Raw genomic sequence first — 113,604 nt, forward strand, 5'->3', positions numbered from 1 at the left:
GTGCACCTGGCAGGAGACCCGTACCGTGGTCGGCCCGGGCAGGACGGCCACCGGGGTGCCGGCGGTGGAGGGCGCCGGCCGGACGTTCACCCCCGAACTCCAGGTCCGCTGCGTCGTGGTGCCGCCGGGCGGTGTCCCCTGGTCACCCGGTGCGAAGCGCACCGCGCCCGCGTAGTCGGACATGGTGTGGCTGGTGAGGTCGGACACCATGAGGTGGGTGTCCGACTCCCGGGCCTCGACGATCCTGCCGGCGCCGAGGTAGATCGCCACGTGGTGCACCCAGGAGCGGCCCCAGAAGACGAGGTCGCCGGGGAGCAGCGCGGCGGTGTCGGTGCCGAGCCGCTGACCGGGCAGGCCGAAGATCTCGGCCGCGTCCTTCTGACCGACGACGTCCTGGCCGACGGCCTGCGACCAGGCCCAGCGGACGAGTCCTGAGCAGTCGAAGCCGATCCGGTACGGGTCGTTGCGGGAGCGCTCGGGGTCGCTCGGGTCGACCGAGCCGTAGGTCGCTCCGGGGGTCGGGCCGTGCCCGCCGCCCCAGGTGTACCAGGTGCCGGCGGCGACCTGGGTGCAGGCCGCGGTGATGGCCCGGCCGGCGGCCTCGGAGCTCGGGGCGCCCTGCGCCGCGCAGTCGGCGGCGGCTGTCGGGCCCGGTGCCGTGGCTGTTGCCGGTGTTGCCGGTGCTGTCGGTGTTGGTGGTCCCGGTGTTGCCGCGGTGCCCGGTGCCGACGGGACCGTGGGCGCCGACGGAGGCGCGGGGGAGGCCGAGGCGGGGGACACCAGGACCGTCGTGGTCAGGAGACCGGCCAGCAGGGCGAGTACTACGCCGGCCAGGTTGGTGGTGGGGTGTTTCGAGCGCACGGATGCCTCTTCTCGTCCTGCTGTGTGCCGGCCGGGCGCCTGCTGGTCGCCAATGGCGTTCAAGGGCGTTCCAGCTCGGTTCCGGCCGCGCGGACAGATGCCGGGGCGCGCGGCGGACAGCGCGCGCCGTGAGGGTGGTCCGAGCCTGGCAAGCCGGCCGGGACGGCGTCCAGCGGGCCACCGTCGCCCATCGCGGCGGGAAACGGGAAACGCCGTCGGGAAACCGCCGTTGAGCTGCCGGGACCGTGCCCTGTCAGCCCGTCCCGCCGTCGCATCCCCTGCGGTAGGGCTGCCCCGGGAGCAGCCGCGACCAGCGCTCCGGGTCGACCGGGCCGAGCAGCCCGCAGATGGCTGCCGCCCGCTCCCCGGTGTCCTGTCGCCACAGCCGGACCGTGCCGTCACTGCCGCCACTCGCCACCGACCGCCCGTCCGGGCTGAAGTCGACCGACCAGACGGCGCTGCCGAGACCGGTCAGCGTCGCCCTGGGCGCGCCGGTCGGAGCCTCCCAGGTGCGGACGGTGCCGTCGTTGCCGCCGCTGGCGAGGGTGCGGCCGTCGGGGGAGAAGGCGACCGCCCGCACCGCGCCCGTGTGACCTGTGAAGGTGATGCGCGGGCCGTGGGCGGCCGGGTCCCAGGTGCGGACGGCGCTGTCGTTGCCGCCGCTGGCGAGGGTGCGGCCGTCGGGGGAGAAGGCCACCGTCCGCACCGCGCCCGTGTGACCGGTCAGGGTGGCGGTCGGCCGCCGCTCGGCGATGTCCCACAGGCGCACCGTCAGATCGTCGCTGCCGGTGGCGAGGGTGCGGCCGTCCGGGGCGAAGGCCACGGTGTTGACGAAGTCCTCGTGCCCGAGCAGCACCCACTCGGCGTTCCCCTCGACGCTCCACAGTCTGGCGGTGCGGTCCTCGCCGGCCGAGGCGAGCAGCCGGCCGTCGGGGCTGAACGCCACCGCGAACACCGAGCCCTGGTGGCCGGTGAACCGCGCCCGTTCGCGCAGCGTGGCGAGGTCCCAGAGCCGGACGGTGCCGTCCGACCCCGCCGAGGCGAGCAGTCGGCCGTCCGGGCTGAAGGCGACCCCGAGGACCTGGCTCTCGTGCCCGGCCAGCACGGCCCGTTCGCGTCGGGTCGCGACCTCCCAGAGCCGGACCGAGCGGTCGGCCCCGGCGGTGGCGACGGTGCGCCCGTCGGGGCTGAACACCGCGCGCGAGATCTCCGCGAAGGGGTGCGGGGCGAGCGCCGCCGCTCCCAGGTCCCACAGCACCGCTGACTGGTCGAAGCCGGCGGTCACCAGCAGGCTGCTGTCCGGGCTGGCGGCGACACCCTGGACGTAGTCGGTGTGCCCGCCGAGCGTGGCCGTGACCCGGCGCCCGGCGACGTCCCAGAGCCGGACCGCGCCGTCGCCGCTGGCACTCACCAGGGTGGCGCCGTTGTCCGCGAAGGTCACCGCGTTGACGTCGTCGTTGTGGCCGGTGAGGGTCGCGGTGGTGGTGCCGGTGGCGGTGTCCCACAGTCGCACCGTGCGGTCGGCGCTCGCCGAGGCGAGGGTGCGGCCGTCCGGGGTGAGAGCGAGGCCGAGGACCTGGCCGCGGTGGCCGCCCAGGACCGCGGTGGTGGTGCCGGTGGCGGTGTCCCACAGCCGCACCGACTGGTCCGCGCCGGCCGAGGCGACGGTGCGGCCGTCCGGTCCGGTGACCACGGTCAGGACCTCACCGTCGTGGCCGGTCATGGTCAGGAGGAGACGGGCGTCGGGCGGCGGCTCCTCCCAGGCGGCGGTGGGTGCGGCGGTGGGTGTGGCGGGCGTGGCGGGCGTGGCGGTGGCCGGTCCGGTGGTGGCCGGTGCGGTGATCGTGGCTCCGGAGGTCGTGGCCGGTGCGGTGATCGTGGGTCCGGGGGTGGCGGGGCGGTCGGGGGCGGGCGTGTCCCAGCCGACGGTGGACCAGACCCGGACGGTCCGGTCGGCCCCGCCGGAGACGACCGTCCGTCCGTCCGGGGCGAAGGCGACCGAGCGGACCGGCCCGACGTGACCGCGCAGGACGACCGGCGGCCGGCGCTGCTCGACGTCCCAGAGCCGGACGGTGCCGTCGGACCCGGCCGAAGCCAGCAGACGCCCGTCCGGACTGAAGGTGACTGCCCGGACGGCGCTGTTGTGCCCGGTCAGGGTCGCGGCCGGCCGACGGTCCGGCAGGCTCCACAGCCGTACCGTCTCGTCGCTGCTGGCGGTGGCCAGCAGCCGGCCGTCGGGACTGATCGAGCAACTGTTCACCGGCCCCGTGTGCCCCAGGAGCCGACCCGCGAACGGCTGGGCCTGGGTGCTGAGCAGGGCGCCCCGGGCCTCGGGCGTCGGTGCGACGCGGAACGCCCGCTCGGCGAGGAGCATCGAGGCCTCCGGGCGGCCGGCGGCGAGCCGGGCCGACTCGGCGGCCAGCGCCAGCGAGGTCGCGGTCCGGCCCCGGTCGAGCGCGGCGGTCCGCTGCTGCTGGGCGAACACCCCGGCGGCGAGCGCCACGACGAGCAGTCCGGCCAGGGTGACCAGGAGTTGGCGCTCCCGACGGGCCTGCCGCCGGGCGCTGTCACGGCGCTGCTCCTCCTGCTCGTCGCTCGCCCGCAGAAAGGCGCCCTGCGAACCGGTCATCCCGGCCCGGTGGACCGGGTCCCGGGCCCACTGACGGGCGGCGGCGAGCCTGGTGCCCCGGTAGAGGGCGGCCGGGTCCCGCCGTTCGCGCTCCCAGTCGGCGGCGGCCTCGGCGAGCTGGCGGCGGACCAGCAGCCCGGCCCGGTCGGTGTGCACCCAGTGGCGCAGCCTCGGCCACGCGCGCAGCAGTGCCTCATGGGTGATGGCGACGGTGTCGCGGTCCACGGTCAGCAGGCGGGCCCGGACGAAGGCGTCCAGCACCGGGGCGGCCTCGTTCCGGCCGCTCCCGGGTGGGACGGGGCGGTCCGGGCCCCCGGGCGGACCCGGCAGCGGCGCCAGCAGCTCCGCCTTGGGCACGGGGCGCCTGAATTCCTCGCCCTCCGGTCCGACCTGCACCAGTCGGAGCAGCAGTTGGCGGGCGAGCTCCCGGTCCGCCGGGCCGAACCGGGTGAAGACCCGCTCGGCGCTCTCCGCCACCGCGCCGTGGATGCCGCCGGTGCGCAGATAGCCGTCCACGGTGAGGGTGTCGGCCGTCCGCTGCTGCCAGGTGGCCAGGAGCGCGTGCGAGAGCAGCGGGAGAACGCCGGGGGCCACGGTGGGAGTGGGGGCGACGGCGGGGGCGACGGCGGAGCCCGGCCGGGGGCCCGACGCACCGTCCGGACCGCCGCTGTGCTGCGCGCCGACGCCGCGCGGTCCGGTGTCGGTACTGCCGGCGCCGTGGCCGCCGGTGTTGTGGTTGTCGACATCGGGACTGCTGACATCGGGACTGCTGACAATGGGACCGCTGACAACGGGGCTGCCGAGGTCGGGGCTGCCGGTGGCGTGCGTGCCGAGGTCGCGCAGCAGTACCTCGACCAGTCCCGGCTCCAGCCGCAGCCCGGCCTCGGCCGCCGGGAAGGTGATCGACTCGCGCAGCTCGGCGGTGGTCATCGGGCCGAGCGCGAACAGCCCCTGGTCGATCACCGGGACGAGTTCCGGGTGCTCGAGGCAACGTCCGCAGAAGTCCGCCCGCACCCCGAGCACCACGAGCGTGGCCGGCCGCGCCGTGGCGAGTGCGCAGAGCGAGCGGACGAAGGTCCGGCGCTCCTGCTCGTCGGTGCAGAGGGTGAAGGTCTCCTCGAACTGGTCCACGACCAGGGCCAGTCCGCTGCCCGCCCCGATCGGGGGTTCCTGGTCGGCGTGGCGCAGCGCGGTGCCCAGGGCCGTCATCGGGTGCGCGGTCGGCGTGCAGGTCACCACCCGCCGCTCTGTCCCGTCCTCGCCGCGCAGTGCACCCGTGCGCAACGCGGGCACGAGGCCGGCCATCAGCAGCGAGGACTTTCCCGCCCCCGAGGGCCCGACGACCGCCAACGGTCCCTGCCCGGCTCGCTCGGCGAGTCGACGGAGCAGGGCGGCGATGGTGTCGGTACGCCCGGCGAACCAGCGGGCCTGGTCCGGGCCGAACGCCGCCAGCCCGGGGTAGGGACACGGACCGTCGTCCGCGACAGGCGACGCCGACGCGACCTCCCTCTCGGAGTCTGCCGCTGCCTCCGCCGCTGTCTCCGCGTCCCGCCCCACCGCAGCGCGGTCGCGGACCGGTTCGAGCAGCCGCACCAGTGCGCCATCGGCCCTGAGTACGTCGTCGCACCGTTGGGCGAGGTCCAGGGTGGCGGGCTTGCCGCCGTTCTCTATTTTGCTCAGATACCCCTTGCTGTAGTGGACCAGCCGGGACAACGCCGTGAGCGACAGCCCCCTTTCGTGTCGCAGTCGTCGCAACTCCGCCCCGAAACCGGGTGGAGCCTGCGGCGCTTCGTCGGCCTCCTGCCTCATCCTGCCCCCCTTCAGGTTGACGCGCTCGCCTCATCCTCGCCTCATCCTTGCCGCAGTGCGGCCCGCGAGTGCCGGGAAGCGTAAATCTTCTCCGTCCCTTGTTCATCTCCTTATTGACGATGCATCAGTTCTCTGTCGCCGACCACCCGCACAGGTCGGCGAGGTTTCCCGGACCGTTTCCCGTTTCCTGTCGGTACGGGCAACGGCGTCTGCCTGGACGCGGCTCCGGCGACGAGGCGACTCTCGAAACCGGCGCCGATCGGGAGGTCGGCCGGCTCCCGGCTCACCGGGGCCGCGCTTGTCCGGCCCCACCCGGACGCTCCCGCATCGGCGCTCCATCGGGGATCATGAATCTGGAGGCACATCGTGAGTTCGACCAAGCGCACCCTCAAGCGCGCCGTTACCGCCGTCGTCGCCCTCGCCGGCGCCGCGACCCTCGCCCTCACTCCGAGCACGGCCGGCGCGACCACGACCGGGAACAACGACAGCGCCACCGTCGGCGGCGTCCAGGGACACCCCGCGGACCCGGTCAACTGGGACTGCGCCTCCGGCAACGTCTGCCTCTACACCCGGGTCGGCTGGCAGGGCACCCGCTTCGACCTCTTCTACTACCAGACCTACAGCCTGGCGAACTGGAACGGGTCCGGATCCTGGTTCAACAACCAGACCGGCGGTGCCTTCATGAAGATCACCGACGGGAGCGGCCACACCATCCGCAGCAGCTTCGCCGTGAGCAAGGAGGACCCGTTCGACTTCAACCCCGCCTGGTACGTGACGCTCTGCCCGAGCGCCTGCTGACCCTGCGTCATCGCCCCCGGGCTCCCGTCCGTCCGACGGGGGCCCGGAGGTGCTCACCGCTCCGTCCGTCACCCCGGCGGGCGTGCGGTACGCCGTGCAGGACCAGCGTGCGGCCAGGAATGCGCCGGCCACGAGCTGCAACTGGTGGTACATCATCAACGGCAGCACCAGCAGACCCGCCTGGGGGCCGAAGAGGACGGCGGCCATCGGCAGCCCGGCGGCCAGGCTCTTCTGCGAGCCGCAGAGCACCGCCGCGATACCGGAGGCGCGGTCCAGGCCGAGCAGTCGTGCGCCGAGCCCGGCGGAGGCGAGCGCGGCTGCCAGCAGGAACAGCAGGACCGCCAGCAGTCCGAGCAGTGCGACCGGCGTGACGGTGGCCCACACGCCCTGCTCGACCGCGCCGCTGAACGCGGTGTACACGACCAGCAGGATCGATCCCCGGTCGACCGGGGCGAGCGCCCGGCGGTGGCGGCCCAGGAATCCGCCGATCCAGGGGCGCAGCAGTTGCCCCGCCACGAAGGGCGCGAGCAACTGGCCGCAGATCCGCAGGAGTCCGTCGGCCGAGAGGGCCGCGTCCGCTCCCAGCAGCCAGGCCGCGAGGAGCGGCGTCAGCAGCAGGCCCGCCAGGCTGGAGTAGGTGCCCGCGCAGATCGCGGCCGGGACGTTCCCCCGGGCGACGGCCGTCAGCGCCACCGAGGACTGGACGGTGGACGGCACCAGGCAGAGGAACAGCACGCCGGTCCGCAGCGGCCCGGCGTCGGCGACGGGGGCCGGCGCCGTCACGGCGAGGCCGAGCAGGGGGAACAGGACGAAGGTGCAGGACAGGACGAGGCCGTGCAGCCGCAGGTGCCGCAACCCGGCGACGGTCTCCCGGGTGGACAGCCGTGCCCCGTAGAGGAAGAAGAGCAGCCCCACCGCGAACTCGCAGGCCAGCTCGGCCCAGTGCGCCGCCCGTCCGGAGGCCGGAAACAGCGCGGCCAGTGCCACCGCCCCGGCCAGCGCGGCTACATAGGGGTCGAGCAGTCGCCACCACGGCCGTCGTCGTTCGCCGCTGCCCACTGGAGGGCTCGGTGCCTCCGCCGGCGGCGGCGAGCGGTGCTGACCGACCGTGGTCACTCCTCGTCCTCCTCCGCTGCTGGGGACGCCGCAGTGCCTCCGGTGAGGCCCAGCAGGCCGGGCACCACCGAGGTCGGGCCGTCGTGATCGCTGCCGGCGGAGCCGTGACCGAACAGGAGATCGGCCGTCCGGTCGATCTCGACGATCGAGTCCGCCCCGGAGTTGTCGATCACGGTGAGGAGACTGCCCGCCCCGACGGCCGCGCCCGGGACGGCGCAGCCGAGCAGGGCCCAGGCCGCCAGCGCCAGCCCCACGGCCAGCACCCGGTGGCGGCCCCGGCGCGAGGGCGCCTCGGCCAGGATCGGCACGGCCGGCCCTGGCCGCCGGAGCGTCACACGCCCACCTCCTCGCGCGTCGGGACACGGGCGATGTTCCGCTCCAGCAGCTCGGTGGATTCGCGGACGCCGATCGGCTCCCGCCCCCCGGCCTCGGCCGGCAGTCGGCCGTCCGCGACCTTGAGGCCGGCGAGTGCCTCGTCCATCGCGCGGTGGGCGGCGAACAGGCACGGCGTGCTGTAGATGGCCACGTCCACCCCGAGCGCGCCCAGCTCGGAGAGCGACAGCCGGGGCGACTTGCCGCCGGCGATCTGGTTGAACAGCAGCGGCTTGTCACCCACCACCCGGCGGATCCTCCGGATCCACTCCTCGCTGCGCACGCCGTCGACCAGCACCACGTCCGCACCGGTGGCGGCGAGGGCCTCGGCCCGGCGCAGGATGTCGGTCTCCTCGGTGGCGTCCGTGCGGGCGACCACGAGGAGATCGGTGCGGGCCGCGAGCACCTGGTCGAGCTTCTCCAGGTACTCCTCGAGGGGGAGGACCTGCTTGCCGTCGGCGTGGCCGCAGCGGCGCGGCCGCTTCTGGTCCTCCAGGATGACGCCCGAGGCGCCGATCCGCTCCAGCCGCCGTACCACGTGGCAGGCCACCTCCGGGTCGACGTAGCCGTCGTCGATGTCGACCAGCAGGTGGTGCCGGGGGAAGGCGCCGCGCAGCCGCTCGACGAAGGCGACCATGTCCGGCCAGGCGATGAAGCCGATGTCGGGCAGTCCGTAGTAGGAGGCCGCGAAGCCGAAGCCGGAGACGAACATGCCGTCGTAGTGCTCGGCCGCGATGGAGGCGGAGTACATGTCGTACACCCCGATGAGCGGGGTCGTCCCCGGGGCGGCGATCTGCTCGCGCAGCCGCTGCCCGTAGCTGCCGTGAAGGTTCTCGTGACGCAACGCCATCTCCTCTTCTGCCGGGGATCCATGCGCGACACGCACGGGACTTTGCCGAAGCTTGGCCATTCCTATGGCCAACTGAGGCATCATCACTATGCGCCCTTTAATGTTCCGTGGGCAAATCTTTAATGGATGTTCCCTCATTGGGGTGAAGCCGGTCAGATTTATCTGAAAGATAATGTCGTCTGATCTGTATTCAGCGATCCGCTGCCGGCGCGACCGTCGGGGGCACGGCCGGGGGTGCGGCTGAGGGCGCGGCCAGAGGCACACCAGGGGCGGCGGTCCCGAGCGGCAGCCGGCCGCCCCGCACGTACCAGTGGCCGCCCGCCCGCAGATGGTCGACCAGGACGCGCTGGACGACGGTGTCGCGGGGGAGGGAGTCCAGCGGCCGGTCGATGTCGCCGAAGACGAACTTCAGCGGATTGGTGTCCTCGGGCACCGGCGGCCGGTCCGGCCGTTCCAGCGGGGAGAACCGCCGCTGGAACCGGATGATGTTCGATTCGGCCGGCAGATGGTCCGCGAGCTGTGGATCGAGCAGCCAGGAGAAGATGTGGCAACCCCGGTACGGCTCCCCGGGGAAGTGCCGGGGGAAGAACGCCCGGGCCCGCTCCAGCGCGCGGTCGCAGGCCGCGGGGGAGAGCGGCCCGCAGTGGTCGGGGATGTGCAGCTGCAGGCTCCACCCCTCGACGCCCGCGGCCCGGGCGGCCTCGGCGTCCGCTGCCAGCACCGCCGAGGCGTCCGGGGTCCGGGCCGCCGGGGAGTCCCCGCCGCTGAGGCGGGTGCGCTGGAACTGGAGGCGGCCGAGTTGGAACAGCTCGCCCCGGAAGTGCAGCGTCAGCCAGCGCGCGTTGCCCAGTCCGGCACGGCCGCGCCACCGGCTGACCGCGAGCTGCCGGCCGAGGTCGGCCAGCGTCGACGCGGTCACCTCCGCCGGGATGCCGAGCGCCCGGTGGTGCGCGCGGGCGAGCGGGGCCAGGGCCACGAACAGCAGCGCGGCGAGGCCCTCGCCGCCGGCCGTTCCGGCGGCCCAGTCGCGGTCCAGCCCGGCCGGTTGCCCGAGCGTTCCCACAGCCGCGGCCTGCGTGCGCAGCATCTCCTCGAAGAATGTCCGCAGTCCCCGGTCGCGGTGCAGCCGGGTGCGGGCCGCCAGCAGGCCGTTCACCTCCTCGAACGGCACCGCGAGCGCCAGCAGTGCGTCGACCAGGTCCTCGTCCGACGGGAGCCGGGGGAGGTGCGGGAGCTGCGGGAGCTGCGGAGGTCGGGCGGGCCGAGCGGGCCCGGCGGACTCGGGGATGTGCGGCGGGTGCGGCAGATCGGGCGTTCTCGACGGCACTTCGGAGCCCTCCACGGGTGTGGCGTCCGGCCCGCCCGGTCGGCGGGCCCGACCGGCCGACCCTATCGGCGGCCCGGCCGCTCCACGGCGCGTCCGCGGTGCCCCGGCCCCGCCGCGTCCGCTACGCTCCTGGCCCCCGCCGCCCGCGCAACGTGCCCAGTACCCGCCGGACCGACCGGGTGGCGACCGGCGGCAGCAGGTCGAGCAGCAGCCGGCGCGCACCCGAGCGCCGCACCGCCGGACGGACCGCGTTGTTGAGGCGCAGCACCGACGCGCCGGCGATGGTGTCCTCGTCCACCGTGAACCCCTCCGCCCGCCAGTCGCGCGCGAGCAGCGCCCGCCGGACCGGCTCCGGGTCGCCCCAGGTCCCGTAGAACTTCATCGGCGTCAGCAGCACGGGCCGCAGCCCGCCGGTGAACACCGCCTGCCAGACCGCCGCCGACACGCCGGGCGTGTGCTCCGAGCGGTAGTCGTCCAGCACCACCAGGCCGGTCCCGGACAGTGCCCGCCGCGCCACCGCGATGTCCCCCGCCACGTGTTCGTAGAGGTGGGAGGCGTCGATGTGGACGAAACGGCAGCTGCCCTCCGGGACCCGGCCGTCGGCCAGTACCGAGGTCGGCGCCTGCACGATGGTCGGCAGCTCCGGATGGAACGCGAGGTAGTTCGCCTCGAAGCCGCTCCTGGTCAGCGTGGTCCGGTAGGACATCGTCATCTCGGCGGCGTTGTCGGCGTCGCCCGCGTCCGAGTCGAACAGGTCGCAGACCGTCAGGCGCTCGCCCGGCCGCACGTGGTCGCCGAGCAGGACGGCGCTGCGCCCCAGATAGCTGCCGAGTTCGAGGATGTCGCCGGTGGTGCCGGCCGTGCTCTGGGCAGTGAGGAGGTGCCCGAAGGCCTCCTGGTCCAGCCGGAAGAACCAGCCCGGGATGTCCTCCCGGCGCGCGGCGCCCCGGGCAGCGCCCGGTCCGCCGCCGGTCGCGGACCGGGTGGCGCCGGCGCTGGGCGTGGTGTCCGCGGCGTCGGCGATGTCGGCACTGGGCACGGCGGTCTCCCTCGGGTGCGGACGGCGCGGGTCGGGTACCGGCCCGTGACCTGGCCACTCGCGGCCGGCGCCGGGGTGCCGGACGGGTCCGGCCGCGGGGGTGGCGGTCATCATAGCCACCCGCGGGGCCGACGGGAGCCCCCCGGGAGCATCGTGTCCGGGAGTCCGCTCAGGTATTCGGAAGGCTGTGTTCCAGTTCGGCGATCGTCTCGGTCAGCCAGGCCCGCTCCGCCGCCCCGGAGGCCCGGGCGACCAGCAGGATGCCGCGCCGGAACGGGTTGGGTTCCCGTTCGGCGGTGACCGGGAGTCCGTCGGCGTCGTAGAAGAAACTGCTCGGCGCCTCCAGGAAGGCGAGCCGTCGCCCGAGGACGGCGGCCTGTCGGGCCGGGTCGGCCAGCCGGTCCAGGAAGGTGGCGACGGTGAAGAAGCGGATCTGGTCGGAGATCTCGACCTCGGTCGGCTCGGCGAGTCGCCGTTGCAGCTCGGCGCGCCCCTCGGCGGTCAGCTCGAGGACCTGCCGGGGCGCGGCTCCGGTGCCCGGCTCGGTCCGCCGCAGCAGCAGTCCGGCCTTCTCCAGTCGCGTGATCGCGGGGTAGAGCGCGCCGTCGCTGACCGGCCGGAGATGGCCGGTCAGGCCGGTGATCAGGGCTTTCAGCTGGTAGCCGTGCAGCGGCTCGTCGTGCAGGAAACCGAGGATCGCGAGCGTCAGCACGGTCGGGGGTCCTCCATCGTCGTGGTGTTCCGGCGGCGTGGCGCGTCGCCGTCGCGGTGGTCGCGGCGGTCGGTCACGGGTGCGGCGGCTCGCCTCCGAGGGTGGTTCGCCTTCGCGAGTGGCTCGCCTCCGTGGCGTTCCGCCGTCGTCGGCGTTCCCGTCCGGACCGGCGGTCCGCAGCTCGTGGCCGCGCGCTCCGTGACGGCGCCAGGATACCTCTTGCCGATGTGCCTCGATTCGATGTATCTCTATTCGAGGTCATCGACGCCGAAGGCCGACGGGGACAGCGGAGGAAGCATGCGGGGGCATCTGCCACGGCTCGTGGCGCTGGCGGGACCGGTCTACGGGGAACTGCTCTCGGGGGTGGTCGCCTCCGTCGTCGGCGCCTACTGGGTGGCCGGGCTGGGCGCGCCGGCGGTGGCGGCCGTCACCCTGGCCGGCACGGTGGAGAACCTGCTGCTCGGCCTGGTCCTGGTGGTCGCCTCCGGCACCACCGTGCGGCTCGCGCACGCCCACGGCGCCGGCGACCCGGCCGGGGCCGGGCGCGTCGCCCGGGCCGCGTGGCGGCTCTGCGCGCTCGGCAGCCTCCTGATCGCCGTCCCCGGCTTCCTGGCCCGGCACCGGATCGCCGACGCCTTCCTGGACGGCGAGGCCGCCGCGCTCGCCGCCGACTGGTTCACCGTGTCCTTCCCGGCCTTCGCCCTGTTCTTCGCCCAGCGGATCGCCGACGAGCTGTTCAAGGGCGTCGGCGACACCCGGACGCCGCTGCGGACGGCCCTGCTCGGCAATGCCCTGCTGCTCGCCCTGGACCCGGTGCTGATCCTCGGGCCCGGCCCGTTCCCGGCGCTCGGCGTCACCGGCGCGGCGCTGGCGCTGACCGCCTCCCGGGCCGTCGCGCTCGCCGTCGCCGCCCTGCTCCGCCGCCGTCACCGACTGCCGGCCCCGGTGGGCGGGCTGCGCGCAGAGGGGCGTGCGATCACCGCGACCGGCGCGCCGTTCGGCCTGGACTTCACCGCCCGGATGGGCGTCGGGGCCGTCCAGCTCGGCCTGGTCGCGGCCTTCGGCGTGTCGGCCGTGGCCGGGTACGGGGTGGGCTACCGCGTCCTGCTGATCGTCACCATGGCCTTCTACGCCGTCCGGCAGGCCGCCGCCATCGAGGCCGCCCGGCTGACCGGCGCGGCGCGGCGGGCCGGGGTCGACCCCGCCGCCGCCGTGCGCTCCCTCGCCCGCGACACCGCCGTGCTGGCCGGGGCCCTCGGTGCGGGCGCGGCCCTGCTCTGCGTGGCGGCCGCGCGACCGGTGACCGCGCTGTTCACGGACGACCCGGCCGTGACCGGCGAGGCCGTCGGCTTCCTGCGGGCGGCCGGCTGCTACCTGCTGCCCTACGCGCTGGTGGTCGCCCTCGGCGGAGTGCGCCAGGCGGCCGGCGACGGACGGCGGCCGGTGGTCGCGGTGCTGGTCGGCCTCGCCGCGCAGCTCGCTTCCGGTGCCGCCCTTTCGGGCCCGTTCGGGATCAGCGGCCTCTGGGCCGGTACGACGATCGGTGCCCTGGTCCAACTCGCGCTGCTCCTGGTCCCGGTGCCCCGCCGCCGGATCGGCGCCGTCGGGGACGAACCGGTCCGGAACGGGCCTGAGGAGGCGTCAGAAATTCGGTTGATCGAGCGGAAGGCGCCTGCTTAAGCTGCATGCGATCGACCGCCGAGACCGGAGCGTGCGCCATGGAACCGAACAGCCGTCACACCGCCCTCATCAGTGCCGCCACGGCGGCGCTCGCGGCCGCCGCCGTGGTGAGCGGCGTCAGCGCGGTCCAGGAGCCGCGCACCGCTCCCGGCATCGTCGTCGAGGCGCACATAGCCCTGTCCGGGCAGCCCGTCGACGGCTCCGACGGGCTCGCGGTCCAGGACCACATGGCACTCTGACCGCGCACCGGACTCCACCCATGACCGAGCCGACGGCCGCACCCGGGCACCCCGGGGCGGGCACCGTCGCCGGCGACCCCACCGCCCTGATGGTCGCCGGGACGGCCGAGCGGCTGATCCGCCTCTGGGCCGACCGCGACGAACTGCACCACCCCGGGTGGGGCCGGCCGTTCCGGCAACTCGGCGACCTGCTGCCCGAGCGGGACGTCGAGTTCGCGGCGCACAACCCGCAGATGGTGCCGCTGCTGTGGTACCCGGCACTCCGCCACGGCAGCCGGGCGCGACCGGTCGTCGAGGTGTTCGACCACCTGCCCGCCGGGACGGGCCCCGCGCTGCCCCGGCGGCAGGAGCTCTCCCGGGTCTACAGCTGGGCCCTGGCCTCCCGCACCGCCCTGGACTGGATCACGACCTGCCTGGACGGCCGGGGCCTGCTGGAGGTGGGCGCGGGCAGCGGCTACTGGGCCTGGCTGTTGCGGGCCCGCGGTGTCGACGTGCTCGCCACCGACGCCGAGGCCCGAACCGAACGGAACGGCTTCACCGACCGCTTCCAGTACACCGAGGTCCGGCCCGGCCGGGCCGCCGCGGACGCCGCCGCCCACCCCGACCGGGTGCTCACCATGCTCTGGCCGCCGCACCGGGACCCGATGGCCGCCGACACCCTGCGCGCCTACCGGGGGCCGGGTCTGCTGTACCTGGGCGACCGCCCCGGCGGCCTCTGTGCCGACCGGGACTTCTTCACCGAACTGACCACCCACTGGCGCCCACTCTCCCGCTGCCCCCTCACCCTCCGCTGGCTCGGCAATCGCGACACCGCCACCTACTTCGTCCGCCGCTGAACCCGACCCGCCGAACACTCCGGTCCCACCGTCCGGATCCAACAACTCCGACCCGATCTCCCCGCCGGAAGCACGACCTTGGCGCAGCGTCAGCGACACCGGTAGCCTTCGAGCGGTGACTCCGACGACGCAGGGCCTCGTGTCGCTGACCGACGGGGCGCAGGTGCACTGGAAGGCCCTGGGGGACACGACCCGGCGGCCGGCCGCGGTTCTGCTCCACGGTGGTCCCGGCCTGCCGGACTATCTGGGCGGTCTCGCCCCCATGGTCGCCGACCTCGCGCCCGTGTACCGGTACGACCAGCGCGGCACGGGTCGATCCGGCTGGCGGGGTCGTCATTCCCTCGCCCGGCACGTCGAGGACCTCGCCGAACTCCTCGACGCGTGGGAGCTGTCCGAGGCCGTGCTGATCGGCCACTCCTACGGCACCGGTCTGGCGAGCCGGTTCTGTCTGCGGCACCCGGACCGGGTGCGCGCCGTGCTGCTGATGTGCGGGCCGTTCGTCGGTGACTGGCGTACCGAGGAGCGGGCCGAGCGCGGCCGCCGGATGTCCGCGGCCCAGCGGCAGCGGCTCCGCGAGTTGGAGGAGTTGCCGCACCGTACGGAGGAACAGGAGGTCGAACTGCTCACCCTGGCCTGGTTCACCGATCACTCGGACCCCGAACCCGGCTGGCGCTGGGCGGCCGAGGGCGCCCGGCGGCGTCGGCCGGTCAACTGGTCCATGAATGCCGAACTCGGAACGGAAGGACGCGCCGATCCGCTCGACGGGCACCTCGCCGAACTGCGCGCATGCCTGCCGGCGCGGGCCGAACTCCTCGCCGGGGTCGACGACCCCCGCCCCGTGTCGGCCCTCGAGTCGCTCGCGCTCCGGCTGGGCCTTCCGCTGACCCGGATCGAGGAAGCGGGGCACGAGCCCTGGCTCGAGCAGCCCGACCTGGTGCGCGCCCACCTCCGACGGTTCGTCCGGGCCGCCGTCGGAGGCTAGCTGCGTAACGCGAAGGGGGAGCCGGCCACCCGTACGGAGATCCGCCGACTGGACCTGCCGGGCCTGATTCGACCTCGAACGCCACCCGGACCGCACCCGGAACGTCGTGCTGGTCGTCCTCCCACGCGTCCCGGCTCCCACCGACGCGATCCGGCCCAACGGGCCGCACCGTCCCGCCCGTTCTGCCCTCACCGACCGCAGACGGGGGATCGTGATCGACCGATGTGGAGGTCGGCCCGGACGAGTACCGCGTGTCCTACCGCTGGGCCGAAACATCCGGCCTCAGGTAGCGGCCCCAGATCAAGGCCTTGCGGTAAGGGCCGGCTCCGTCGCTGTCGAACTCCGGCTCGTCGAAGCGGACCCAGTAGGCCAACTCGCCGGCAAGGGCGTGAGGATGTTGCACGGGCAACGGGACGGTGAGACCGTCGATCGTGCCCCGGAACTCACGTTTCCACGGCCCGTCCCACGTGGCGTCACGCAGCACGAGCACTCGACTGCCCCGAGCCAGTGCATCCGTCGGCCACTCCCGGCCCGGACTGTCGGCAAGGACCCGCTCGACGGCTCCGAAATCTCGACAAGGGTCGGTGTCAATGGTCATGGGCCCGTCTTCCTGCCCAGGGCCGCACCGTTCCAGTGGTTGAGGAACGGGCTCCGGGCTCGTGATTGTTCCAGTGCGCCGTGGCCTGGTGCCGACCTGGTGGTGGGCGAGTCCGTGGCAGGGCTCGCCGATGGTCAGGAGCAGGTCCAGGTCGTAGCGGGTGGGGGTGCGGGTTCGTGGAACCGGGAGGCCGGCCGAGGCCGGTCCGGAGGGTGTCGGCATTTCGGCCGGTGTTGATGTCCGACCTCCCTGCACCGTCCGGCCTCGCTGGACGGACCCGCACCGCCCGGTGGTCCCGGCACGTCCTGCCGTTGCCGGGGCTTCCTTGCCGCCCTCCCCGGCGTTCCCCGGATCAGGCTGCCCCCGGCTTCCCCGAACCGCTGAGACGGCCCGGCGGAGGAGGTCTTCACCTGCGCTCGTGTGCCAGCCCGTGGCGCACTCCGCTGACAGGCGATCCTGACCGGTGCGAGGCTGCCACGTGGTCGTGTCCAGGGGCGGTCAGTGGTCCTGGGTGGTTGCTCCGGCCGCTTCGGAACGCGCGCGCAGGAGGTGGGTGAGGTCGGAGAGGCGGCCCCAGCCTGGGCTGTTCATGTTCTTGATGCCGGAGCGGATCACGTCGAGGGTCGCCAGGCCGCGTTCGTCGTCGCGCAGAGCCAGGCCTGCGGCGGCTTCGAGCCTGGCATCGAAGCACGGGTCCGCCAGGTGCGCGGCGAGGACGGCGCGCAGCGCGGGGGTGTCGGCGGTGCTCATGGCGAGGAACCCGAGGGCGATGGTCCGGATTGTCGATACGTGGTCGTCGGCCAGTCGAGTCAGGGCGGCAAAGGCTTCCCGCTGTTCGGTCGTACGGGTGCGGAGAATCGCAGAGACGGTCATGCGGACATGCGGGTCGGGGTGGTCGGCGTGGGGCAGCACCGCCGGGATCGTGTCACCGGAGCAGTGTTCGGCGAAGGCGGCGATGACGGTGGAGAGGGTACGGGGATCCTGCTCGCTGCTGAGCAGCGGGCGCAGGAAGTCCTCCGCCTCGCGTCTGAAGGGGAGTTCGGTGATGTCCTCGTCCATGCTGAGGCTCAGCCCGATTCCCAGATGGGTGATCGTGTCGAGCGCGAAGTGCCTGCGGTCGCGGTCGGATGTGTCCTGGGCTGTTGCGAGGGCCCAGTCGAAGGTTTCCCGGTCGATCCGGAGCCCCAGGTGGAAGACGGAGGCGAACCAGTCGTCGTGGTCGGGGTCGGCGTGCACCAGGGCGCGGGCCATCAGCTCGTCCGGCGAGTGGTGGACGCCCAGGGCGGCTTCCAGGTCGGTGACGACCGCCCAGTGCGCGGGCGGCGGCTCGCTCCCTGTCCCCGCCTTTGACGAGAGGGCTCCCCGTGCGGTGCGCAGCGCGCGCCGGTGCGGGCTGTCGCTGCCCAGGGGGTCCTTGCTGCGGGACAGCAGGGCTTCCAGCACCCGGTACCGGCCGTTCTCGGCCGCCCATGTCACGGGGTCCACACCGCCGTCCCATGGGCGGTTCACGTCCACGCCCCAGAGGACCAGGTGGTCGACGATCCTCTGCCGCCCGGCCCTCGCGGCGGCGGCCAGCAGGGCCACCGCCGCATCGCCGGCCAGGTCGTCCGCAGTGGCGTCGTAGAGGAGTTCGAGCGCCGCGTCGTCGTCTTCGCGTTCGACAGCAGCAAGCAGCAAGGGTAGATCCACTGGTCGATTGTGTGGGAGAACGGGAGGGAGAGCGAACGGTTTTCCGGCAGGCCTGGTGCTGTTCACCACCACCGTGCGATGGATCACCAGCCTCCGACGCGGTCGAGATCGCTTGTCCGTCGGACAGGATCACGAGAGGGATGGACGTCGGGCTAGGCTGCTTCCCCGGTGGGACGGGGCGCCGCCGCGGCCGGGGTGGTGGTCGGCTGCCGTTGCCGGTGGGCCCGTTCGTCGGAGTCGGCCAGCCGGAACCAGACCGGTGGGAGTGCGAGTTCGAGTACGGTCAGCGCCACTTGGAACGGGTGCGGCCACCCGAGCACGGCCAGGGACAGCAGCCGTCCCGCGCCGCCCAGCAGGAACACCGCCGCGAGCAGGCGCACCGGGCGCGCGGGTACGGGATCCTGTCGGGCCGCCCACAGCCACGCCAGGCCGTACCCGGCGAAGACGGCGCCGAAGAACCGGCCCAGGCTGTCCACGGTGGCACCGGCATCGGCCTCGCCCGGGATCGCCGCATTGCCCGCGAGCACGTGGAACAGTCCGATGGCGGTGCAGGCGAGGCCGGTCGCCCACGCGAGCAGGCGCAGCGTTCTTGCCATGTGACTCCACCCCACTGGTTGACGTGTGTCTACTTAGGCCCGCTCCAGATTAGTCCCGCGCGGTTGACACGTGTCAAGTAGGCTGGGCGCGTGCCGCCCCGCCAACGTCTCGCTCCTGCCGACCGCCGCGCCCAACTGCTCGGTGTCGGCGCCCGGCTCTTCGCCGCCGCCCCCTATGCCGAGGTGCTGATGGAGGACGTGGCGCAGCAGGCGGGGGTGTCCCGGGCGCTGCTCTACCGTCACTTCCCCAGCAAGCACGCCCTTTTCGCGGCGGTCTACGGGCAGGCCGCCGATCGGCTGCTGGAGGCGACCCGGATCGATCCCGGTGCCACGCTCGTCGAGCAGCTTGCCCAGGGGCTGGACACCCACCTCGACTACTTCCTCGCGAACCGCCACGCGGTCCTGGCGGCGAACCGCGATCTGGCGGGCGACCCCGTCATCGGGACGATCATGACCGACGAGCTGGACGCCCTTCGGTCGCGCTTGCTCGGTGTGCTCCCGCTCGCCGACGCGCGCACCCACGACGCCGTCTCCGCGGCGCTCAAGGCCTGGCTCGTGTTCGTCCAGGTGCTCTGCGTGGACTGGCTCGCGCACGAGACCTGCAGTCGTACCGAACTCCGTGACACCTGTATCGGTGCCGCGGTGGGCGCTCTGCGCCCCCTGTTCCCCGTCGACCCGGCACCCGACTGGGCGTAGGCGCCGTTCCCGGGGCCGCACGGGCCGGCCCGCCGCAGCCGGTCGGGCCTTGCCGGGCCCGCGACGGGGCGTCAGCGCCACCGGCCCCGGTGCGCGGACGCCGGCACGGCCGCGGCCCCGGCCGGGGTGGTGCTGTTCGGGAGGCGGGTGGCGAGGAGCACGCCGGTGGCGGCCACGACCGCCAGGACGACCAGGGCGGTGGTGAGGGCTTCGGCCGGTGGGCGGCCGGCGGCGAGGGTGGTCGCGGCGGCCACGCCGAGAGCGGGACCGATGTTCATCGCGGTCTGCTGGAGCCCGCCCGCGACCCCGGCGGCCCCGGGCGGGGCGGCGCGGACGACCGCCGTCGTCGCGGTGGCCATGACCGCCCCGAAACCGGCGCCCAGCAGCAGGAATGCCGCGCCGGTCACGAGTACCGGGGTGTCCGGGCGGAACCCCGAGGCGAGGAGGATCCCCAGGGTGAGCGAGGACATCCCGGCCACCACCGTCCGGCGCGGGCCGTACCGTCGGCCCAGGACCGCCGAGACGGGCGCGGCCAGCACCATCGCCAGGGCGAGCGGCAGCGCCCGGAGCGCGCAGGCGAGCGGGTCGAGGGCGAGTTCGTCCTGGAGGAAGTAGGTGACGAGGAACAGGCTGCCGAAGAGGGCCGCCGAGGCGGTGAGCAGGACGCCCAGCGCGGGGGCGACCGTCGGGGCCCGGAGGACGGTCGGCGGCAGCAGCGGGTGCCGGGTCCGCCGTTCGTGGCGGAGGAAGGCGGTGCCGAGCGCCGTCGCGGCCGCCAGTCCGAGCCAGACGGCCGGGGACGGGCCGTGTTCGGGCACCTCGGCGAGGGTGAACACGAGCGCGGCCAGCGCGCCGCCCAGCAGTCCGGCGCCCGGCAGGTCCAGCCCGGCACTCGGGGCCGGGGCAGCGCCGTCGGCACCGGTCGGCCTGTCGGCGGAGGCCCCCGCGGCCGACGGGGGCAGCCGGACCAGCAGGGCCGAGACCCCGGCGACCGCGGCGGGGACGACCGTCAGGAAGAAGACCGACCGCCAGCCCAGTCGGTCGGTCAGGGCACCGCCGATCAAGGGGCCGGCGGCGGCCGAGAGTCCGATCGCACTGGTGCGCCAGGCGATCGGCCGGGCGAGCAGTTCGGCCGGGTAGACGGCCCGCAGCAGTCCGAGGGTCGCGGGTTGGAGCAGAGCGCCCGCCACGCCCTGGAGGACGCGCAGGCCGATCACCCAGCCGATGCCGGGGGCGAGACCGATGCCCGCCGAGGTGGCGCCGAAGGCGATCGCGCCGACGGCGAAGACGCGGCGGTGGTCGAACCGGTCGCCGAGCCGGCCGGCGAACACGAGCAGGGCGGCCACGGTGACCAGATAGGCGGTGCTGGTCCATTGCACGGCGGCCAGGGAGGTGTCCAGGTCTCGGCGGAGGCTGGGTTGGGCGACGGTGAGCACCGTGCCGTCGAGGGCGACGACGGCGGCGCCGAGGACACTGCCGACCAGGGTGAGGCGCTGGGTGCGGGCGGGCGTCATCCTGCGTCCCGTCCGAGGTGGGCGTCGAGGGTGGCGCGGAGGAGGGGTTCGACGCTGTCGCCGCCGGTGGCGAGGCGGAGACTGCCCCAGGCGCGGAGCTGGGCGAGGCCGTGCAGATTGGCCCAGAGCGCCGCCGCCGCCACGGTCGGCGGCGAGGCGCCCCCGTCGCCGACCCGGCCCCCGTCCCCCTCCCCGGCGGGCGGGCGGATCACGGCGACCAGGCGGGTGACGGCCTCGAAGAGGGGGAGCGAGGTGCGGCGCAGCTCGGCGCCGCTGCCCTCCAGCACGTCGTGGCGGAACATCAGCTCGAACATGCCCGGCTGTTCGGCCGCGAAGGCGAGGTAGCCGCGGGCGAGGTCGTCGAGCCGGGCCCGTGCCGCCGCGGCCGAGAGGGGGGCCGAATCGGCGGCGGGGGCGGAGGCGGGCGCCGGTGCGTCGAGGCCGAGCGCGGTGGCCAGTTCGCCGAAGCCGTGTCCGGCGATGGCGGCGAGCAGTTCGGCGTGGGTGGCGAAGTACCTGCGCGGGGCGCCGTGCGAGACCCCGGCCTGGCGGGCGATCTCGCGCAGGGTGAGGGCGTGGACGCCTTCGAGCGCGAGCAGTTCGACCCCGGCCGCGACCAGACGGGCGCGCAGGCCCACGGACTTGTCCTGTTCGGTCATGGGGATGTGTCTATCAAGATCGAGTAGACACTGTCTACTCGCGCTCCCGGTCTCCCCGGGGGCACAATCGCCGGATGGACGAGGGCGGCGAACCGGCCTGCTGGCTGGACCGGGTGTGCGAGGACTGCGGACGGGTGCGCGAGCGGCCGGGCCCCGGCCCCTGCGAGTACTGCGCAGCCGGCACGGACGACACGGACGGTACGAGCAGGGCGAGCAGGACGAGCGGCACGGACGGGACCAAGGGGCAGGACAACGAGAACCCCCGGGCGGATCACCTGAGGTGAGCCGCCCGGGGGCGGGGGAGTCGGGCGCGCCGGGGGTCGGCGTCCTACGGGCGCGGGCGCCCCGGGGTCAGCGTGACAGTCCGTCCAGGGCCTGACCGGGACCGGGTTCCAGCGCGCCTTCGGCGTCCGGCGAGTCCTCCACCGGCTCCGGTTCCGGAGCCTGCGGGGGCAGCGCCGCCCCGGCGGCCGGCTCGGCGGCACTCCCGCCCGCCGCGCCTACCGCGCCCTTCGCAACCACCGCGCCCGTCGCGCCCACTCGCGCCTCCGGCGTCCAGGTGCCCCGCCGTCGCGCGACCACCGCGCCCAGCCGCTCCACGGCGGGCTGGGTGTACCGCGCGGCCAGCGGTCCGGTGACCACCAGGATCAGCACGTACGCCGTGGCCAGCGGCCCGAGCCCGGGCTCGATCCCGGCCGTCACGGCCAGCCCGGCGATGACGATCGAGAACTCGCCCCGGGACACCAGCGCCCCGCCGGCCCGCCACCGTCCACGGGTGGCGATCCCCGCCCGTCGGGCCGCCCAGTAGCCGGTGGCGACCTTGGTGACGGCGGTGACGGCGGCCAGCAGCAGTGCCGGCAGCAGTACCGGCGGGATGCTGGTCGGATCGGTGCTGAGGCCGAAGAACACGAAGAACACCGCCGCGAAGAGGTCGCGCAGCGGGCTCAGCAGGGTGTGCGCGCCCTCGGCGGCCTCGCCGGAGAGCGCGATGCCGACCAGGAACGCGCCGACGGCCGCCGACACCTGGAGCTGCTGCGCGATGCCGGCGACCAGCAGCGTCAGCCCCAGCACCACCAGCAGCAGCTTCTCCGGGTCGTCGTGCGAGACGAAACGGGAGATCAGCCGGCCGTAACGGAGCGCGACGAAGAGCACCGCTCCCGCCGTGGCGAGCGCGATGGCGAGGGTGATCGAGCCGGCGACGAGGCCGGCCCCGGCCAGGAGGGCGGTGAGGATCGGCAGGTAGACCGCCATCGCGAGATCCTCCAGCACCAGGATGCTGAGGATCACCGGGGTCTCCCGGTTGCCCAGCCGTCCGAGGTCGCCCAGCACCTTGGCGATCACGCCCGAGGAGGAGATCCAGGTGACACCGGCCAGCACCACGGCCGCCACCGGGCCCCAGCCGAGCAGCAGCGCGGCGATCGCGCCGGGTATCGCGTTGAGCAGGAAGTCGACCGCGCCGGCCGGGTACTGGGCCTTCAGATTGGTGACCAGGTCGGCGGCGGTGTACTCCAGACCCAGCATCAGCAGCAGCAGGACGACGCCGATCTCGGCCCCGGTCGCGACGAACTCCTCGCTGGCGCTCAGCGGCAGCAGTCCGCCGGTGCCGAACGCGAGCCCGCCGAGCAGGTACAGCGGGATCGGTGAGAAGCCGTACCGGCCGGCGATCCGGCCGAGCAGTCCGAGGACGAGGATGACCGAGCCGAGCTCGATGAAGACGGTGGCGGTGTGCACCCCCCGATCACTCCCTCTCCAGGATCGCCGCCGCCGCGTCCACACCCTCGCGGGTGCCGATCACGATCAGCGTGTCGCCGCCGGCCAGCCGGAAGTCCGGTGCGGGCGAGGGGACGGCGCCGGTGCGGCGCAGCACGGCGACGATCGAGGCGCCGGTCTCGGTGCGCATCCTGGTCTCGCCGAGCAGCCGCCCGTTCCAGTACGAGGTGCCGTCGACCGGGAGCCGCTCGGCGACCAGGCCGAGGTCGGTGGTGTGCAGCAGGCCCGGACTGTGGTGGGCCGGCGTCAGGGCGTCGACCAGGGCGGCGGACTCCTCGGCCGTCAGCCGGAACGCCTGCGAGCAGGCGTCGGGGTCGTCCGAGCGGTAGACGTTGAGGCTGCGTGAGCCGTCGCGGTGCGCGATCACCGACAGGTGCCGCTGTTCTCGGGTGGTGAGGTCGTACTGGACGCCGACACCGGGCAGCGGAGTGGTTCGGACACGGGCGATCGACACGGCGGCTGTCCTCTCGTCAGGGGGGGTTCCCTCGGTGGTGCGCGGACGCGAGGCCGGGCGCACCGGGGCAGGAGAACACCGGCGCCTGACCGCGTACAGGACGCGAACGCGCAACCGGATCAATAGTAATGAGTATGTAAAGTCCGAAAATGCGACCAGGCCCGTGCGGGCGCCGAAGGGCGCGGGCACGGGCCCGGTGCGGACCGGGTGACTGCGTGACGGTCCGCGGTTCTGGAGCTCGGGGGGTCGACGCGGTGGGCCTACTGCGGCGGCCGGTCGTCCCGCAGCTGGTCCTTGATCTTGTCCTGCGCCGTGTCGACGTGGCCGCTGTACTTGCCCTGCGTCCGTTCGTCGATCATGTCGCCGGCCTTGTCCACGCCCCTCTCGGCCTGGTCCTCATGGCCCTTGAGCAGGCCCTTGAGCTTATCCAACATGGACATCTGGTCACACTCCCGGAAGAGACGGCCCCACCTCCTCCAGGATCGCCGCAGACCCGGGTGTCCGCATCCGGTCAGCTTTCGCGCCGGGGTTGGCAAGACGTCCCGGAGCATGTCAAATCGGGAGACCCACAGACTGTCGGAAGGACTCACGTTGAACGCTCGGACCGGTCGCCCGGCCACCGCACCCCGTTCCAAGGCCGCCCCGACCCGCAGGACGGCGGGCGCCGCACTGGCGGTCGCGGCGCTGGTGACCCCGCTGCTGCTGGTCGGTACCGGCAGTGCCGCCGCCGACGCCGACCCGGCCCGCAACGGCGCGAAGCTGGCCGCCCGACTGATCGCGGGCAGTGACGCCGACGACGCCTTCGGGACCCTGGAGGCGTTCCAGCGCTTCGCCGACCGCAACGGCGGCACCCGGGTGGCCGGCGCCCGGGGTCACGAGCAGTCCGCCCAGTACGTCTACGACCAGGCCCGCCGGGCCGGGCTGAAGCTCTCCAAGCAGGAGTTCGAGTACACCTTCTTCCAGGCCCTCTCGGAGAAGTTCGCCGTCGTCTCCCCGCAGGCCGAGACGGTGCCGCTGAAGGCCATGACGTACTCCCTCAGCGGTCCGGCGGGCGGCATCACCGCCCAGCTCGCGGTCGTCCCGGTGGACGACACCACGGGTTGCGAGGCCTCCGACTACGCGGCCGGCGTCTTCACCGGCAAGGTCGCGCTGATCAAGCGCGGCGGCTGCAGCTTCGCGGTGAAGCAGGCGGCCGCGGCGGCCGCGGGCGCGGCCGCCGCCGTCGTGTACAACAACACCGACGCCGACCTCAGCGGCACGCTGGGGGAGCCGGACGCCGGGCGGCTCCCGGTCGGCAGCACCAGCAAGGCGGCCGGCGAGGCCCTCGTCGCCAAGGCCGCCGCCGGTCCGGTCACGGTCAGCCTGGACCTGCGCACCTTCATGGAGAAGCGCAAGACCTGGAACGTGCTGGCCGAGACCCCCGGAGGGGACCCGAACAACGTCGTCATGGTCGGCTCCCACCTCGACTCGGTGGTCGAGGGTCCCGGGATCAACGACAACGGCTCCGGTTCGGCCGGCATCCTCGAGGTCGCCAAGAACCTCGGCACCCGGCCGGTCAAGAACAAGGTGCGGTTCGCCTGGTGGTCCGCCGAGGAGTTCGGCCTCAAGGGCTCCGAGGCGTACGTGGACTCGCTCTCCGAGGCCGAGAAGAAGAAGATCCGGCTCTACCTCAACTTCGACATGATCGCCTCGCCCAACTCGGCCCAGTTCGTCTACGACGGCGACGACTCCGACCACGTCGGCTCGGGCCCGGGCCCGGAGGGCTCCGCCCAGATCGAGCGTCTGATCACGGACTTCCTCGACGACTGGAGCGTCCCGCACGAGGGCACCGACTTCACCGGCCGCTCCGACTACGGACCGTTCATCGAGGCGGGCATCCCGTCCGGCGGCACCGACACCGGCGCCGAGGTGATCAAGAGCGCCGAGCAGGCGGCCAGGTACGGCGGCACCGCCGGGGTCGCCTTCGACAAGTGCTACCACAAGGCCTGCGACGACCTGGACAACCTGGACCTCGCCGCTTTCGACCTCAACATCGACGCCATCGCCAACGCGGTCGGCCGCTACGCCTGGGACCTCTCCTCGCTGACCGCGCCCGTCGCGCCGAAGCAGACCGAGGGCCAGGTGGGCAGCGGCGGCGGCCTCCAGGAGGGTCACGCCCACGAGGTCGCGTCCTGATCACCCCTGATCACCGCTGATCACCGCAGAACAGCCCTGATCGCCCCGGGGCGGCCCCGACCGGGGCCTGCCTCGCCACCGGCCCCGCCCCCCGCGTTCTCGGGGGGCGGGGCCGCACGCATGTCGGCCCTCGCCGAACCCCGCCGAGCCGCGCTGCACCCGCTGAATCCTGGTGGATCCCGCCGAATTCCACCGAACTCCGCCGGAATCCCGCCAGGACGGGTCCCGCTGCCGGGCGATCGGGGGTCCGCCGAGTGCGCGGAGCGGTGGCCTGACACCATGGACGGCGAGAGCACGACACCGTGACACCCTCGGAGGAATCAGCACCATGAGCAGCAGCACGCACTACGACGTCGTCGTTCTCGGAGCCGGTCCCGGCGGGTACACCGCGGCTGTCCGCTCCGCCCAGCTCGGCCTGAAGGTCGCCGTCGTGGAGTCGAAGTACTGGGGCGGGGTCTGCCTGAACGTCGGCTGCATCCCCTCCAAGGCCCTGCTGCGCAACGCGGAACTCGCGCACATCTTCACCAAGGAGGCCAAGACCTTCGGCATCAAGGTCGAGGGCAAGGTCACCTTCGACTACAGCGAGGCGTTCAAGCGCAGCCGCACCGTCGCCGACGGCCGGGTCAAGGGCGTCCACTACCTGATGAAGAAGAACGGCATCACGGAGTACGACGGCCGCGGCACCTTCGTCGACGACCACACCCTCCAGGTGGCCCTGAACGGCGGCGGCTTCGAGGTCGTCACCTTCGACCACTGCATCATCGCCGCCGGTGCCAGCACCCGGCTGCTGCCCGGCACCAGCCTGAGCGACCGTGTGGTGACCTACGAGGAGCAGATCCTCACCGAGGACCTTCCGGGCAGCATCGTCATCGCGGGTGCCGGCGCGATCGGGGTCGAGTTCGCCTACGTGCTGCACAACTACGGCGTGCAGGTCACCATCGTGGAGTTCCTCGACCGGATGGTGCCGCTGGAGGACGCCGACGTCTCCGCCGAGCTGGCCAAGCAGTACCGCAAGCTCGGGATCCAGGTGCTCACCTCGACCCGGGTCGACTCGATCGACGACAAGGACCCGGCCGCCAAGGTCAAGGTCACCGTCACCGCCAAGGACGGGCAGCAGCAGGTCCTGGAGGCGGACAAGGTCCTCCAGGCGATCGGCTTCGCGCCGCGCGTCCACGGCTACGGCCTGGAGAACACCGGCGTCAAGCTCACCGAGCGGGGCGCGATCGCGGTCGACGGCCGGGGCCGGACCAACGTCCCGCACATCTTCGCCATCGGTGACGTCACCGCCAAGCTGATGCTGGCGCACGCCGCCGAGGCGATGGCCGTGATCGCGGCCGAGACGATCGGCGACGCGGAGACCATGGAGGTGGACTTCGCGATGATCCCGCGCGCGACCTACTGCCAGCCGCAGATCGCGAGCTTCGGCTACACCGAGGCGCAGGCCCGCGAGCTGGGGCACGACGTCAAGGTCTCCAAGTTCCCGTTCACCGCCAACGGCAAGGCGCACGGCCTCGGGCACCCGATCGGCTTCGTCAAGGTCATCAGCGACGGCACCCACGGCGAGCTGCTCGGCGCCCACCTGATCGGTCCCGAGGTCACCGAGCTGCTGCCGGAGCTGACGCTGGCCCAGCAGTGGGACCTCACCGTGCACGAGGTCGCCCGCAACGTGCACGCGCACCCGACGCTGGGCGAGGCGGTCAAGGAGGCGATCCACGGGCTGGCCGGTCACATGATCAACATGTGATCAGCCCGTTGAACAGCCGGGTCCGTCCGGCGGGGATCCTCCCGCCGGACGGACCCGTCGTGTTTCCGGCGGCCGGTGACGCGTCCGGCCGGTGACCGGTCCGGTTGGTGACCGGTCCGGCCGGTGGCGGTGGCGGTGCCGGTGGCGGTGCCGGTGGCGGTGGCGGTCGCCGGAGCGCCGGAGCGCCGGCGGCAGGTCCGGCCGCTCGTGGCGATCAGAGCGCCGGTGACGGCGGCCGTTCGAAGAAGGACTCCAGCACCACGGTGGCCCGGGTCCCGTTGACGCCCTCGATCGCGTAGAGCCGGCGCAGCACGTCCTGGAGCTGCTCCGTCGTCGGCGTCCGCACCTTGACCAGTACCGACGCGGCGCCGGCGATGATGTGGGCCTCCTCGATCTCGGGGATCGCGGCGAACGCCCCGGCCGATTCGCCCATCCACGCGGACGAGTCGACCATCACGAACGCCAGCACCCCGAGGCCGAGCGCCTTCGGGTCGACCTCCACCGTCGTGCGGCGGATCACACCGCGTTCGCGCAGTTTGCGCACCCGCTCGTGGGCGGCGGCGGTGGAGAGCCCCACGGCGCGGCCGAGTGCCGCGTAGGCCTGGCCCGCGTCCTGCTGGAGCAACGCCACCAGGGCCCGGTCGGTGTCGTCCAGATTTTCGATCGCCATGGCAGAACCATACCTGGTCCTGCCATACTCATGATCATCGGAATCACATTCGGCTGTTTGCGATAGGACATGAATGATGTCTGGTCATATCGAGTTCGGGTTGTACGAGATCCTGGACGACCGCTTCCGCCCCTGCACCTACGGGGACACCCGGCTCGAGCAGCTGCACGGCGACTGCCGCTGGGCCGAGGGTCCGCTCTACCTGCCCGCCTGGCGGCAGCTGGTCTGGAGCGACATCCCCAACGACCGGATCCTGCGCTGGGACGAGGCCACCGGAGCGATCAGTACCTTCCGTCCGGTGGCCGGGCACAGCAACGGCAACACCCTCGACCGCGAGGGCCGTCTGATCACCTGTGAGCAGGGAAACCGGCGTGTCACCCGGACGGAGCACGACGGGACCGTCACCGTCCTCGCGAGCCACTACGGCGGCAAGCGGCTCAACTCGCCCAATGACGCGGTGGTCCGCTCGGACGGGGCGATCTGGTTCTCCGATCCGGACTTCGGCATCACCAGCGACTACGAGGGTCACGCCGCCGAGAGCGAGATCGGCGCCTGCAACCTCTACCGGATCGACCCGGGCAGCGGCGAGGTCCAGCTCGCCGCCGACGGCTTCCGCGGCCCCAACGGGGTCCTGCTCTCCCACGACGAGCGGCGCCTCTACGTCTCCGACAGCCGTGCCGGGCACATCCGTGCCTTCGACATCCGCGAGGACGGCACCCTGGGCGGGGGTGACGTCCACATCGAGGGCGGGGACAGCCGCTTCGACAACATCCGCTTCGACCGGGACGGACGGCTCTGGGCCGCGGCGTTCGAGAACGGCATCCACTGCTACGCCGAGGACGGCACCCTGATCGGTCGCATCCTCGTCCCCGAGCCCGTCTCCAACCTCACCTTCGGCGGTCCCAAGCACAACCGCCTCTTCATCACCGCCACCACCTCGCTGTACTCGCTGGTGACCTCGATGACCGGCGCCCACCGGGTCCCCCGCCGCGCCTGACGCGGCCCCGGTGCGACGTGCCGCGTCGCACCGGGCCGCGGACCCCGCGTGGAGCGTGGATCCCGCTCGCAGCTCCGGGTCCACCCCCGCTCGGACCGCCGCCCCCGTCAAGGTGCCGTCAAGGCGGGGCCGGTTCGCGTACGCCCTGCGTCAAGAGCCGGTGCGGAACGCGACCGGCGGGGGTGGACTGGAGCTGCGAGCGGGACCGGCCGAGGCCCCGCCGCGACCGGAAGGACGACGACCCGTCATGACCGAGTTCCAGGTGATCTCCGACGACCCCCGCAACCGCCGGCTGTCCGGCGCCGCCGACGAGGCCCTGCTGCGCCGGCTGCTGCAGGGCACCGTTTTCGACCCCGGGTCCGGCGCGGCCGCCGCGACGGTGGCGGAGCGCGCGCCCGAGGAGCGGCGGGCGGGCTCCGCGCACTGCCGCCACGCGATGCACTACGAGGACTGAGCACCCGTCGGCAGGCCTGCCGAGCCGCCGAAACGCCGCCCTCCCCTTCCGCTCTGTTCCGACCAGGAGCACCGTGTGACGACCACCCTGCGCACCCCCCAGTCCCCCCAGTCCCCCCGGCCCACTCAGTCCTCCCGTGCCTCCCGAACCTCCCACTCCTCCCCGTCGCCCGCCGCTCCGCTCGGCAGCCCGTGGCCCGCTTCCGCCCGCCCCGGTCCGAACGGCGATCTGCTGATCGGCGGTGTCGGGCTGGCCGAGGCCGCCGACCGCTTCGGCACCCCGCTCTACGTCCTCGACGAGCAGGAGTTCCGCGACCGCGCCCGGGCCTTCCGCCGGGCCCTGCCGACGGCCGAGGTCTGCTACGCCGCCAAGGCCTTCCTGTGCAGCGCGGTGGTGGACTGGGCCGCCGAGGAGGGACTCGGCCTCGACGTCTGCTCCGCGGGCGAACTCCGCCTGGCCGCTGCCGCCGGTTTCCCGCCCGAGCGCGTCCTGCTGCACGGCAACGCCAAGACTCCCGAGGAACTGCGCCTCGCCCGCCGGCTGCGGGTCGGCCGGATCGTCGTCGACGGCGCCGCCGAGATCCCCCGGCTGGCCGCCCTGGCCGGGCCGGACGCCCCGCAGCGGGTCCTGGTGCGGGTCCTGCCGGGGGTCGCCGCCGGGCACCACCGCGCGGTGCGCACCGGCGTCGACGGCCAGAAGTTCGGCTTCCGGATCGACGGCGGGGACGCCGCCGACGCGGTCGCCCGGATCCTCGGCCAGCCCGGCCTGCGGCTCACCGGCCTGCACTGCCACCTGGGCTCCCAGATCACCGAGGCCGGACCCTACCTCGCCGCCGTCGACCGGCTGGTCGGGCTCCTCGCCGAGATCCGCGACCGGCACGGCGTCGAACTTCCCGAGCTCGACCTCGGCGGCGGCCACGGTGTCCGCTACCTCGCCGGGGACGCCGAGCTGGACCCGGACCGGTTCGCCGCCGAAGTCACCACCCGGCTCGCCGCCCGCTGCGCCGAACACGGCCTCGCCGTCCCCCGGCTGCTGCTGGAGCCCGGCCGGGCGATCGCGGCTCCGGCCGGGGTGGCGCTCTACCGCGTCCTGTCGGTCAAGCGCGGCACGGACGGACGGGCCTTCGCGGCCGTGGACGGCGGCATGAGCGACAACCCGCGCCCCGCCCTCTACGGCTCCGCCTACCAGGTCCGGACGGTCGGGCGGCCGGCCGACGGCCCGACGGCGACCTTCGACGTGGTCGGCAGGCACTGCGAGGCCGGTGACGTCCTGGTGCACGGGGCCGCGCTCCCGGCCGACCTGCGCCCGGGGGACCTCCTGGCCGTTCCGGCCGCCGGCGCCTACCAGCTCTCGATGGCCTCCGGCTACAACCTGGTCGGCCGGCCGCCGGTCGCCGCCGTGCGGGAGGGGCGGCTGCGGCTGCTGGTCCGGCGGGAGACCGTCGAGGACTTCCGCGCCCGGGAGGTCGGCCGCTGACTCGTCGGCCGCCGACTCCGTGGGGGGCCGCTGCCCCCTTCGACGGCCGCTGTGCCGGTGACCGACCGGCGCGCCGGGCCCGGGAGCGGATCCGTTCCCGGGCCCGGAAATCCAGGTGCGCCCGGGCCGACTCCCGCCGCACACTGGGCCGGTCACGCACCGTCGCCGCGAAGGAGCCCCGTGCAGGGTGCAGTCAGCGTCTCGCCCGCCCAGATCCCCGAACTGCTGCTCGGTCTGGCCACCGTCCGCCCGGTGTTCCTCTGGGGCGCCCCGGGGATCGGGAAGTCCTCCCTGGTCAGGGAGTTCGCCGGGGCACTCGGTCTGGAGTGCGTGAGCCTGGTCGGCACCCAGCTCGCCCCGGAGGACCTCATCGGCGTGCCGCAGCTCACCCCCGAGGGCCGCTCCCGCTTCTGCCCGCCCGAGCAGATCGCCCGCGACCAGCCCTACTGCCTGTTCCTGGACGAGCTCAACGCGGCGTCGCCGGACGTCCAGAAGGCCTTCTACTCGCTGATCCTGGACCGCCGGATCGGCTCCTACGAGCTTCCGCCCGGCTCGATCGTGATCGGCGCCGGGAACCGTGCCACCGACGGCGCGCTCGCCCGCCCGATGGCGTCCGCCCTGGTCAACCGCATGGTCCACGTCCATCTCCGGGCCAGTGCCGAGGACTGGCTGCGCTGGGCGGGCGGCGCCGGCATCCACCCCTGGATCGTCGACCACCTCACCGACCGGCCCGACCACCTGTGGTCCGCGCCGCCGAAGACCGAGGAGCCGTTCTCCACCCCGCGCGCCTGGCACATGCTCTCCGACGCGCTGCACTCCTTCGGGCCCACCCTGGACGAGGGGACGCTCAAGGTCGTTGCCCACGGGCTGCTCACCGCCCAGCACGCGATCGCCTTCTGCGGCTACGCGAAGATCGTCCGCAACTCCTACGGCCTGGAGGCCATCCTCAAGGGCGACGCGCGCTGGCCGCACCGGGTGGAGGACCGCGACCTGCTCTACTACCTCGCCGACGCCTTCCGCAGCCGACTCGTCAAGGAACTGCCCGCGCAGAAGGAGCACGCCTCCGGGGCGCAGCGGCAGACGGCGTTCCGGGCGAAGTCGCTGCTGGTCCAGCTGGCCGAGATCTCGGTGGAGGTCGCCCGGACCGTGATCGCCGACGGTGCGGACGGCATTCCGGTGCTGCCCGCCTGGTTCCTGATCGAGGCCGCCCGGGACATGCCCCGGTTGGTCGAGGCCCGCCGGTGAGGCGCGCCCGGGCCGACCGCGGGGAGCCGGACCCGGGTACCGAGGCGTTCGCGGAGGGTGTCCGGCTGCTCCGCCGCAATCCGGCCCTCGCCGCCCTGCGCGCCGACATCTGCCGCACCCAGGACTGCGAGGCCGCTCCGCCGGACGGCTGGGTGGTCGCCGACTCCAACGGCACCCTGCACGTCAACCCGCGCCGCCGGGCCGAACCCGAGGAGTGGGCCTGGGTGCTGGCGCACGCCCTGCTGCACCTGGGCCTCGGCCACCTCCCGGGCGCCCGCGGCACCCGGACCCGGCCCGACGCCTTCGAGTCCGCCGCCCGCTGCACCGTGGTCAACCGCTTCCTCGCCACCTTCCCGGTCGGCCGCGCCCCGGTCGTCCTCCCGCAGGAGTACCCGGGCGGCGGCGAGGAGGAGTTGGCCGCCCGGTGGCGCCGCGACGGCCTGCCCGCGCCCGCGGTCGCCGGGACCGCGGGAACGGCCGGAACCGCCGAGCAGGACCAACTGCTGCTGGAGTGGCGCGGCCACGGGCCGCCCGAGGACTGGACGGTGGAGTTCGCGGCCGCGCTCACCCGCACCATGTCCGCCGCCATGGACCGGGCCGGCGGACGGTTCGACGCCGATACCGGCGAACGCCTCCCCGAGCGACCCTGGACGAGGGCGCTCAACTGGTTCGTCTCCTCGTACCCGCTGCTCGGCGTCGTCGCGGCCGGCCTCACCGTGGTGGCCGACGCCGAACTGGCCCGGGCCCACGACATCGCCGTCGCCGCCGTCGACAGCGAGGTCGGGGAGATCTACGTCAACCCGCTGCGCCGCTACTCCGACGAGGAGTGGCGGTTCGTCCTCGGCCACGAGATCCTGCACGCCGCCCTGCGGCACGGCGAGCGCCGCGGCGGCCGGGACCCGTTCCTGTTCAACGTCGCCGCCGACTACGTCATCAACGGCTGGCTGCTGGAGATGGGCGTCGGCGAGATGCCGGACGGGCTGCTGCACGACCCGCGGTTGAAGGGGCTGTCGGCCGAGGAGGTGTACGACCGGATCGTCCGCGACCGGCGCCGGATCCGCCGCCTCGCCACCCTGGCGGGGAAGAACCGCCCGGACGTCCTCGGCGAACGGCTGGGACCGCCGCGGGACTTCGTGGACCTCGACGACTTCTACCGGCGCGGCCTCCAGCAGGGCTTCGAGCTGCACGGGCGCGAACGCGGCCTGTTGCCGGCCGGGTTGGTCGAGGAGGTCCGTGCCCTCGCCCACCCGCCGCTGCCGTGGGACGCGCTGCTGGCGCGCTGGTTCGACGAGTTCGTGCCCCGGCCGGAGCCGGTGCGCAGCTACGCCCGCCCGGCGCGCCGGCAGTCCGCCACGCCGGACATCCCCAGGGCGGGCCGCCACCACCCGGAGGAGGAGGTGCCGCGCTGCACCTTCGGGGTCGTCCTGGACACCTCCGGTTCGATGGACCGGTCGCTGCTCGGCAAGGCGCTCGGCGCGATCGCCTCCTACGCCGCCGCCCGGGACGTACCGGCGGCGCGGGTGGTGCACTGCGATGCCGCCGCGCACGACGCCGGGTACCTCCCGGTGGAGGAGATCGCCGGGCGGCTCCGGGTGCACGGGCGGGGAGGCACCGTGCTCCAGCCGGGCATCGACCTGCTGGAGCGGGCCGAGGACTTCCCGCCCGGCGCACCCGTGCTCGTGATCACCGACGGCGAGTGCGACGTGCTGAGGCTGCGCCGTGAGCACGCCTTCCTCGTCCCGCGCGGTGCCGTGCTGCCGTTCACGGCGCGCGGCCCGGTGTTCCGGATGAGCCGGGACGCTCCCGGCTGATCGTCGAGCGGCTCGGGCGAGAAGGCCCGCACCGTGGAGGGCAGCCCGCCTCGCGAGCCGCGCTTGCGACGTCCGGCGATGGTCGGCGGGGTGCGGGAACACCGCGTGGACCCCGTGTGGACCCCGTTGGACCCCGTTGGACCCCGTTGGACCCCGTGTGGACCCCCTCCGCTTCGGGAGGCCCCCGGCGGAATGTCAGTGCCGCGCGAGGGGTCCGGTTTCCGAGGGAGTGTCGGGAACGTCGGCGAACGGGCGTTCGAGTCGGAGCAGTCCGGGGACGGCGGCCAGCGAGGTGACGAGGAGGAACAGCCAGGGCCAGGCCGGGCCGTGTGCGAACAGCAGGGTGAGCAGGCCGGGGGCGAGTGCCTGGCCGAGGTTCCAGGAGAGTTGTTTGACCGCCAGGTACCGGCCGCGTCGTGCCGGATGGGCCAGCGCCACGCTCAACTCCTCCCGGCCGGGCGTGGCCACCGTCTCGGCCAGGTTGTAGACCAGCATCGCGACGACCAGCCCCGACAGCACCAGCCAGCGCGGACCGTCGGCCGGCAGGAGGGCGAAGAGCGCGAAGGCCGCGGCGTTGAGCCCCGCCCCGGCGGCCGCCGTCCGGGTCGGACGGTGGCCTTCCAGCAGGCGGGAGACCGGGCTCTGGGTCAGCACCACTTGGACGCCGTTGAGCACCAGCAGCGCGCCGGCCAGCGAGGCGTCCAGGTGCAGGGCGGCCGTCACGTGCACCGCGAGCAGGACGCTCAGCACCATCGAGGCCAGCACGGAGGACAGGTTCACCACCACCATGAGCAGGTAGCGGCGGTCCGCCAGCACCGCCCGGTAGCCGCCCGCCCCCTGGCCCGCCCCTTCGCGGACCCGGGCCGCTGCCCGGGTGGCGGGCGGTTCGGCCGGGGCGGGCCGCCAGCGGGCCAGCAGCACCGCCGCCGCCAGGTACGAGGCGGCGTTCAACGCCACCAGCACCCGTAGGCCGCCCGTCCCGCCGTCGCCGACCAGCAGTGCGCCGGCCGCGCCACCCAGGCCGAGCCCGGCATTGCGCAGGGTCTGCACCAGCGCGAACCAGCGGGTGCGCTCCCCGGCCGGGGCGGCCAGCACCACCAGCCCGGTGCTGGCGGTCCAGTACGCGGCCTGGCCGGCCTGGGCGAGCAGGCAGACCAGCACGATCAGCGAGGCACGGTCGGCGAGCAGGAAGCCCGCGTAGGCGAGCGCGGAGAGTGCGTTGGCCCAGGCGGCGACCGGCCGGGCGCCGTGGCGGTCGATCAGCGGGCCGACGACGGGGGCGACCGGCAGGGCCAGCAGCCGGGCGGCGGAGACCGCCGCGCCGACGGTGGTCAGCGACAGCGCCGTGGTGCGGGCGAAGAACACCAGGGTGAAGGCGAGCACCAGGCCGGTGCCCAGGCTGTCGATCAGGTGCGCGCCGATCAGTGGGCGGTGGCGGCCGGCCGAGGCGGGCAGTCCGAGGCGGTCCCGGAGCGGGACGGGGGTGGCGGTGGTCATGGGGCCAGGCTGCCTGCGATGATCGTCGGAGCCCATGGATTCGACACAGCTCGAATCCTCGCCACGCCGACCGTCGGGGAGCCGATGCTGACCTGGGAGTTCTCCGCGCAGGACCTGGCCCGCACCAGGTTCGCCCGCTCGCCGCTGTGCGAGCTGACCACGAGCGTCGAGGCGCTGAAGGACCCGGGCCGCAGCGCCGTCCACCTGCCCTGGGCCCGCCGGGCCCGCCGCGAACTCGCCGACGTGAGCTGGGAGCTGCTCTCCCAGCTGGTGCGGCTGCCGACGCGGTACGTGCCGGACTTCCTCACCCCGGTGCCGGTCGTCGGCAGCCCGACCCTGGCCGAGCAGTTGGCCGAGCTGACCGCGCTCGACCCGGCCGCCGTCCGCCGCGACCTGGACCGGATCGGCGGCGAACTCCCGCCACTGGTGGCAGAGCTGTACGCCGACCCGGTGGCCGGAACCCGGCGGCTGGCGGCCGAGGCGCAGGCCTACTGGCAGGCCGCGATCGCCCCGTACTGGGAGCGGATCGAACGCCTCGCCGAGGGCGAGATCCTGCGCCGGGCCCGGCAGTTGGCGGCGGACGGTCCGGCCGGACTCTTCACCGACCTGCACCCGTCGGTGAGCTGGGAGCACGACCTGCTGCGGATCGGCCACCGGCACGTGGACGCGCACCGCCGGCTGGACGGCGCGCGCGGACTTGTCCTGGTGCCCACCGTGTTCGCCTGGCCCGGGGTGTTCTCCCAGCTCAATCCGCCCTGGCAGCCCGGCCTGGTCTACCCGCCGCGCGGTGTCGCCACCCTCTGGGAGTCGGCCCCGCCCGCTCCGGCGGGCCTGGCCCGGGTGCTCGGCCGGGCCCGCGCGCGGCTGCTCGCCGAACTGGCGGCCCCTGCCACCACCACCGAACTCGCCGTCCGCACCGGCCTGTCCGCCCCCACCGTCTCGCACCACCTGGCCGCCCTGCACGACGCCGGCCTGGCCGCCCGCCACCGCACCGGCCGCAGCGTGCTCTACCTGCGCACGCCGGCGGCCGAACTGCTGTGCCGCGAACGGGGGTAGGGAACTTCCTTCCGATCCTCGGACCGTTGGTCCGGGTCGTGCCGTCGACTGCCGCGCAGTGGGCGCGGACAGGGCCGTTGTTGCCGGACCGGCACCACGCGATCGTTCCCGAGACGGGCCGACCACCATGATCCGCATCGCCGGCATCCACATCCGGCCCGCCCGGTGTTCCGGATGGGCCAGGGGCTGTCTCCGCCGGCCCCGCGCTCCCTCGGCGGCCTGCCGCGGGGCCGGGTTCAGGGGCGGGCCCGGGGATCGTGCACCCCGGCCCCGGCCCCTGGGCCGCCTTCGGGAGGGGCGGGCCCGGGGATCGTGCACCCCGGCCCCGGCCCCCGGGCCGCCTTCGGCCGTGAAGTGCCGTCGGATGTGATGGGCCGTCAGGCGGGGTTCCGGTCGGCCCCCGGAGTGCGGGGGAGGGGCCCGGCGCCGCGGTCCGGTGCGGCAGCGGCGCCCTGGCCGACCGGCCAGCCGTCGACGGTGGTGACGGTGCGGTGGTAGGGGCCGTCCGGGCCGGTGCTGCGGTAGTCCTCGGTGGCGCTGCCGGTGCGGACGGTGGTGTCGCCGTCGTGGCGGTGGGCGGTCGGGCGCAGGGTGTGGTCGACGGTGCTGCGTCCGGTGACCCGGTCGCCGGTCGCCGTGGTCGCCTCGCGGTGCTGCCCGAGGTCCATCGAGGTGATCTGGTCGGTGTTGCCGGCCGCGTCCTGGGTGTACCGGTAGCTGACGTCGAGCGGCTGGCTCTCGTGGACCGTGCTGGTGCGCCGGGGACCGGAGCCCCAGCTGGCGGTGGTCCGGGTGAGGTCGGTGCGGTTGCGCAGGGTCAGGTCGTTGCCGTTCGCACGGAAGCGCTGGGTGGAGCCGAACACGAGCTCGTCGCGGACCTCGGTGGTGATCCGGCCGTGCGAGGTCTGCAGCCAGCCCCGGGCGAGGTCGTGCCGGGCGGCGGTGACCGTCCAGTCGCCGCTGCCGCCGCCGTGGTCGCGGAGGGCGGTGGTGGTCGCGGCCTCCGGGGCGACCCGGTAGTCGGTGAGCCCGCCGGTGGTGCGGGCGGCGCCGTGGTCCACCTCGGCGAACAGGTTGACCTGGCCGGTCCAGAGGTCGTTGCTGCGGGCCTCGGCGGCGTTGACGGCGATCGCGACCCGGTGCGGCCGGCCGTCCACCAGCAGTCCGGCGTACGGGGTGAGGTCGAGCCGGTAGGCGGGCAGGTCGAAGGCGAGGATGCCGGGCGTGGGCCGCCACAGCAGCGGGTCCCAGCCACCGGTGTAGATCACGGGGTAGGGCCAGACCGCGCCGACCACCCGTCCGTCGACGCTCAGCCGCAGTTCGCGGAACGGGCCCTGGCCGCAGACGCCGGTCCCGGCGTTGGCGCGGGCGAACTCCTCGGGTGCGGAGGCGTAGGCGAACTCCTCGCAGGCGCCGCCCCCGCGCGCGTAGACCTCGGCGGTCAGGCGCTCCAGGTTGGGCGGGAAGGTGAGGTCGGTGCCGGCGCTCGTCGTCGCCCGGTCGAGTCCGAAGGGCCCGGTGGTGAGCAGCCGGTCGGCGGTCCTGGCGGCGGGCCAACGGGCGGAGGCGGTGTAGAACGTCAGGCTCGCGGAGATCCGGAACACGCCGGTGTAGGTGTCGTCCGTGACGTTGGCGAGGTCGAGCGCGAAGGGCTGCGGCCCGGCGGCGAACAGCGGTGCGTAGCGTGTGACATCACGTTCGAGCGCCCACTCGATGCCGTCCTTGGACGGTTCGGGGGTGGAGGAGAGCAGGACCTGCACGCCACCGACCCGGACGGTGAACAGCCGGTCGAACTGCCGTCCGGCGACCTGCCCGTGCAGGTCGAGCACGACCGCGGACCAGGGGCCGGCGCAGTCGGCGGGCGGGGTGACGGTGGTGTTGTAGGGCGTGTCCGGCGGGTTCCCGTAGCCGTTGCGGAACGGCTGGTCGTGCATCACCTCGACGGTGCAGGAGCGGGTGTCGGGCCGGGTGATCGGCTTCGCCGCGGTGAACGGGTCGTGGTAGTCGGTGCCGAAGTCGGCGTGGGCCGGACCGGCGGCCGTCAGCGCCCCGGCGAGGGCGAGGAGGACGGCGCCGGCCAGTCGGCCGGCTCGTCGGATCAGTGGATGGACGGCCAAGGGGGGCCCTCTCCCGGCCGACCGGAGGGTGGGGCGAGGACGGTCGGCGCGTTGCTCGTCGGACGGTTCCGGCATCCTCCCGAGCATGGCATGCAAGCGTCAAGTGATGGATGCTGCCCGGGAGCGCTCGGGAACCGGCCGGGGGCGATCGTGAGCGACCGGGGGACCACGGTGCCCGGGCGCCGCCCGGGCGGGAGGATGGCCCGGTGACCGACATCATCCTCGACCTCTGGCGGCAGCACCTCGGCACCGTGCCCGAGGAGGTGTGGGACCGCACCGATCTGACCGTCCTCGTCCTCGCGGACACCGGCATCACCGAAGTCCCGCCCCGGATCGGCCGGCTGCGCCGGCTGCGGACCCTCGACCTCGGGCACAACCGGATCACCGCCGTTCCGGAGGAGCTCGGCGACCTCGCCGGCCTCACCGACTTCCTCTACCTGCACGACAACGCGCTCACCGGGCTCCCGGCCGCCCTCGGCCGGCTGACGGCGCTCCGCTACCTCAACGTCGGCGAGAACCGGATCACCGAACTCCCCTCCGAGCTCGGCGCCATGACCGGCCTGGTCGAGCTGCGCGCCCAGCACAACCTGCTCACCGCGCTGCCGCAGTCGCTCGGCGGCCTGCGCGTACTTCGCGAACTCTGGCTGCGCGGCAACGCGTTGACCGGTCTGCCGGACTCCTTCGGCGGGCTGGCCGAACTGCGTGAACTCGAGCTCCGCGAGAACGCGCTCACCGAGGTGCCTCCGGCCCTGGCCGGCCTGCCCCGGCTGCGCCGACTGGACCTGCGCGGCAACCGGATCACCGCGCTGCCGGACTGGCTGGCGGACGGGGCGGCGGGGCTGCCCGCGCTGGAGAAGCTGGACCTGCGCTGGAACCCGGTCGAACCGGCGCCGCCGCTGCTCGCCGCCCTGGCGGAACGCGGCTGCGAGGTGCTGCGCTGAGGGGACCCGCGCGGACGGGTCCTCGGTCGGGAGGGGCTGCGCCGACAGGTCCTGCGTCGAGACGCCCTGTGTCGGGAGGAGCCGCGCCAGGAGGAACTGTGCCAGGAGAGCTGCGCCAGGAGGAGCTGCGCCGGGAGGGGCCGCGCCAAAAGGAACTGCGCCGGGACCGGACGGAAAACCGTTCGCCCGCCGTGGTGTTCGGCTGTTAGCGTGGACGGCATGAAGCGCGCTGCAGCCGTCCTCACGACGACGCCGGAGAGAGTCCCGGCGCGCTGACAGCTGAGCTGGTCCGAAGCCCCGGGGCGAGTGCCCCGGGGCTTCGCCGTACCGGTCCACTCGCCCGCACGCAGAGTGGAGACCCCATGAGCCACCCCGTCGTCCCCGCCCCCGATGCCGCCGCCCTTCCCGCCCCCGCGCCTGTTCCCGCGCCTGTTCCCGCGCCCCTTCCCGAGGCCGACCACCGGCGGCTGGGCCGCGCGCTCGGACTCTTCGACACCGACCCGCTGATCGGCTCCGGCCTCCCGTACTGGCTGCCCGACGGCGCCGCGGTCCGGCACACCCTGGAGGAGTTCGTCCGCGACCGCGAGCGGCGCGCCGGATACCGCCACGTGTACTCGCCCGTCCTCGGCAAACGCGAGCTCTACGAGATCTCCGGCCACTGGCAGCACTACCGGGACGACATGTTCCCGCCGATGGACCTCGGCGCCGAGCAGGTCGTCCTGCGCCCCAGCCTCTGTCCGCACCACGCCCTGATCTACCGCTCACGGCCCCGCAGCCACCGGGAACTGCCGCTGCGGATCGCCGAACTCGGCGGCATGTACCGCTCCGAACTCTCGGGCGTGCTCGGTGGACTGAGCAGGGTGCGGGCGATCCAGCTGAACGACGCGCACGTCTTCTGCACCCCCGAGCAGGCCGCCGACGAGGCGGTGGCCGCGCTGGAACTGATCGCCGAGGCGCACCGCGCACTCGGCATCCGGCCGGTCCGGTACCGGCTCTCGCTGCCGGGGGAGGGCGGCAAGTACGTGGCGGACCAGGCGCTCTGGGAACGCGCCACCGCGCTGCTGACCGAGGTGCTCTCCCGTTCCGGGGTGCCGTTCGAGGCGGCGGCGGGCGAGGCCGCGTTCTACGGGCCGAAGATCGACGTCCAGATCGCCGACGCGGCCGGGCGCGAGTCCACCCTCTCCACCGTGCAGATCGACTTCCACCAGCCGGAACGGTTCGGCCTGCGGTACATCGGACCGGACGGGGCGAAGCACCGCCCGGTGATGGTGCACCGCAGCGTCATCGGCAGCGTGGAGCGGGTGGTCGCCCATCTGATCGAGCTGTACGGCGGGGCCTTCCCGGCCTGGCTGGCACCGGTCCAGCTGGTGCTGCTGCCGGTGACCGAGCGTGAGCGGGTGCGGGCCGAGCAGCTCCGCGAGCGCTGTCTGGACCTCGGGCTGCGGGCCGAGGTGGCCGGGCCCGAGCGCGGCAGCCTGGGCGCGCGGATCCGGGAGGCCCGGCTGGTCCCGTACCAGGCGGTGCTCGGCCCGCGCGAGGCGGCGGACGACCTGCTCGCCCTGCGCCTGCGCGACGGCCGGCGGCCGGAACCACTGGCGGCGGGGGAGGCGCTGGCCCGGATCCGCGCGCTCGTCGGCGCGTGCGCCCAGGAGCTGTGGGACGGGCCGGGGGAGTGGCGGGGCGGTTCCTCTGGATGAGGCCGGGCGGCCGCCGCTGGATCCCCCCGTCCGCAGTCGTACACGTACGACTAGCGGCGCGCGCGGTGTGTCGGCCGGGCCGCCCGGCGCACCCGCCGTTCGAATGGGGGCGGCGGCCGTCCCCGGCCACCGCCGTCCCCCGTTCGCGCTCCTCCGGAGGTACCCCATGCGCCTCGCCCGCCGCATCACCGTCGCAGCCCTGACGGCCGGGCTGGCCCTCGGCGGGGTGGCGCTCGCCGCCCCCGCCACCGGCGTCACGCTGCGCCCGCTGCCGGTCCCGGACTCCCGGTACTGCACGGCCGCGGTCGGCCACTCCCCGGTCGCCGCCCGCCAGGTCGTCCCGCTGCACGGCCGGACCTGCTCCGCGCTCTACCACCTGGACGCCCCGCGCTAGGTCCTGTCCCTCGGACCCCGCCGGGCGGCCGCCGCCGCCCTCGCGCCGACCGCCCACCGCCCTCGCGCCGACGGCCCCGCGACGCCTGCGGCCCGTCCGCCCGTCCGCCCGGTACCGGGCACCCGGGCCGCGGGCGCCGCGGGGCGGTGCCGGATCGGCCCGTACGGACCGGGTGCCCGCCGGCGAGGGAGGCCGGCGCGGGTCAGTACGACTGGAGTTCGATCAGCCGGCCCTCGGGGTCCCGCAGATGGGCGGTGCGCAGCCCCGGCCCCCACTCGGGGCGGTCGGTGGGGCCGGCGACGGGGTCGGCGCCGTGGCGCCGGCAGAGGTCGAACGCCCGCCCGACGTCCTCGACCCGGAGCACCAGCATGGTGCCGTCCTGGGCGGCGGCCGGTTCGGCGGGCAGCGCGGCGGTGCCGACGGCGGCGGCGAGCATGCCCCGGTCGAACAGCGACAGTACGGCCTGACCGTCGAGGTCCCAGGTGGCGTACGGGCCGTCGGGCGTCCCCTTGACCAGGGCCGCGCCGGTCAGCGGCGGCAGGACGGCCCGGTAGAAGCCGAAGCAGGAGGGGAAGTCGGCGACGAGCAGGCGGTGGTACAGGGCGTCCATGGTCGGGGTTCCTCGCCTCGGGTGCTGGTGCTCGCGGTCACAGAATTATGGGTCGGCACCCACTATAGGGCAGCACCCTAGACTTCTCCCATGGCTTCAGAGGAACCCGGCTCCACCGCTCCCGCCCCCGGCGCTCCGCCGCCCGCCCGTGCGACCCCGCCGACCCTGCTGGACCTCAGCACCTATCTGCTGTCCCGGACCGGCAGGGCGGCCCGCTCCCGGCTCGCCGAACGCCTCGCCCGGCGCGGGCTGCGGCTGTGGGACATGGCGGTGCTCGCCGCGCTGGCCGACTTCGGCCCGCACGCGCAGCGGGACCTCGTGCGACGGCTGGGTGTCGACGCCAGCGACATGGCGAAGGTCGCCGACCAGCTGGCCCACGCCGGCTACGTCGAACGGGTCCGGGACGCCGCCGACCGCCGCCGGCTCTCGGTCACCGTCACGGACGCGGGGCGCGCGCTGCTCGCCGAGCTGCGCGCCGAGGCGCTGGCCGTGCAGGAGGAGGTGCTGGCGCCGTTGAGCGGGGCGGAGCGGCGGGTCCTGCACGAGCTGCTCGCCCGGATCCACGCGGAGCTGCCGGGCACCCCGTGATCCGCCCGGCCGCGACCGCTCGGTCCGCGGGGCCGCCGGTCCGTGGGTCGGAGAGTCAGCGGTCGAGCGGCAGCGGGCGGCGGGCGCCGGCGAACTCGCCGGCCCAGCGCGGCAGATCGAGGACGCCCTCGACCCGGGCCACCAGGGTGCCGGTGCGTTCCGCGTGGATCATCGCGCCGTCACCGGCCCAGAGGCCCACGTGGTGCAGGGGTGCGTCCGGGCGGGAGAAGAACAGCAGGTCGCCGGGGAGCAGGCCGGACCGGTCGACCGGGGCGGAGCGGTGGAACTGGGCGACGGTGTAGTGGCCGAGCTCCACCGCTCCGCCGCTGGCCCGGTACCAGCAGTGCAGGGAGAGTCCGCTGCAGTCGAAGCCGGTCGTGCTCTCGCCCAGGCACTTCCCGTCCAGGTAGCCGTTCTCCTCGTCGCAGAAACCGAGGCTCGGCCCCAGCCGGTCGCCGCCGCCCCAGGCGTACGGCACGCCGATCTGTGCGGCCGCCACGGCGGCGACCCGGAGGCCGAGCGGGAGTCCTGGGTCCTCCTCGCGGGGGCGGGCGGCGGCGGAACCGGCCCCCAGCGGGGCCAGGGCGGCCCCCAGGGCGACCCCCAGCAGTCCGCGGCGGCCCCAGCCCCCGGTGGTGTGCGGAAACGGCACGGCAGCCCCCTCGGTCGTCGGCGAACCACCAGGATCCCGGTTCGGGCTCCCGCGCCGCCATCACCCGCAGAGGTGAATTCCCGGCCGACGGGGCCCGGGGTGCCCGGGGCGGCGCGGTAAATCGATTGACGGTCCCGGCCCCGGCTTCGAACGATGGCTCCGACAGCACCGAACGACCGTCCGGGAGGCACCCATGAGCAGCGCCGTCAGGCTGATCCGCAACCACCGGCTCACCCAGGCCGTCGACTACGCCTACGCGGCGGCCGTCGACGCGCCGGTCCGCTCGCTCTGGCTGGCCGGCGCCTGCCCGCTGGACACCGAGGGGCGCACGGTGGCGGTGGGCGACTACGCGGGCCAGGCCCACCAGGTGATGCGGAACCTGCTCACCGTGCTGGAGGACGAGGGCGCCGCACTCACCGACCTGGTGCGCACCACGGTCTACGTGGCCTCCTCCCGGCAGAGCGACCTGGTGGCGGTCTGGGAGGTCTACCGCGAGTACCTCGGCGAGCACGACGTGCCGAGCACCCTGCTGGGGGTCTCCGTGCTCGGCTACCACGACCAGCTGGTGGAGGTCGAGGCGGTCGCGGTGCTGGACCGGGCCGAGGCGGGGTGAGCGAGCGGCACCGGGCCGGGCCGGTGGAGCCCGGCCGCTCCTTCGGCCGGTCGCCGCCCGGGAGTTCGGCCCGAGCGTGTCCGGGGCGCCCCCGTCGAAGCCCGGTCGCATCCCCGTCGCAGCCCCGTCGAATCCCCGGAGCGCCCCGAGCACGCCCGGGAGGTACGTCAGTGAGCGGGCCCCGGCCCCGGGTCGGTCCCGGGGTGTGCGTCCGGAGTGGACCGCACGGTCGGTATTCTCTGACAGCCCGTGCGCGGGTGCCCCCGCCGATGCGGAAGTCGGGGCGTTTCCGTGCCCCGGGTAAGATACGGGCTGTTTGGTTTTGTTTCGGTGCTGGTGTGGTGGGGGTGGTCGGGGTGGTACGACAGGAACGGGCGCTGCGGACGCGGCGGCTGATTCTGGAGGCCGCGGCCTCGGTGTTCGACGAGTTCGGTTACGAGCGGGCGACCATCGGTGAGGTCGTGTCCCGGGCCGGGGTGACGCGGGGCGCCGTCTACTTCCACTTCGCCTCGAAGCGGGAGCTCGCGCAAGGGGTGATCGAGGGGCAGTTCGAGGCCGAGGCGGTGCCGGAGCGCTCCTGCAAGCTCCAGGAGTTCGTGGACACCGGGATGGTGGTCACGCATCTGGTGCCCATCGATCCGCTGGTCAGCGCGGCTGTCCGGCTCTCGGTGGACCAGGGTGCCGACAAGCAGATGGGCATCGACGCGGCGCCCGGCTGGATCTCCCGACTGGAGCGGCTGCTGGTCGACGCGGGCGAGCGCGGCGAACTGCTGCCGCACGTGGTGCCGGCCGACACGGCCGGGCTGATGACGGCCTCCTGGGTCGGTGTGCAGCTCCAGTCGCAGCGGTTCACCGGTCGCGCCGACCTGGCCGTGCGGGTCTCGACGCTCTACCGGCACCTGATGCCGAGCGTGGCCGTCCCCGGTGTGCTCGCCTGTCTGGACCTGGCCCCGGACCGGGGTGCGCGGGTCTACGCCGAGATGACGGCGACCCGGGAGGCCGCGGTGCGTGAGGCGGCGGACGCCGCCGGCCCGGATGGCGACCGGGCCGACGACGCGGGCTGACGCGGGCCGAGGCGGGCCGAACACGTCGATCCGCCGTCACGACCCTTCGCCCGCGCGGAAGGTGACGGCGGCGAAGCATACGGCGCGTCCGGTTTTCCCCACGGCCGCCCCTTCCCGGGCGACTGCGGAGCGTAGCCGCACCGGCCGCGTCAGTTCGGTGCCGGGCGGCCGTCGAGGGCGCGCAGCGCGTCCAGGACGTCCAGGCCGAGCTCCGGGTCGGCGTTCTCGGGGAGGCTGACCGAGACCCTGGTCGCCAGGCCCGCGTAGCGGCGGTGGACCTCCCGGGCGGCCTCCTCGACGGTGCCCGCGACGGCGAAGGTGTCGAAGACCCGGTCGTCGATCAGCGCGGCCATCTCCGGCCAGCGCCCGCGCAGCGACAGGCGGTGCAGTTCCTCGTGCAGGTCCTCCCAGCCGTGCTGGGCGAGCACCGGCCGGTAGGCGGGCGTGGAGGCGTAGAAGGCGAGCCGCTCCCGGACGGAGGCGCGGTGGGCCCGCAGTTCCTCCTCGGTGCGGCCGGTCGCGGTGAGCACGCTCCCGACGACCTCGAACGGCCGTCCGGTCCAGGCCGCTCCCGCCGCCTCGGCCGCGCCGCGCTCCTCGGCCAGCGCCGGCAGCACCTGCCGGGTCAGGTAGTCGACCGAGGTGAACGGGTGGCTGAGGAAGCCGTCGGCGACCGCCCCGGCGGCGCGCACCATCAGCGGGCCGACCCCGGCCAGCAGGATCCGCGGCACCCCGGCCGGGACCGGGTCGGGGGCGAAGACCGGCGTCATCACCGTGTGGGTGTAGAAGTCCCCCCGGAAGCGCAGACGGTCGCCGGTCTGCCAGCTGTGCCAGATCGCCCGCACCGCGTGCACGTACTCGCGCATCCGCGCGGCGGGCCGGTCCCAGGGCATCCCGAAGCGCTTCTCGATGTGCGGCTTGACCTGCGAGCCGAGCCCGATCACGGCCCGGCCGCCGGACGCCGCGTGCAGCCCCCAGGCCTGGTAGGCGAGCGTCATCGGGGTGCGGGCGAGGGCGACCGCCACGCCGGTGGCGAGTTCGATCGAGCGGGTGCGGTCGGCGGCCCGGGCCAGCTGGAGGAACGGGTCGTAGGCGGTCTCGGAGACCACCAGGCGGTCCGCGCCCCGTCGTTCGGCCCGCTCGGCGGCGTCGAGGATGCCTGCCGGATGTCCGGGGGCGAGGGCGTCGAGGAGGAGGGCGGGGGCGTGCGGACGGTCCATGCGGTGGGGCTCCTGGTGCGGCGGGCGGGGTCCGTCGGGGCCGGGCGCCCGGCGGTGGTGGGTCAGGGGCGGGGCCAGGGCCGGCCGTCGAGGCGCTCGATGCCGGTGTTGAAGCGCCGCAGGAAGTCGGCGAAGGTCCGGACGTCCTCGGCGGGCCAGTCGGCCATCACCAGGTCGAGGGCGTGGGCGTGCGCGGCGCGGTCCTCGTCGAGGCGGCGTTCGCCCTCCTCGGTGGTGCGGAACTTGCGGGCCATCCCGCCGTCCGGGTCGGGGATCCGTTCGACCAGCCCGGCCCGGGTCATCGCGGCCGTCTGCCGGTTGAGGGTGGAGGCGTCCAGTCCGAAGGCGTCGCTGAGTTCGCCGATCGACATCGGGCCCTGCATCCGGATCCGGCTGAGCAGGATGTAGGCGCTGCGGTCGAGCCGGCTGCCCTCCGGCCGGGCGCCGGCCGGGCTCAGGTAGTGGTGCCGGCTGAGCACCATGTACTCGAACGCCACCTCGTCTGTGGGCCCGCTCATGATGCCGTCCTTCCCGTCCCTGATTCCGGGGCGCTGACCTGCGGTGTTTGCGCACAGTATGGCAGGCGGTCGCTCATCGGCACTGATGTGCACGATACATATTATGTGTACTCTGCATATGAACATCGAACCGTCCTGCCCGACGACCGGAACCGAGGAGCCCCCGCTCATGGCCGCCCCACAGACCACCGCCCCCGACCGGACCCGGGGAGTCGTCGCCACGCTCGCCCTCACCGGCACGGTGGCGGCGATCATGCAGACCCTGGTCACCCCGCTGATCGGCGAGCTGCCGAGAATCCTGGACACCTCCCCCTCCAACGCCTCCTGGGTGATCACCGCGACCCTGCTCTCCGCCGCCGTGTTCGTGCCGATCAGCGGCCGCCTCGGCGACCTGTTCGGCAAGCGGCGGATGCTGCTGGCCTGCTGCGTCCCGCTGCTGCTCGGCTCGGTGGTCTGCGCGCTGACCTCCTCGGTGCTGCCGATGATCGCCGGGCGCGGCCTCCAGGGCATGGGCATGGGGGTGGTGCCGCTCGGCATCAGCCTGCTGCGCGACGTGCTGCCGCCCGAGCGGCTCGGCTCCGCGATCGCCCTGGTGAGCGCCTCGATGGGCATCGGCGGCGGCCTCGGCCTGCCGATCTCGGCGGCCGTCGCCCAGTACACCAGCTGGCGGGCGCTGTTCTGGGGCGCGGCCGTTCTGACGGTGGCGGTCGCGGTGATGATCCGCCTCCTGGTGCCCGCGCCCACCACCCGGCCGGCCGGCGGGCACTTCGACGCGGTCGGGGCGCTCGGCCTCGGCGCCGGCCTGGTCTGCCTGCTGCTGCCGGTCTCCAAGGGCGGTGACTGGGGCTGGACCGACGGAACCACGCTCGGCCTGTTCGCGGCCGCGGTGGTCCTGCTGCTCGCCTGGGGCGTCTGGGAGCTGCGCCTCGCCGAGCCACTGGTCGACCTGCGGGTGACGGCCCGGCCGAGGGTGCTGCTGACCAACGCGGCGTCGGTCCTGGTGGGCTTCGGGATGTACGCGCAGGCGCTGATCGTGCCGCAGCTGCTCCAGCTGCCGGAGGCCACCGGGTACGGGCTCGGCCAGTCGATGCTGGCGATGGGGCTGTGGATGGCGCCGTCCGGCCTGATGATGATGGTCGTCTCGCCGTTCGGCGGCCGGCTCTCGGCGGCGCGCGGTCCCAAGTTCACCCTGGTCGCCGGGGCGCTGGCGATCTCGGCCGGGTACGGGCTGTCGATGGTGCTGATCGGGTCCACCTGGGGCGTGCTGGTGGTGACGCTGATCTGCAACGCCGGTGTGGGTCTCGCGTACGGTGCGATGCCGGCGCTGATCATGAGCGCGGTGCCGCTCTCCGAGACGGCCTCGGCGAACAGCTTCAACAGTCTGATGCGCTCGCTCGGCACCTCGGTCTCCGCGGCCGTGGTCGGCGTCGTGCTCGCCCAGCTGACCACCACCGTGGGCGGGCACGTGCTGCCTTCCGAGACCGGCTTCCGGGTGGGTCTGCTGATCGGCTGCGGGGTGGCCCTGGCCGCCGCGGCGGTGGCCGCCGCCGTGCCGGCGCCGCCGCTCCCCGCGGTACCGGGGACCGCCGCCGCCCAGGAGTCCGCTGCCGCCCAGAAGTCCGCCGCCGCCCAGGAGTCCGCCGGGGCGGCCGGGGCGGCCGGTGCCGCTCCCGCCCAGGACGGCACCCGCACCTGATCGGGCGCGGGCCCGACCGAGTGCGGGTCCGACCGAGTGCGGACCCGATCGGGTGAGTGCCCGGCGCGTGCGCCGGTCCTCCCCGAGCCGGGCGGGTGAGCATACCGAGGGACAAGTCACCCCCCGAGGAAGGGATTTCGCCATGGGTCGGGCTCTGATCGTGGTCGACGTGCAGAAGGACTTCTGTGAGGGCGGCAGCGTCCCGGTGAAGGGCGGCGCCGGGCGGGCCGGTGCCATCGCCGAGCTGGTCCGCACGGCGGACGGCGAGTACAGCTGCGTCGTCGCCACCCGCGACCACCACATCGACCCGGGCCCGCACTTCTCCGACCACCCGGACTTCCGGGACTCGTTCCCGGTGCACTGCGTGGTCGGCAGCGAGGGCGGCGAGTTCCACCCCGACTTCGCCCCCGCCGTGGCCGAAGGGGCGGTCGACGAGGTGTTCTTCAAGGGTGCCCGGTCCGCGTCGAAGAGCGGCTTCGAGGGCTTCGCCGCGGACGGCACCCCGCTGGCCGACTGGCTGCGCGCCCGCGGCGTCGAGGGCGTCGACGTCGTCGGCATCGCCACCGACCACTGCGTCCGGGCCACCGCCCTGGACGGGGCGAAGGCGGGCTTCGCGGTCCGGGTGCTGCTCGACTACACGGCGGGGGTCGCCGCCGGTACCACCGCCACGGCGCTGGGCGAACTCCGGGACGCCGGGGTCGAGCTGACGGGCACCCCGGTGGTCCTGGCCTGAGCCGCGGCGTTCCGTTCGGGGCCCCGGGCCCGGCAGGCGCGGCAGACGCGGCGGGCCGGCGGGGCAGGCCGGGGGGCCGACCCGAACCGCGTGACGGGGGGTGGTGGTCTGCGTAGACTCGGTCGCCCTGTGCCCGGACGAGTCCTGGAGCCGTTGCCATGACCCCGCCCCCTCCCGTGCCCGCTCCCAGCATCAGCGCCGGCAGTACCTCGGTGCCGCTGCTGGAGCACACCATCGGCGTCGCGCTCGACCGCGCGGTGGCCGCGTTCCCGGACCGGGAGGCGCTGGTGGACCTGCCGAGCGGGCGCCGCTGGACCTACCGGGAGCTGGCTGCCGAGGTGGACCGGATCGCGCTGGGGCTGCTGGGCCTGGGAGTCGGGGCCGGCGACCGGGTCGGCATCTGGGCGCCGAACTGCCCCGAGTGGGTGTTCACCCAGTACGCCACCGCCCGGATCGGCGCGATCCTGGTGACCGTCAACCCGGGCTACCGCGCGCACGAGGTCGAGTACGTGCTGCGGCAGGCGGGGATCCGTACGGTGGTGGCCGCGGCGGGTTTCAAGACCTCCGACTACGCGGCCATGCTCGCCGAGGCCGGCCCGCGCTGCCCCGGCCTGCGGGACGTGCTGCTGATCGGCTCCCCGGAGTGGCGGGAGCTGGCGGCGGCGGGGGAGCGCGGCGACCGGGAGCGGCTGGTGGCGGCCGGCGCCGGACTCGGCGCCCACGACCCGATCAACATCCAGTACACCTCGGGCACCACCGGCTTCCCCAAGGGCGCCACCCTGTCGCACCACAACATCCTCAACAACGGCTACTTCGTCGGGGAGTTGTGCGGTTACACGGAGGCGGACCGGATCTGCGTCCCGGTGCCCTTCTACCACTGTTTCGGCATGGTGATGGGCAACCTGGCGGCGCTCTCGCACGGGGCCTGCGTGGTGGTCCCGGCCCCGGCCTTCGACCCGGCGGCCACCCTGCGCGCGGTGGCGGCCGAACGCTGCACCTCGCTCTACGGCGTGCCGACCATGTTCATCGCCGAGCTGAACGACCCGGGCTTCGCCGAGCACGACCTGTCGAGTCTGCGCACCGGGATCATGGCCGGCTCACCGTGCCCGATCGAGGTGATGAAGCAGGTCGTCGACCGGATGGGCATGCGGGACGTCTCCATCTGCTACGGCATGACCGAGACCTCCCCGGTCTCCACCCAGACCAGGGCCGAGGACCCGCTGGAGCGGCGGGTGTCCACCGTCGGCCGGGTCGGTCCGCACCTGGAGGTCGCGGTGGCCGACCCGGAGACCGGCCTGACCGTGCCGCGCGGCACCCCGGGCGAACTCCGCACCCGGGGCTACTCGGTCATGCTCGGCTACTGGGACCAGCCGGACCGCACCGCGGAGGCGGTCGACGCCGAGGGCTGGATGCACACCGGCGACCTCGCGGTGATGGACGAGGAGGGGTATCTCAACATCACCGGCAGGCTCAAGGACATGGTGATCAGGGGCGGCGAGAACATCTACCCGCGCGAGGTCGAGGAGTTCCTGCACACCCACCCCGACATCCTGGACGTCCAGGTCGTCGGCGTCCCCGACGTCAAGTACGGCGAGGAGCTGATGGCCTGGATCCGGCCGCGGCCCGGGGCGCCCGAGCTGACCGCGGAGACGCTGCGCGAGTACTGCGCGGGCCGGATCGCGCACTACAAGGTGCCGCGCTACGTGCACCTGGTGGAGGAGTTCCCGATGACGGTCACCGGGAAGGTCCGCAAGGTGGAGATGCGGGAGCGGGCCGTCGAACTGCTGGGCCTGGCCGACGCGGCCGACGTCGAGCACGCCTGAGCGCGGCGGCCGGGCGGGCGCGGCCCGGGGCGGGGGCCCCCCGGCCCCCCCCCGGCCCCCCCCCCCCCCCCCCGGGGGGGCGCGGGGGCCCCCCCCCCCCCCCCCCCCCCCCCCCGGGGGGGGGCGGGGGGCGCGGGGGGGGGCCCCCCCCCCGGCCCCCCCGGCCCCCCCCCGGGGGGGGGGGGGGGGGGGGGGGGGCCCCGGGGCCGGGCCCCCCCCCCCCCCGGGGGCCCCCGCGACGGCGACGACGGGTCGTGCCGCGGGACCGCGACTCGGACCGCGACTCGGAGCGAGGCTCGAAACGCGACTCAGATCGCGGCGACCTCGGCCCGCAGCGCGGGCAGGGCGGCGTACATGACGCCGCCCGGGCAGTCGGTGGCCAGCCAGTCGCGGTGACCGCTGATCATGTCGACCGGCTTGGTCACGCCGTTGACCGGGTTGACGAAGGTGACCTTCGCCTGCGGGTCGAGCCCGTGGGTGCGGGCGGCCAGCGCGAGCACCAGGGCGAGCGAGCGACGGGCCTTGGCGGTGGGCTCCTGGTTGACCAGGGTACCGAGCAGCGCGACACCGAGGTTGCCCGAGTTGAAGCCGGCGGTGTGGAAGGCGGTCACCGCGTTGCCGTTGGCGTCGAACCCGGGGATGCCGTCGTCACCGGACCAGCGGCCCTCGTAGATCCGGCCGGCCTCGTCGATGAGGAAGTGGTAGCCGATGTCGCCCCAGTCGTTGGTGATCGCGTGGTACTCGTAGATCGCGCGCACGGTGGCGGCCGGGTCCGGGTCCGCGTTCGGGGTGTCGGTGTGGTGCACCGTCAGGGTCTGCAGCGGGTAGTACTTGGCGGGGGAGTTCTCCACGCCGTTCTTGAACCGCTTGGACTCGTCGGCGCCCCAGGCGGCCCGGCTCAGGTACTCGACGCCGCAGAAGGTGACCGGCGTGGTCGGGGAGAGCGTGGTGGTGCGGGCCGGGCCCGCGGTGGTGTCCAGCGCGGTGGAGCGCAGGTTGGTGGCGCCGTCGGGCAGCCGCAGGTCGTAACCGACCGCGCCGTCGGCCGGGACCAGCGCGGCCGAGACCGGGGCGGCCTTCGCGGCGGTGCCCGCGACGTCGGGGCCGCCCGCGCAACCGGTGGCGATCGGCTGCCAGGCGCCGGGGCCGGTCTCCTCGTGGTGGAGCCGGATGGCGCCGCCGCGGCGCGGGCCGTCCCAGCTGACGCCGACGTACTGGATCGGGAAGTCGGTCCGCACACCGGCGGCGGCGCGACCGGCGGCCGAGCGGGCCCGGGTGGCCGGGACGGTCACGGTCCGGGCGGCCTGGCTGCCGGGCGCGGCCGGAGCCGCGGGGGCCGGGGTGGTCGGCCCGGCCGGGGTGCTCGGCGCGGCGGCGTGCGCGGCCGGGGCGGTGGCGATCGCGGCGGCGGTGGCGCCGATCGCGGTCACCAGCGTGCGACGGCTCACGGCGGAGCTGGGGTTCGGCATCGGGATCCTGTTCTCGGGGTGGTACGGGTGCAGGCCGACCGGCCGTGAGCCGGTCAATCAGTCGATCATGAATCTACCCAAATGATCGTTTCTGGTGGCAACCCCTAAAATTCGCCTGCCCGAACGGGCAGCCCGTCCGACCGTCCCGGCCCGGTCGGCCCGACCGCCCCGCCCTGCCCCCGCCGGTCCGCCACCGCTACCCGAGGATCCGCAGCGCCGCCGCCGCCCGATCCCCCACCGGTGCCCCGGCGCACGCGAGTTCGCCGAGATAGAGGCAGACATCCGCCCGCGCCGCACCGGCACCCGGCACCGCGAGGAACGCCCGCGCCAACTCCTCCGGACCGGCCTCCCCGGCGACCAGACCGTGCAGCAGCTTGCGCACCGCCGGCTCGAACGGGTCCTGCGGATCCTCGTACGGGCACTCCAGGAAGGCCTCCCAGGCCTCCGCCGAATCCGCCGGCCCCTCCGTCAGCAGCCGCAGCACCGCCACCTCCATCAGCACCGTCGACGAGGCCGCGGCCTCGGGCGACACCTCCGCCAGCAGCGCCCGGGCCTCCTCGAACCGGCCGTCGTGCCGGTACGCCGCCGCCAGCGCGCACCGCACCGCCGGATCCCCCGGATCACGGGCCAGCACCGCCGCCAGGTCGGCGACCGCCGCCGCCGGGCGCCCGGCCTGCCGGTGTGCCTGACCGCGCTCGGCCAGGGCCCAGGTGTACTCCGGATTGCGGGTGACCGCCGCCGTGAGATCGGCGATCGCCTCCTCCACCAGACCGGCCTGCCGCCGGGCCTGCCCCCGGGACCCGAGCGCCCAGGGGTCGTCCGGTTCGAGCGCCAGCGCGGCACTCAGATCGGTGATCGCCTCCGCGAGGTCCCCCGCCAGCCGGTGCGCCTCGCCCCGCAGTGCCAGCGCCCAGGCGTACTCCGGGTCGATCGCGAGGACGGCCGTCAGGTCCGCGATCGCGTCGTCCAGCCGGCCCGCCTGCCGGTACGCCTGCCCGCGCGCCCGCAGCGCCCACACGTCCGAGGGGTCCAGCTCCAGCGCCGAACTCAGGTCGGCCACCGCCTGCGCCAGCCGGCCCGCCTGCCGGTGCGCCTCGCCGCGTTCGGCCAGTGCCCACGCGTACTCCGGGTCCAGTGCGAGGGCGGCGGTGAAGTCCGCGATCGCCTCCTCCAGTCGGCCCGCCTGCCGGTGCGCCTCGCCCCGTTCGCCGACCGCCCACGCGTACTCCGGGTTGAGGGCCAGCGCGGCGGTGAAGTCCGCGATCGCCTCCTCCAGCCGCCCCGCCTGCCGGTGCGCCTGGGCACGCGAGCCCAGCGCCCACGCGTGCTCGGGAGTGAGCGCGATCGCCGCCGTGAAGTCGGCCACCGCCTCCTCGGGCCGGCCCGCCTGCCGGTGCGCCTCGCCCCGCTCGGCCAGCGCCCAGGCGTTCTCCGGGCCGAGCGCCAGCGCGGCGGTCAGATCGGCGATCGCGTCGTCCAGCCGTCCGGCCTGCCGCAGCGCCTGGCCCCGTGAACTCAGCGACCAGGCGTCACCGGGATCCAGCGCCAGCGCGGCGGTGAAGTCCGCGACCGCGTCCGCCAGCCGCCCGGCCGTCCGGAACGCCTCGCCGCGCTGGGTGAACGCCCACGCGTACTCCGGGTCGAGCAGGATGGCGGCGGTCAGATCGGCGACCGCCTCGTCCACCCGCCCGGCCAGCCGGTGCGCCTGGCCGCGCGATCCCAGCGCCCAGGCGTCGTCCGGGTCGAGCGCCAGCGCCGCCGTGAAGTCGGCCATCGCCTCCTCGGTCAGCCCGGCCAACTGCCGGGCCTCGCCGCGCCGGGACAGCGCCCAGGCGTACTCCGGGTCGAGGGCCAGCGCCGCCGTGAAGTCCGTCAGCGCCCGCTCGTGGTGGCCGTGCCAGTTGAGCACACGCCCCCGGTAGGCGAGCGCCTGCGGCAGATCGGCGGCGATCGCGACGGCCTGGTCGAGGTCGGCCAGGGCATCGTCGTCCCGGTCCTCGACGAAGTACTGGTAGCCGCGATGGGTGAGCGCCCACGCCCGCACCCGGACCGGCAGACCGGGACCGGCGAGCACGTCCAGGACCGCCAGCACCGGCTGCTCGCCGGCCGCCGCCGCGTGGATCCGGCGGGCCCAGCGGGTCAGTTCGGCGTCGTCGCTGTCCTGTGCGGCCTGGTTGAGCATCTCCGCCCACGGTGCCAGCGCGTCCGGCGCGTCCCCGGCGGTGCGCGCGGTGTGCTCCAGGGCGTGCGGCAGCCTGGCCAGCGGATCGGAGCAGAGCAGGTGGTAGGTCTCGTTCAGCAGCTGCCGCCGCCACCTGGGGTCGGCGCCGCACCGGGCCGCCGGCAGGTACTGCTCGACCGCCGCCCTCGCCGCGGCGTGGTGCTCGGCGAGGCGGATGTGCGCGGCCGTCCACTCCCGCGGGGTGTGGATCCGGCGCCGGCGCACCATGCTGCTGCGGACCACGGAGTGGTACTGCAGGAAGTCGCCGCGCCCGGTCACGAAGGGCTGCACCGAGAGCCAGTCCCACACGGCCGGTTCGGCCTCCGGGACGGCGCAGGCGAACAGGTCGCGGTTGAGCTGCAGCGGCAGCGCGGCGGCCAGTACGGTGTCCCGGCGCTCCGGTTCGGGGATCCACTGCAGGAAGCGCACCACCGCCTGGTCGACCATGTCGGCGCCGACATCGGCGACCTCCTCGACCGCGCCGGGATCCGCCGCCGCCAGCAGTGCGACCAGCAGCGGCAGCCGCATCGACATCCGCAGCACCGCGTCGACCACCAGCGGGTCGGTGACTCCGCGCGCCGTGAGCAGGTCGCGGGCCTCCTGTTCGGTGAACACCTCCAGCGGCACGTCCACCAGCACCGGCCGCCACGGTGCCCACTCGCGCTCGGCCAGTTCGTCCCGGCCGGCCAGCACGAACACCACCTCCAGCGGCAACGGGCCGAACGCGTCGTCGAGGATCTCCCGCAGCCATCCGTCGAGATAGCGGCCCGTCAGCTCCCAGGTGTCGAGGAACAGCACGATCCACGGGCGGCGGTCACGGTCCCGGCCGCGGTCACGGTCGCAGAGCCGGGACAGTTCCGCGACGAAGGCCCGGCCGAGCGCCGCCTCCTCGACGTCGCCGCCGCGACGGCGCTGCCGCACCCCCGCGATCAGGCGCTCGGCGCCCTGGGCCACCGCGTCCGGGTTCGCCATCGCCGCGACCGCACCCGCGCCCGGCAGTACCGAGACCGCCCCGAGCGCCGCCTGGGCCGCCAGCCGGGTCGGCAGCGACGCGCTCTCCCCGCCGGGCGGCTGCTCGGGCTCGCGGTCCGCCGCGGCCTGGAGCGAACGCCGGTACTGCTCCAGGGCCTTGTCGAACTCCCGCAGCGGACCGGCTTGTTCGGCGAGTTGCCGGGCCAGCGCACCGAGCGCCGTCTCGACGCTGTGCACATCGGTCTCGTCGACCAGGGCGGTCAGCGCACCGGCCCGCCGGGCCGCCTCCCGCCACTGGGCGAGCAGCGTGGACTTGCCGACCCCGCCGACCCCGCGCACATGGAACAGGAAGTCCGCCGGATCCGGCCCGGAGTCCGGGTCCGGATCGCGGGCGAGATTGTCCACGAACAGCGCCAGCTGCGCTCTGCGGCCGATGAACTGCGCACCGGTGCGTTGCCGCACCGCCTCCGCACGCGACAGACGCCTCCGTGCCTGTGCCATGCCACCCCCTGCCGTGCTGCCCGGCGGGTCGCGCCGACCACGAGTCCGGTGCCGCCGGTGCCGCTGTCGTGAGGACGACCGTAGTGAATCGGCCCCGGCGTTGTCCTGCTTTCGGCCATCTGTCGTGTGCAGGAGGGGTGTTGACAGCAGGGTGGGAAGCTGCTCCGGAGCGGCGGCGCGCAGGCTGCGAGGGGTCAGACGACGGTGATCCTGAACGTGGTGCGGTTGTCGTCCGGCGTCGGGTCGTCCGGGAGTGCGGCCTCGACGTCGCCCTCCAACACCTCGGGGTCCATGCCGGAGGCGACCGAGATCCGCACCTCGGCGGTGACCGAGGCACCCGGCGCCAGGCCGGCCGGGACGGTGCAGGCCACGGTGTGGCCGTGGGGCAGCGTGGCACAGGTCGCACCGGAGGACTTCCCGGTCCCCACCACCCCCGGCGGCAGGTGCACGTACAGCGTGAACGGTACGGCGGTGGCGGTACCCCCGGTGTTGGTCACCACCGGGTTCAGCAGGGTGGAGCCGCCGCCGGCCACCGGGGCGGGGTCGGCGGCCGAGACCACGAGGTCCGCGCCGGCCGCGCACGCGTCGGCGGCCGCCGGTCCGGCGCCCAGCAGCACCGCCGCGCACGCCGCCCGCAGGGCCCTGGAAAACAGCAGTCGGGACATCAGCTCACCCGTTTCTTTCGGTACGCCGGACCGCGGTTCGGGGCCGGCGGCGGGCCCGGTCGGGCCGTGCCAGGGCCAGCATCGGTGCCCCGCCGCGCCACCGGAGCGTGACACGGCGGGGCGCGACCGGGCACCGCCCGCACGGGTGATCCGACGGGCCCTCCGGGGCGGGACCGTCAGGCGGTGGCCTGACCGGCGCCGGGCCGCTGGTTCTTCGCGTCGACGACCGCCCGGGTCACGATGGTCGTCCGCTCCACGACGGTGCCGGGCTTGACCCCGTTGAACTCCCTGACCTGCACGCCGCGGCTGCCGAGGTACTGGTGGCTCTCCCGGTCGAAGATCCACTCCGACCGCTCGCCGGTCCAGGGGTCGAGCCGCGCCAGCGCGATCCCGTCCCGGCCCGAGGCGTCCTGCGAGTGCTCGACCACCACGACGCCCGGGATCCTGCCCGCGGCCTCGTAGAGCGCGGCGGCGAGCGCGGAGGGCACCAGCTGCTCCCGAACGACGGAGCCGATCGCGTTGAACGCCTGCTGGTCGTGGTCCCGGTCGCCGCTCACCGTCGCGTAGACGGACCGCAGCAGGGCGTCGGGGTCGTTCGGCTGGGCCGCGAGCCAGTCGTAGGTGTTCTGCTTGCGGGGCTCCTTGTTGTCCAGGGTGATGCCGCCCTTGTCCTGGTAACCCGGCTCGTCCAGCCAGCCCTTGGTGCCGTCGGGCGACTTCCACACCTCGCGGTCGTGCAGCGGCTGGACCCAGGTGGCCTCCTCCCCGGTGTCCGCGTTGTGGCTGGTGGACATGAAGGAGACCCGGCTCTTGATGTAGATGTACTGGCCGGGACCCGGCCGGGGCGTGCTGCGCGCCGTCGCCGCGGCGGCGATCTCGCGGACCGTCGAGGCGAGTTGTACGGTGCTCCCCTCCTCGACCCGCACGACGGGTGCCTTGACCGGCGCCGGGGCGGCGACGGTGCCGACGCCGGGCGAGCCGCCCAGGTACACCACCACGGCCAGGGCCGCCGCGGCGGCGACAGGGGCGGCGAACAGCACGGCGCGGCGCAGCGGCCGCCGTGCCGGGAGTGCCGCGGGGGCGCGGTCGGACTGGTGGATCTCGCTCATCAGGTACTCCTCGAGCAGGTCCTGGCGGTCGGCCGCCAGGCGGGGATCGGCCGGAGCCGGCAGCAGACGGGCCAGCTCCGCGTGGTCGAGCGGTTCGTGGTGCCGCCACGGGTTGCGGATCATCGGTGCGTCTCCTCGTGCGGCCGGGCCGCGATGCCGCGGCCGCCCTGTACTTGTCCGGGGATGCGGAGCGGTTCCGCGTTCTTGTGCGCGACGCCCTGCGCCGCGGTCCTCGCCGTGTTCTCCGTGCGGTTCTTCGCGCTCTTCTTCTTCGCGGCTCGCAGCTCGTCGTCCGCGAGCTTCCGCAGCCGGGTGCGGGCCCGGGAGAGGCGCGAGCGCACGGTGCCGACGGGTACCCCGAGGGAGGCGGCCGCCTCCGCGTAGCCGAGTCCGGACCAGACGCAGAGCGCGAAGACCTCGCGCTCCGAGCGCCGCAGCCGCCCCAGCGCCTTCCGGGCGGCCGCGAGCTGCTCGGAGTCGGCCATCCGGCCGACGAGTTCGTCGGCGAAGTCGGGCACCGGACCGGCCGCCGGCATGCGGGCCGTCGCCGCGCTGTGGCGGCGCGCGGCACGCGTCGTGTTGCGCAGCACATTGACGGCGATGCCCATCAGCCACGGCCGTGGACCGTCGCCCTCGTCGCGCAGTTTCCCGCGCAGGCGCCAGGCCTCCAGGAAGGTCAGCGAGACCACGTCCTCGGCGAGCGCCCAGTCCCCGGTCACCCGCACGGCATGGCGGTAGACCAGGGACGAGTGCTCCCGGAAGAGCTCGCGAAATGCTTCGGGGTTCCCGGCCCGGAGCCGGGAGTGCGGATGGTTCACGTGATGCCTTGTCCGAGCGGGCCGACCGGTTCCTGTGATGCGTGTCACCGCTCGGCCGTCGTTCCGGGCCGATCCGTCGGTCCGGCGCGACCCGTTGACCTCCTCGACGCGGTTGCGGGGTGGGCTCGGCCGGTCCGGTGGGCGGCTTCAGGGAGGGGCACTGGTCTTCCTCGGGCGTAGTGGTGGGCTTCCGGCCCGTGGCGATCCTGCCTCGGTCGACCGCGCTCTGCGAACCGTCGCCCCGGTGGCCGCCGCGCCCGGAGTGTCGACGCTGCGGAACGGCTCCGCCCCCGCCGGGGTCGGCGGGGGCGGAGGGGTCGGGCCGGGGCACTGTCAGAGATCGAGGGTGCGCCAGACGTGGTCGTCGGTGCCGCCGCCGGGGACGAAGCAGTCGTAGAGCCAGGTCGTGCGGTTGCCCCAGTCGGTGCCGTCGGCGGCCACGCCGTCGACGTCGAGGCACTTCCCGGTCTGGTAGTTGACGAGCAGCTTGTCGCCCGAGTCCTTCGTCGGCCACGGGAGCCAGTACCACTCCTGGTTGTCGTGGGCGGTGATGCAGCCGTGGAGTCGGATCTCGGTCCCGTTGGGCAGATCGCCGCCGGTGCCCGGGACGTCGAGGCAGAGGTAGGGGCTCAGGCTGCTCTGGATGACGAACCGGTCCAGGTGCTTCACATCACCGTTCGGGTAGGTGTAGTCGAACGATCCCGTGCCGATGAGGTCCCAGATCTGATTGTCCCCCGAGATGCACTGGAAGACCCCGACCCGGTCGCCGGGCCACGGAGCGCCGTCGCCCGGCACGTCGAGGCACCTGGCTGTCGTGGTGGATGTTGCGTCGTTGATGATCCACACCCGGTGCTCGAGGACGTACGCGTTCGCGGGCGGTGCGGCGACGACGAGCGCGAGCAGCGCGGCGCCGACCAGGGCGAGCAGGCGGGCGGGTATCGACAGGCTTCGTTTCACGGCGCTCCTCGGATCTGTGACGGACGGGAACGGGCCGAGGGCTCGTTCCCGCGCACGACCGGGCGCGGCTCCCCCGGGCCGGATCGGATCCTATGCCCGGCAGGTCCCTTCGCGGGGGCCGTGATCCGGTCAACAGCGGTGTTCGCCCGGGTGCGGTGGGCCGGGTCGGCGGCGTACGGCCGGACGGGCCTGTCGGGGTCACCCCGGGGGCGTAAGTTCTCACCCGTTCGGCCTGTCCGGGTTGCGGCGGTATCCGGTATTTCCACGTTCGTGTGCAAACGTGTGTCGCGTCCGGCCGTCCTCGGAGGCGGTCGGCCAAGGCTATTGACCATCCATCAAGGAGACCCTGAGATGTCGGTTCGTGGAAAGCTCCGCCAGTTCGCCGTGATCGCCACCGTCGCCGCCGCGGCGGCCGTGATCGCGCCGACCGCTGCGGTGGCTCACGGTGGGGGCTCGCAGCCGTCCGCCTCGTCGGGCCTGCAGGCCGGCAACGGTGCGGTCGGCCTCGTCGGCCCGCGCGGCAGCTGGGTGCAGTACTTCGACCGTTCCAACGGCTGATCCCACGCTTCTCGAGCGCCCCGGGGCCGCGGGCCCCGGGGCGCTCGCGCGCGTCCGGCCGGGCGGACCGTCCGGGCGCGGCGCTGCTTCCACCGGAGGACGCTGCGGAGTGTTGCGCCGGATCGTGTCCGGATTGTCCGCCCATAGTGCGGTCATGACCTTCTCCCGCAGCAAGGCGCTCGCCGCCGCCGTCCTGACGGTCGCGAGCCTGACCTCCGTCGCCCTCCCGGCCGTACCGCCGGCCGCCGCCCGCGCCCTCGCCAAGACCCCCTCGCCCGCGCACTCCTGCGTCCGCTCGGATCCCGACGCCGATCCCCGGGCCCGCGAGGTGCTCGACATCGCCCGGCAGGTCCAGCAGGAGCTCGACCTCAAGTCGGTGATCCTGCGGGTCACCGTCGACGGCCACGAACTCGTCACCGGTGCCCTCGGCGAGTCGATGACGGGTGTTCCGGCCGAACCCGCGATGCACTTCCGGGCCGGGTCGGTGGCCTTCCCGTTCCTCGGCATCATCCTGCTGCAACTCGCCGAGGAGGGCCGGATCGGCCTGGACGACCCGGTCGCTCGCTGGCTGCCGGACCTGCCTAAGTCGGACCGGATCACCCTGCGGATGCTCGGCGACACCACCTCCGGGCTCGCCGACTACGTCACCGACCGGGGCTTCCTGGACGAGCTGGCCGCCGAGCCGTTCCGGCACTGGACCCCGGAGGAACTGGTCGCGATCTCCACCGGGCAGAACTTCTGGTACGAGCCCGGGACCAACTGGAGCTACTCGCACGCGAACTTCGTCCTGCTCGGCGAGGCACTGGAGCGGATCACCGGCACCCGGCTGGACCACCTGCTGGAGCAGCGGATCTTCGGCCCGCTCGGCATGCGCCAGACCGTCAACAGCTTCACCCCGGACATCCCCACCCCGGTGCAGCACGCCTTCACCGCCTCGCGCGGCAGGTACGAGGAGTCGACGTTCTGGAACCCGTCCTGGACCACTGCCCCGGGCGCGGTGCTGATCAGCGACATCTGCGACCTGACCCGCTCGGTGGAGGCCGTCGGCACCGGTGAGCTGCTCTCCGAGGCGTCCTTCCGGACCCAGCTGAACCCCGGCACGGTCGGCCTGCCCGGTCCGGTGCACGGCTGCCCGGAGGACGTCTGCCTGCCGCAGACCGAGGCCCAGCACTTCGGCCTCGGCGTCATCGTCGACCGGGGCTGGATCCTGTCCAACCCCTCGTTCTCCGGTTACGCCGCGATCGAGGCCTACCAGCCGGACGAGCACCTGGCGATCGCCGTCAGCACGACGCGGAACTGCGCGGCGCCGGACCGCAACACGGCGCAGGACGTGGCCCGCCGGATCGCGGAGCGGCTCTCCCCGGACCACCCGCTCCGCGTCGGCTGACGGTCGGGTGACCGATCCCTGCGGGTCCGTGGCCTCCACCGGGCGTCCCGGTGGAGCCCGCGGCAGGCGGGGCGTTACCGCGCGGCGGGCTCGGGGTCGGTGGCCAGGCGGGCGTGCAGGTGTTCGTCGTGGTACGTCCCGTCGCCGAAGCGGTGCGAGGCCCGCAGGGTGCCCTCGGGGAGGTAGCCGCAGTTCAGGGCCAGTCGGCAGGAGGCTTCGTTGCCGACCGCGTGGGCGATCTCGATCCGCCGGGCGTCGGCCGTGCGGAAGCCCCAGGCGGTGACCGCCCTGGTGGCCCGGCCGATCACGCCCCGGCCGCGCCCGGCCGGCGGCGCCCAGTAGCCGATCATCGCCAGGCCGTCCGCGCGGTCGACCCAGCGCAGGTTGACGCAGCCCAGCAGGGCGCCGTCGGCGGCGTCCAGTACGGCGAACGGCGCGGCCACGCCCCGGTCCCAGCCGTCCTCGCGGGCCTCCAGCCAGGCCAGGGCGGCGGCGGGATCGTGGGTCGCGAGCGGGTTCCAGAGGGCTATCAGCGGATCGGCCGCGGCGGCGACCAGGCTGTCCAGCACCGGTCCCGGCTCGGCGTCGACCCGCCCCCAGGGCCTGAGCACGGTGTCGCCCAGGTCGAGCGTGGTGCGGCGGAAGGTGCGCGGCTCGGCGCCGTCCGGGTCGGTGGCGGTGGGCGCGGTGGCGGGAGTACTCATGGGGGTCTTCCTACCGGGCGGGCAGGCGCGCCGCCAGCGGTTTTCCCGCGGCCGCCGGTCCGCCGCCGCCGGTCCGCCGCTGCCGGTCCGCCGACCGGTCCGCCGGCCGCACCGGTGGGTCGGTGGAACCGGTGGAACCGGTCGGTCAGTGGAAGTCGAAGACGGGGGCGGTACCGGCGGAGCGGGCGGCGAGGAGGACCGGCCAGGCGAGGGCGAGGTCCTGCCAGGGGAGGCCGATCGGCGCGAACACGGTGGGCCGGTCGTCCGGCCGGGCCGGCAGGGTGCCGCGCAGGACATCGGCGAACTCGACGGCGAGGTCCGGGTCCGGGCCGGAGCCGTGCAGGACCCCGGAGGCGGTGGCGAGGGCGCGGTCGTCCACCACGAGCCGGCTCGCGCGCAGGAGGGCGGGGGAGAGCTCGGTCTTGCCGCGCTCGTCGAAGCCGAGGGCCGTCAGGTGCAGACCCGGCCTCAGCACGTCGGCGTCCAGCAGCGGTTCGCGCGACCAGGTGGCGGTGATGACGATGTCCGCGGCCTCGACGGCCGCCCGTGCGTCGGGTACGGCCCGGCCGACCGCCGAGGCCCGGTCCGGGTCGAGGTCGTAGGCGTACACCTCGTCGACCGGACGCAGGGTGCGCAGTGCCCGGAGCGTGGCCCGGCTCTGCGCGCCGGCACCGATCACGGCGACCGTCCGCGCGTGCTCCGGCGCGAGCGTGTGGGTGGCCAGCGCCGCGGCCAGGCCGGTCCGCCAGGCGGTGACGGAGGCGGAGTCCAGCAGTGCCAGCAGTTCGCCGTCGGCCAGCGCGTGCAGGCAGACGATCCCGCGGAGCGCGGGCGTCGCGGCGGGGAACTTGGCGTTGACCTTCACGGTGTAGGCGGGCACGTCGGGGAGCAGCCCGGGAAGCAGGCACATCGCCGTGCCGGGGCCGGGGAGCGCGCTGCCCACGCGGTGGGCGGGCGGCAGCCGGTCGGCGGTGCGGAAGCCCGCCTCCAGGGCGGCCAGTGCGGTGGGAAGGTCGAGGGAGGCCTCGACCTCCGCACGGGAGAGAAGCAGGGTCATGGGGAGAGTCTCCCCCTGCCGCGGGAGCGGGAGGCGGGGGCCCGGGGACAGGGGCCCGGGCCAGGGGCACGGGACAGGGCGCACACGCGGGCGGGACACCTGGGTGTGCGCTCCCCGGCGGAAGCTTCGCCCTGGCACGGTGTGTGACATTGCGCCAGAGGGGTGATTCGCGAAAGCTCCGGTGCTACGGTCGGATCATGTCCAAGGCCGAAATCGACCAGCTGACCGCCGAGTTCTTCGGGGCGTTCGACAATCGGGACGGTCACGGCGCCGATGTGGCCCGGTTGCGCCGCCTGATGCTCCCGCAGGGGGTGATCGTCGCCACCGCTCCGGCCTTCACGGTCTACTCCGTCGAGGAGTTCGTCGAGCCGCGCGAACGGCTGCTGGCGGTGGACGGCCGGCTGGTCGGCTTCTCGGAGTGGGAGACCTCCGAACGGACCGAGATCGAGGGCGACGTCGCGTCCCGCTTCGGCGAGTACCGCAAGTCCGGCCTCCTCGACGGCAAGCCCTACGAGGGCGGCGGGACGAAGACGATCCAGTTCGTGCGGACGCCGCAGGGCTGGCGGATCACGGCCTTCTCCTGGCACGACCGGACCTGACCCGAGCCGGTCCGACCGGACCGCACCGGACCGCGCCGGACTGCGCCGGACCCGACCTGACCCGCTCCGGTCCGACGGTTCGGCAGCGGGCCGTCCCGGGCCGTCCCCGGCGGCCCCGGGTCGGCGGCCGGCCGACGGCATGGCAGCATCCCGGGTGTGGTGATCTACGACGAACGACTCTCCGTACCGCTGCGCTGGTGGCTGGCCGCGCTGGTGGCCGCCGGCGCGCTCGCGGCGGCGCTGCTCCCGCTCTCGGCGGCCTTCGCCGCCGGCGCCGGCACCGTGCTGCTGATGGCGCTCGCGTGGGCGTTCGGCCGGTACGGCGGGGCGCGGATCCGGGTGTGCGACGGCGTGCTGGTGGCCGGTCCGATCGTGCTGCGGGGCGAGCACACGGGTGCGGTCGAGGTCCTCGACCGGGCCGCCGCCTTCGCCTGGCGCACCCGGCTGGCGAGCCCCCGGGCGCGGCTCCTCATCCGCACCTACCTCCCCTGCGCGGTCCGGGTGGAGGTCGCCGAACCCTCCCTCCTCTGCCCCTACGTCTACCTCTCCACCCGCCGTCCGGCCGCCCTGGCCGCCGCGCTCGAGGAGGCGCGCGACCACTGCACCGCTCCGGCCGGCGGGGGGCGCTGACGGCTGCTCCGGTCCGTCCCGCTCCGGCGCCCGCGCCGAAAGGCAGCGCCTGGGAGGCCGGACGCGCTGAGGGCGCGCTCTTTGGCGCCCTGGGGGGTGTGTGCTGCGCGGGTGCAGCGATGGGAAGGGCCCTGTCCGTCAGTGACGGATGGGACTGGTGGTTCTGGTGCGAGTTCAGGTGCTGGTGGGATTCGGTGCGTTCGGGGTGTTCTGGGGTGCCTGGGGCGCGCTGATCCCGGAGGTCCAGCGGCAGGCCGGGGTGGGCAACGCCGAACTGGGTGTCGCCGTGCTGATGATCGGACTCGGTGCCCTCGGCTCGATGCGTCCGGCGGGGGTGGCCGTGGACCGCTTCGGCCGTTCGGCCGTCGCCGTGATCCTCCTGCTGATGGCGGCCGCCGCCGTACTGCCCGGGCTCGCGAACGGGGCGAGGGGCCTGATGGCGGCGCTCGCCGTGCTGGGCGCGGCGTCCGGGGCCGTCGACGTCGGGATCAACACGCTGGCGAGCGAGGAGGAGAGCCGCTCGGGCCGGCTGATGAACGCCGCTCACGCCTGCTTCTCCGCCTGCGTGGTGCTCGGTGCCATCGGCTCCGGTCTCGCGCTGGAGCGCGGCCTCGGGGCGGACCGGGTACTGCTGGTGGCCACCGTGCTGCTGGCCGGCGCGGCCGTGGTGGTCGGGTTCCCCGGTCCGGCGGGGTCACCGGTCACACCCCGCCGCGAGCGGCGACGGTCCACCGTCACGGACCGACCGCTGCTGGCCCTCGGGGCGCTGTGCGGCCTCGCGTACCTGATCGAGAACGCCTGGCAGAGCTGGAGCGCGGTGATGCTGCGCTCGGTCTTCCACACCGGGTCCGGCGCGGCGGCCGCCGGACCGGTGGTGTTCGCCGCCGCCGCCGCGGTCGGCCGCCTGGCCGGCCACGGACTCACCGCCCGGCTGCCGCAGCGGCACCTGCTCGCCCTCGGCGCGGCGGTCGCGGCCGTCGGAACCCTGGGCGCCGCGCTGGCACCGGGCGTGCGGTCGATGCTGGCCGCGCTGGTCGTGGCCGGTCTGGGCACCTCGGTGTGCACGCCCACGATCCTCTCGCTGGCCGGGGAGCGGGCCCGCCCCGAGGCCCGCTCGTCGGCGGTGGCGGTGGTCGCGTCGATCGGCTACGGCGGCTGCCTGTTCGGGCCCGCCGCCGTCGGCCTCACCGCCTCCTCGGTCGGCCTCCGGGGCGCCCTGTGCGGTGTCGCGGGGATGGCGGCGGTGCTGGCCCTCGTCTCCCTGCTGTCCGGGCCCCGCTCCCGAGCCGCATCGCGGTCGCTGGAGGCCGAGGGCTGAGCCGGCGCGGCCTCCGGCGCGGCGTGTTCGTGCGGGCGGGGCAGGGCAGTGGGTGGGGGCGGGCCGGGCCGGGTGGTGTGCCGGGCGGCGGGGCGGCGCGGGCGGGGCGGGGGAGTGCGCCGGTGGCCGTCCCGTCCGGCTGTTCGGTTGGAGCTCGGGTGCCCGTATCTGTGGTGTGATGGACGGATGATCGACGAAGGTTTCGCCGCGGAGTGCCTCGGCCCGGTGGGGGAGGCGGTCCGGCGGGCGGCGGCTGCCGAGATCATGCCGCGCTTCCGCTCGCTGACCGCCGAGCAGGTGGCCGAGAAGAAGGGCCCGCACGACCTGGTGACGGTCGCCGACCGGGGCGCGGAGGCGTACCTGACGGCGGCGCTCACCGAGCTGCTCCCCGGTTCGGTCGTGGTGGGGGAGGAGGCGGTCGACGCCGATCCGGGCCTGTACGCGGAACTGGGCGGTGACCGGCCGGTCTGGATCGTGGACCCGATCGACGGGACCCGTACCTTCGTCCGCGGCGACGAGGGCTTCTGCACCCTGGTCGCGCTCGCGCACCGGGGCGAGCTGCTGGCCTCCTGGACGTACTCGCCGGTCAGTGGCGAGATGGCGACGGCCGTGCGGGGCGGCGGCGCCCACCTGGACGGCGTCCCGCTGCGGGCCGGGGCACCCGGGCCCGGGGCCCCGCTGGAGATCGCCGCCTCCCACCCCCGTTTCACCACGCCCGACCACAAGCGCGCGCTGCTGGGCCTGCGTGCCGAGGGCGTGCGCACCCGGCCGTGCGCGGGGTCGGCGGGGCTGGAGTACCTGGCGATCGCCCGGGGCGCCGTCGACGCCACGGTGTTCGCCTGGGAGAACGCCTGGGACCACGCGGCCGGGCTGCTCCTGGTCGCCGAGGCGGGCGGCGCCCACGCCACCCTCACCGGCGCGCCGTTCCGCCTCGCCGGCGGCAACGCCCTGCCCTTCACCACGGCCCGCGACGCCGGGACCCTGACCCGGATCCGGGGCCTGCTGCTGGGCGGGGCCCCGGCCGAGTAGCCCGGCCGTAGCGGCCGGCCCCGTAGCGGCCGGCCCCGTACCGGCGGCGGCCCGGAAGTCAGTGGGCGAGCCGGTCCCGGACGGCGTCCGGGAGGCGGCGGCCGGTGACCGACCGCCAGGCGCGTTCGACCGCGCGGGGGCCGAGGTCGACGGTCAGGCGGCGCAGGCCCAGCACGCTCGGCCAGGTTGCCGGGTGCGGGAACTCCTCGAAGCTGGTGATGCTGCGCACCAGCCACTCCATCGCCTCCCGGGGCCGCCCCTGCTCCGCCGCGAACAGCCCGAACTGCCCGAAGGTGCGGGCCAGCCCGGGGGTGTCGCCGATCCGGTGCGAGACGTCCAGCGCCTTGCGGTACCGGGCCTCGGCCTCAGCCACCCGGCCGCCCGCTTGGGCGGTCAGCCCGAGCTGGTGGTGGCCCGCCGAGGCCCCGGCCCGGTCGCCCAGCTCCTCCCGGAGCGCCAGCGCCCGGGTGTAGCGGCGCTCCGCCTCGGCGAGGTCCCCGCGCCGGGTCGCCATCAGGCCCAGCTGGTGCTCGCCGGTCGCCGTGCCGGCCAGGTCGCCGAGGTCCTGCCGGATCTCCAGTGCCTTGCGGTGCCGGGCCTCGGCCTCGGCGAACCGCTCCCGTGCGGCGGCCAGCACACCGAGCCGGTAGTGGGCGTCGGCCGCCCCGGCCCGGCTGCCGGACTCCTCGGCGAGGTCGAGCGCCCGCTCGCACCAGTCCTCGGCCTCGTCCAGTCGGCCCAGCTCGGCGGCGACGGCGGCGAGCCGGTGGTGCAGCTCCACCGTGACGGACAGGTCGGTCGCCCCGCCACCGGTCGTCCCGCCACCGGTCGCCCCGCCGCCGGCCGTTCCGGTGCGGGTCGTCCCGCCGCCGAACGTCGCGCGGACGGCCGCCAGCGCCTTCCCGAAGCTCTCGTGGGCGTCCTCGAAGCGGCCCTGCTCCTCGGCCAGGACACCGAGCCGGTGGTGGCAGGCGGCCGCCCGGCCGGTCTCGCCCAGACGCTCGAAGAGCTCCAGGGCCTGCCGGGTGCGCCGCTCGGCGTCGTCCGGCCGGCCGAGCCGGTGCGCGATCACCCCCAGCTGGTGGTGGCCGATCGCGAGTCCCTCCGCGTCCCCGAGCCGCTCCAGCAGCGCCTGCGAGCGCGAGTACCACTCCTCGGCCTCGCCGAAGTCGCCCCGGTCGACGGCGATCCCGCCGAGCCGCTGGTGGCAGTCGGCCAGCTCGTCGAGCTGGTCGGCACCGGGCGGGTGCAGCTCGGCGGCGCGGTGGATCTCCCGGAGGGCGCGCTCGGCCCCCTCCACCGGGCCCAGCCGCAGCAGCCGCCGGGCGTCCGCGCCGACCACGTACAGCCACAGCGACCCGGCCGGGCTGTCGAGGACGGGCGGGGAGCCGTCGGGCTCCTCCACGGCGATCCGCACCCGGTCGATCCAGCGGCGCGCCTCGAGGTCCGTGCCCCGGGCGTTCCAGTGGTCGTGCAGCGGACGGACGAGTGCCAAAGCCTGCAGCCACAGGCCCCGGTCGAGGGCCCGGGCGAGCATCGCGCCGATGGCCGGTCGCTGGAGGTCGAGCGCGGTCAGGGCGAACTCGGCGCTGCCGTTGTGCAGTTCGCGGGTGAGCAGCAGACAGAAGTTGACCTGGGCGCCCAGCAGGGCCTGCAGTCCGGCCTCGTGCTGCTCGGCGAAGCCGGGCCCGTCCGCGCGCCACCCCGCGGCCAGCCGGGCGGCGACCGTGGGGTGGACGCGGTGGGCGGTACGGCCGCAGGGGGTCGTCAGACCGAGCTCCGCTGCCCGCAGCAGCAGTCGCTGCCAGTCCTCGGTGCCGAGACCGCGGAAGCGCTCCGGCGCGAGCGGATGGCGGGAGAGCAGGGCGAGCACGGTGGCATCGGCGACCCCGTGCAGGAGCGAGACCGCCGTCAGCGCCCGGCGGTCCGCCGCGCCGAGGCGGGCCAGCGCGTAGTCGGTGCTCACGGCGAGCGCCGTCGGAACGGCTTCGGGAGTCGGCCGCGGGTCCGCCTCGGCGGGCGCGTCCGGCCGGTCGGGGGTGTCCGGCGGACCGGGGGTGCCCGGCCTGGCGGCCGCGTCGCGCACCAGGGTGTCCAGGGTCTGCCACGGCTCGTGGGCGTCGAGCGAGGACAGGGCGAGCCGCATGGCCAGGGGGTGCCCGCCCAGCCACTCCAGCAGTTCGCCGAACACCCGCAGGCCGCGTCGGCGGACGGTGTCGGGGGAGCCGGGGGTGGCGGGGGCGTCGGTGGAGGGCCCGAGCAACCGCTCGGCGTACTCCACGGTCTCGCCCGGGTCGAGGCCGGGCACCTCGATCCGCAGTGCCGCCGCGCCGAGCCAGTCCTCGCGGGTGCGGCTGGTGAGCAGGACGGTGCTGCGCCCCTGCCGCGCGACCAGGTCGAGCAGGGCCCGGAGCCCGGCGCGCTCCTCGTCCGCAGCGCCGGGTTCCGCGGCCGGGGAGTCGACGCCGTCCCAGATCAGCAGCAGGCGGCGGGTGGCCAGCGCCTGTTCGACGGCCGTCCGGCGTTCGGCCGGCGGGAGCGGGTCGAACTCCTCGGGGGCGAACAGCCGGCGGCCGATCCGCTCGACCACTCCGGCCGGGGTGGGCGGGGTCGCCCCCGGTCCGAAGGCGTGCAGTACCACCGCGTCCGGCCCGTCCACCGTGCCGGTCTCCCGGCTCCAGCGACCGAAGGCCTTCGCCAGTTCGGTCTTCCCGATGCCGGCGGCGCCGTGGAGCAGGACCACCCGGTGCCGGCCGGTCACGGCGTCGAGGCCGAGCAGCAGTCCGTCCCGCCCGACGAACCCGCCGACCGGTGCGAGCTCTCCCCAGTGGTCCGGGGAGTCCGGAGCCCCCGTTGTCGCCGTGGCCCCGGTCGTCCCGTGCGCGGCCGCCGGCTGCACGACCGGCGGAACGGCCGACTGCACGACCGGCGGAACGCCCGGCTGCACGGCCCGGGCGGTGTCCGGTCCGGGGCGTGCCGCCTCGGGGCGGCTGTACAGGACCGGGACCGACCAGTCGGCCAGGGGCAGCGCGCCCCGGGGGGAGGGACGCCGGTCGTCGGCGGCGAGGCGGCGGCGCCCGGCCGCCACCGCCAGGGTCACCGGCTCGCCGGTGCGGAGCCGTTCGTAGCAGGTGGCCAGGAACCCGGCGGCGGCCGGCGCGTCGAGGTGGTAGGGCAGCGCGAGCACAGCGTGCGCGCCCTCCCGGAGCAGCCGGACCGCGGCCACGGCCTCCGGCAGTCCGGCCTCGGGGGCGGACCGCCCGGTGCTCAGCACCACCAGCGGGACCCGGGCCGGGGCCGGCAGGTCGGTCGGCCCGGGCCCGTCGAAGTGGACGACGTGGAACGGCCGGCCCTCCTCCCGCGCCTCCTGCAGCGCTTCGGCGAGCCGCTCCGGCATCGGCGGGCGCAGGAGGGTGAGCTCGACCGTGCCGTGCTCTGCGCGCAGTCGCCGCAGCACGGCCGGGGCGAGGCTCCGGTGGCCGGGGCGGGCCGGGTCTGCGGGGGCGGTGACCACCAGCAGCACCCGCAGACGGGACCTGTTGCCCTCCGGCGGGCCGACGAGGCTTCCGGCGTCCTCCGGGTCGGGTGTCCGGCGGCTCAGCGCGACGCCGTCCAGCAGCAGCGGCACCGGTCGTTCCGGGTCCGTCATCAATTCCCAGGGGAGGGCGAGCAACTGCGCCGATCGCGAGCGCAGCACGATCTCCAGCCCGGCGCCGTCGGCACCGTCGCCGGCGCGGCTGCGACCGCGGGCCCGGAGGTAGGCGTCCCGTCCCGCCCCGGTGCCGAACAGCGCGCCGAACACCCGTGCGCCCCAGTCCGGCAGCTGCCGGGCGATCTGCGGGCCCCGCTCGCCGTACGGGCCGAGCGGGGTCCGCAGGTAGTCCTCCAGGTACCAGCGCAGGTCCTCCATCGGTGCGTCGCCCAAGGGCCGGCGCAGCCATCCGGAGTCGACGGCGGGCGCCGGGGACGCCTCCCCGGACGGCCACTCCGCCACCAGCAAACGGCCGTCGGTGTGGAGGTCCACCACCAGACGTTCGACCACAATCGCCCCCAGCGAGGGCGGAACGGCCGGGCTGCCGTTCCGCTGCGGAGCACAGGGTAGCGGCGCCGTCGCCGTACCCGCGCGTTCGGGAGCGAAGTGGCGGTAACGATCGGTCGAAGAGCGACGCGCGGTGGGCGGGACGGTCAGCGGTCCTGCGGGCCGGAGGTGCGTCGACGGATCTCCAGGCGCCAGGGGTCGGACGGTTTGCTGGTCTGCAACTGGAGCACTCCGGGCCTCGGCAACTGCAGGGTGCGCAGTGCCTCGCCGTTCGAGAAGGCGCCCAGGGTCGGGTTCCGCGGCACACCGGGAGGCACCGGGCACCCGCACTTCTTGAAGGCGTCGGAGGTCCGTCCGCACGCGCAGAGGAACACGGCGGACCAGGAGGAGGACTTGACGTGGGCGACGCAGTCCACCGGCGTGTCCGGGCCGACGGCCAGGACGGTGGAGCCGTAGCCCTCCATGACGCCGGCCAGCTCGTCGATCTCGTCGGGGCTGTACAGCCGGACGGACCACTCGCCGGGGCCGTTGGAGTCCACGAGGAGGTGGGTGAAGTCGCGGGTCAGGAGAGTGCGCACGCCCGTCCGCTTGTCGGAGGAGCTCAGGAAGACGAGGGACGAGTGCGTTTCGATGCGGTCGCGCGTCCTGGTCACGGGTTTGATGCTGAGGTAGCCGGCGGTCGCGACCTCGATCTGGGCCACGGCGGCGGCGTCCTCCGGCCACTCGATGGGGAACTCGTACTCGCTGTCCTCGCCCTCGCAGCGTCCGGAGAAGTGGAACCGCTCGCCCTCCTGCCGCTGGGGTACCGGTCCCCGGTCGTCGCTCGGCCCGGTGGCGGGGCGCAGTCGGGGGAGGTCTGCCTCGGCGGTCGTCGGCGTACGTGGGTGCACGGGCTTGGACTTGGGCTTGGGTTTCGGCTTGGGCTTCGGCGTCGCTCCGGCGGTCGCGGCGGCTTTCGTCGGGGCGGGCCTCGCCGGACCGGTCTTCACCGGACCGGTCTTCGTCGGGGCGGCTTCCGTCGAGGCGGTCTTCGCGACGGACGGCGCGACGGAGGCCGGGGCGTCGGCGTGGTCGCCCGTGCCGGCGGCGGCCATGAGGGCGGTGACGCTGCGGGCGGCGGCCTCGGCCCTGGCCGCCGAACGGGCGGCCTGCCGGGCGGCCAGCAAGGTCGAACGCCAGAGGGACGCGGACGTCACCAGGCAGCCCAACGCGAAAAGTAGTCCCACAGCCACAGCCGTCGCCCCCTGGCTCCGCAGTCCCGCCCCGCGACCGAGAGTACGCGTGCGGGCGCGCCCCAACCATGGTCCGGGCAAGGGGAATCGGGCCGGGCGGCGCGTCGACGTCCGGTGCCGGCCGTCACGGCCCGGTGCTGGCCGTCCCGGCCCGGTGCCCGCCGTGCCGGGCAGGTGCAAGCCGGCCGGCCCGTGCCGTCGCCCGGGTGCCACGACCGGGCAGCCGCGATGCCCCATGAGGCAGACCGAACGTTCCGTTGGGGCGCCCCGGCCCCCGGTCGACCCTTGCCGGGAATGCCCCGTTCACCCGGTGGCCACCGGCCGGACGTGGCGCTGACCAGCACTGTCGCGCTCGCGTCAACGTCGGCGGGGGCCGCTGCCGGGGCGTCAAACCGCCCACCCGGGCGTTCGGTCGAGTGATCCGCGTCACACTTGACCGTGAATTGCGGCTGGGATTCACTCGTTTCGGCGGGGGGGCAAACGGAACAAGAAATTCCTGGTAGTTCGCTCCGGGAGCCGTCCGCCGGAATGTTGTCCGTCATCGTTTTCTGAGACATGGAGGTGCTGTCATGAAGCTCGTTCACTTCGTGAAGAAGGTCATGCCGGAGAAGAGCCTGAAGGCCTACGCCTGGTACGGCTGGATCTGATTCCGGCGGTCCGATGCCGGACGCGTGCCCGGCGGGTCCCGAGCGGACCCGCCGGGCACGGCCCGCCCACCGCGGGCGGGCGGTTCGCCGGGGGCGGGCCCCTGTCACCACAGCCGTTCACCCTTGGAGTCACGGATGGCCATGTCCAGCACCGGGCGGAGTGCCCGCGTCACCGTCTTCGCGCCGCGGATCGACGAACTCCTCAACAAATACCGAGGTCAGGACCTCTTCCGTCTGGAGGCGGACACCGTCGGTGTGTCCGGTGCCGATCTCATGGACGGACTGCTGAGCAGCAGGCCGGCCAACGCGGAGGAGCGGCCGACCTTCAAGCCCGTGCGCGGGCGGCCGGTCACCAAGCCCGACGCGGCGGCGCTCATGCAGGCCGTGTCGGCCGACGTCCGGGCGGCGCTGAAGAAGCCGCTGGGCGACCGGACCGATCTCGCCGGGAAATGGCCGCACACGCCGCACAACTATCTGCGCGACCTGGTTTTCGGGGAGGAGAGCTTCCGCTTCCGGATCCTGGTCGACCGTCGTCTGGAACTCACCCCGAAATTGACCTGGATGGCCGTCACGGCCGGTACCGCGATGCTCGGGAAACCGGGCACCGAAATTCCGTTGTCGAATCTGGCGGCCCGGGTGCTGGACGCCGAGACGTACGACGACCGCCGCTACGCGATGTACCTCTACCGGCGGGTGGCCGGGCCGATCTGCTTCACCGTGGCCGCGCTCGTGACCAACGCGGTCTGGCTCGGCGCGCCGTTCGACGACGAGGTGCCGAACCGCGACATCCTGCTGGAGGCGCTGCGGCTGCTGCCGCCCTCCTGGAACATCCTGCGGGTCGCCTCCCCGGAGTTCGGTGCCGTGGACGGGCGGATCGGGCCGAAGGACGACCTGCTGCTGCTCCCGCTGCTGAGCCACCGCGACCCCCGGTTGTGGGACGCCCCGGAGGAGTTCCGCCCGGAGCGCTGGAAGCACCTCGACCCCGACAACCAGCCCGGCTACCTGCCGTTCGGGCACGCGAGCGAACGCTGCTGGGGGCGCCACATGGTGCTGCCGCTGGCCGAGCGGATCCTCGACATCGTCCGCCGGGACGGACTGGTGGTCAGCCCGGACCAGCAGGTCGGCAAGGTCGAGCTGGACGGTCTGCTGGAGGTCGCGGGCGTCCGCATGGTCCGCCGCTGACCCGACCGCCGGCGGGTCGGCGGCACCAGCGGGCGTCGCCGGGGGAGTCGGCCGGTCGGGAGCCGGCCGGGCGCCGGAAGGCCGGGTGACGGGGGCACCGCAGCGTACGCCCGCCGCCCGCCCGTCGGCGGTCGAACACGAGTGCGGCGGGCCGGTCCGTCCGTCCATCGCTCGTCCATCGGTACGGTCCCGCCCCGAGGGCGGCCGCGTTCGTGGCCCCGGCCTCTACGCTGCATCGTCATGCGCCTGACATCACGGAAGCGCGCCGTGCGCGCGATGCTGCCCCTTCTCCTCGCCGGTCCGCTGCTCGCGGCCGTGCCCGCCCAGGCCGCGTCGGCCCGGACCGGTCCGGCCCACCGCGCCGCCGCCCGGTCGGCCGTCCTGCCGATCCCGATAGCGCCGGTGAGCGACCGGGCCACGACGCCGCCCGGCGGCTCGTTCACCCTGACGGTGACCCTCACCAACCCCTACGACACCCCGATCAGCTTCGTCTACCAGACCATCCAGCAGAACTACGACACCTCCCTGGACGTCGCGTACTCGGGGCTGAAGTACGCGGAGACCGGGTGCAACGGGGTGCCGACCACGACGTACTGCGGCAACTCGCAGGCCGGTGCCAGCGGTGCCATGTTCGCGCTGCCCCTCGCCCCGGGGGCCAGTACGAGCTACAGCATCACCTACACCATCGCCCCCGACTCGACCTGCGGCAGCGGGCTGAACGTCGACTTCTACTCGTACGTGTACTACGAGTACCAGGGCGGCGCCGCGGTCAACGACGGCGTCATCGGCTTCAAGGGCACCGACGTGCTCTGCGCCTGATCCCGCTCACCCGCCCGGCCGGACGTCAGTGGGGCACCGGTGCGTGCCGGGTGAGCCCGGCCCGGACGGCGACGTCGAGCGCCGGTTCGAAGCGCAGCGCCTCGCGGTCGTCGTCCCCGACCCCGGCGGCCGCGAGCAGTTCCGCCACCGCTGCCGCGTCGACGGTGCGCTCCTCGGCGCGGCGCAGGAACCGCGTCACGGCGGCGGCGAAGGCGGGTGCGTCCGCGCGCAGCACCCACGCCAGCTCCGCCGCCTCGGTGAGGAACAGCTGTTCCGAGCCGAGCCACGGCGCGGCGGCGGCGAGACCGTCCTCGATCAGGGCGTCCGGGTAGGGGATCCGGTGCCAGGAGCCGTCCTGCCACCAGTACAGGAAGCCGAACAGGTTCCCCTGGGCGTCCTCGCGCAGCTGCTCCCAGGGCAGCCAGTCCGGGCCGCCGGCCAGGAAGTCGATCTGCCGGCCGTCGACGTGGGTGTGACTGCCGTCGGAGTCCTGGCCGCAGAACACCGCGCGGTCGTCGTCGACCAGGGTGAGGCGCCACCAGAAGGAGCCACCGCCGTTCTCGCTCCACACGCCCTGCTCGTCCAGCCAGTGCTCGCGGTTGCCCTGGGCGGCGTCCAGCAGGGCGAGCAGCACGGCGCGCGCCCACACCTGCCCGGCGTCGTCGAGGTCCTCGGGCCGGCTCGGCCTGTGCATGATCGTCGTCCCCTCCGTCGGATGGCGGACAGCCTGCCACAGACCTGCGACACCCCGGGCGAATCCCCCTGAACACCCCGGCCGCAGCCCCGCGGGCCCCGGGCGACACCCCGGTGGGACCCCCGCCCGCAGCGCGCCGACCCCCGACGAGGACAATGGCGCGGTGAACGACACGATCGACCCGCCCCGCGCGCACGGCCCGCAGCAGCCGTCGGACCCGGGCGTGGACTACCAGGAGCTGGTCCGGGACGCCATGGCGGCGGCCGTGCGCTCGCCGCTGCGCGGCCGGGTCGCCGACTACATCCCGGCCCTGGCCGAGGCCGACCCGACGGCGTTCGGGATGGCGATCGCGACCGTGGACGGCCGGGTCTTCGGTGCGGGGGACTGGCAGCAGCCGTTCTCCGTCCAGTCGGTGTCCAAGCTGTTCACCCTCGCGCTCGCGCTGGCCGAGGGCGGCGACGGCCTGTGGGCGGGCGTCGGCCGCGAACCCTCCGGCAACCCGTTCAACTCGCTGGTCCAGCTGGAGACCGAGCACGGCATCCCCCGCAACCCCTTCATCAACGCGGGCGCCCTCGTGGTCACCGACCGGCTGCTGGAGCTCACCGGCGACGCGGTCGGCACCGTCCTGGACTTCCTGCGCGCCGAGTCCGGCGACCCGGCCGTCGCGGTGGACCGCGCGGTCGCCGCCTCCGAGGCCGAGCACGGCCACCGCAACGCCGCGATGGCGCATTTCATGGCCGGCTACGGCAATCTGCGCAATCCGGTCGAGGACGTGCTCGCGCACTACTACGCGCACTGCGCGATCGCGACGAACTGCCGTGACCTGGCCCTGGCCGGTCTCTTCCTCGCCCGCCACGGCGTGCGCGCCGACGGGTCGCGGCTGCTGTCGCGCAGCGAGGCCAAGCGGATCAACGCCGTGCTGCTCACCTGCGGCACCTACGACGCGGCCGGCGAGTTCGCCTACCGGGTCGGCCTGCCGGGCAAGAGCGGGGTCGGTGGCGGCGTCCTCGCGGTGCTGCCCGGCCGGGGCACGGTCTGCACCTGGAGCCCCGGTCTGGACGCGGCGGGGAACTCGGTGCTGGGCGTGGCCGCCCTGGACGCGCTGACGACGGCGACCGGCTGGTCGATCTTCTGATGACCGCACTGCCGAGACCGTCCGATCTGCCCGTTTCGCACCAACTGTCCGCTTTACTCCCACCGTCCGCGCCCTCCCTGCCACGCGCCCTGGTCGCGCCGGTATCCGTCCCCGCGCCCAGGGGTCCGGGCGGGACGCCCGGCCGACCTGTCGCCGCACGCGGTGACGTACCGGCAGCTGACGGTCACACACTTGTTATGTCCCCTTCACCGGTCCGACGACCGGCCCCGTCATGCTCTGCAACGGCGGAAGCCACCGCCGAAGGCGCGCCGGCCCTCAGGCGCACTGACAAGGGGACCCCCATCGTGACCGTCCGCCGCTCCCTCATCGGCACCCTCGCCGTCGGTCTGCTCGCCGCGGCCGCCGCGCTCGTGCCGATCGGTTCCGCCGCCGAGGCCGCCGAGCGCACCCCCGGCGAGCTCCCGTTCGGTTCCGCCACCACCGTCGGCCTGCACAACACCTACGACCCGGCCGCCTTCCGCTACCTCGCCCAGGGCCTCGACACCGGCACCGGCATGATCGAGCTGGACGCCTGGCCGAACGCCATCACCAAGGAGTGGAAGGTCAGTCACTCCAACCCGCTCGGCAACACCAACAACTGCGTCAGCGCCACCGCGGCCTCCCAGCTCTACACCGGCAGCGGCAACAAGAACCTGGACACCTGCCTCGACGACGTCCGGGTGTGGCTCGCCGCCCACCCCGCCGCGGGACCGCTGGTGATCAAGCTGGAGCTCAAGCCCGGCTTCTCCGGGAACCTCGGCATGGGCCCGGCCCAGCTGGACGCGCTGATCGCCGCCCACCTCGGCTCCGCCGCGCTGCGCCCGGCCGACCTGCTCGCCAAGCCCGGCGGCGGCAGCTACGCGACCCTCGACGAAGCGGCCCGCGCCGGCAACTGGCCGACCCGGGCGGCGCTCGCGGGCCGGGCGCTGGTGTACGTGATCCCCGGTACGGTCGAGCTGGACAACCCCTTCGACACCCTGCACACCGACGTCGAGTACGGCCGCTACCTGCGCGACCTGGCGGCAGCGAACCGGATCGGCGAGGCCCGGATGTTCCCGACCGCGCTCGGCGCCGCGGCCGGCGACCCGCGCACCCGGTACAGCGAGACCTCGATCCGGCCGTGGTTCGTGGTCTTCGACGGTGACGCCGCCGCCTATGCGAACGGCATCGACACCTCCTGGTACGACACCAACCACTACCTGCTGACGATGACCGACGCCCACAACGTCGCCCCGGCGATCAGCGGCACCGACCCCACCGCGGACCAGGCCCGCACCCGTACCGAACTGCTCGCCCGCGCCCACGCGAGCATCGTCTCGAGCGACTGGCGCAAGCTCCCCGCCGTGCAGTCGCTGGTCCTGCCGCGCGGCTGATCCGGGGGCGGCCCCTGCTGAGAAGCGTCGTGAGTCCGGGCCGCCGGTCGTCCGGGGCGTGGACGGCCGGCGGTGCCGCGTTCCGGCCCGGCTACGGCTTCCCGGTCCAGTCCTCGGCGAGCAGGCCGAGCACGACCTCGTCGAGGAACTCGCCGTACACCCAGGCGGACCGGCGCAGCCGGCCCTCGAGCACGAAGCCGGCGGCCTCGGCGGCGCGGACCATCGGGAGGTTGTCGGCCAGTGTCTCCAGCTGGAGCCGGTGCAGGCCGCGCACCGTGAACCCGTAGTGGCACAGCAGCCGGACCGCCTCGCCCGCCAGTTCGCGCCCCCGGAAGGCGGGTCGCAGGGCGAGGCCGAGGTGGGCGAGGCGGTTGTGGGTGTCGATGCCCCAGAGCAGGGCCTCGCCGGCCAGTTCGCCGGAGGCGAGGTCCACCACGGAGAAGAGCGCCGCGTCGTCCGAGGGGGGCGTCACGGTGTACGGGGACTCGGCCGCGCCGGGGGAGATCGGCCGCCAGGGCCGGGAGTCGGCCCGGGAGCGGGTGGGGACGTCGTCGTACAGCTCGCCCTGGAGCACCGCGACATCGCTGTCGTGGCGGGCGCGGAGGGCGATGCGGGAGTTCTGTAGCATGTCACATTGCTATCGGTTGTGGACTCTCCCGGCAATCGGTTTTGGCGCGGCGGCGGCCCGGACCCTGCCCGGCGGCGGCCCGGTCGGGGAATGTCTCCGCCGCGGACGGCTGTTGCCACGGACGTGACCGCCTCGCCCGCCCTTCGCCTCTCCGTGCTCGACCGTTCCCGGACCCGCCGGGGGGAGGAGCCCGCGCAGGCGCTGCGCGACACCGTGGCCTTCGCGGTGGAGGCCGAGCGGCTCGGCTACCACCGGTTCTGGGTCTCGGAGCACCACGGCGTGCCGGGTGTGGCCGGTTCGGCGCCGACGGTGCTGGCGGCGGCGGTGGCCGCGGCGACCTCACGGATCCGGGTCGGCACCGGCGGGGTGATGCTCCCCAACCATCAGCCCCTGGTCGTGGCCGAGCAGTTCGGGGTGCTCGCGGCGCTCTTCCTGGGCCGGATCGACATGGGCCTCGGCCGGTCGGTGGGTTTCACCGACGGCGTCCGCCGCGCGCTGGGCCGGGAGAAGGACGCCGCCGACCGCTTCCCCGAGCAACTCGCCGAACTCCTCTCCTGGTTCGACCCCGAGGCGCGCGGACCCGGCGGCGTGCACGCCCGTCCCGCGGAGGGCCTGGAGGTTCCCGCGTACGTACTGGCCACCGGCGCGGGCGCGGAGGTCGCGGCCGACGCCGGGCTGCCGCTGGTGATCGCGGCCGTGCGGGGCGAGGAGGCGATGGTGGCCGCGATCGACCGCTACCGGCAGCGCTTCCGGCCCTCCGTCCGCGCCCAACGGCCTTACGTGGTGGTGTCCGGGACGGTCGCGGTGGCCGCGAGCGAGGAGCGGGCCCGGGCGCTGCTCGTCCCGGAGGCCTGGTCGAGCGCCCACAGCCGCACCCACGGCGAGTTCTCGTCGCTCGAACCCGCCGAGGAGATCCTGGCCAGGCCGATGGCCCCGCGTGAGCGCGCCGCCTTCGAACAGGCCCTCACCGGACACATCGCGGGCACCCCCGACCAGGCCCTCGACGCGCTGACGGGCCTGCTGGAGCGCACCGGCGCGGACGAGTTCCTGGTCACCACCAGCACCTACGACCGGGCCGAACTGCTCACCTCCTACCGGCTGCTCGCCGAGGCGGCCGGGCCGGCGGGGGCGGTCGGGTAGGCGGGAGGCTCGGGATCGGCCCGATCGGTCGGTTCGGGCCGCCCGGTCGGGTCGGCCCGCTCGGCGAGGCCGGTGAACGGGCCGTTCAGGGCGGCGAGTTCGTCCGCGTCGAGGACGAGTCCGGCCGCTGCCGCGCTGTCGCGGATGCTGGCGGGGCGGCGGGCGCCGGGGATCGGGACGACGGCGGGGGAGAGGGCCAGCAGCCAGGCCAGGCCGACCTGTTGCGGCGAGACCCCGCGTGCCTCGGCGACGCGGTGGAAGGCGGTGCGTGCCGGTACGCCGTCCGCCGGGCCGTCCAGCACGCTCCGGGCGAGGCCGCCCAGCGGGCTCCACGGCAGGAACGCCAGGCCCAGCCGTTCGGCGAGCCGCAGCTGCGGCAGGGCGCCGCGGTCGGCCGGGGAGAACCGGTTCTGCACCGAGACCAGCCCCGGTCCGAGGATCTCCCGCGCCGCCAGGATCTGCCCCTCGTCGACGTTGGAGATGCCCGCCGCGCGGATCTTCCCCGCGTCCAGGAGTTCGCGCAGGGCTCCCACCGACTCGGCCCAGGGCACCCGGGGATCGGGCTTGTGCAGTTGGTAGAGGTCGATCGCCGCCACGCCGAGCCGGCGCAGCGAGTCCTCGCAGGACTGCCGGAGGTGCTGGGGCCGTCCGTCGACCGTCCACGAGCCGTCCCCCGGGCGGCCGCGCCCGCCCTTGGTGGCGACCAGCACGCCGGCGCGGTCGGCGGGGGAGCGGGCGGCCAGCGCGCGGGCGATCAGACGCTCGTTGTGGCCGGTCTCGCCGGAGTGCCAGTGGTAGGAGTCCGCGGTGTCGAGCAGGGTGACGCCCGCGTCGATCGCGGCGTGCAGGGTGGTGAGGGCGGCCCCGGGGCCGGGGCGCCCCTCCACCGAGAGCGGCATCGCGCCGAGCCCGATCGCGCCGACGCTCCGCTCGCCGAGGGTGCGCTGTCGCACGGTCACACGTCCTTTCCGGCAGTGGCTCCGGGGGTGGCAGCCGCTCCGAGGGTGGCGACGGCTCCGGGGGTGGCAGCCGCTTCGAGGGTGGCGACGGCTCCGGGGGTGGCAGCCGCTTCGAGGGTGGCGACGGCTTCGGCCACGGCGGCCGGCAGCCAGGAGCCGAGCGGCGAGAAGGAGAGGCCGAGCGAGGCAGCCCGCCGGGTGTCCATCGGGTACCAGCGGTCGAAGGAGAACGGGGCGTGGTCCGCGCCCTCGGCCGGCCGGTAACGGACGGTCGTGCCCAGGTGCCCGGCGATCAGCTCGGACAGCCCGACCGCGTCGAGCGGTTCCGCCGAGGCGGCGTTGACCGCGCCGGCCGAGGACGAGGCGGCGACCGCGACCAGGGCGGCGGCGATCTCCTCGTGCCGGACGAACGAGGTCGGCTGCGGGTGCTCGTGCACCGCGACCGGCCGCCCCGCCGCGATCGCGCCGGTGAAGTGCGCGAGCCGACCGGTGAAGTCCAGCGCCCCGCCGCCGAGGACGTGGGCGCTGCGCACGCTCGCCCAGCCGAACGGGGGCCGCCCGGCGGCGAGTACGGCCTCCGCCTGGCGCTTGCCCTCGGCGTAGGCGGTGGCCTCGCCGAAATGCCGGGCGAGCGCCGCCGGGTCGTGCCAGGGCAGGCCGAGGTCCACCGGCCAGTGCTCCGGGTCGACGGCCTCCTCGGCGACCGGCAGCCCGGGCGCGGCGCGGAGCAGCGGCGAGGTCGCGGGGTCGTAGACCTCCATGGTCGAGGTCATCACGTACCGCGGGGTCCGGTCGGCGAAGACCCGGCGGGCCACCACCGCCTGGGCGGGCGTGTACAGCACCTGGTCGATCACCGCGTCGAAGGTGCGGTCGCCGAGGGCGGCGGTCAGCGCGTCCTCGTCGTCCCGGTCGGCCTGGACGTGGTCGACGCCGGGCGGGGGCGGGGCGGAGCCCCGGTTGATCAGGGTGACCTCGGTGCCGGCGTCGCGCAGCAGGGTGACCAGGTGGCGGCCGAAGTACCTGGTCCCGCCGATCACGGCGACCCGGCGCGGGGCGCGGTTCGAGGCGGCGGTGGTGGTCGTGGTGGTCGCCGGGGTGGCGACGGTCGCCGGGCCGGCGGTGGCGGTGGTGGTGCTCCGGGTGGCGTCCCGTTCGGCGGAGTGGTTCATGGCCATCACTCTGCCGCCGAATGATCATCAGCAGAACTGCCGATCTACTGAACGCGTCATCAGCTGAACTGGTGACCGGTCGGGTCGGCCCGGCCCGGGGCGCGGTCAACGTCAGGTCAGAGCCAGCCGCGCCGTGCCGCCTGCACCCCGGCCTGGAAGCGGGTGGTGGCGCCGAGTCTGGCCAGCAGGGTGGAGACGCGCCGCACGACGGTGCGCCGCCCCAGGCCCAGTCGCCGCGCGATCGCGTCGTCGGTGGCGCCGCTGGCCATCAGGACGAGGATGCGGTGGTCCCGGTCGTCGAGCTGGAGGCCGACGCCGGCGGTCGAGGCGGGGACGGCGAGTTGCCAGAGCGTCTCGAAGACCGCGGCCAGGGCGCCGAGCAGGCTGGACGGGCGGATCAGCAGCGAGACGACGCCCGCCCGGTCGTCGGCGGGCAGGGTGACGATGGCGAGGTCGTCGTCGCCGAGGGCGAGCTTGAGCGGCGGCTCGTCGAGCGTCCGGGCCTGTTCCCCGGCCTCGATCATCCGCGCCATGTTGGGGCCGGCCACGGGATCGTCGAAGGCGCACCCGCCGTAGATCGAGCGGTAGACGACACCGGAGGCCATCCGCCGGCGTTGCAGCACCTCCTGGTCGAGGTAGTGCGCGGAGTCCCCGGAGTACGGCGGGACGTCGATGACCCGCACCTCGCGGCGGGCGGCGAGCTGCAGCCGCCGTCCGGCCGCGAGGACCTCGGCGTGCTCCTCGACCACCTCCAGCGCGGCGTAGCCGCCGGCACCGCGGCGGGCGAGCCGGTAGAGCCGGTCGAGTTCCGCCCCGGCCCGGCGTGCGTCGGCCCGCCGGACGGCGTCGCGCTGGAGCGCGGCCTCGACCACCTGGCCCGGGGGCAGCGCCTCCCAGGTGAGCCGACGGTGGTCGCAGGCCACCACGATGCCTTCGTCGGCGAGTCCGCCCAGCAGGGCGAGCAGGGCGTCCTCGTCGATCCCGGCGGCCGCCGCGAGGTCGGGGAGGCGCCCCTGCGGGCGCCCGATCAGCCAGTGGTAGACCCGGCCGCGCTCGGAGTCGGGATCGAGTACGTCGTGGAGCACGTGACCTCCAGTTTCGCCATGTCCATGGCGACATGACGGATCGTCGAAGCCTACCCCTGTCGGTGGCGCACATGCGCCGGTGGCCCAAGCGGGCCGCCGGGCGCTCTGGCGCGCGGCGGGGTCGGATCGCGAGAGTTGCTCGGTGTCCGCACAGTTCACCGGGCGCCCCCTCCGGACGGCCGGTGCACGGCCGCGCCCTCACGCCCAAGGACGACCCATGACAGCTGCTCCGCCCACCGCCAGGCCCGCGCCCGCCAGGACGGCGGTCGCCCGGACGGCACCCGCCCGGACGGCGGTCGCCGCCCTGGTCGGCGCCCTCCTCCTGCTCCTCCTGCCCGGAGTGTCGTCCGCCCGGGCCGCGGCGCCCGCCCCGCCGCCGATGAGCGACGGCTTCGGACTGACCCGGGTCGGCGCCGTCACCGGCAGCGCCACGAACTTCGTCCTCACCGTGACCACAACGCAGGTCGCCGGCGAGCACACGATCCGGATCCTGCTGCCGGACGACTACGCGGACCGCCCCGATCGGCGGTACCCCGTCCTGTACTTCCTGCACGGCGCCTCGGACAACCCCGCCAACCAGGGCCTCGCCTACCCCGCCCTGACCGCGGCCAGGTCGATGATCACCGTCATCCCCGACGGCGGCCTGCGCGGCTGGTACACCGACTGGCAGGACAGCGGCACGGCGGCCGGCGCACAGAACTGGCAGACCTTCCACCTCAACCAGGTGGTGCCCTTCGTCGACGCCAACCTCCGTACCCTCACCGACCGGAAGCACCGCGCGGTCGGCGGACTCTCGATGGGCGGCTTCGGCGCGCTGCACTACGCGCAGGCCCGACCGGAGCTCTTCGGCCAGGTCCTCACCATGTCCGGCGCCAACGACCTCTCGGCCGACGAGATGGTCATCCGCGGCGCGGTCGTCGGCACCCTGACCAACGCCGGAACCGTACTGTGCGCCCCGAGCGGCGGACAGCCCTGCGGCTTCGACTTCGGACCCACGGTGTCCAGCGACGCGATCTTCGGCACCCCCTACCCGGTCTTCGACGCGGACTGGCGCTGGAACGCGGCCGACCCGACCGCACACGCCGGACTGCTGGCCGACACCGGCATCGCCGTCTACACCGGCAACGGCAACGGCAACCCCGCCGGCATGGAGTTCTGGGCCGAGGGCACCGCCAAGCGCTTCACCGACCGGCTGACCGCCCTCGGCATCCCGCACCGCTACGTCGACTACGGCAACGGCGCTGGCTGGGGCCCCGCCTGCGACGGCGGCCACAGCTACGGCTGCTGGGCCCAGGACCTCGTCGACTACGTGCCGCGCCTCGAAGCCGCCTTCGCCGCCTGACCCGGGCGCGCCCGACACGGTCGCCGTCCGCGCGCCGCCCGTCCGCACCCCACCACGGCTCCCCTCCCGACGAAAGGACCGACCCGTGCTGTCGACCTCCGCCCCGCCCGCGGCCCCCGGCCGCCGCTCCGCCCCCTGGCTGCGCCTGCTCGCGGCCGTCCTGGTGACCTGCTGCGCCGCGCTCGGTCTCACCGCCGCGCCGTTCACGGCGACCCGGGCCGACGCTGCCACCACCGGAGCCGCCGCGGCCTGTGCCACCCCGCAGCAGTGCCTGACCATCACCTCGCTGAGCAACGGCCGCCGGCTCGACGTCCAGAACGGCTCGACCGGCGACGGCGCGTACATCGTCACCAACTCGGCGCCGGGCTACCACCAGTCCTGGCGGCTGAACGTCGACGCCTCGGACTCCTCGTTCACGATCGTCAACAACACCACCGGCAAGTGCATCGACCTCGCGTGGTTCACCCCCGCCCTGCGCCAGCAGACCTGTGCCGGCCAGGCCAGCCAGAAGTGGTTCCTCCAGCCGGTCCCCGGCGCCGAGGACTCGTTCATGATCCGCCACCACGGCGACAACACCTGTCTCGACCTGCTGCTCGGCGGCAACTACGACGACGCCTGGACCGACCAGTACGCCTGCAACGGAACGGTGAACCAGCGCTGGTCCACCGGCTTCCCCGCGGCGGCCCGCAACCTCGCCGTCGACCACGCCGCCAAGCAGTGCCAGAAGGACATCTCGACCTGCTCCTGGGCGCTGAAGAGCGAGGCCCCGGCGGCCCCGCTGCCGAAGGTCTGCGTCTCCTCGGTCTGGTTCAACAACACCTCCGGCACCGTGCAGCAGGCCTTCTCGGTCACCAATATGAGCGGATGGTCCAACAGCATCGGCGGCGACATGGGCACCCAGATCTCCGGCGGCGTGCCCGGCGGGGCGCTCACCACCGTGGTCAGCACCGCGCTGCACTACAACAACGTCTGGCAGGGGTCGACGACCGTCAACAACAGCGTCGCGGTGTCCGTCCCGCCGCAGCAGTACGGCTGGGTGACGCTGGCCGAGCTGGCCCGCAAGGTGACCGGCACCTGGACCTTCGACGCCCGGGGCATCCCCTGGACGGCCGAGGACACCCTCACCGTGCCGCTCACCTACGACCCGCAGGCCGGCGCGACGCTCTACATCGCCAACACCAGCCCGACCTTCACCAACTGCGCCTGACCTCCCGGTAACGGGGGCACGGGAGGACGGGGGCTACGGGGGAACGGGGGCACGGGGGACGGACCGGGCGGAGCCACCGCCCGGTCCGTCCCCCGCCGGCCTTCAGGCGAGCAGGTCGGACTGGAGCGTCACCACCTGCCGGAAGGCGGCGGTGGGCACGCCCTTGGGGTTGGTCATGGTGATCACGCCCGTGACGTTCCCCGCCGAGAGGAAGGCGATCCGGGTTGCGGCCGGGGAGCCGGGCACCTCACGGGTGGCGAGGTCGACGCCGAACACCGTGTCCCAGCCCTGGGTGTCACCGGTCGCCACGCCGCCCGAGGAGTCCTTGGGTTCGCCCGTCCTCCGCAGCTTGTCGAACAGCGGCCATGCCTCGGCCTGGGAGCCGAAGGACAGCAGCCGGATCTGCGTCCGGGTGCCGTCGGCGGCGGTCCACTCGCGGACAGCGGCATCGCGGCAGGCCTTCTGCAGCAGCAGGGCCCGCAGTGCGCCGGGGTCCTTCCAGTCGGCGGTGATCGCCTCGCAGGGGACCCGGCCGACCGGGGCCGCAGCGGACGGGGTGGCGCCGGACGGGGCGGCGGAGGACGCCGAGGGGGAGCCGGTCGGCGAGGCCGAGGCCGAGCCCGGAGCGGACGGGGACGCCGAGCTGCCGACGCCCGGGACCGCAGCCGGTACGAGTGAGCCGCCCGCCTCGGCAGGCACCGGCAGGAGCAGGGCGCGCAGGTCGGCCGTGTGGCGGCCCTTGTTCTCCTTCGGCGCCGGCTGACCGGAGGGCAGCTGCGGGAGCACCAGGGCCGGGAAGGTGTACCGGCCGTCCTTCGGGGTGGCCAGGCCGGGCAGGTCGGTGCGCTCCTGGGCCGTCACGGCCAGCGCGGTCCCGGTACCGGCGAGGGCGCAGACCACGACGGCCGCACTCCACCGCACGGCCGCCCGGCGCCGCCGGGAGCGGCGGGCCGCCCGTTCGCCGTCCTCCGGCGCGGCGGCGGCCGTCTCCGCGACGACGGGTGTCTCCTCGACGGCGGGGGCGGAGGTCTCCTCGGGCAGGACGGGACCCTTCACCGGGGCGGAGGCGTCCTGCTGCGTGGCGCTGTCGGTCATACGGACGCTCCCGGGACGGCGAGGCGGTCGAGCTGCTGGGCGAGGAGGGCGACGATCCGGTCCTTGGGCAGCGGGGCCACGCCCTCGACCGCCATGACGACCAGGAGGTCGCCCTGGGCGGCCGAGCACTCCAGCCGGTCGATCGGTGCGGACGGCGGCGCCGGCAGCAGGTAGCAGTGCGCCTCGGCATGGCCGGGCACGGTGGGTCCGGTGCGGAAGATGCCGGTCTCACCGGTGAAGATCGCCGTGTACTCGTTCAGCTTCTGCACCTCCTGCTGGTTGAACTGGCGCAGCTTCATGCTGATCGTCAGTTCGCCCGCCTGGGTCGTGTAGGTGCGCACTCCGGCGGCCTTCACATGCAGGTCGTTCCAGTACTTGCGGAGCTTGTCCTGCTGCTCCTTGGGCAGCGGCAGCACCTCCTGGTCCAGCTCGGCGGCGAGCATCTGCTCCCCCGTCAGCTCGACGTCGTTGCCGAAGCCGCTGTCGTCCGGGCCGAGCCCGAAGCCCGCCGGGACGGGCAGCAGCAGGTCGCGCAGCGAACCGAAGTGGTTGCCGTTGGACTTCGCGCCGAACGGGGTGGCGGTCGCGGTGGGAGTGGGTACGGTGGCCGGCGCCGGGGCGGCGGTCGCGGGCGCGGGGTCGTCGTAGCGGACCTCGATGATCCCGATGCCGATCACCACACCGACCAGGGCCGCAGCCACGGTCGCGCCTCCCGCCCGCAGCAGTCGGCGCGGGGGCCGGGCCGCGGGCGGTACGTCGGACGGGATGACGGCCGGGACCTCGGGGGTGGCGGTGGCCGGTGCCCCGGGCGCCGGCACCGCGGGCGCGCCGGGGACGATGACGTCACTGTCGCTCATGCCAGCCGCTCCCACTGCCGCTTGGCGAGGTCCTTGACGACCTCGGGGGACACCGGTCGGGTGCCGAACACCTTGACCTCCATCACGACGGTGCCGCGCTGCGCGACGGCGTCGGCGCCGTAGTAGGGCTCCGTGGTCTCGGCCCAGTACGAGGCCCGGGAGTCCACCTGGTAGCCACCGTTGGCCTCGGGCGCGAAGAGTTCGAGGGACCGGCCCAGGGTACGGGCGCCGGCCTCGGCGGCCCGGTCGGCCGTGTACTGGATCAGCGAGATCCGGACCTTGAGATCGCCCTGCTTCCAGTCGATCTCCACGGCGCGCCGGAAGCCGTGGGTGTTCAGCTGCTTGAACACGGCGGCGGTCATGCCGTCGTGCTCGGCCAGCTCGCCCGCCGTGATCCAGCTCGGGGTGTCCGGGTAGTCGCCCCAGGCGGTGCTGCCGCTCGGCGCGGCGATCAGCAGCTTGCGCAGGTCGCCGTCGATGGCGAGCGGCGAGGGCGCGGCGGCGGCCGCCACGGCCGGGTCGAGCGCCCCGGCGGGGTAGGAGGGCAGTGCGACCTGGATCGGCGGGAGCGGCGTGGGCGGCCGGTTCGCCTGGATCGCGTAGCCGGCGCCGCCGCCGGCCACGGTGCCGAGCACCAGCCCGGAGACCAGCAGTAGGACCGGGCGCGGTCGGCGCGGGGTGCGGGCGGGCGGTGCCTCGGAAGGCGCGGCCGGGGTGGCCTCCGGCGGGCCGGACGGCAGCTCCGGCGCCCCGGCGGGCGGAGTGGGCGGTGGCGCGTCGACGGGCGACGGCGCCACGGGGTCGGTGGTCATGCGAGTGCTCCAGTAAAGGGGGAAGGGGAGGGCCGGGGGCTCAGCGGCCGGAGGTCAGCCAGTCGCGCTGGCGCTTCATCAGCTCGCTGAGCAGTGCCTTGTCCGGGGTGCCCTTCACTTCGACGTCGATGATGTACTGCACGTCGCCCTGGCTGGAGATGCCGCTCATCGAGCCGGTGTAGGCCTGCTGCTTGGGCTTGTCGAGGTATCCGTGGGCGGCCGGGTCGCCGGTGATCTCGACCGGGTCGAGGCCGTCCAGGGTGTAGGTGCGGGCGACCTCGGCGGCCCGGGCGGCGGTCGCGAAACGCAGCAGGGTCACGGTGACCTCGGCCTTGCCGTCCGCCGTGCGGTAGGTGCGGGTGGCGGAGTCCTTGTAGCCGAAGGACTTGAGCGCCTTCATGGCGTCCGCCCCGCCGAGCTGCTCGCCCATGTCCTTCTCGGTGAGCAGCATGCCGTCGGCCGGGCCGTACGACTCGCCGCCCTCGGGGATCGGGAGCAGGAAGTACTGCAGGTCGCCGTCGTGCCGGCCGTTGCTGACGGTGCCCTTGAGGGTGCTCGTCGGCGCGGGCGCGGGCGCCGGCGCGGCCGGGGGAGCGGTGGTCGGCGTGGCGGAGGCCGGGGCGGACGCGCCGGGCGCGGTGCTCGCGGTCCCGCCGGCCGCGGTCGTGGCCGTCGCGGTGGCCGTCGCGGCGGCGACGGCCGGTCGGGGCTCCGGCTTGCCGACGGCGACCGTCACGGTCGCGCTGACCGCCGTCACGGCCAGCAGGCCGACGGTCGCCAGCGCGACGCCGACGGACCGCGGCAGCTTCCGGCCCGGGGCGTCCGGGGTCTCGGTGGGCGGGGACGCCGGGACGGGTGCGCCGGGGACGGTGGGGTCCGGTGCGGACGCCTGCGCCGGGTCGGCTGCGGGCGGCACGTGATCGTGCGCGGACAAGGGGTTCCCCCAGGAAAGAAGCAGAAGGTTTCGCGCGCGGCTCACGGGCACCTGGGCGGCCGTCACGGCCGCACAACACGCGTCTGGCTGGAATTATGAGAGCGGCTCCGTCCCGGTGCCAACAAGATCAATCGCCACACTCCCGCGCAATCGATCACTAAAGCGACACACCGTAACCGAACCGAAATCGACCGTGACCTCCGTGGTCCGGACCCGGGTGCGGGCGCCGGATTCCGGTCGGTCGGCGCCGGACCGGTCGGTCGGCGGGAGTGCCCGACAGAAGGGGCGGCCGACATGTGGCCTCGCGTCAACGGCATGCGCTCGATGGAGCTCGGCACCCCGGACGGGATCCGCGCCGAGCTGAACTCCCTGGTCCTGGCGGGCCGGAAGACGGCCACCACCGGCCTGCTCGCCGAGTACGCCGAGGAGTCCGAGGAGCTGGAGCTCCCCGGCGAGCGGCTGGCGCTCGTGGACGACGAGGGAGGGTTCGTCGCCGCGATCGAGATCACCGGTGTGGAGGTGACCACCTTCGGCGAGGTGACCTGGGAGCACGCTCGGGCGGAGGGCGAGGGGGACGCCTCGCTCGCGGAGTGGCGCGAAGGGCACCGCGGCTACTGGAGCCGCCTGGGAACCCCTGTCGAGGACGCGACCGCCGTGGTCTGTCTGGCCTTCCGTCTCGTCGAGGACCGGTGACCGAAAAAATACCCCCCCAGGTATCCTGGAGGGGGAGGAAGACCTCCCCACCGGATCAGAGGAGTCCCGAGATGTGTCGACGAACCACGTGCCGCACCTGCGGCAAGGCCGGCTACGCGGGGTGCGGCATGCACGTCGACCAGGTCCTGGCCGGTGTCCCCAAGGCGGCCCGCTGCACCTGCGACCGGAGCACGGGCGGCGGTGGCGGCCTCGGCGGCCTCCTGGCGAAGATCCTGGGCCGCGGCTGAGCCCGGCGGCCCGATGCACGCCACCCGGCCCGGGTGGCGTGCGATCAGGGCTGTTGTGGCAAAAGGGCCTTGGCGCCCGGTGCGACGTGCTACGTTCCGTGGACAAATCGAAAACAGGTGACCCCGGCGGTGCTACCAACACCCCGGGGTCCGGCAACAGGAGCCAGAACTCCCGATGCACGTCCATCGTAGCGCCCACGTGCGCAATTTCACCGTGCTGCCCAATGCCCTCCTCCAGTACCGGCGGCTGTCCTACACCGCCCGTGGAATCCTCGCCGACCTCCTCTCCCGGCCCGACGGCTGGCGCGAGGACGGGAGGCACATGGCCGACAGCAGCCCCCAGGGCCGGGGTGCGGTCCGCAAGGCGCTGAAGGAGCTGACCGACGCCGGCTTCTACCGCGTCGAGAAGGTCCGTCTGCCGGACGGCACGATCCGCACCGATTCCCACGTCTACGACACCCCGCAGCTCGGCCTGCCGGGTACCACCCGTCCGGGCCCCGGTGGAGCGAACGCCGGTGGGGCAGGCGTCCCTGTAGTAAAGAACCGGAGCCAAAGGCCCTCCCTCCCCGACGGCCCCGTCGCGGGCGGGGCGGACGAGGACAGGGCCGCTTGCGCTCTGCCGGACGAGCAGGTCCGCGAGGCGGTCGCCGTGCTGTTCCGCGTGATCCGCCCCGAGCCGCGCCTGCGCCTCGGTGAGGCCGAGGCGCGGGAGCTCGCACCCCAGGTCGCCCAGTGGCTGGAACGCGGCGCGACCCGGGAGGACCTCGCTGCCGCCCTGCTGCCCGGCCTTCCCCTCCGGATCCATTCGGCGGTGGCGGTGCTCCGTCACCGCCTGGAGCACAAGGTGCCGCCCGCGCAGACCCCTGCGCGGGCGGCACCGGCCCGGTACGACGAGTGCGCCGAATGCCGGGACCCGATCCCCCGGCCGGGTGTCTGCCGCCGCTGCGCCGGCCACCCGGTCCCGGCGGTCGTCGTGGGCGCCGACGAGGCGTGTACCCGCAGCGGCGCCGCGCGGGCGCGGACCGCACTCCGGGCCGCGAAACCCACGGCCTGTACTGCGCCCGGTGGGCGACCGGTTGCCCACTACGGCTCTGTCGGGCACCCCGGTTGATCTTCGTCGGACGGGCTGCGATCTTCCTTCACGTGTGACGCCCGGGGAGAGGGGGACGGTCCGCCGATGCCCGACAGCACAGCCGCGTTGAAGCCCGGACGCGGGAACGCGGGCCGCCGCACGCCGTAAAGGGGCAACCCCTCACCGGCGCCCGGTGGCCAGGACGACGAGGAACTGGCCGCCGCCCGCCTCGATCCGGGTGGTCACCGGCAGCCCCGGTGTCAGCCGGGAGAACCGGTCGGCCAGCCATTCCGCCGTCTCCTGGGCGTCCTGCCTGGTCGGGCAGCGGCCCACGATCTCGCGGCCCCCCTTGTGCTCCAGTCTCGCGGCAACGGCGATCAGCGGTGCGGGTTCGACCACGAAGAGGCGTTCCGGCCAGGCGATGACCACCTTGACCGCGCCCTTGCGGGTGTTGCACCCGCGGTGCGCGAGCCGCTCGGCGACCTTGGCCTTCCGGTCGGCCGTCCGGCTGTCGACACTGGGCCCCCGCGGGTCGTTCACCGACTTGTCGGGGTCGACCGGTTCGTCGCACACCCAGCATCGCCAGTTGTCGCGTTCGGCCACGTCATCGAGGAGACTCATCCGAGCAGACTAGCCGGAGACTTCGTACCCGGGGTTCGGTGGGGCTTCACCGGGTGTCCCCGTCGACCGTCGTCGGACGGGTTGTGGTCCGCTCCCGGGCGAGGGAGTCCAGGGCCGCGCGGAGGCGGGCGGCCGCTTCGTCGGCGACGGGCGCCAGCTCGGGCTTTCCGGTGGCCCGGACCAGCAGCTGCGGGTCCATGGCCTCGACCAGGGTGCCCCCGTCGACCGCGCGCACCACGACGTTGCACGGCAGCAGCAGCCCGATGTGCCGGTCCGCCGCCAGGGCGCGGTGGGCGAGGGGCGGATTGCAGGCGCCGAGGATCAGGTAGTCCTCGATCTCCTCGTCCAGCTTGGCCCGCAGGGTGGCGCGGACGTCGATCTCGGTGAGCACGCCGAAGCCCTGCTCGGCGAGTGCGGCCCGGACCTGCTCGACGGCCTCGGCGAAGGGCAGGTCGAGGGTGGTGGCGATCCCGTGGTCCATGTGGTGCTCCGTTCGTGGTGCGGCGGCGCGGTTCCGGCCGTGCCGCCCGTGCGTCGTGCTCGTTCCTCTTCTCCACTGTACCCCCGGGGGTATTATTCCGGACCGGTGCCGGCGGTCGGTCGGCGCACGGCCGGTTGCCCGCACGGCAGTTCGGTGCGCGTCAGGTATTGTCAGTAAACTTTACTTACCACTAGGCTCCCCGACGGCGGCTTGGCGCGGCGCCCGCACCTCCGGGGCGTGACGTGCTCAGCGAGAGCTCTGACCCGGCCGCCGCGGTGGTGCGGGCCGCCGCTCTGCCGGCGCAGCCCGTGCACGGGCTGCGCCGGAGTCCAGCTCTCGCCGTCAATCGAGGTCAGGGAGTCCAGGGATGCGTCCCGAAGTCTCAGTGAGGCCTGTACACATCGGAGTGTTCGCCGCCGTGCTCGTGCTGGTGGCCGGACTACTGCTCGGCTGGTCCGGGCGGGCGGGAGCGGCGGCGGATCCGCTGCTCTCGCGGGGCAAGGCCGCCACGGCCTCGTCCACGGAGAGCTCGTCGTACGCGGCGGGCAAGGCGTTCGACGGCAACACCGGTACCCGGTGGGCGAGCGTGGAGGGGAAGGACCCGCAGTGGCTGCGGGTCGACCTCGGGGCGAACGCCACCGTCACGCGGATCAAGCTGTCCTGGGAGGCCGCCTACGCGAAGGCGTACCGTCTGGAGGTGTCCGCCGACGGCTCGACCTGGACCCAGCTGGCCGAGGAGAAGGCGGGCAACGGCGGGACGGACGAGTGGACCGGCCTGAGCGGGAAGGGCCGCTACGTCCGGATGTACGGGACGGCGCGCGGCACGTCCTACGGCTACTCGCTGCTCGAGATGGAGGTCTACGGGACCACCGGGACCACGCCGACGCCCACGCCCACCGGACCGTCCCCGACCGGGACGACCGCGCCGGGCGGGGCCTTCACCGTCGTCGCGGCGGGCGACATCGCCGCGCAGTGCACCGCCTCGGACAGCGCCTGCGCGCACCCGAAGACCGCGGCCCTCGCCCAGCGGCTCGACCCGAAGTTCTACCTGACGATGGGTGACAACCAGTACGACGACGCCAGGTTGGCCGACTTCAAGGCCTACTACGACAAGACCTGGGGCGCGTTCAAGGCGAAGACCCACCCCGTGCCCGGCAACCACGAGACCTACGACCCGGCCGGCTCCCTCGTCGGCTACAAGTCCTACTTCGGCAGCATCGCCTATCCGCAGGGCAAGAGCTGGTACAGCTTCGACGAGGGCAACTGGCACTTCGTCGCCCTCGACTCCAACGCCTTCGACCAGAGCGCCCAGATCGACTGGCTGAAGGCCGACCTCGCGGCGAACGGCAAGAAGTGCGTCGCCGCCTACTGGCACCACCCGCTGTACTCCTCCGGCGGGCACGGCAACGACCCGGTCTCCCGGCCGGTCTGGCGGATCCTCTACGACGCCAAGGCCGATCTGGTGCTCAACGGGCACGACCACCACTACGAGCGGTTCGCCCCGCAGGACCCGGACGGCAAGGCCACCGCGGACGGGATCGTCGAGATCGTCGGCGGGATGGGCGGCGCCGAGCCCTACCCGATCGAGCAGATCCAGCCGAACAGCCAGAAGCGGATCAGCGGCGAGTACGGGGTGCTGAAGCTCGACTTCACCGATTCCGGGTACGGCTGGAGCTACATCGGCACGGACGGCAAGGCCAAGGACACCAGCCCGAACTACAGCTGCCACTGATGATGTACCTGGCCACCACCGGCCGCCGTTCGGACGCACCGCCCCGCCCCGTCGGGGTGGGGCGGCGCGTCCCCGGTACGGTCGTCGCGCTCGGCGCGGTCAGCCTGGTCACCGACATCTCCTCGGAGATGGTCACCGCCGTGCTGCCGCTCTACCTGGTGCTGGGTCTCGGCCTGTCACCCCTCCAGTTCGGCTTCTTCGACGGACTCTTCAACGGCGCCACGGCACTGGTGCGGCTGCTCGGCGGGCGGCTCGCCGACCGCGGCGGCGGCCGCCACCGGACCGTCGCCGGGGCGGGCTACCTGCTCTCGGCCCTCTCCCGGCTCGGCCTGCTGCTGGCGGGCGGTGCGGCCGGCGGGATCGCCGCCGCGATGGCCGCCGACCGGCTCGGCAAGGGCGTGCGCACCGCCCCCCGGGACGCGATGATCACGCTCAGCGCGCCGCCGGAGGCGCTCGGCCGGGCGTTCGGCGTGCACCGGGCGATGGACACCACCGGGGCGCTGCTCGGTCCGCTGGTCGCGTTCCTCGTCCTGTGGGCGACGGCCGACGCCTACGACGCGGTGTTCGTGGTCAGCTTCGCCACCGGGCTGCTCGGCGTGGTGGTGCTGAGGCTGTTCGTCCCCGCCGATCCGGGGGCGCCGGGTCGGCTGCCGAAGCCGAAGCCGAAGCCGACGCCGTCGCCGACACCACCGCCGACGCCGACCACCACGTCGGCGGAGCCCGCCCGGACCGCGGTGCCCGCGGAGCCCGCCCGGACCACGGCACGCGTGCTCGCCGACCCCGCCTTCCGGCGGGTGGTCGTGGCCGCTGCCCTCCTCGGCGCCGCCACCATCGGCGACTCCTTCCTCTACCTGCTGCTCCAGCGAGGCCTCGACCTCCCGGCAGCGCTCTTCCCCCTGCTGCCGCTCGGCTCGGCCGCCTGCTACCTGCTGCTCGCCGTCCCGGCCGGGCGGCTCGCGGACCGGAGCGGGCGGCGGATCCCGTTCCTGCTCGGCCACGGTGCCCTGCTCGCGGCCTACCTCACCCTGCTGGCCCCGGCCGGACCGGTGGTCGCCGTGCTGGTCCTGGTCCTCCTCGGTGTCTTCTACGCCGCCACCGACGGCGTGCTGATGGCCCTGGCCGCGCCCGCGCTGCCGGCCAGGGGCCGGGCGAGCGGGCTCGCCGTCCTGCAGACCGGCCAGGCACTGGCCCGCCTGGTCGGCGCCGCCGGCTTCGGCGCGGCCTGGACGTGGTGGGGGCCGCGCCCGGCCCTGGCCGCGGCCGCCCTCGCCCTGGCCGCCGCCCTCACCGCCGCCTGGCGGATCCTGCCCGGGAGGAAGGCCCGATGACGACACACCCGACGACGACCTCGCACCCGACGGAGCCGGACCCGACACCGGACGAGCCGGGCCCGACGGACCCGGATTCGACACCGGACGCGCCGGACCCGATGCAGCCCGAACCGCCGACGCGCGGCCCGGCAACGCTCCGGTCGCTCACGTCGCGCCCGCTCCTGCTGATCCTCGCCCTCCTCGTCCTCGTGGGCGGCTCGACCGGCTATGTGCTGCACGCCCGGCAACGCGGCGGCGGGCCGCAACTCGTCGCGGCAGAAGCCTCGTTCACTCTGGAGGAGCCCGGCCTCTACTACCGTGACCTCGCCACCGGCCGGGTCGCCCGCAGCCCGGGCGGCACGGCGGACGGTCCGTCCTGCGCCCGGTTCTACGCGGCGGGGGAGCGGGCGCTGTGCCTGCGGGCCCTGCCGGGCACCCCGGCCCGCACCGAGGCGGTGGTCTACGACCGGCGGTTCACCGAGCTCCGGAGGGTGACCGTCCCCGGAATCCCCAACCGCGCCCGGGTGTCGCCCTCCGGCCAGGTGCTGTCCTGGACCACCTTCGCCGTCGGCGACTCCTACGCCGCCGGCCGGTTCTCGACCCGCACCTCGATCCTGGACCTGCGCACCGGTTATCTGATCAAGTCCGTGGAGGAGATCCCCCTGACGATCGGCGACACCCGCTACCACGCCGCCGACGTCAACTACTGGGGTGTCAACTTCGCGGCCGACGACAACCGCTTCTACGCCACGGTGTCGACGGGCGGCCGCACCCACCTGGTCGAGGGCGACCTCAAGGCCTGGTCGGCCCGCACCCTGCGGGAGAACGTCGAGTGCCCCTCGCTCTCGCCGGACGGGACCCGGATCGCCTTCAAGAAGAAGGTCTCCGCCGACCCGGTCGCCCCCTGGCGCCTCTACGTCCTCGACCTGGCCGACCTCCGTGAGCACCCGCTCGCCGAGACCCGGAGTGTCGACGACCAGGCCGCGTGGCTCGACGACAGCACTCTCGCCTACGCGCTTCCGGCCCACGGGAGCAAGGCCACCGACGTCTGGTCCACGCCCGCCGACGGCAGCGGGACGCCGAGTCTCCTGCTCCCCGGCGCGTCCTCCCCGGTCACCGTGGCGCCGCCGTCACCGGTGTCGCACTGACCGGCCCGCCGGTCCCCGGGGCCCACCCCCGCTCGCTGCCGCGCCCACCCCCGGCGCCCGCGCCTGTCCCCACCCCCAGCGCCCGCGTCCGTTCCCGCGTCCGTCCCCGCGCCCGTCCCCGCCGCCCGGCGGGTCCGGGCGCGGCGGCGTCTTGGCAACGGACCGCCCGCCGTGTCACTGTGCGGAGGCGGCCGGCCGGTCGGCCGGCCGGGCGGGTCCGCGGGGGTCGGGCACGTCCGGCAGCTCCGGCGGGCGGTGCGGCCGGCCCCGGACTCACCGGGGTGGGGTGCCGGCCGTGCGGCGGGGTTTACGCACGGCGTCCGGGTTCGTGATCTCGTGTTAACGCCGTGTTCCTACGGTGCCGGTGGTGGGCCTCCCACCGTCGGACGGCACGGACCGGCAGGACCGAGGCCGGAGATCGCTACCTGAGAGGGAGCCGTGGTGACGGTACCGGACCCGAACCCCGTCGAGCGTGTTCGCACCGTCTGCTCGTACTGCGGTGTCGGCTGCGGCATGCTGCTCGACGTGGCCGTCGACGGGGCGACGGGCCGGCGCACCGTGGTGAAGTCCTCCGGGGACCGCGACCACCCCGTCAACGCCGGCCGGCTCTGCACCAAGGGCGCCACCACCGCGGACATGCTCGCCGCGCCCGGGCGGCTGACCACCGCGCTGGTGCGGGCCGAGCGTGGAGCCGAACCGGTGGCGGAGGACGTGGACGCGGCGATCAGCGCGACCGCGCGCCGGCTGCGGGCGGTGCTCGACGAGCACGGGCCGGACGCGGTGGCCTTCTACGTCTCCGGCCAGATGACGCTGGAGGCCCAGTACCTGGCCAACAAGCTCGCCAAGGGCTTCGTCCGGACCAGCCGGATCGAGTCCAACTCGCGGCTGTGCATGGCCAGCGCGGGCAGCGGCTACAAGCTGTCGCTGGGCGCGGACGGCCCGCCCGGCTCCTACCGGGACCTCGACCGGGCGGACGTCTTCCTGGTGATCGGCTCCAACATGGCCGACTGCCACCCGATCCTCTTCCTGCGGATGATGGACCGGGTCAAGAAGGCCGGCGCCAAGCTGATCGTCGTCGATCCCCGGCGCACCGCGACCGCCGACAAGGCCGACCTCTTCCTCAGGATCCGGCCCGGTACGGACCTGGCGCTGCTCAACGGACTGCTGCACCTGCTGGTCGAGAACGGCGACACCGACCCGGCCTTCATCGAGGAGTTCACCGAGGGCTGGGAGCAGATGCCCGGCTTCCTGGCCGACTACCCGCCCGCCGAGGTCGCCCGGACCACCGGACTCGCCGAGGAGGACATCCGCGCCGCCGCCCGGCTGATCGGCTCGGCGGCGGAGTGGACGAGCTGCTGGACCATGGGGCTCAACCAGTCCACCCACGGTACCTGGAACACCAACGCCCTGGTCAACCTGCACCTGGCCACCGGAGCGATCTGCCGCCCCGGCAGCGGACCGTTCTCCCTCACCGGCCAGCCCAACGCGATGGGCGGCCGGGAGATGGGCTACATGGGGCCCGGCCTGCCCGGGCAGCGCTCGGTGCTGGACCCGGCGGAACGGGCGTTCACCGAGGAGCTCTGGGGCCTGCCGCCCGGCACGCTGCGCACCGAGGTCGGCCGGGGCACCGTCGAGATGTTCTCGCAGATGGCCGCGGGGGAGATCAAGGCCTGCTGGATCATCTGCACCAATCCGGTCGCCTCCGTCGGCAACCGCAAGACCGTCATCGCCGGGCTGGAGGCCGCCGAACTCGTCATCACCCAGGACGTGTTCGCCGACACCGAGACGAACGCCTACGCCGATGTGGTGCTGCCCGCCGCCCTGTGGGCCGAGACGGAGGGGGTGCTGGTCAACTCCGAGCGCGGCCTCACCCTGGCCCGGCCGGCCGCCGACCCGGCCGGCGGGGCACTGCCGGACTGGCGCATCATCGCCCGGGTGGCCTGCGAGATGGGCTTCGCCGAGGGCTTCGACTACGCGAGCGCGGAGGAGGTGTTCGAGGAGATCAAGCGGGCCTGGAACCCGAAGACCGGCTGGGACCTGCGCGGCGTGAGCTACGCCCGGCTGCGGGACAGCCCCGTGCAGTGGCCGTGCGCTGATCCCGACGGGCCGGACCGCAACCCGGTCCGGTACCTCAACGACGGGGTCAGCCAGACGCTGCTGGAGCGGCCGGACGGAAGCCGGCCGAGGCTGGCCTTCCCCACTCCGTCCGGCCGGGCGGTGTTCTTCGCCCGGCCGCACCTGCCGCCCGCCGAACTGCCGGACCAGGACTACCCGTTCTGCCTCAATACCGGCCGTCTGCAGCACCAGTGGCACACCCTCACCAAGACCGGCCGGGTCGCCGCGCTCAACCGGCTCGATCCCGGCCCGTTCGTCGAGATCCACCCGCAGGACGCGGAGGCGCTCGGGGTGGCGGACGGCGACCGGCTGGAGGTGGCGTCGAGACGAGGGCGGGCCGTGCTGCCGGCGGTGGTCAGCGACCGGGTGCGGCCGGGCGACTGCTTCGCGCCGTTCCACTGGAACGACCTGTTCGGCGAGTACCTCAGCATCAACGCGGTGACCAGTGACGAGGTCGACCCGGTCTCGTTCCAGCCGGAGCTGAAGGTCTGCGCGGTCGCGCTGCGTCCGGTCGCGGCGCCGGTCCCGCCGGAGGCGGCCGCACCGCCGGCCGTCGAGTCCGTCGCGGTGGTGGAGCCGGTCGCGGCTCGGGAACCCGCGTCGGTCGGACCCGTGCCGTCGCAGCTCGCGGCACTGGCCGGGCTGCTGGGCGTCGACTCGGTCGAGGTACCGCGGCTGACGGCCACCGAACGCACCTATCTGGCGGGCTTCCTGGCTGGCGTCCCGTCCGCTCCGGCCGGGGGCACCGGGGTGCCGGTCCTGCCCGCGCAGGCGCCGGTCGACCCCGAGCGGGCGCGGTGGGTCAACGGTGTGCTGGCCGGCGCGTACTCGCGCCTCGCGCCGGGAGCGCCGGGGGTGACAGGTGCACCGGGTACGACGGGTGCACCGTGGCCGGCGGGGGAGTCCGGACCGGCGGAGGGTCCGGAAGCGGTCGGGGCCGTCGGCGCCGACGCCGGTCCCGGTACGGGCGAGGGCGCGGCCGGGCCGGTGCGGGCCGTGACCGTGCTGTGGGCCTCGCAGACGGGCACCGCCGAGCGAATAGCCACCGGGGTCGCCGAGCGCCTGGCCGCCGAGGGCTGGCAGCCGCTGCTGCTCGCCATGGACGAGGCGGGGCCGGGCGCCCTGGTGGCCGGCACGCCGGTGCTGCTGATCACCAGCACCTTCGGCGACGGCGAGGCCCCCGACAACGGTGCCGGCTTCTGGGAGCGGGTGCTCGCCGAGGCGCAGCCGGAGGCGGGCGGACTGCGCTACGCCGTGCTCGCGCTCGGTGATTCGAGCTACAGCGACTTCTGCGGCCACGGACGCCGGCTCGACCAGCGGCTCGGGGAGCTCGGCGCGACCAGGATCGCTCCGCGCGCGGACTGCGAGCCCGACTACCAGGACGCGGCCGACCGGTGGTTGGAGCAGGTGGTGGCCGCGCTGGCCGCCCCGGCGGACCGCACCGCTCCCGCCGATCCCGGCGCCCCGGGGGACCACACCACCCCGGCCGCTCCCGCCGCTGCGGTGCCGCCGCTGCCCCCGACGGCCGTCCCCGCGCCCCGGACCGGGTACTCCAAGGAGTCGCCCTTCGGCGCCCGGATGACCGGCAACCGGCTGCTCAGCCTGCCCGGCTCCGGCAAGGAGGTCCGGCAGTTCGCCTTCGGCACCGGGGACAGCCTCGGCGGTACCGGCGGCCTGGACTACCGGGCCGGCGACGTCCTGGGCGTCCGGGCGCGGAACTGCCCCGAGCTGGTGGCCGAGTGGCTGGCCGTCACCGGCCTCGACCCGGAGGCGCCCGTCACCGTCCCCGGCGCCGGGGAGCTCCCGTTCGCCGAGGCCCTGGGCGGCCACCTGGAGATCGCCAGGATCACCCCGGACCTGCTCCGCTTCGCCGCCGAACGGTCCGGCGACCGCGTCCTCAAGCGGCTGCTGCGGCCGGACAACACCGGGGAGCTGGCCAAGTGGACCTGGGGCCGGCAGGCCGTCGACGTGGCCGGCGCGCTGGCCGTACGGGCCGGGGCCGCCGACTGGGCGGCGGTGCTGAAGCCCCTCCAGCCCCGGCTGTACTCGATCTCCTCCAGCCCGCTCGTCCACCCGGACGAGATCCGGGTGACCGTCTCGGTGGTCCGCCACCCGAACGGGGCCGGCCGGATCCGCAAGGGCGTCTGCTCCACCTACCTCGCCGACCGCGCGAGCGGCGGTCCGGTGCCGGTCTTCGTCCGGCCCACCGCGAGCTTCCGGCCCCCGGCGGACCCCGCCACCCCGATGATCATGATCGGTCCGGGCACCGGTGTGGCCCCGTTCATCGGCTTCCTGGAGGAGCGCCGGGCCCTCGGCCACACCGGGCCCAACTGGCTGTTCTTCGGCGAGCAGCGGCAGTCGACGGACTTCTACTACCGCGAGGAGCTGGCCGGCTTCCGGGCCTCGGGCCATCTGGACCGCCTGGACCTCGCCTTCTCCCGCGACCAGCGCAACAAGGTCTACGTCCAGGACCGGATGCGCGAGCACGGCCTCGGGCTCTGGGACTGGTTGCGGAACGGCGCCCACCTCTACGTCTGCGGCGACGCGGCCCGGATGGCCAGGGACGTGGACCGTGCCCTGCGCGAGATCGCGCGTACCCACGGCGGACTCGGCGAGGAGGAGGCCGCCGTGCACCTCAAGCAACTGGCCGCCGACAAGCGCTACGTGCGGGACGTCTACTGACCCCCCGCCTCGTCCGCTCGCGGTCGTCCCGACGGGAACGGTCCTGCGGGTCCTGCGGGTCCTGGGAGTCCTGGGTGTCCCGCGCGTTCCGCGCGTTCCGACGTAAACGGTCTTGCACAATGATGCAAGCCGTTTGCGTTCCTGCTCTAGACTCCCCGTCATGACGCGAAGACTTGCCGAGGTGGCCAAGAAGGTCGGTGTGAGCGAGGCGACGGTCAGCCGTGTGCTCAACGACAAGCCCGGCGTCTCGGACGCGACCCGGGCGGCGGTGCTGACCGCGCTGGACGTGCTCGGCTACGAGCGGCCCACCCAGCTGCGCGGGGAGCGGGCCAGGCTGGTCGGCCTCGTGCTGCCCGAGCTCCAGAACCCGATCTTCCCCGCCTTCGCCGAGGCCGTCGGCGGCGCCCTGTCCGGCCACGGGTTCACCCCGGTGCTCTGCACCCAGACCGCCGGCGGGGTGTCGGAGGCGGACTACGTCGACCTGCTGCTCGCCCAGCAGGTCTCCGGGGTGGTCTTCTTCGGCGGCCTCTACGCGCAGGGCGACGCCCCGCACGACCACTACGCCCGGCTGGCCGAGCGCAGCCTGCCGACGGTGCTGCTGAACGCGGCCGTCGACGACCTCGGCTTCCCCCGGGTCTCCTGCGACGACGCGGTCGCCGTCGAGCAGGCCTTCGGGCACCTGCGGCAGCTGGGGCACCGGCGGGTGGGTCTGGTGCTCGGTCCGGCCGACCACGTGCCGTCCCGGCGCAAGCTGGCCGCGGCCGGGGCCGCCGCCGAGCGGCTCGGCCTGGAGCTGCCGGACGACTGTGTCGAGCGGGCGCTGTTCTCCCTGGAGGGCGGGCAGGCCGCGACCACCCGACTGCTGCGCCGCGGGGTCACCGGCGTGGTCTGCGCGAGCGACCCGCTCGCCCTCGGCGCGATCCGGGCGGTGCGGCGCGCCGGGCTCACCGTGCCGCACGACGTCTCGGTGATCGGTTACGACGACTCCTCCTTCATGACCTGCACCGATCCGCCGCTGACCACCGTCCGGCAGCCGATCGACGCGATGGGCAGGGCCGTGGTGGAGCTGCTGGTCGGGGAGATCGGCGGGGTCCGGGTCACCCACGACGAGCTGCTGTTCGAGCCGGAGCTGGTGGTGCGGGGGTCGACCGCGCCGGCGCGCGGGCGCGACTGACACGAGGGCCCGGGCGGGAGCCGGGCGGGGAGCGGGCAGGACCGGGCGCGGGAGCGGGACAGCGGCGGGCACCTTCGGGTGCCCGCCGCATTTTCGTGTACCCACCGTGACCCGGTCCGTTGACATGCCCGTAGCCCCGCTGTAACTGTTGGATGCCACACCGCAAAAGTGCGACAGAACCTTGTCGTTTTCCTGATCGCGCTTTTCTGATCGCGCCCGTCGGGCTCTTCGACGCGGCCAGCTCCGTACAGCCCCCGGGCCGCCGCCGAGGACGCCGTCGGCCCGCCCCCCGGCCGGCCCACGCCCGGCCGGTCCACCGGTACCGGTATCGATCAGAGACAGAGGGACTCATGCACCTGACCCGTATCCTCCGACGACTGACGGCAGCGTCGGTCGCGGTGGGGATGCTCCTGCTCGGGGGGCCGGTCGCACCGGTCGCCCACGCGGCGGGCGGCCCCAACCTCGCGGCCGGCCGCACGGTCACCGCCAGCAGTGCCAACGGCCCGTACGTCGCGCGCAACGTCAACGACGGTGACCGGTCCAGCTATTGGGAGAGTGCCGGCAACGCGCTGCCGCAGTGGATCCAGGTCGACCTGGGCAGCGCGCTCAGTGTCGACCAGGTCGTGCTCGAACTCCCGGCCGGCTGGGAGAGCCGCACCGAGACGCTGACCCTGCTCGGCTCCACCGACGGCACCGGCTTCGCCACCGTGGTCGGCTCCGCCGCGCGGACCTTCGACCGGGCCGGCGGCAACGCCGTCCGGCTCGACTTCGGCGCCACCACCGCCCGCTACCTGCGGGTGCAGGTGACGGCCAACGACGTCTGGCCGGCCGCCCAGATCTCCGAGTTCGAGGTCTACGGCACCGCCACCGCCTCCAGTGACCTGCTCCGGGGGCGCCCGCTGACCGCCAGCAGCTCCACCGCGTCCTATCCCGCGGCCAACGCGGGCGACGGCGACCGGTCCAGCTACTGGGAGAGCGCCAACAACGCCTTCCCGCAGTGGATCCAGGGCGACCTGGGGGCGGCCGTCCCGGTGAGCCGGCTGGTGCTGGGCCTGCCCGTCGGCTGGGAGCGCCGCACCCAGACGCTGAAGGTCCAGGGCTCGACCGACGGCAGCGCCTTCACCGACCTGCTGCCCTCGGCGTCCTACACCTTCGACCCGCAGGGCGGGAACACCGCCGGCGTCGACCTGCCGACCGTGACCACCCGGTTCCTGCGGCTGCTGGTCACCGCCAACTCGGTCTGGCACGCCGCACAGTTGGCCTCCTTCGAGGTCTACGGCCCGAAGGGCGGCGACACCCGGGCGCCGAGCGCGCCGACCGGACTGGCGTACAGCCAGGCGGGGCCGGGGCAGATCCGGCTGAGCTGGCTGGCGTCCACCGACGACGTCGGTGTGACCGGCTACGACCTCTACGCGGACGGGCAGTTGCTGACCAGCGTGGGCGGTTCGGTGCTGTCGTACACCGACAGCCGCCCCGACAGCGCCACCGTCTCCTACTACGTCCGGGCCAAGGACGCGGCGGGCAACCAGTCGCCGAACAGCAACACCGTCACCCGCACCGGCCAGGGCGGTGACACCCGGGCGCCGAGCGCGCCGACCGGACTGGCGTACACCCGGCCGGGGCCGGGGCAGATCCGGCTGAGCTGGTCGGCGTCCACCGACGACGTCGGTGTGACCGGCTACGACCTCTACGCGGACGGGCAGTTGCTGACCAGCGTGGGCGGTTCGGTGCTGTCGTACACCGACAGCCGCCCCGACAGCGCCACCGTCTCCTACTACGTGAAGGCCAAGGACGCCGCCGGCAACCTCTCGGCCGCGAGCAACACCGTGACCCGGGCCGGCAGCACGGGCGGCACCAACCTGGCGGCGGGCCGCGCCATCACCGCCTCCTCCACCGTCCACACCTTCGTCGCCACCAACGCCAACGACAACGACGTCACCACCTACTGGGAGGGGGCCGGCGGCAGCTACCCGAGCGTGCTCACGGTGGCGCTGGGCGCGAACGCCGACACCGAGGCGGTCGTGCTGAAGCTCGACCCGTCGGCGGCCTGGTCCACCCGGACCCAGACCGTCGAGGTGCTGGGCCGGGAGCAGAGCGCCACGGCCTTCACCTCCCTGGTGGCGCCGAAGTCCTACACCTTCGACCAGCCGGGCGGGAACACCGTCACCGTCCCCGTGAGCGCCAGGGTGGCCGACGTCCAGCTGCGGATCACCGCCAACTCCGGTGCCCCGGCCGGGCAGGTCGCCGAGTTCCAGGTGGTCGGGCGGCCCGCGCCGAATCCGGACCTGGTGGTCACCGGTCTCACCGCGGCCCCGGCCGAACCGCTGGAGAGCGACCCGGTCACACTGTCGGCGACCGTGCGCAACGCCGGGCCCGCCCCCGCCGGACCGAGCGCCGTCACCTTCTACCTGGGCACCGCCAAGGCCGGCACCGCGCAGGTCGGGGCACTGGCCGCCGGCGCCTCCGCCACCGTCTCGGTACAGGCCGCTCCGCAGGCCGCGGGCAGCTACCCGCTCACCGCGAAGGCCGACGAGGCCAACGCCGTGATCGAGCAGGACGAGTCCAACAACAGCTGGACCGCTCCCGCCCCGCTCACCGTCCGCCCCGTCCCGGGCTCGGACCTGCTGGCGGCCCCGGTCGCCTGGTCGCCGTCCAACCCGGCCGCGGGCAACCCGGTGGACTTCACCGTGGCGATCCGCAACCAGGGCAGCAGCGCCTCGGCGGCCGGAGCCCACGGTGTCACGCTGACCGTCACCGACGCCGCCACCGGCGCCGTGGTGAAGACCCTGACCGGCTCGTACACCGGGGTGATCGCCCCGGGCACCACCACCGCCCCGGTGCGGCTCGGCAGTTGGACGGCGGGCAACGGCCGCTACACCGTGCGGACGGTGATCGCGCCGGATGCCGACGAGCCGGCCGTCAAGCAGGGCAACAACACCAGCACGCAGCAGCTCTACGTCGGCCGCGGCGCCAACCTGCCGTTCGACACCTACGAGGCCGAGGACGGCGTGCTGGCCGGCGGCGCGGCCGTGGTCGGGCCCAACCGCACCATCGGCGACCTCGCCGGCGAGGCGTCCGGGCGCCGCGCCGTGACGCTGGACCGCACCGGCGCCTCGGTGGAGTTCACGGCCAAGGCACCGACCAACACCCTGGTCACCCGCTTCTCCATCCCCGACTCGGCCTCCGGCGGCGGCACGGACGCCACCCTGGACGTGTACGTGGACGGCACCTTCCTCAAGTCCGTCGACCTCACCTCCCGGTACGCCTGGCTGTACGGCGCAGAGGCCTCGCCCGGCAACTCGCCCGCCGCGGGCAGCCCCCGGCACATCTACGACGAGGCGAACGTGCTGCTCGGGACGACCGTCCCGGCCGGGGCGAAGATCCGGCTGCAGAAGGACGCCGCCAACACCAGCAGCTACGCGATCGACTTCGTCGGGCTGGAGCAGGCGGTGCAGCAGCCGAACCCGGACCCGGCGAAGTACGCGGTGCCGGCCGGCTTCGGCCACCAGGACGTCCAGGACGCCCTGGACCGGGTGCGGATGGACACCACCGGGACCCTGGTCGGCGTCTACCTGCCCGCCGGCGACTACCGGACGGCGAGCAAGTTCCAGGTGTACGGCAAGCCGGTCAAGGTGATCGGCGCCGGACCGTGGTTCACCCGCTTCCGGGCCCCGGCCGACCAGTCCAACACGGACATCGGCTTCCGCGCCGAGGCGAGCGCCAACGGCTCGACCTTCGCCGGCTTCGCCTACTTCGGCAACTACACCTCGCGGATCGACGGCCCGGGCAAGGTGTTCGACTTCTCCAACGTCTCCGGGATCACCATCGACAACATCTGGGCCGAGCACATGGTCTGCCTGTACTGGGGCGCCAACACGGACTCGATGCGGATCACCAACTCCAGGATCCGCGACACCTTCGCCGACGGCGTCAACATGACCAACGGCTCGACCGACAACCTGGTCTCCAACAACGAGGCCAGGGCGACCGGCGACGACTCCTTCGCGCTGTTCTCGGCGATCGACGCCGGCGGCGCGGACGAGAAGAACAACGTCTACGAGAACCTCACCAGCATCCTCACCTGGCGCGCGGCCGGCATCGCCGTGTACGGCGGTTACGCCAACACCTTCCGCAACATCCACATCGCCGACACCCTCTGCTACGCCGGGGTGACCATCTCCTCGCTGGACTTCGGCTACCCGATGAACGGCTTCGGGACCGACCCGACCAACCTCCAGAACATCTCGATCGTCCGCGCCGGCGGCCACTTCTGGGGCGCGCAGACCTTCCCCGGGATCTGGGTCTTCTCGGCCTCCAAGAAGCTGCAGGGGATCCGGGTCAGCGACGTGGACATCGTCGACCCCACCTACAGCGGCATCATGTTCCAGACCAACTACAGCGGCGGACAGCCGCAGAACCCGGTCACCGACACGGTGTTCACCAACATCGCGATCAGCGGGGCCCGGCGCAGCGGTGACGCCTTCGACGCGAAGTCCGGTTTCGGCGTCTGGGCCAATGAGCTGCCCGAGCCCGGGCAGGGCCCGGCGGTCGGTGAGGTGACGTTCAATCACCTCACGATGAACGGCAACGCGGTCGACATCCGCAACACGACCCCCGGCTTCCGGATCATCGTCAACCCGTAGGACCCGTCACCCGTTCAGGACCCGTCGTCCACGGTTCGGGCAGGGCGGGCGCCCCGGTGCGCCCGCCCTGCCCGGGCTGCCCGCGTGCGGCTCGCATGGTCTTCTGCCCGCCCCCTTCTGCCCGCTCCCGGCCTCCGCAAGCCATCTGTCAGAAGTTTGCGAGTTTGCGTCGAGATATTGCGGACGGCGCTTGCGGACTGCTTAAGTGAGGCCACCGCCCGGCGATGCCCCTTCCGCCGAGGCACCCCCACCCGGAACCGCGGGGCCCGCGCGTCCCGCTCCGCCCCGCCGCTCGAAAGGGCCCACCACCCATGACCAGACACCCGCGTGTCCGCAGATCCCTCGCCGTGCTCGCCGCCGCCGGCCTCGCCCTCACCGCCGCGGCCTGCGGCAGCGGCTCCGACGGTGGCGCCGCCCCCGGAACCCCCGCCGCCGACGCGGCCGCGCCGCTGGACCCGGCGGCCGAGGTCACCATCTCGATCGACTGCCAACCGCCGGTCAACAAGCCCGCCGAGCGCAAGCAGTGGGCCGAGGACATCGAGGCGTTCCGGCGGCTCCACCCCAACATCACCGTCGACTCGAAGGACGGCTTCCCCTGCGAGGAGCCCGCCGCCTTCACCGCCCAGCTCAAGGGCCGGACCCAGACCGACCTCTTCTACAGCTACCTCACCGACCTCGACCAGGCCCTCGACGCCGACGCCGTCGAGGACATCTCGGCCTACGTGAACGAGAGTTCCGTCCCCGCGCTCAAGGACATCGACCCCTCCGTGCTCGCCACCCTCAAGGCGGACGGCAAGCTCTACGGCCTGCCCTTCTCCAACTACCGGATGGGCCTGATCTACAACCGCAAGCTCTTCCAGCAGGCCGGGCTCGACCCCGACAAGCCGCCGACGACCTGGGACGGCATCCGCGAGGCCGCCCGGCGGATCGCCGCCCTCGGCAACGGCGTCAACGGCTACGGCGACTACAGCGCCACCAACCAGGGCGGCTGGCACTACACCGCCGAGCTGTACGGCCTCGGCGGCACCATGACCACCCCGGACGGCAAGAAGGCCGCCTTCCGCACCCCCGAGGGCCGCCAGGTCCTGCAGAACCTGCACGACCTGCGCTGGACCGACAACGCCATGGGCGCCACCCAGGGCCTCAAGTGGCCGGACCTGATGACGCAGATGTCCACCGACAAGCTCGGCATGTACGTCGGCGCGCCGGACGACATCACGTACATGGTCCAGACCCTCAAGGGGAACTACGCCGACTACGGCATGGGCCCGATGCCCGGCGGGAAGGCGGCGCTGCTCGGGGGCAACGACTACCTGTTCAAGAAGGGACTCACCCCCGACCAGATCAAGGCCGGCATCGCCTGGATCGACTTCAAGTTCCTCACCGTCGGCAAGGGCCAGTTCGACTACGCCCGCACCAAGAACGACGGCCTGCCGGTCGGACTGCCCCAGCCCTCCTTCTTCACCGGCGCCAGCCTGGCCGCCGACAACGCGGCCAAGTCGGCCTCGGCGACCGTCCCGGTGGCCAACTACGCGCCCTACCTGGCCGCCCCGGTGCCCGGGAGGACCGAGCCCGCCAACGCCCAGCAGATCTACAAGATCCTCGACACCGCCGTCTCCGCAGTCCTCACCGACCGGGACGCCGACCTCGACAAGCTGCTGGCGACCGCCGCGAGCCAGGTCGACCAGGTGCTGGCCAACCTCTGACGACCGTCCGCCCGGCGGGCGCCCCGCAACTCCCTGAAGGGCCCCGAACGGCCCCGAAGCGCCTCGACCCGTCCCGACTCGCCCCGAAGCCCGCCGTCAGTCCGCCGTCAGGAGCCCACCCCTTGGCAGCCACCGCCCACCACCCCCGACCCGGCCGCCTGCGGCAGCGGGTCCGGCACCACCTCACCGCCCACGGGTTCCTGCTCGGCGCCCTGCTCTGCTTCGCCTGCTTCTCCTGGTACCCGATGCTCCGCGAGGTGGTGATGAGCTTCCAGCGGACCCGGCGCGGCCGCACCACCTGGGTCGGCCTGGAGAACTTCGAGCGCATCGTCCACGACCCGGCGTTCTGGCAGGCCTGGCGCAACACCCTGCTGTTCACCCTGCTCGCCCTGCTGCTCGGCTTCGCGGTGCCGTTCGTGGTCGCCCTGCTGCTCAACGAGCTGCGCGGCGCCCGGACGTACCTGCGGGTCCTGGTCTACCTGCCGGTGATGATGCCGCCGGTCGCCTCCGTGCTGCTCTTCAAGTACTTCTACGACCCCGGGCACGGCCTGTTCAACCGGATCCTCGAACTCCTCCACCTGCCGACCTCGGCCTGGCTGAACTCGGCCGACACCGCCATGGTCTCGGTGGTGCTCGCCGCCACCTGGATGAACATGGGCAGCGCCACCCTGGTCTACCTGGCCGCCCTGCAGAACATCCCCGGCGAGCTCTACGAGGCGGCCGAACTCGACGGCGCCGGCCTGTTCCGCCGGATCCGGCACGTCACGATCCCGCAGACCCGGCTGATCCTGTCCCTGCTCCTGCTGCTCCAGATCGTCGCCACCATGCAGGTCTTCGTCGAGCCCTACCTGCTCACCGGCGGCAACGGCCCCGAGGGCTCCACCACCACCGTGGTCCACCTCGTCTACCAGTACGCCTTCAACTTCAACAACTACGGCAGCGCCTCGGCGCTCGGCCTGGTCATGCTGCTCGTCCTCGCCGGTTTCTCCGCCCTCTACGCACGGCTCGCCCGTCGCACCGAACAGGACTGAGGCCGCCCATGCGCACCCTGATCTCCGACGTGCAGCTCAACCGGCCGCGCGGACGGCTGGTCCACCGGACCGTCCTCGTCGTGACCGTGGTGGGCTTCACCCTCGTCTTCCTCGGCCCGCTCTACTGGCTGGTGACCGGCGGCCTCAAATCGGCCCGCGAGGTCGTCCAGAGCCCGCCCACCCTCGTCCCGCACGAACTGCACCCCGGCACCTACGCGGAGGCGTGGCACCAACTGCGGCTCGGGCGACTGCTCTCCAACACCCTGCTCTACGCCCTCGGGGCGCTCGCCTTCCAACTGGTCTTCGACGTCGCCGCCGCGTACGCGCTCTCCAAGCTCCGCCCGCTCCTCGGCCGGCTGGTCCTCGGCATGATGCTGGCGACCCTGATGGTGCCGGCCGCCGTCCTGGTCGTCCCGCAGTACCTCACCGTGCTCGACCTGCCGGTGCTGCACGTCGACCTGATCGGCACCCCGTGGGCGATCTGGCTGCCGGCCGTGGCCAACGCCTTCAACATCTTCCTCCTGAAACGGTTCTTCGACTCGATACCGGACGAGCTGCTGGCGGCCGCCGCGATCGACGGCGCCGGCCCGCTGCGGACCCTGTGGTCGGTCGTGCTGCCGGTGTCCCGGCCGATCCTCGGCGTGGTCTCGATCTTCGCCGTGGTCAGCGTGTGGAAGGACTTCCTCTGGCCGCTGCTCGTGCTGCCCGACCCGCGCGACCAGCCGCTCAACACCGGCATCAACTCGCTCTCGCTGGGCGTCCCGCAGAACGTCCTGATCGCCGCCCTGGCCATCGCCTCGGCGCCCACGATCGTGTTCTTCCTGATCTTCCAGCGCAACATCATGGCCGGCCTCACCACCGGCAGCCTCAAGGGCTGACCCACCCCGACCCCGAAGGAGGGCCCCGTGGCCCAGCAGCCCGAGTCCGTGCCCGAGTCCGCGTCCGTGCCGTCGTCCGTGCCGTCGTCCGAGTCCGTGCCCGAGTCCGCGTCCGTGCCCGAGCCCGAGTCCGTGCCGTCGGCCGTCCCGTGGTGGCGCGACGCGGCCGTCTACCAGGTCTACCCGCGCAGCTTCGCGGACGGCGACGGCGACGGCGTCGGGGATCTCGCGGGCATCCGCGCCCGGCTGCCGCACCTCGCCCGGCTCGGCGTGGACGCCGTCTGGTTCAACCCCTGGTACCCGTCCCCGCAGAAGGACGGCGGCTACGACATCACCGACTACCGCGCCGTCGACCCCGTGCTCGGCACCCTCGACGAGGCCGAGAAGCTCATCGCCGAAGCTGCCGGCCTGGGCCTGCACACGATCGTCGACATCGTCCCCAACCACGTCTCCGACCGGCACCCGTGGTTCCGCGCCGCCCTCGCCGCCCCGCCCGGCAGCCCCGAACGCGAGCGCTTCCACTTCCGCGACGGCCGCGGCGAGCACGGCCGGCTCCCGCCCAACAACTGGCGGTCGGAGTTCGGCGGCCTCCCCTGGACCAGGACCGCGGACGGCCAGTGGTACCTGCACCTCTTCGCCGCCGAGCAGCCCGACCTCAACTGGGACCACCCCGAGGTGCGCGCCGAGCACGAGGCCGTCCTGCGGTTCTGGTTCGACCGCGGCGCCGCCGGCGTGCGGATCGACTCCGCCGGACTGCTGGTCAAGGACCCGGACCTGCCCGACCTCACCCCCGAAGGCCCGCACCCCTACGTCGACCGTGACGACCTGCACCCGGTCTACCGCTCCTGGCGCGCCGTCGCCGACTCCTACCACCCGCCGCGGGCCCTGATCGGCGAGGTGTGGGTCCCCGACGCCGAACGGTTCGCCCGCTACCTGCGCCCCGACGAACTCCACACCGCCTTCAACTTCGACTTCCTCGCCCGCCCCTGGGACGCGACCGCGTTGCGCGCGTCGATCGACAGCACGCTCGCCGCGCACGAGCCGGTCGAGGCCCCCGCCACCTGGGTGCTCGCCAACCACGACGTCACCCGGACGGCCACCCGCTACGGGCGCGCCGACACCCGGTTCGACTTCGCCGCGAAGGCCTTCGGCACCCCGACCGACCTCGCCCTCGGCCGCCGCCGGGCCCGTGCCGCCGCGCTGCTCACCCTGGCCCTGCCCGGATCGGTCTACCTCTACCAGGGCGAGGAGCTCGGCCTGCCGGAGGTCGAGGACCTGCCCCCGGACCGGCTCCGCGACCCGATGCACCACCGCTCCGGCGGCACCGACCCCGGCCGCGACGGCTGCCGGGTCCCGCTGCCCTGGTCCGGGGACCGCCCCCCGTACGGCTTCTCCACCGCCCCCGGCGCCGCCGAACCCTGGCTGCCGCAGCCCGCCGACTGGACGGCGCTCACCGTCGAGGCCCAGACCGGCGACCCGGACTCGATGCTGGAGCTCTACCGCACCGCCCTGCGCCTGCGCCGCACCGCGATCACCGGCGGCCTCCGGTGGCGGCCCGCCCCCGAGGGCGTGCTCGCCTTCGACCGCGGCATCGGCTTCACCTGCCTGGTCAACCTCTCCCCGCAGCCGGTCCCGATCGACACCCCCGGCGAACTCCTGCTCCGCAGCGGTCCCTTGACCGATGGCCGGCTGCCGTCGGACACGGCGTTGTGGCTGGGGCGGGCCTGAGGCTGCGCCCGGAGGCTTGCCCGCGGGCACGGTGACGGCCCGTGACGGCATCCGTCGGGCCCCGAGGGCGTCGGCCCGCCACCGGAGGGTCTGGTTCCGGTCAAGCTTGACGGTTCACGTCTCTCGCACCGGACGCACACATGATCTTTGCGTAGGGTGATCGCGTTCCACCCCGGGCCCGCCCCGTGCGGGCCGCACCACCTCCGCCCTCACCAGCATTGGAGCGCAACGCCCATGGCCGTCCGCCAGTTGTGGAAGCACCTGATATCCGCCGCGGCCCGCAGGGGGCTCGCCGCCACCGTGGGCACGCTCGCGCTGATCGCCGCCTTCGTCGTGGGCGGCACCGCCGCGGGAACCTCCGCCGCCTCGGCCGCTACCTCCGGGTGGGGCGGACCGGGCACCTGGGCCTGCGGCGGCGCGCCGATCCAGTCCGGCTGGGTCCTCACCCTCTACGACCGCAACGGGTGCAGCGGCCGGGGCTCCTGGTACCAGGAGCCGGTCAAGGACGGCATCTGGACCTGCTCCGGCTCGCCCGTCGTCCCCGGGTACGTCATTACCGACCACACCACCACCGGCTGTTCGGGCATCGGCTCGTGGCGGCACAACCTGCCGAAGGACGGCATCTGGACCTGCAGCGGCTCGCCGGTGGTCAACGGGTACGTCCTCACCGACCACACCACCACCGGCTGCGGCGGCGCCGGATCCTGGCGCCACAACCTCGCCCGGGTCGGCCTCTGGACCTGCCCCTACTCGCCGATCCCGGCCGGGTTCCGCGCCGCGACCTACAACGCCGGCGGGTGCAGCGGCCTGGGCGCCTGGGCGCTCGTCAAGGCCTGACCGGACCGCCCCTCCGGGCGCCCCGGCCGGACCGGCACCACGATGCCCGTCCGGCCGGGGCCGCGCGCCCGGTCGGGGCCCGCAGCCGCCCGACGACCGTGGCTACCCGAGGGCCCGCGCCAGGTCCTCCGCCTCGCGCAACTGC

Annotated in this window: 95 protein-coding genes and 1 pseudogene (2 of these 96 running past the window's edge); 51 read left to right on the top strand and 45 right to left on the bottom strand. The window is 74.2% G+C overall.

All coding sequences use genetic code 11. The features are described from left to right. From ACIPYS_RS06825 to ACIPYS_RS06860, 8 genes and pseudogenes are all read right to left on the bottom strand, one after another. Positions 1-861: the 5' portion of an NlpC/P60 family protein gene (locus ACIPYS_RS06825; protein ID WP_400744107.1), read on the bottom strand. 150 nt of this gene lie to the left of the window's left edge; only the first 861 of its 1,011 coding nucleotides appear in the window; its start codon is at positions 859-861; its stop codon lies beyond the left edge, outside the window. A gap of 253 nt (positions 862-1,114) precedes the next feature. Continuing rightward, positions 1,115-5,299 carry a helix-turn-helix domain-containing protein gene (locus ACIPYS_RS06830; RefSeq protein ID WP_400744109.1) on the bottom strand — a complete coding sequence of 1,395 codons (4,185 nt, stop codon included), beginning with the start codon at positions 5,297-5,299 and terminating at the stop codon, positions 1,115-1,117. 828 nt (positions 5,300-6,127) lie between these two features. Then, positions 6,128-7,156: pseudogene (locus ACIPYS_RS06835) on the bottom strand (bile acid:sodium symporter family protein); the annotation flags it as partial. 53 nt (positions 7,157-7,209) lie between these two features. Then, entirely contained in the window at positions 7,210-7,548 is a 339-nt protein-coding gene (locus ACIPYS_RS06840) for a hypothetical protein (RefSeq protein WP_093863703.1), read from the bottom strand. Next, positions 7,545-8,435 (bottom strand): oxaloacetate decarboxylase, encoded by an 891-nt coding sequence (locus ACIPYS_RS06845; protein WP_093863704.1) that lies wholly within the window; start codon positions 8,433-8,435, stop codon positions 7,545-7,547. The genes ACIPYS_RS06840 and ACIPYS_RS06845 overlap by 4 nt, the downstream gene beginning before the upstream one ends. Positions 8,436-8,625: 190 nt before the next feature. Continuing rightward, positions 8,626-9,762 (bottom strand): acyltransferase domain-containing protein, encoded by a 1,137-nt coding sequence (locus ACIPYS_RS06850; RefSeq protein WP_400744112.1) that lies wholly within the window; start codon positions 9,760-9,762, stop codon positions 8,626-8,628. Between the two features lie 121 nt (positions 9,763-9,883). Further along, complete coding sequence (locus tag ACIPYS_RS06855; protein ID WP_400744115.1) at positions 9,884-10,801, bottom strand: class I SAM-dependent methyltransferase; 918 nt, start codon at positions 10,799-10,801, stop codon at positions 9,884-9,886. Between the two features lie 169 nt (positions 10,802-10,970). Continuing rightward, positions 10,971-11,513, bottom strand: a complete 543-nt coding sequence (locus ACIPYS_RS06860) for a PadR family transcriptional regulator (protein ID WP_400744118.1) — start codon at positions 11,511-11,513, stop codon at positions 10,971-10,973. A 297-nt stretch (positions 11,514-11,810) separates the two neighbouring features. On the opposite strand from ACIPYS_RS06860, the gene ACIPYS_RS06865 reads away from it, so the two are divergent. The 4 genes from ACIPYS_RS06865 to ACIPYS_RS06880 all read left to right on the top strand — a co-directional run bounded on the left by ACIPYS_RS06865 (position 11,811) and on the right by ACIPYS_RS06880 (position 15,250). Beyond that, on the top strand, positions 11,811-13,193 hold the full coding sequence (locus ACIPYS_RS06865) for an MATE family efflux transporter (RefSeq protein WP_400744121.1): 1,383 nt from the start codon (positions 11,811-11,813) through the stop codon (positions 13,191-13,193). 38 nt (positions 13,194-13,231) lie between these two features. Continuing rightward, positions 13,232-13,432 (top strand): hypothetical protein, encoded by a 201-nt coding sequence (locus tag ACIPYS_RS06870; protein ID WP_093863708.1) that lies wholly within the window; start codon positions 13,232-13,234, stop codon positions 13,430-13,432. A gap of 20 nt (positions 13,433-13,452) precedes the next feature. After that, positions 13,453-14,268, top strand: a complete 816-nt coding sequence (locus tag ACIPYS_RS06875) for a hypothetical protein (protein ID WP_400744125.1) — start codon at positions 13,453-13,455, stop codon at positions 14,266-14,268. A gap of 115 nt (positions 14,269-14,383) precedes the next feature. Beyond that, on the top strand, positions 14,384-15,250 hold the full coding sequence (locus tag ACIPYS_RS06880; RefSeq protein WP_400744128.1) for an alpha/beta fold hydrolase: 867 nt from the start codon (positions 14,384-14,386) through the stop codon (positions 15,248-15,250). 256 nt (positions 15,251-15,506) lie between these two features. On the opposite strand, the gene ACIPYS_RS06885 is transcribed toward ACIPYS_RS06880, so the two are convergent. The 3 genes from ACIPYS_RS06885 to ACIPYS_RS06895 form a co-directional block, all read right to left on the bottom strand. Then, the gene (locus ACIPYS_RS06885) at positions 15,507-15,848 is read right to left on the bottom strand and encodes a ferrous iron transport protein A (protein ID WP_400744130.1); all 342 of its coding nucleotides are present in this window, start codon (positions 15,846-15,848) and stop codon (positions 15,507-15,509) included. A gap of 498 nt (positions 15,849-16,346) precedes the next feature. Then, positions 16,347-17,537 (bottom strand): HEAT repeat domain-containing protein, encoded by a 1,191-nt coding sequence (locus ACIPYS_RS06890; RefSeq protein WP_400744133.1) that lies wholly within the window; start codon positions 17,535-17,537, stop codon positions 16,347-16,349. Between the two features lie 152 nt (positions 17,538-17,689). Beyond that, positions 17,690-18,133: a DUF4345 domain-containing protein gene (locus ACIPYS_RS06895; protein WP_400744135.1), complete on the bottom strand. Its 444-nt coding sequence runs from the start codon at positions 18,131-18,133 to the stop codon at positions 17,690-17,692. Positions 18,134-18,223: 90 nt separating this feature from the next. Here ACIPYS_RS06895 and ACIPYS_RS06900 point away from each other — a divergent pair, with 90 nt between their 5' ends. Then, positions 18,224-18,829, top strand: a complete 606-nt coding sequence (locus ACIPYS_RS06900; RefSeq protein ID WP_093863713.1) for a TetR/AcrR family transcriptional regulator — start codon at positions 18,224-18,226, stop codon at positions 18,827-18,829. A gap of 71 nt (positions 18,830-18,900) precedes the next feature. Here the strand turns inward: ACIPYS_RS06900 and ACIPYS_RS06905 are convergent, their stop codons facing one another. Then, entirely contained in the window at positions 18,901-20,343 is a 1,443-nt protein-coding gene (locus ACIPYS_RS06905; protein ID WP_400744139.1) for an MFS transporter, read from the bottom strand. After that, a complete protein-coding gene (locus ACIPYS_RS06910) occupies positions 20,340-21,002 on the bottom strand; it encodes a TetR/AcrR family transcriptional regulator (protein ID WP_093863715.1) in 663 nt (220 codons plus the stop codon). Before ACIPYS_RS06910 ends, ACIPYS_RS06905 begins: the two co-directional genes overlap by 4 nt. Positions 21,003-21,076: 74 nt before the next feature. Between ACIPYS_RS06910 and ACIPYS_RS06915 the strand changes: the two genes are divergently transcribed. Beyond that, on the top strand, positions 21,077-21,286 hold the full coding sequence (locus ACIPYS_RS06915) for a hypothetical protein (protein ID WP_400744141.1): 210 nt from the start codon (positions 21,077-21,079) through the stop codon (positions 21,284-21,286). Positions 21,287-21,353: 67 nt separating this feature from the next. Here the strand turns inward: ACIPYS_RS06915 and ACIPYS_RS06920 are convergent, their stop codons facing one another. The 3 genes from ACIPYS_RS06920 to ACIPYS_RS06930 form a co-directional block, all read right to left on the bottom strand. After that, the gene (locus ACIPYS_RS06920; RefSeq protein ID WP_400744144.1) at positions 21,354-22,733 is read right to left on the bottom strand and encodes a cation:proton antiporter; all 1,380 of its coding nucleotides are present in this window, start codon (positions 22,731-22,733) and stop codon (positions 21,354-21,356) included. A 7-nt stretch (positions 22,734-22,740) separates the two neighbouring features. Beyond that, entirely contained in the window at positions 22,741-23,226 is a 486-nt protein-coding gene (locus ACIPYS_RS06925) for a cation:proton antiporter regulatory subunit (protein ID WP_093863717.1), read from the bottom strand. A gap of 260 nt (positions 23,227-23,486) precedes the next feature. Continuing rightward, positions 23,487-23,666: an antitoxin gene (locus ACIPYS_RS06930; RefSeq protein WP_093863718.1), complete on the bottom strand. Its 180-nt coding sequence runs from the start codon at positions 23,664-23,666 to the stop codon at positions 23,487-23,489. Between the two features lie 229 nt (positions 23,667-23,895). Between ACIPYS_RS06930 and ACIPYS_RS06935 the strand changes: the two genes are divergently transcribed. Beyond that, entirely contained in the window at positions 23,896-25,401 is a 1,506-nt protein-coding gene (locus tag ACIPYS_RS06935; protein ID WP_400744714.1) for a M28 family metallopeptidase, read from the top strand. Between the two features lie 328 nt (positions 25,402-25,729). Beyond that, a complete protein-coding gene (gene lpdA, locus ACIPYS_RS06940) occupies positions 25,730-27,145 on the top strand; it encodes a dihydrolipoyl dehydrogenase (protein ID WP_093863720.1) in 1,416 nt (471 codons plus the stop codon). A 214-nt stretch (positions 27,146-27,359) separates the two neighbouring features. On the opposite strand, the gene ACIPYS_RS06945 is transcribed toward lpdA, so the two are convergent. Next, complete coding sequence (locus tag ACIPYS_RS06945; protein ID WP_093865389.1) at positions 27,360-27,800, bottom strand: Lrp/AsnC family transcriptional regulator; 441 nt, start codon at positions 27,798-27,800, stop codon at positions 27,360-27,362. Between the two features lie 91 nt (positions 27,801-27,891). On the opposite strand from ACIPYS_RS06945, the gene ACIPYS_RS06950 reads away from it, so the two are divergent. The 5 genes from ACIPYS_RS06950 to ACIPYS_RS06970 all read left to right on the top strand — a co-directional run bounded on the left by ACIPYS_RS06950 (position 27,892) and on the right by ACIPYS_RS06970 (position 33,798). After that, a complete protein-coding gene (locus ACIPYS_RS06950) occupies positions 27,892-28,812 on the top strand; it encodes an SMP-30/gluconolactonase/LRE family protein (protein ID WP_400744717.1) in 921 nt (306 codons plus the stop codon). A 247-nt stretch (positions 28,813-29,059) separates the two neighbouring features. Beyond that, positions 29,060-29,266: a hypothetical protein gene (locus ACIPYS_RS06955; RefSeq protein WP_093863722.1), complete on the top strand. Its 207-nt coding sequence runs from the start codon at positions 29,060-29,062 to the stop codon at positions 29,264-29,266. A gap of 75 nt (positions 29,267-29,341) precedes the next feature. Beyond that, complete coding sequence (lysA, locus tag ACIPYS_RS06960) at positions 29,342-30,742, top strand: diaminopimelate decarboxylase (RefSeq protein WP_400744149.1); 1,401 nt, start codon at positions 29,342-29,344, stop codon at positions 30,740-30,742. 180 nt (positions 30,743-30,922) lie between these two features. Beyond that, positions 30,923-31,987 (top strand): ATP-binding protein, encoded by a 1,065-nt coding sequence (locus ACIPYS_RS06965; protein ID WP_093863723.1) that lies wholly within the window; start codon positions 30,923-30,925, stop codon positions 31,985-31,987. Beyond that, on the top strand, positions 31,984-33,798 hold the full coding sequence (locus tag ACIPYS_RS06970; RefSeq protein ID WP_400744153.1) for a hypothetical protein: 1,815 nt from the start codon (positions 31,984-31,986) through the stop codon (positions 33,796-33,798). The genes ACIPYS_RS06965 and ACIPYS_RS06970 overlap by 4 nt, the downstream gene beginning before the upstream one ends. Positions 33,799-33,993: 195 nt before the next feature. Here the strand turns inward: ACIPYS_RS06970 and ACIPYS_RS06975 are convergent, their stop codons facing one another. Further along, a complete protein-coding gene (locus ACIPYS_RS06975) occupies positions 33,994-35,295 on the bottom strand; it encodes an MFS transporter (RefSeq protein WP_400744156.1) in 1,302 nt (433 codons plus the stop codon). 18 nt (positions 35,296-35,313) lie between these two features. Here ACIPYS_RS06975 and ACIPYS_RS06980 point away from each other — a divergent pair, with 18 nt between their 5' ends. Continuing rightward, the gene (locus ACIPYS_RS06980) at positions 35,314-36,351 is read left to right on the top strand and encodes a DUF5937 family protein (protein WP_400744159.1); all 1,038 of its coding nucleotides are present in this window, start codon (positions 35,314-35,316) and stop codon (positions 36,349-36,351) included. A 377-nt stretch (positions 36,352-36,728) separates the two neighbouring features. Here the strand turns inward: ACIPYS_RS06980 and ACIPYS_RS06985 are convergent, their stop codons facing one another. Next, positions 36,729-38,468 (bottom strand): peptide-N4-asparagine amidase, encoded by a 1,740-nt coding sequence (locus ACIPYS_RS06985; RefSeq protein ID WP_400744161.1) that lies wholly within the window; start codon positions 38,466-38,468, stop codon positions 36,729-36,731. Positions 38,469-38,674: 206 nt separating this feature from the next. Between ACIPYS_RS06985 and ACIPYS_RS06990 the strand changes: the two genes are divergently transcribed. From ACIPYS_RS06990 to ACIPYS_RS07000, 3 genes are all read left to right on the top strand, one after another. After that, positions 38,675-39,409, top strand: a complete 735-nt coding sequence (locus ACIPYS_RS06990) for a leucine-rich repeat domain-containing protein (RefSeq protein ID WP_400744163.1) — start codon at positions 38,675-38,677, stop codon at positions 39,407-39,409. A 362-nt stretch (positions 39,410-39,771) separates the two neighbouring features. Beyond that, positions 39,772-41,106 carry a threonine--tRNA ligase gene (gene thrS, locus ACIPYS_RS06995; protein WP_400744166.1) on the top strand — a complete coding sequence of 445 codons (1,335 nt, stop codon included), beginning with the start codon at positions 39,772-39,774 and terminating at the stop codon, positions 41,104-41,106. Positions 41,107-41,272: 166 nt separating this feature from the next. Then, positions 41,273-41,500 (top strand): hypothetical protein, encoded by a 228-nt coding sequence (locus ACIPYS_RS07000; RefSeq protein ID WP_400744169.1) that lies wholly within the window; start codon positions 41,273-41,275, stop codon positions 41,498-41,500. A gap of 202 nt (positions 41,501-41,702) precedes the next feature. Here ACIPYS_RS07000 and ACIPYS_RS07005 read toward each other — a convergent pair whose 3' ends face one another. Beyond that, on the bottom strand, positions 41,703-42,110 hold the full coding sequence (locus ACIPYS_RS07005) for a VOC family protein (RefSeq protein ID WP_400744171.1): 408 nt from the start codon (positions 42,108-42,110) through the stop codon (positions 41,703-41,705). Between the two features lie 90 nt (positions 42,111-42,200). On the opposite strand from ACIPYS_RS07005, the gene ACIPYS_RS07010 reads away from it, so the two are divergent. After that, positions 42,201-42,698, top strand: coding sequence for a MarR family winged helix-turn-helix transcriptional regulator (locus ACIPYS_RS07010; RefSeq protein WP_400744174.1), 498 nt, complete (start codon positions 42,201-42,203; stop codon positions 42,696-42,698). Positions 42,699-42,753: 55 nt separating this feature from the next. Here the strand turns inward: ACIPYS_RS07010 and ACIPYS_RS07015 are convergent, their stop codons facing one another. After that, positions 42,754-43,350, bottom strand: coding sequence for a C40 family peptidase (locus tag ACIPYS_RS07015; RefSeq protein WP_093863733.1), 597 nt, complete (start codon positions 43,348-43,350; stop codon positions 42,754-42,756). Positions 43,351-43,543: 193 nt separating this feature from the next. Between ACIPYS_RS07015 and ACIPYS_RS07020 the strand changes: the two genes are divergently transcribed. Next, positions 43,544-43,963, top strand: a complete 420-nt coding sequence (locus ACIPYS_RS07020) for a RidA family protein (RefSeq protein WP_400744177.1) — start codon at positions 43,544-43,546, stop codon at positions 43,961-43,963. A 356-nt stretch (positions 43,964-44,319) separates the two neighbouring features. After that, positions 44,320-45,027, top strand: a complete 708-nt coding sequence (locus ACIPYS_RS07025; protein ID WP_400744181.1) for a ScbR family autoregulator-binding transcription factor — start codon at positions 44,320-44,322, stop codon at positions 45,025-45,027. A 149-nt stretch (positions 45,028-45,176) separates the two neighbouring features. Here ACIPYS_RS07025 and ACIPYS_RS07030 read toward each other — a convergent pair whose 3' ends face one another. Both ACIPYS_RS07030 and ACIPYS_RS07035 read right to left on the bottom strand, forming a co-directional pair. Then, positions 45,177-46,247 (bottom strand): TIGR03617 family F420-dependent LLM class oxidoreductase, encoded by a 1,071-nt coding sequence (locus ACIPYS_RS07030; RefSeq protein WP_400744184.1) that lies wholly within the window; start codon positions 46,245-46,247, stop codon positions 45,177-45,179. 62 nt (positions 46,248-46,309) lie between these two features. After that, a complete protein-coding gene (locus ACIPYS_RS07035) occupies positions 46,310-46,765 on the bottom strand; it encodes a MarR family winged helix-turn-helix transcriptional regulator (RefSeq protein ID WP_030397701.1) in 456 nt (151 codons plus the stop codon). A 169-nt stretch (positions 46,766-46,934) separates the two neighbouring features. Here ACIPYS_RS07035 and ACIPYS_RS07040 point away from each other — a divergent pair, with 169 nt between their 5' ends. The 3 genes from ACIPYS_RS07040 to ACIPYS_RS07050 all read left to right on the top strand — a co-directional run bounded on the left by ACIPYS_RS07040 (position 46,935) and on the right by ACIPYS_RS07050 (position 51,017). Further along, the gene (locus ACIPYS_RS07040) at positions 46,935-48,461 is read left to right on the top strand and encodes an MFS transporter (protein WP_400744188.1); all 1,527 of its coding nucleotides are present in this window, start codon (positions 46,935-46,937) and stop codon (positions 48,459-48,461) included. A gap of 142 nt (positions 48,462-48,603) precedes the next feature. Continuing rightward, the gene (locus ACIPYS_RS07045) at positions 48,604-49,194 is read left to right on the top strand and encodes an isochorismatase family protein (protein ID WP_400744191.1); all 591 of its coding nucleotides are present in this window, start codon (positions 48,604-48,606) and stop codon (positions 49,192-49,194) included. Positions 49,195-49,352: 158 nt separating this feature from the next. Continuing rightward, the gene (locus tag ACIPYS_RS07050) at positions 49,353-51,017 is read left to right on the top strand and encodes an AMP-binding protein (RefSeq protein ID WP_400744194.1); all 1,665 of its coding nucleotides are present in this window, start codon (positions 49,353-49,355) and stop codon (positions 51,015-51,017) included. 308 nt (positions 51,018-51,325) lie between these two features. Here ACIPYS_RS07050 and ACIPYS_RS07055 read toward each other — a convergent pair whose 3' ends face one another. The 6 genes from ACIPYS_RS07055 to ACIPYS_RS07080 all read right to left on the bottom strand — a co-directional run bounded on the left by ACIPYS_RS07055 (position 51,326) and on the right by ACIPYS_RS07080 (position 59,729). After that, entirely contained in the window at positions 51,326-52,543 is a 1,218-nt protein-coding gene (locus ACIPYS_RS07055) for an N-acetylmuramoyl-L-alanine amidase (RefSeq protein WP_400744197.1), read from the bottom strand. Positions 52,544-52,682: 139 nt separating this feature from the next. Further along, a complete protein-coding gene (locus ACIPYS_RS07060) occupies positions 52,683-56,180 on the bottom strand; it encodes a tetratricopeptide repeat protein (protein ID WP_400744200.1) in 3,498 nt (1,165 codons plus the stop codon). Positions 56,181-56,374: 194 nt separating this feature from the next. Continuing rightward, complete coding sequence (locus tag ACIPYS_RS07065) at positions 56,375-56,845, bottom strand: hypothetical protein (RefSeq protein ID WP_400744203.1); 471 nt, start codon at positions 56,843-56,845, stop codon at positions 56,375-56,377. Between the two features lie 176 nt (positions 56,846-57,021). Continuing rightward, positions 57,022-58,077: a CU044_5270 family protein gene (locus ACIPYS_RS07070; protein WP_400744206.1), complete on the bottom strand. Its 1,056-nt coding sequence runs from the start codon at positions 58,075-58,077 to the stop codon at positions 57,022-57,024. Next, complete coding sequence (locus tag ACIPYS_RS07075; RefSeq protein WP_400744209.1) at positions 58,074-58,772, bottom strand: RNA polymerase sigma factor; 699 nt, start codon at positions 58,770-58,772, stop codon at positions 58,074-58,076. The genes ACIPYS_RS07070 and ACIPYS_RS07075 overlap by 4 nt, the downstream gene beginning before the upstream one ends. A gap of 333 nt (positions 58,773-59,105) precedes the next feature. Then, complete coding sequence (locus ACIPYS_RS07080; protein WP_400744212.1) at positions 59,106-59,729, bottom strand: RICIN domain-containing protein; 624 nt, start codon at positions 59,727-59,729, stop codon at positions 59,106-59,108. 351 nt (positions 59,730-60,080) lie between these two features. Between ACIPYS_RS07080 and ACIPYS_RS07085 the strand changes: the two genes are divergently transcribed. Then, positions 60,081-60,287 (top strand): hypothetical protein, encoded by a 207-nt coding sequence (locus ACIPYS_RS07085; RefSeq protein ID WP_030395545.1) that lies wholly within the window; start codon positions 60,081-60,083, stop codon positions 60,285-60,287. Positions 60,288-60,441: 154 nt separating this feature from the next. After that, a complete protein-coding gene (locus ACIPYS_RS07090) occupies positions 60,442-61,674 on the top strand; it encodes a serine hydrolase domain-containing protein (protein ID WP_400744216.1) in 1,233 nt (410 codons plus the stop codon). A 74-nt stretch (positions 61,675-61,748) separates the two neighbouring features. On the opposite strand, the gene ACIPYS_RS07095 is transcribed toward ACIPYS_RS07090, so the two are convergent. Both ACIPYS_RS07095 and ACIPYS_RS07100 read right to left on the bottom strand, forming a co-directional pair. Next, a complete protein-coding gene (locus ACIPYS_RS07095) occupies positions 61,749-62,378 on the bottom strand; it encodes a GNAT family N-acetyltransferase (RefSeq protein ID WP_400744219.1) in 630 nt (209 codons plus the stop codon). Between the two features lie 145 nt (positions 62,379-62,523). Next, the gene (locus ACIPYS_RS07100) at positions 62,524-63,435 is read right to left on the bottom strand and encodes an ornithine cyclodeaminase family protein (protein ID WP_400744222.1); all 912 of its coding nucleotides are present in this window, start codon (positions 63,433-63,435) and stop codon (positions 62,524-62,526) included. Between the two features lie 197 nt (positions 63,436-63,632). Between ACIPYS_RS07100 and ACIPYS_RS07105 the strand changes: the two genes are divergently transcribed. The 4 genes from ACIPYS_RS07105 to ACIPYS_RS07120 all read left to right on the top strand — a co-directional run bounded on the left by ACIPYS_RS07105 (position 63,633) and on the right by ACIPYS_RS07120 (position 67,011). Continuing rightward, on the top strand, positions 63,633-64,034 hold the full coding sequence (locus tag ACIPYS_RS07105) for a DUF4440 domain-containing protein (protein WP_093863750.1): 402 nt from the start codon (positions 63,633-63,635) through the stop codon (positions 64,032-64,034). A 156-nt stretch (positions 64,035-64,190) separates the two neighbouring features. Then, positions 64,191-64,664: a DUF3093 family protein gene (locus tag ACIPYS_RS07110; protein ID WP_400744226.1), complete on the top strand. Its 474-nt coding sequence runs from the start codon at positions 64,191-64,193 to the stop codon at positions 64,662-64,664. Positions 64,665-64,830: 166 nt separating this feature from the next. Then, positions 64,831-65,982 (top strand): MFS transporter, encoded by a 1,152-nt coding sequence (locus ACIPYS_RS07115; protein ID WP_400744228.1) that lies wholly within the window; start codon positions 64,831-64,833, stop codon positions 65,980-65,982. A gap of 186 nt (positions 65,983-66,168) precedes the next feature. Next, a complete protein-coding gene (locus tag ACIPYS_RS07120) occupies positions 66,169-67,011 on the top strand; it encodes an inositol monophosphatase family protein (RefSeq protein WP_400744231.1) in 843 nt (280 codons plus the stop codon). A 58-nt stretch (positions 67,012-67,069) separates the two neighbouring features. On the opposite strand, the gene ACIPYS_RS07125 is transcribed toward ACIPYS_RS07120, so the two are convergent. After that, entirely contained in the window at positions 67,070-71,035 is a 3,966-nt protein-coding gene (locus tag ACIPYS_RS07125) for a tetratricopeptide repeat protein (RefSeq protein ID WP_400744234.1), read from the bottom strand. 161 nt (positions 71,036-71,196) lie between these two features. Beyond that, entirely contained in the window at positions 71,197-72,246 is a 1,050-nt protein-coding gene (locus ACIPYS_RS07130) for a hypothetical protein (protein WP_400744237.1), read from the bottom strand. 605 nt (positions 72,247-72,851) lie between these two features. On the opposite strand from ACIPYS_RS07130, the gene ACIPYS_RS07135 reads away from it, so the two are divergent. From ACIPYS_RS07135 to ACIPYS_RS07145, 3 genes are all read left to right on the top strand, one after another. Continuing rightward, the gene (locus ACIPYS_RS07135) at positions 72,852-72,929 is read left to right on the top strand and encodes a tryptorubin family RiPP precursor (protein WP_350540985.1); all 78 of its coding nucleotides are present in this window, start codon (positions 72,852-72,854) and stop codon (positions 72,927-72,929) included. Positions 72,930-73,064: 135 nt separating this feature from the next. After that, positions 73,065-74,111, top strand: a complete 1,047-nt coding sequence (locus tag ACIPYS_RS07140; RefSeq protein WP_400744239.1) for a cytochrome P450 — start codon at positions 73,065-73,067, stop codon at positions 74,109-74,111. 240 nt (positions 74,112-74,351) lie between these two features. Further along, complete coding sequence (locus ACIPYS_RS07145; RefSeq protein ID WP_400744242.1) at positions 74,352-74,930, top strand: hypothetical protein; 579 nt, start codon at positions 74,352-74,354, stop codon at positions 74,928-74,930. A 25-nt stretch (positions 74,931-74,955) separates the two neighbouring features. Here the strand turns inward: ACIPYS_RS07145 and ACIPYS_RS07150 are convergent, their stop codons facing one another. Beyond that, the gene (locus ACIPYS_RS07150; protein ID WP_400744245.1) at positions 74,956-75,624 is read right to left on the bottom strand and encodes a hypothetical protein; all 669 of its coding nucleotides are present in this window, start codon (positions 75,622-75,624) and stop codon (positions 74,956-74,958) included. 223 nt (positions 75,625-75,847) lie between these two features. Between ACIPYS_RS07150 and ACIPYS_RS07155 the strand changes: the two genes are divergently transcribed. Both ACIPYS_RS07155 and ACIPYS_RS07160 read left to right on the top strand, forming a co-directional pair. Next, on the top strand, positions 75,848-76,759 hold the full coding sequence (locus ACIPYS_RS07155) for a glutaminase (RefSeq protein WP_107452699.1): 912 nt from the start codon (positions 75,848-75,850) through the stop codon (positions 76,757-76,759). A gap of 305 nt (positions 76,760-77,064) precedes the next feature. After that, a complete protein-coding gene (locus ACIPYS_RS07160) occupies positions 77,065-78,132 on the top strand; it encodes a phosphatidylinositol-specific phospholipase C domain-containing protein (RefSeq protein ID WP_400744248.1) in 1,068 nt (355 codons plus the stop codon). Positions 78,133-78,223: 91 nt separating this feature from the next. Here the strand turns inward: ACIPYS_RS07160 and ACIPYS_RS07165 are convergent, their stop codons facing one another. Continuing rightward, positions 78,224-78,760 (bottom strand): GNAT family N-acetyltransferase, encoded by a 537-nt coding sequence (locus tag ACIPYS_RS07165; RefSeq protein ID WP_400744251.1) that lies wholly within the window; start codon positions 78,758-78,760, stop codon positions 78,224-78,226. A 123-nt stretch (positions 78,761-78,883) separates the two neighbouring features. Here ACIPYS_RS07165 and ACIPYS_RS07170 point away from each other — a divergent pair, with 123 nt between their 5' ends. Further along, positions 78,884-79,900 carry an LLM class flavin-dependent oxidoreductase gene (locus tag ACIPYS_RS07170; protein WP_400744254.1) on the top strand — a complete coding sequence of 339 codons (1,017 nt, stop codon included), beginning with the start codon at positions 78,884-78,886 and terminating at the stop codon, positions 79,898-79,900. On the opposite strand, the gene ACIPYS_RS07175 is transcribed toward ACIPYS_RS07170, so the two are convergent. From ACIPYS_RS07175 to ACIPYS_RS07185, 3 genes are all read right to left on the bottom strand, one after another. Then, complete coding sequence (locus ACIPYS_RS07175) at positions 79,852-80,853, bottom strand: aldo/keto reductase (RefSeq protein ID WP_400744257.1); 1,002 nt, start codon at positions 80,851-80,853, stop codon at positions 79,852-79,854. The genes ACIPYS_RS07170 and ACIPYS_RS07175 overlap by 49 nt on opposite strands. Before the next feature lie 2 nt (positions 80,854-80,855). Further along, positions 80,856-82,028 (bottom strand): NAD-dependent epimerase/dehydratase family protein, encoded by a 1,173-nt coding sequence (locus ACIPYS_RS07180; RefSeq protein WP_400744259.1) that lies wholly within the window; start codon positions 82,026-82,028, stop codon positions 80,856-80,858. 116 nt (positions 82,029-82,144) lie between these two features. Then, entirely contained in the window at positions 82,145-83,113 is a 969-nt protein-coding gene (locus ACIPYS_RS07185; protein WP_400744262.1) for a LuxR family transcriptional regulator, read from the bottom strand. A gap of 217 nt (positions 83,114-83,330) precedes the next feature. Between ACIPYS_RS07185 and ACIPYS_RS07190 the strand changes: the two genes are divergently transcribed. Both ACIPYS_RS07190 and ACIPYS_RS07195 read left to right on the top strand, forming a co-directional pair. Then, positions 83,331-84,455 carry an alpha/beta hydrolase gene (locus tag ACIPYS_RS07190; protein ID WP_400744264.1) on the top strand — a complete coding sequence of 375 codons (1,125 nt, stop codon included), beginning with the start codon at positions 83,331-83,333 and terminating at the stop codon, positions 84,453-84,455. A gap of 85 nt (positions 84,456-84,540) precedes the next feature. After that, positions 84,541-85,662: an RICIN domain-containing protein gene (locus ACIPYS_RS07195; protein ID WP_159425152.1), complete on the top strand. Its 1,122-nt coding sequence runs from the start codon at positions 84,541-84,543 to the stop codon at positions 85,660-85,662. Positions 85,663-85,764: 102 nt separating this feature from the next. Here the strand turns inward: ACIPYS_RS07195 and ACIPYS_RS07200 are convergent, their stop codons facing one another. Genes ACIPYS_RS07200 through ACIPYS_RS07215 form a run of 4 tightly spaced genes read right to left on the bottom strand, consistent with a single transcriptional unit; the run spans position 85,765 to position 89,360 of the window. Beyond that, complete coding sequence (locus ACIPYS_RS07200; RefSeq protein ID WP_400744267.1) at positions 85,765-86,757, bottom strand: hypothetical protein; 993 nt, start codon at positions 86,755-86,757, stop codon at positions 85,765-85,767. Then, positions 86,754-87,614 carry a hypothetical protein gene (locus tag ACIPYS_RS07205; protein ID WP_400744270.1) on the bottom strand — a complete coding sequence of 287 codons (861 nt, stop codon included), beginning with the start codon at positions 87,612-87,614 and terminating at the stop codon, positions 86,754-86,756. The genes ACIPYS_RS07200 and ACIPYS_RS07205 overlap by 4 nt, the downstream gene beginning before the upstream one ends. After that, positions 87,611-88,426: a hypothetical protein gene (locus ACIPYS_RS07210; RefSeq protein ID WP_400744273.1), complete on the bottom strand. Its 816-nt coding sequence runs from the start codon at positions 88,424-88,426 to the stop codon at positions 87,611-87,613. The genes ACIPYS_RS07205 and ACIPYS_RS07210 overlap by 4 nt, the downstream gene beginning before the upstream one ends. Positions 88,427-88,466: 40 nt before the next feature. Continuing rightward, positions 88,467-89,360: a hypothetical protein gene (locus tag ACIPYS_RS07215; RefSeq protein ID WP_400744276.1), complete on the bottom strand. Its 894-nt coding sequence runs from the start codon at positions 89,358-89,360 to the stop codon at positions 88,467-88,469. 294 nt (positions 89,361-89,654) lie between these two features. Between ACIPYS_RS07215 and ACIPYS_RS07220 the strand changes: the two genes are divergently transcribed. The 3 genes from ACIPYS_RS07220 (at position 89,655) to ACIPYS_RS07230 (ending at position 91,412) form a co-directional block, all read left to right on the top strand. Continuing rightward, positions 89,655-90,053, top strand: a complete 399-nt coding sequence (locus tag ACIPYS_RS07220) for an ASCH domain-containing protein (RefSeq protein WP_093863769.1) — start codon at positions 89,655-89,657, stop codon at positions 90,051-90,053. A gap of 71 nt (positions 90,054-90,124) precedes the next feature. Continuing rightward, on the top strand, positions 90,125-90,301 hold the full coding sequence (locus ACIPYS_RS07225; protein WP_173862196.1) for a hypothetical protein: 177 nt from the start codon (positions 90,125-90,127) through the stop codon (positions 90,299-90,301). Between the two features lie 175 nt (positions 90,302-90,476). Next, positions 90,477-91,412 carry a hypothetical protein gene (locus ACIPYS_RS07230; protein WP_400744280.1) on the top strand — a complete coding sequence of 312 codons (936 nt, stop codon included), beginning with the start codon at positions 90,477-90,479 and terminating at the stop codon, positions 91,410-91,412. A 141-nt stretch (positions 91,413-91,553) separates the two neighbouring features. Here ACIPYS_RS07230 and ACIPYS_RS07235 read toward each other — a convergent pair whose 3' ends face one another. Beyond that, positions 91,554-91,994 carry a hypothetical protein gene (locus ACIPYS_RS07235; RefSeq protein ID WP_400744282.1) on the bottom strand — a complete coding sequence of 147 codons (441 nt, stop codon included), beginning with the start codon at positions 91,992-91,994 and terminating at the stop codon, positions 91,554-91,556. A gap of 46 nt (positions 91,995-92,040) precedes the next feature. Beyond that, a complete protein-coding gene (locus ACIPYS_RS07240; protein WP_400744285.1) occupies positions 92,041-92,475 on the bottom strand; it encodes a DUF302 domain-containing protein in 435 nt (144 codons plus the stop codon). Positions 92,476-92,860: 385 nt separating this feature from the next. Between ACIPYS_RS07240 and ACIPYS_RS07245 the strand changes: the two genes are divergently transcribed. The 11 genes from ACIPYS_RS07245 to ACIPYS_RS07295 all read left to right on the top strand — a co-directional run bounded on the left by ACIPYS_RS07245 (position 92,861) and on the right by ACIPYS_RS07295 (position 113,459). Then, positions 92,861-94,207, top strand: coding sequence for a discoidin domain-containing protein (locus ACIPYS_RS07245; protein ID WP_400744288.1), 1,347 nt, complete (start codon positions 92,861-92,863; stop codon positions 94,205-94,207). Continuing rightward, complete coding sequence (locus tag ACIPYS_RS07250; protein ID WP_400744291.1) at positions 94,207-95,535, top strand: MFS transporter; 1,329 nt, start codon at positions 94,207-94,209, stop codon at positions 95,533-95,535. The genes ACIPYS_RS07245 and ACIPYS_RS07250 overlap by 1 nt, the downstream gene beginning before the upstream one ends. After that, positions 95,532-96,665: a hypothetical protein gene (locus tag ACIPYS_RS07255; RefSeq protein ID WP_400744294.1), complete on the top strand. Its 1,134-nt coding sequence runs from the start codon at positions 95,532-95,534 to the stop codon at positions 96,663-96,665. Before ACIPYS_RS07250 ends, ACIPYS_RS07255 begins: the two co-directional genes overlap by 4 nt. 441 nt (positions 96,666-97,106) lie before the next feature. Beyond that, positions 97,107-101,462, top strand: coding sequence for a molybdopterin-dependent oxidoreductase (locus ACIPYS_RS07260; protein WP_400744297.1), 4,356 nt, complete (start codon positions 97,107-97,109; stop codon positions 101,460-101,462). A 160-nt stretch (positions 101,463-101,622) separates the two neighbouring features. Further along, entirely contained in the window at positions 101,623-102,636 is a 1,014-nt protein-coding gene (locus tag ACIPYS_RS07265) for a LacI family DNA-binding transcriptional regulator (RefSeq protein WP_093863774.1), read from the top strand. A gap of 350 nt (positions 102,637-102,986) precedes the next feature. After that, on the top strand, positions 102,987-107,279 hold the full coding sequence (locus ACIPYS_RS07270) for a discoidin domain-containing protein (protein ID WP_400744302.1): 4,293 nt from the start codon (positions 102,987-102,989) through the stop codon (positions 107,277-107,279). Positions 107,280-107,590: 311 nt separating this feature from the next. Then, positions 107,591-108,985 carry an extracellular solute-binding protein gene (locus tag ACIPYS_RS07275; protein WP_093863776.1) on the top strand — a complete coding sequence of 465 codons (1,395 nt, stop codon included), beginning with the start codon at positions 107,591-107,593 and terminating at the stop codon, positions 108,983-108,985. A 122-nt stretch (positions 108,986-109,107) separates the two neighbouring features. Continuing rightward, positions 109,108-110,016 (top strand): carbohydrate ABC transporter permease, encoded by a 909-nt coding sequence (locus ACIPYS_RS07280; RefSeq protein ID WP_231978071.1) that lies wholly within the window; start codon positions 109,108-109,110, stop codon positions 110,014-110,016. An 8-nt stretch (positions 110,017-110,024) separates the two neighbouring features. Continuing rightward, the gene (locus ACIPYS_RS07285; RefSeq protein ID WP_400744307.1) at positions 110,025-110,894 is read left to right on the top strand and encodes a carbohydrate ABC transporter permease; all 870 of its coding nucleotides are present in this window, start codon (positions 110,025-110,027) and stop codon (positions 110,892-110,894) included. A 114-nt stretch (positions 110,895-111,008) separates the two neighbouring features. Continuing rightward, positions 111,009-112,622, top strand: coding sequence for a glycoside hydrolase family 13 protein (locus ACIPYS_RS07290; protein WP_400744720.1), 1,614 nt, complete (start codon positions 111,009-111,011; stop codon positions 112,620-112,622). A 234-nt stretch (positions 112,623-112,856) separates the two neighbouring features. Beyond that, entirely contained in the window at positions 112,857-113,459 is a 603-nt protein-coding gene (locus tag ACIPYS_RS07295; RefSeq protein WP_400744310.1) for a hypothetical protein, read from the top strand. Between the two features lie 102 nt (positions 113,460-113,561). On the opposite strand, the gene ACIPYS_RS07300 is transcribed toward ACIPYS_RS07295, so the two are convergent. Next, a protein-coding gene (locus ACIPYS_RS07300; RefSeq protein WP_400744313.1) for a hypothetical protein crosses the window boundary here: on the bottom strand, positions 113,562-113,604 show its 3' end. It continues 701 nt past the right edge of the window; only the last 43 of its 744 coding nucleotides appear in the window; the start codon falls outside the window, past its right edge; it ends in the stop codon at positions 113,562-113,564.

The organism is Kitasatospora sp. NPDC089913 (assembly GCF_044748625.1).
GTDB lineage: Bacteria > Actinomycetota > Actinomycetes > Streptomycetales > Streptomycetaceae > Kitasatospora.

What these genes read in the sequence shown, in the direction of transcription:
- ACIPYS_RS07145 (WP_400744242.1), top strand. Translation starts at nt 74,352, where the DNA reads ATGCGCCTGACATCACGGAAGCGCGCCGTGCGCGCGATGCTGCCCCTT.
- ACIPYS_RS06905 (WP_400744139.1), bottom strand. Translation starts at nt 20,343, where the DNA reads ATGACGCCCGCCCGCACCCAGCGCCTCACCCTGGTCGGCAGTGTCCTC.
- ACIPYS_RS07120 (WP_400744231.1), top strand. Translation starts at nt 66,169, where the DNA reads ATGATCGACGAAGGTTTCGCCGCGGAGTGCCTCGGCCCGGTGGGGGAG.
- ACIPYS_RS07085 (WP_030395545.1), top strand. Translation starts at nt 60,081, where the DNA reads ATGTCGGTTCGTGGAAAGCTCCGCCAGTTCGCCGTGATCGCCACCGTC.
- ACIPYS_RS07065 (WP_400744203.1), bottom strand. Translation starts at nt 56,845, where the DNA reads ATGTCCCGACTGCTGTTTTCCAGGGCCCTGCGGGCGGCGTGCGCGGCG.
- ACIPYS_RS07150 (WP_400744245.1), bottom strand. Translation starts at nt 75,624, where the DNA reads ATGCACAGGCCGAGCCGGCCCGAGGACCTCGACGACGCCGGGCAGGTG.
- ACIPYS_RS06910 (WP_093863715.1), bottom strand. Translation starts at nt 21,002, where the DNA reads ATGACCGAACAGGACAAGTCCGTGGGCCTGCGCGCCCGTCTGGTCGCG.
- ACIPYS_RS06980 (WP_400744159.1), top strand. Translation starts at nt 35,314, where the DNA reads ATGATCGTCGGAGCCCATGGATTCGACACAGCTCGAATCCTCGCCACG.
- ACIPYS_RS07040 (WP_400744188.1), top strand. Translation starts at nt 46,935, where the DNA reads ATGGCCGCCCCACAGACCACCGCCCCCGACCGGACCCGGGGAGTCGTC.
- ACIPYS_RS07255 (WP_400744294.1), top strand. Translation starts at nt 95,532, where the DNA reads ATGACGACACACCCGACGACGACCTCGCACCCGACGGAGCCGGACCCG.
- ACIPYS_RS07045 (WP_400744191.1), top strand. Translation starts at nt 48,604, where the DNA reads ATGGGTCGGGCTCTGATCGTGGTCGACGTGCAGAAGGACTTCTGTGAG.
- ACIPYS_RS07070 (WP_400744206.1), bottom strand. Translation starts at nt 58,077, where the DNA reads ATGATCCGCAACCCGTGGCGGCACCACGAACCGCTCGACCACGCGGAG.
- ACIPYS_RS07240 (WP_400744285.1), bottom strand. Translation starts at nt 92,475, where the DNA reads ATGGACCACGGGATCGCCACCACCCTCGACCTGCCCTTCGCCGAGGCC.
- ACIPYS_RS06975 (WP_400744156.1), bottom strand. Translation starts at nt 35,295, where the DNA reads ATGACCACCGCCACCCCCGTCCCGCTCCGGGACCGCCTCGGACTGCCC.
- lpdA (WP_093863720.1), top strand. Translation starts at nt 25,730, where the DNA reads ATGAGCAGCAGCACGCACTACGACGTCGTCGTTCTCGGAGCCGGTCCC.
- ACIPYS_RS07020 (WP_400744177.1), top strand. Translation starts at nt 43,544, where the DNA reads ATGAGCAGCGCCGTCAGGCTGATCCGCAACCACCGGCTCACCCAGGCC.
- ACIPYS_RS06845 (WP_093863704.1), bottom strand. Translation starts at nt 8,435, where the DNA reads ATGGCGTTGCGTCACGAGAACCTTCACGGCAGCTACGGGCAGCGGCTG.
- ACIPYS_RS06885 (WP_400744130.1), bottom strand. Translation starts at nt 15,848, where the DNA reads ATGACCATTGACACCGACCCTTGTCGAGATTTCGGAGCCGTCGAGCGG.
- ACIPYS_RS07190 (WP_400744264.1), top strand. Translation starts at nt 83,331, where the DNA reads ATGACAGCTGCTCCGCCCACCGCCAGGCCCGCGCCCGCCAGGACGGCG.
- ACIPYS_RS07035 (WP_030397701.1), bottom strand. Translation starts at nt 46,765, where the DNA reads ATGAGCGGGCCCACAGACGAGGTGGCGTTCGAGTACATGGTGCTCAGC.
- ACIPYS_RS07295 (WP_400744310.1), top strand. Translation starts at nt 112,857, where the DNA reads ATGGCCGTCCGCCAGTTGTGGAAGCACCTGATATCCGCCGCGGCCCGC.
- ACIPYS_RS06865 (WP_400744121.1), top strand. Translation starts at nt 11,811, where the DNA reads ATGCGGGGGCATCTGCCACGGCTCGTGGCGCTGGCGGGACCGGTCTAC.
- ACIPYS_RS06875 (WP_400744125.1), top strand. Translation starts at nt 13,453, where the DNA reads ATGACCGAGCCGACGGCCGCACCCGGGCACCCCGGGGCGGGCACCGTC.
- ACIPYS_RS07180 (WP_400744259.1), bottom strand. Translation starts at nt 82,028, where the DNA reads ATGAACCACTCCGCCGAACGGGACGCCACCCGGAGCACCACCACCGCC.
- ACIPYS_RS07270 (WP_400744302.1), top strand. Translation starts at nt 102,987, where the DNA reads ATGCACCTGACCCGTATCCTCCGACGACTGACGGCAGCGTCGGTCGCG.
- ACIPYS_RS07225 (WP_173862196.1), top strand. Translation starts at nt 90,125, where the DNA reads ATGTGTCGACGAACCACGTGCCGCACCTGCGGCAAGGCCGGCTACGCG.
- ACIPYS_RS07140 (WP_400744239.1), top strand. Translation starts at nt 73,065, where the DNA reads ATGGCCATGTCCAGCACCGGGCGGAGTGCCCGCGTCACCGTCTTCGCG.
- ACIPYS_RS07235 (WP_400744282.1), bottom strand. Translation starts at nt 91,994, where the DNA reads ATGAGTCTCCTCGATGACGTGGCCGAACGCGACAACTGGCGATGCTGG.
- ACIPYS_RS07250 (WP_400744291.1), top strand. Translation starts at nt 94,207, where the DNA reads ATGATGTACCTGGCCACCACCGGCCGCCGTTCGGACGCACCGCCCCGC.
- ACIPYS_RS06830 (WP_400744109.1), bottom strand. Translation starts at nt 5,299, where the DNA reads ATGAGGCAGGAGGCCGACGAAGCGCCGCAGGCTCCACCCGGTTTCGGG.
- ACIPYS_RS07100 (WP_400744222.1), bottom strand. Translation starts at nt 63,435, where the DNA reads ATGACCCTGCTTCTCTCCCGTGCGGAGGTCGAGGCCTCCCTCGACCTT.
- ACIPYS_RS07210 (WP_400744273.1), bottom strand. Translation starts at nt 88,426, where the DNA reads ATGACCACCGACCCCGTGGCGCCGTCGCCCGTCGACGCGCCACCGCCC.
- ACIPYS_RS06930 (WP_093863718.1), bottom strand. Translation starts at nt 23,666, where the DNA reads ATGTCCATGTTGGATAAGCTCAAGGGCCTGCTCAAGGGCCATGAGGAC.
- ACIPYS_RS07220 (WP_093863769.1), top strand. Translation starts at nt 89,655, where the DNA reads ATGTGGCCTCGCGTCAACGGCATGCGCTCGATGGAGCTCGGCACCCCG.
- ACIPYS_RS07060 (WP_400744200.1), bottom strand. Translation starts at nt 56,180, where the DNA reads ATGGCACAGGCACGGAGGCGTCTGTCGCGTGCGGAGGCGGTGCGGCAA.
- ACIPYS_RS07030 (WP_400744184.1), bottom strand. Translation starts at nt 46,247, where the DNA reads ATGGACCGTCCGCACGCCCCCGCCCTCCTCCTCGACGCCCTCGCCCCC.
- ACIPYS_RS06950 (WP_400744717.1), top strand. Translation starts at nt 27,892, where the DNA reads ATGTCTGGTCATATCGAGTTCGGGTTGTACGAGATCCTGGACGACCGC.
- ACIPYS_RS07010 (WP_400744174.1), top strand. Translation starts at nt 42,201, where the DNA reads ATGGCTTCAGAGGAACCCGGCTCCACCGCTCCCGCCCCCGGCGCTCCG.
- ACIPYS_RS07005 (WP_400744171.1), bottom strand. Translation starts at nt 42,110, where the DNA reads ATGGACGCCCTGTACCACCGCCTGCTCGTCGCCGACTTCCCCTCCTGC.
- ACIPYS_RS07000 (WP_400744169.1), top strand. Translation starts at nt 41,273, where the DNA reads ATGCGCCTCGCCCGCCGCATCACCGTCGCAGCCCTGACGGCCGGGCTG.
- ACIPYS_RS07050 (WP_400744194.1), top strand. Translation starts at nt 49,353, where the DNA reads ATGACCCCGCCCCCTCCCGTGCCCGCTCCCAGCATCAGCGCCGGCAGT.
- ACIPYS_RS07275 (WP_093863776.1), top strand. Translation starts at nt 107,591, where the DNA reads ATGACCAGACACCCGCGTGTCCGCAGATCCCTCGCCGTGCTCGCCGCC.
- ACIPYS_RS06895 (WP_400744135.1), bottom strand. Translation starts at nt 18,133, where the DNA reads ATGGCAAGAACGCTGCGCCTGCTCGCGTGGGCGACCGGCCTCGCCTGC.
- ACIPYS_RS07090 (WP_400744216.1), top strand. Translation starts at nt 60,442, where the DNA reads ATGACCTTCTCCCGCAGCAAGGCGCTCGCCGCCGCCGTCCTGACGGTC.
- ACIPYS_RS06955 (WP_093863722.1), top strand. Translation starts at nt 29,060, where the DNA reads ATGACCGAGTTCCAGGTGATCTCCGACGACCCCCGCAACCGCCGGCTG.
- ACIPYS_RS07285 (WP_400744307.1), top strand. Translation starts at nt 110,025, where the DNA reads ATGCGCACCCTGATCTCCGACGTGCAGCTCAACCGGCCGCGCGGACGG.
- ACIPYS_RS06915 (WP_400744141.1), top strand. Translation starts at nt 21,077, where the DNA reads ATGGACGAGGGCGGCGAACCGGCCTGCTGGCTGGACCGGGTGTGCGAG.
- ACIPYS_RS07205 (WP_400744270.1), bottom strand. Translation starts at nt 87,614, where the DNA reads ATGAGCGACAGTGACGTCATCGTCCCCGGCGCGCCCGCGGTGCCGGCG.
- thrS (WP_400744166.1), top strand. Translation starts at nt 39,772, where the DNA reads ATGAGCCACCCCGTCGTCCCCGCCCCCGATGCCGCCGCCCTTCCCGCC.
- ACIPYS_RS07165 (WP_400744251.1), bottom strand. Translation starts at nt 78,760, where the DNA reads ATGCTACAGAACTCCCGCATCGCCCTCCGCGCCCGCCACGACAGCGAT.
- ACIPYS_RS07230 (WP_400744280.1), top strand. Translation starts at nt 90,477, where the DNA reads ATGCACGTCCATCGTAGCGCCCACGTGCGCAATTTCACCGTGCTGCCC.
- ACIPYS_RS07105 (WP_093863750.1), top strand. Translation starts at nt 63,633, where the DNA reads ATGTCCAAGGCCGAAATCGACCAGCTGACCGCCGAGTTCTTCGGGGCG.
- ACIPYS_RS07095 (WP_400744219.1), bottom strand. Translation starts at nt 62,378, where the DNA reads ATGAGTACTCCCGCCACCGCGCCCACCGCCACCGACCCGGACGGCGCC.
- ACIPYS_RS07200 (WP_400744267.1), bottom strand. Translation starts at nt 86,757, where the DNA reads ATGACCGACAGCGCCACGCAGCAGGACGCCTCCGCCCCGGTGAAGGGT.
- ACIPYS_RS07265 (WP_093863774.1), top strand. Translation starts at nt 101,623, where the DNA reads ATGACGCGAAGACTTGCCGAGGTGGCCAAGAAGGTCGGTGTGAGCGAG.
- ACIPYS_RS06870 (WP_093863708.1), top strand. Translation starts at nt 13,232, where the DNA reads ATGGAACCGAACAGCCGTCACACCGCCCTCATCAGTGCCGCCACGGCG.
- ACIPYS_RS07135 (WP_350540985.1), top strand. Translation starts at nt 72,852, where the DNA reads ATGAAGCTCGTTCACTTCGTGAAGAAGGTCATGCCGGAGAAGAGCCTG.